Annotated in this window: 109 protein-coding genes (2 of these 109 cut by a window edge); 39 read left to right on the top strand and 70 right to left on the bottom strand. The window is 67.0% G+C overall.

What is annotated here, in order from left to right; translation table 11 throughout:
• The 7 genes from ACSQ9I_RS29085 to ltnD form a co-directional block, all read right to left on the bottom strand.
• Positions 1-80: the beginning of a hypothetical protein gene (locus tag ACSQ9I_RS29085; protein WP_436315456.1), read on the bottom strand. The gene continues 121 nt to the left of window position 1, outside the view; the window shows 80 of its 201 coding nt (coding positions 1-80); the start codon lies at positions 78-80; its stop codon lies off the left edge, out of view.
• 224 nt (positions 81-304) lie between these two features.
• A complete protein-coding gene (locus ACSQ9I_RS29090) occupies positions 305-763 on the bottom strand; it encodes a RidA family protein (RefSeq protein ID WP_093108628.1) in 459 nt (152 codons plus the stop codon).
• On the bottom strand, positions 760-1,950 hold the full coding sequence (locus tag ACSQ9I_RS29095; protein ID WP_436315457.1) for an amidohydrolase family protein: 1,191 nt from the start codon (positions 1,948-1,950) through the stop codon (positions 760-762). The genes ACSQ9I_RS29090 and ACSQ9I_RS29095 overlap by 4 nt, the downstream gene beginning before the upstream one ends.
• Entirely contained in the window at positions 1,947-2,771 is an 825-nt protein-coding gene (gene otnI, locus ACSQ9I_RS29100; RefSeq protein WP_436315458.1) for a 2-oxo-tetronate isomerase, read from the bottom strand. Before otnI ends, ACSQ9I_RS29095 begins: the two co-directional genes overlap by 4 nt.
• Before the next feature lie 12 nt (positions 2,772-2,783).
• Positions 2,784-3,461 (bottom strand): class II aldolase/adducin family protein, encoded by a 678-nt coding sequence (locus ACSQ9I_RS29105; protein ID WP_436315459.1) that lies wholly within the window; start codon positions 3,459-3,461, stop codon positions 2,784-2,786.
• Complete coding sequence (gene otnK / locus ACSQ9I_RS29110) at positions 3,458-4,726, bottom strand: 3-oxo-tetronate kinase (RefSeq protein ID WP_436315460.1); 1,269 nt, start codon at positions 4,724-4,726, stop codon at positions 3,458-3,460. Before otnK ends, ACSQ9I_RS29105 begins: the two co-directional genes overlap by 4 nt.
• On the bottom strand, positions 4,723-5,679 hold the full coding sequence (gene ltnD, locus ACSQ9I_RS29115; RefSeq protein ID WP_093108623.1) for an L-threonate dehydrogenase: 957 nt from the start codon (positions 5,677-5,679) through the stop codon (positions 4,723-4,725). Before ltnD ends, otnK begins: the two co-directional genes overlap by 4 nt.
• A 55-nt stretch (positions 5,680-5,734) precedes the next feature.
• Between ltnD and ACSQ9I_RS29120 the strand changes: the two genes are divergently transcribed.
• Positions 5,735-6,061, top strand: a complete 327-nt coding sequence (locus tag ACSQ9I_RS29120) for a hypothetical protein (RefSeq protein ID WP_436315461.1) — start codon at positions 5,735-5,737, stop codon at positions 6,059-6,061.
• On the opposite strand, the gene ACSQ9I_RS29125 is transcribed toward ACSQ9I_RS29120, so the two are convergent.
• The 5 genes from ACSQ9I_RS29125 to ACSQ9I_RS29145 are packed head-to-tail and all read right to left on the bottom strand — an operon-like array spanning position 6,058 to position 12,134.
• A complete protein-coding gene (locus ACSQ9I_RS29125; protein ID WP_093108621.1) occupies positions 6,058-6,309 on the bottom strand; it encodes a formate dehydrogenase subunit delta in 252 nt (83 codons plus the stop codon). The two genes, ACSQ9I_RS29120 and ACSQ9I_RS29125, sit on opposite strands and share 4 nt — an antisense overlap.
• 20 nt (positions 6,310-6,329) lie before the next feature.
• Positions 6,330-7,184 carry a formate dehydrogenase accessory sulfurtransferase FdhD gene (fdhD, locus tag ACSQ9I_RS29130; RefSeq protein WP_436315463.1) on the bottom strand — a complete coding sequence of 285 codons (855 nt, stop codon included), beginning with the start codon at positions 7,182-7,184 and terminating at the stop codon, positions 6,330-6,332.
• Positions 7,181-10,045 carry a formate dehydrogenase subunit alpha gene (gene fdhF, locus ACSQ9I_RS29135; RefSeq protein WP_436315464.1) on the bottom strand — a complete coding sequence of 955 codons (2,865 nt, stop codon included), beginning with the start codon at positions 10,043-10,045 and terminating at the stop codon, positions 7,181-7,183. The genes fdhD and fdhF overlap by 4 nt, the downstream gene beginning before the upstream one ends.
• Positions 10,046-10,068: 23 nt before the next feature.
• Positions 10,069-11,625, bottom strand: a complete 1,557-nt coding sequence (locus ACSQ9I_RS29140) for a formate dehydrogenase beta subunit (RefSeq protein WP_436315465.1) — start codon at positions 11,623-11,625, stop codon at positions 10,069-10,071.
• Positions 11,622-12,134, bottom strand: coding sequence for a formate dehydrogenase subunit gamma (locus ACSQ9I_RS29145; protein ID WP_436315466.1), 513 nt, complete (start codon positions 12,132-12,134; stop codon positions 11,622-11,624). The genes ACSQ9I_RS29140 and ACSQ9I_RS29145 overlap by 4 nt, the downstream gene beginning before the upstream one ends.
• Positions 12,135-12,276: 142 nt before the next feature.
• Between ACSQ9I_RS29145 and ACSQ9I_RS29150 the strand changes: the two genes are divergently transcribed.
• On the top strand, positions 12,277-13,200 hold the full coding sequence (locus tag ACSQ9I_RS29150; RefSeq protein WP_436315467.1) for a LysR family transcriptional regulator: 924 nt from the start codon (positions 12,277-12,279) through the stop codon (positions 13,198-13,200).
• On the opposite strand, the gene ACSQ9I_RS29155 is transcribed toward ACSQ9I_RS29150, so the two are convergent.
• Positions 13,197-13,433 carry a hypothetical protein gene (locus tag ACSQ9I_RS29155; protein ID WP_436315468.1) on the bottom strand — a complete coding sequence of 79 codons (237 nt, stop codon included), beginning with the start codon at positions 13,431-13,433 and terminating at the stop codon, positions 13,197-13,199. The genes ACSQ9I_RS29150 and ACSQ9I_RS29155 overlap by 4 nt on opposite strands.
• A gap of 110 nt (positions 13,434-13,543) precedes the next feature.
• Between ACSQ9I_RS29155 and ACSQ9I_RS29160 the strand changes: the two genes are divergently transcribed.
• Positions 13,544-14,401 carry a LysR family transcriptional regulator gene (locus ACSQ9I_RS29160; protein WP_436315469.1) on the top strand — a complete coding sequence of 286 codons (858 nt, stop codon included), beginning with the start codon at positions 13,544-13,546 and terminating at the stop codon, positions 14,399-14,401.
• A gap of 5 nt (positions 14,402-14,406) precedes the next feature.
• Here ACSQ9I_RS29160 and pyk read toward each other — a convergent pair whose 3' ends face one another.
• The 10 genes from pyk to oxc form a co-directional block, all read right to left on the bottom strand.
• The gene (gene pyk, locus ACSQ9I_RS29165) at positions 14,407-15,825 is read right to left on the bottom strand and encodes a pyruvate kinase (protein ID WP_436315470.1); all 1,419 of its coding nucleotides are present in this window, start codon (positions 15,823-15,825) and stop codon (positions 14,407-14,409) included.
• Positions 15,826-15,835: 10 nt separating this feature from the next.
• Positions 15,836-16,846 carry a 2-dehydropantoate 2-reductase gene (locus ACSQ9I_RS29170; protein ID WP_436315471.1) on the bottom strand — a complete coding sequence of 337 codons (1,011 nt, stop codon included), beginning with the start codon at positions 16,844-16,846 and terminating at the stop codon, positions 15,836-15,838.
• Between the two features lie 39 nt (positions 16,847-16,885).
• The gene (locus ACSQ9I_RS29175) at positions 16,886-17,656 is read right to left on the bottom strand and encodes a fumarylacetoacetate hydrolase family protein (RefSeq protein WP_436315472.1); all 771 of its coding nucleotides are present in this window, start codon (positions 17,654-17,656) and stop codon (positions 16,886-16,888) included.
• 7 nt (positions 17,657-17,663) lie between these two features.
• Positions 17,664-18,563 (bottom strand): succinate--CoA ligase subunit alpha, encoded by a 900-nt coding sequence (gene sucD / locus ACSQ9I_RS29180; protein WP_436315473.1) that lies wholly within the window; start codon positions 18,561-18,563, stop codon positions 17,664-17,666.
• 7 nt (positions 18,564-18,570) lie between these two features.
• Positions 18,571-19,734, bottom strand: coding sequence for an ADP-forming succinate--CoA ligase subunit beta (gene sucC / locus ACSQ9I_RS29185; RefSeq protein ID WP_436315474.1), 1,164 nt, complete (start codon positions 19,732-19,734; stop codon positions 18,571-18,573).
• Between the two features lie 33 nt (positions 19,735-19,767).
• A complete protein-coding gene (locus tag ACSQ9I_RS29190) occupies positions 19,768-20,097 on the bottom strand; it encodes a hypothetical protein (RefSeq protein ID WP_436305989.1) in 330 nt (109 codons plus the stop codon).
• Between the two features lie 173 nt (positions 20,098-20,270).
• Positions 20,271-21,518, bottom strand: coding sequence for a formyl-CoA transferase (gene frc / locus ACSQ9I_RS29195; protein WP_093108609.1), 1,248 nt, complete (start codon positions 21,516-21,518; stop codon positions 20,271-20,273).
• Positions 21,515-21,952, bottom strand: coding sequence for a PAS domain-containing protein (locus ACSQ9I_RS29200; protein WP_436305990.1), 438 nt, complete (start codon positions 21,950-21,952; stop codon positions 21,515-21,517). Before ACSQ9I_RS29200 ends, frc (ACSQ9I_RS29195) begins: the two co-directional genes overlap by 4 nt.
• Positions 21,953-21,974: 22 nt before the next feature.
• Positions 21,975-23,237 (bottom strand): formyl-CoA transferase, encoded by a 1,263-nt coding sequence (gene frc, locus ACSQ9I_RS29205; RefSeq protein ID WP_093108607.1) that lies wholly within the window; start codon positions 23,235-23,237, stop codon positions 21,975-21,977.
• Positions 23,238-23,262: 25 nt separating this feature from the next.
• Positions 23,263-25,050, bottom strand: coding sequence for an oxalyl-CoA decarboxylase (gene oxc, locus ACSQ9I_RS29210; protein ID WP_436315476.1), 1,788 nt, complete (start codon positions 25,048-25,050; stop codon positions 23,263-23,265).
• Between the two features lie 154 nt (positions 25,051-25,204).
• On the opposite strand from oxc, the gene ACSQ9I_RS29215 reads away from it, so the two are divergent.
• On the top strand, positions 25,205-25,813 hold the full coding sequence (locus ACSQ9I_RS29215) for a Crp/Fnr family transcriptional regulator (RefSeq protein WP_436315477.1): 609 nt from the start codon (positions 25,205-25,207) through the stop codon (positions 25,811-25,813).
• 164 nt (positions 25,814-25,977) lie between these two features.
• Here ACSQ9I_RS29215 and ACSQ9I_RS29220 read toward each other — a convergent pair whose 3' ends face one another.
• The 5 genes from ACSQ9I_RS29220 to ACSQ9I_RS29240 all read right to left on the bottom strand — a co-directional run bounded on the left by ACSQ9I_RS29220 (position 25,978) and on the right by ACSQ9I_RS29240 (position 31,099).
• On the bottom strand, positions 25,978-26,955 hold the full coding sequence (locus tag ACSQ9I_RS29220) for an IS5 family transposase (protein ID WP_436315478.1): 978 nt from the start codon (positions 26,953-26,955) through the stop codon (positions 25,978-25,980).
• A gap of 77 nt (positions 26,956-27,032) precedes the next feature.
• Positions 27,033-27,869 (bottom strand): cytidylate kinase family protein, encoded by an 837-nt coding sequence (locus ACSQ9I_RS29225; RefSeq protein WP_436315479.1) that lies wholly within the window; start codon positions 27,867-27,869, stop codon positions 27,033-27,035.
• Positions 27,870-27,887: 18 nt separating this feature from the next.
• Positions 27,888-29,417 carry a tripartite tricarboxylate transporter permease gene (locus ACSQ9I_RS29230; protein ID WP_436305993.1) on the bottom strand — a complete coding sequence of 510 codons (1,530 nt, stop codon included), beginning with the start codon at positions 29,415-29,417 and terminating at the stop codon, positions 27,888-27,890.
• Between the two features lie 21 nt (positions 29,418-29,438).
• Entirely contained in the window at positions 29,439-29,963 is a 525-nt protein-coding gene (locus tag ACSQ9I_RS29235) for a tripartite tricarboxylate transporter TctB family protein (RefSeq protein WP_436305994.1), read from the bottom strand.
• Positions 29,964-30,067: 104 nt separating this feature from the next.
• Entirely contained in the window at positions 30,068-31,099 is a 1,032-nt protein-coding gene (locus ACSQ9I_RS29240; RefSeq protein ID WP_436292035.1) for a Bug family tripartite tricarboxylate transporter substrate binding protein, read from the bottom strand.
• Positions 31,100-31,341: 242 nt separating this feature from the next.
• Between ACSQ9I_RS29240 and ACSQ9I_RS29245 the strand changes: the two genes are divergently transcribed.
• A complete protein-coding gene (locus tag ACSQ9I_RS29245; RefSeq protein ID WP_436315481.1) occupies positions 31,342-31,578 on the top strand; it encodes a hypothetical protein in 237 nt (78 codons plus the stop codon).
• 32 nt (positions 31,579-31,610) lie between these two features.
• Here the strand turns inward: ACSQ9I_RS29245 and ACSQ9I_RS29250 are convergent, their stop codons facing one another.
• The 3 genes from ACSQ9I_RS29250 to mdeB are packed head-to-tail and all read right to left on the bottom strand — an operon-like array spanning position 31,611 to position 35,471.
• Complete coding sequence (locus ACSQ9I_RS29250; protein WP_436315482.1) at positions 31,611-32,315, bottom strand: nucleotidyl transferase AbiEii/AbiGii toxin family protein; 705 nt, start codon at positions 32,313-32,315, stop codon at positions 31,611-31,613.
• On the bottom strand, positions 32,308-32,793 hold the full coding sequence (locus ACSQ9I_RS29255) for a helix-turn-helix domain-containing protein (protein ID WP_436315483.1): 486 nt from the start codon (positions 32,791-32,793) through the stop codon (positions 32,308-32,310). Before ACSQ9I_RS29255 ends, ACSQ9I_RS29250 begins: the two co-directional genes overlap by 8 nt.
• A gap of 53 nt (positions 32,794-32,846) precedes the next feature.
• Entirely contained in the window at positions 32,847-35,471 is a 2,625-nt protein-coding gene (mdeB, locus tag ACSQ9I_RS29260; protein ID WP_436315484.1) for an alpha-ketoglutarate dehydrogenase, read from the bottom strand.
• A gap of 106 nt (positions 35,472-35,577) precedes the next feature.
• Here mdeB and ACSQ9I_RS29265 point away from each other — a divergent pair, with 106 nt between their 5' ends.
• Positions 35,578-36,051 carry an Lrp/AsnC family transcriptional regulator gene (locus ACSQ9I_RS29265; protein ID WP_093108597.1) on the top strand — a complete coding sequence of 158 codons (474 nt, stop codon included), beginning with the start codon at positions 35,578-35,580 and terminating at the stop codon, positions 36,049-36,051.
• A gap of 12 nt (positions 36,052-36,063) precedes the next feature.
• Here the strand turns inward: ACSQ9I_RS29265 and ACSQ9I_RS29270 are convergent, their stop codons facing one another.
• The 5 genes from ACSQ9I_RS29270 to mltA all read right to left on the bottom strand — a co-directional run bounded on the left by ACSQ9I_RS29270 (position 36,064) and on the right by mltA (position 42,686).
• Positions 36,064-38,316: a PhoX family protein gene (locus ACSQ9I_RS29270; RefSeq protein ID WP_436315485.1), complete on the bottom strand. Its 2,253-nt coding sequence runs from the start codon at positions 38,314-38,316 to the stop codon at positions 36,064-36,066.
• Positions 38,317-38,450: 134 nt separating this feature from the next.
• Entirely contained in the window at positions 38,451-39,674 is a 1,224-nt protein-coding gene (locus tag ACSQ9I_RS29275) for a hypothetical protein (RefSeq protein ID WP_436315486.1), read from the bottom strand.
• A 2-nt stretch (positions 39,675-39,676) separates the two neighbouring features.
• A complete protein-coding gene (locus tag ACSQ9I_RS29280) occupies positions 39,677-41,110 on the bottom strand; it encodes a UbiA family prenyltransferase (protein ID WP_436315487.1) in 1,434 nt (477 codons plus the stop codon).
• 7 nt (positions 41,111-41,117) lie between these two features.
• Complete coding sequence (locus ACSQ9I_RS29285; RefSeq protein ID WP_093108594.1) at positions 41,118-41,492, bottom strand: SMR family transporter; 375 nt, start codon at positions 41,490-41,492, stop codon at positions 41,118-41,120.
• A 45-nt stretch (positions 41,493-41,537) separates the two neighbouring features.
• Complete coding sequence (gene mltA / locus ACSQ9I_RS29290) at positions 41,538-42,686, bottom strand: murein transglycosylase A (protein ID WP_436315488.1); 1,149 nt, start codon at positions 42,684-42,686, stop codon at positions 41,538-41,540.
• Here mltA and ACSQ9I_RS29295 point away from each other — a divergent pair.
• Together ACSQ9I_RS29295 and ACSQ9I_RS29300 are read left to right on the top strand one after the other, a co-directional pair.
• Complete coding sequence (locus ACSQ9I_RS29295; RefSeq protein ID WP_436315489.1) at positions 42,685-42,846, top strand: hypothetical protein; 162 nt, start codon at positions 42,685-42,687, stop codon at positions 42,844-42,846. The two genes, mltA and ACSQ9I_RS29295, sit on opposite strands and share 2 nt — an antisense overlap.
• 38 nt (positions 42,847-42,884) lie before the next feature.
• Complete coding sequence (locus ACSQ9I_RS29300) at positions 42,885-43,538, top strand: OmpA family protein (protein WP_093108592.1); 654 nt, start codon at positions 42,885-42,887, stop codon at positions 43,536-43,538.
• Here the strand turns inward: ACSQ9I_RS29300 and ACSQ9I_RS29305 are convergent.
• The 4 genes from ACSQ9I_RS29305 to ACSQ9I_RS29320 are packed head-to-tail and all read right to left on the bottom strand — an operon-like array spanning position 43,535 to position 51,229.
• On the bottom strand, positions 43,535-44,158 hold the full coding sequence (locus ACSQ9I_RS29305) for a response regulator transcription factor (RefSeq protein ID WP_436292027.1): 624 nt from the start codon (positions 44,156-44,158) through the stop codon (positions 43,535-43,537). The two genes, ACSQ9I_RS29300 and ACSQ9I_RS29305, sit on opposite strands and share 4 nt — an antisense overlap.
• Before the next feature lie 22 nt (positions 44,159-44,180).
• Positions 44,181-46,232 (bottom strand): two-component system sensor histidine kinase NtrB, encoded by a 2,052-nt coding sequence (locus ACSQ9I_RS29310; protein ID WP_436315852.1) that lies wholly within the window; start codon positions 46,230-46,232, stop codon positions 44,181-44,183.
• 23 nt (positions 46,233-46,255) lie between these two features.
• Positions 46,256-47,071, bottom strand: coding sequence for a carbon-nitrogen hydrolase family protein (locus ACSQ9I_RS29315; RefSeq protein WP_436292026.1), 816 nt, complete (start codon positions 47,069-47,071; stop codon positions 46,256-46,258).
• Positions 47,072-47,098: 27 nt separating this feature from the next.
• Complete coding sequence (locus tag ACSQ9I_RS29320) at positions 47,099-51,229, bottom strand: YhdP family protein (RefSeq protein ID WP_436315490.1); 4,131 nt, start codon at positions 51,227-51,229, stop codon at positions 47,099-47,101.
• A gap of 25 nt (positions 51,230-51,254) precedes the next feature.
• Between ACSQ9I_RS29320 and glnE the strand changes: the two genes are divergently transcribed.
• Together glnE and ACSQ9I_RS29330 are read left to right on the top strand one after the other, a co-directional pair.
• Entirely contained in the window at positions 51,255-54,014 is a 2,760-nt protein-coding gene (glnE, locus tag ACSQ9I_RS29325; protein ID WP_436315491.1) for a bifunctional [glutamate--ammonia ligase]-adenylyl-L-tyrosine phosphorylase/[glutamate--ammonia-ligase] adenylyltransferase, read from the top strand.
• A complete protein-coding gene (locus tag ACSQ9I_RS29330; protein WP_436315492.1) occupies positions 54,007-55,035 on the top strand; it encodes a septal ring lytic transglycosylase RlpA family protein in 1,029 nt (342 codons plus the stop codon). Before glnE ends, ACSQ9I_RS29330 begins: the two co-directional genes overlap by 8 nt.
• A 4-nt stretch (positions 55,036-55,039) precedes the next feature.
• On the opposite strand, the gene ACSQ9I_RS29335 is transcribed toward ACSQ9I_RS29330, so the two are convergent.
• Both ACSQ9I_RS29335 and ACSQ9I_RS29340 read right to left on the bottom strand, forming a co-directional pair.
• Positions 55,040-55,966, bottom strand: coding sequence for an RNA polymerase sigma-70 factor (locus ACSQ9I_RS29335; protein WP_436315493.1), 927 nt, complete (start codon positions 55,964-55,966; stop codon positions 55,040-55,042).
• A 53-nt stretch (positions 55,967-56,019) separates the two neighbouring features.
• Positions 56,020-56,877, bottom strand: a complete 858-nt coding sequence (locus tag ACSQ9I_RS29340) for a ferritin (RefSeq protein ID WP_093108585.1) — start codon at positions 56,875-56,877, stop codon at positions 56,020-56,022.
• A 130-nt stretch (positions 56,878-57,007) separates the two neighbouring features.
• On the opposite strand from ACSQ9I_RS29340, the gene ACSQ9I_RS29345 reads away from it, so the two are divergent.
• Positions 57,008-57,595, top strand: coding sequence for a glutathione peroxidase (locus ACSQ9I_RS29345; protein ID WP_436315494.1), 588 nt, complete (start codon positions 57,008-57,010; stop codon positions 57,593-57,595).
• A gap of 281 nt (positions 57,596-57,876) precedes the next feature.
• On the opposite strand, the gene ACSQ9I_RS29350 is transcribed toward ACSQ9I_RS29345, so the two are convergent.
• On the bottom strand, positions 57,877-58,488 hold the full coding sequence (locus ACSQ9I_RS29350) for a glutathione S-transferase N-terminal domain-containing protein (RefSeq protein ID WP_436315495.1): 612 nt from the start codon (positions 58,486-58,488) through the stop codon (positions 57,877-57,879).
• Between the two features lie 106 nt (positions 58,489-58,594).
• Between ACSQ9I_RS29350 and ACSQ9I_RS29355 the strand changes: the two genes are divergently transcribed.
• From ACSQ9I_RS29355 to ACSQ9I_RS29370, 4 genes are read left to right on the top strand one after another with little or no spacing between them, the layout of a single operon-like run.
• Positions 58,595-59,749, top strand: coding sequence for a YjgN family protein (locus ACSQ9I_RS29355; protein WP_436315496.1), 1,155 nt, complete (start codon positions 58,595-58,597; stop codon positions 59,747-59,749).
• Positions 59,746-60,819, top strand: coding sequence for a M48 family metallopeptidase (locus ACSQ9I_RS29360; RefSeq protein ID WP_436315497.1), 1,074 nt, complete (start codon positions 59,746-59,748; stop codon positions 60,817-60,819). The genes ACSQ9I_RS29355 and ACSQ9I_RS29360 overlap by 4 nt, the downstream gene beginning before the upstream one ends.
• A 31-nt stretch (positions 60,820-60,850) precedes the next feature.
• Complete coding sequence (purB, locus tag ACSQ9I_RS29365; RefSeq protein WP_436315498.1) at positions 60,851-62,230, top strand: adenylosuccinate lyase; 1,380 nt, start codon at positions 60,851-60,853, stop codon at positions 62,228-62,230.
• Positions 62,230-62,790: a YaeQ family protein gene (locus ACSQ9I_RS29370; protein ID WP_436292018.1), complete on the top strand. Its 561-nt coding sequence runs from the start codon at positions 62,230-62,232 to the stop codon at positions 62,788-62,790. Before purB ends, ACSQ9I_RS29370 begins: the two co-directional genes overlap by 1 nt.
• 53 nt (positions 62,791-62,843) lie before the next feature.
• Here ACSQ9I_RS29370 and ACSQ9I_RS29375 read toward each other — a convergent pair whose 3' ends face one another.
• Together ACSQ9I_RS29375 and ACSQ9I_RS29380 are read right to left on the bottom strand one after the other, a co-directional pair.
• Positions 62,844-63,149, bottom strand: a complete 306-nt coding sequence (locus ACSQ9I_RS29375; RefSeq protein WP_436315499.1) for a DUF2007 domain-containing protein — start codon at positions 63,147-63,149, stop codon at positions 62,844-62,846.
• 10 nt (positions 63,150-63,159) lie between these two features.
• Complete coding sequence (locus ACSQ9I_RS29380; RefSeq protein ID WP_436315500.1) at positions 63,160-63,612, bottom strand: DUF3717 domain-containing protein; 453 nt, start codon at positions 63,610-63,612, stop codon at positions 63,160-63,162.
• Between the two features lie 420 nt (positions 63,613-64,032).
• Here ACSQ9I_RS29380 and ACSQ9I_RS29385 point away from each other — a divergent pair, with 420 nt between their 5' ends.
• Genes ACSQ9I_RS29385 through ACSQ9I_RS29395 form a run of 3 tightly spaced genes read left to right on the top strand, consistent with a single transcriptional unit; the run spans position 64,033 to position 65,643 of the window.
• Entirely contained in the window at positions 64,033-64,770 is a 738-nt protein-coding gene (locus tag ACSQ9I_RS29385) for a TerC family protein (protein WP_436315501.1), read from the top strand.
• A gap of 24 nt (positions 64,771-64,794) precedes the next feature.
• Positions 64,795-65,259, top strand: a complete 465-nt coding sequence (locus ACSQ9I_RS29390; protein WP_093108575.1) for a hypothetical protein — start codon at positions 64,795-64,797, stop codon at positions 65,257-65,259.
• A gap of 24 nt (positions 65,260-65,283) precedes the next feature.
• Positions 65,284-65,643: a phage holin family protein gene (locus ACSQ9I_RS29395; protein WP_093108574.1), complete on the top strand. Its 360-nt coding sequence runs from the start codon at positions 65,284-65,286 to the stop codon at positions 65,641-65,643.
• Here the strand turns inward: ACSQ9I_RS29395 and ACSQ9I_RS29400 are convergent.
• On the bottom strand, positions 65,636-67,078 hold the full coding sequence (locus ACSQ9I_RS29400; RefSeq protein WP_436315853.1) for a M48 family metalloprotease: 1,443 nt from the start codon (positions 67,076-67,078) through the stop codon (positions 65,636-65,638). The genes ACSQ9I_RS29395 and ACSQ9I_RS29400 overlap by 8 nt on opposite strands.
• 185 nt (positions 67,079-67,263) lie before the next feature.
• On the opposite strand from ACSQ9I_RS29400, the gene moaC reads away from it, so the two are divergent.
• Complete coding sequence (gene moaC / locus ACSQ9I_RS29405; protein WP_436315502.1) at positions 67,264-67,755, top strand: cyclic pyranopterin monophosphate synthase MoaC; 492 nt, start codon at positions 67,264-67,266, stop codon at positions 67,753-67,755.
• Here the strand turns inward: moaC and ACSQ9I_RS29410 are convergent.
• Genes ACSQ9I_RS29410 through ACSQ9I_RS29420 form a run of 3 tightly spaced genes read right to left on the bottom strand, consistent with a single transcriptional unit; the run spans position 67,746 to position 70,633 of the window.
• Positions 67,746-68,249 carry a glycosyltransferase gene (locus tag ACSQ9I_RS29410; RefSeq protein ID WP_436315503.1) on the bottom strand — a complete coding sequence of 168 codons (504 nt, stop codon included), beginning with the start codon at positions 68,247-68,249 and terminating at the stop codon, positions 67,746-67,748. The two genes, moaC and ACSQ9I_RS29410, sit on opposite strands and share 10 nt — an antisense overlap.
• Positions 68,201-68,839 carry a glycosyltransferase gene (locus ACSQ9I_RS29415; RefSeq protein WP_436315504.1) on the bottom strand — a complete coding sequence of 213 codons (639 nt, stop codon included), beginning with the start codon at positions 68,837-68,839 and terminating at the stop codon, positions 68,201-68,203. Before ACSQ9I_RS29415 ends, ACSQ9I_RS29410 begins: the two co-directional genes overlap by 49 nt.
• Positions 68,840-68,869: 30 nt before the next feature.
• Positions 68,870-70,633 carry a PglL family O-oligosaccharyltransferase gene (locus ACSQ9I_RS29420; RefSeq protein WP_436315505.1) on the bottom strand — a complete coding sequence of 588 codons (1,764 nt, stop codon included), beginning with the start codon at positions 70,631-70,633 and terminating at the stop codon, positions 68,870-68,872.
• 81 nt (positions 70,634-70,714) lie between these two features.
• On the opposite strand from ACSQ9I_RS29420, the gene ACSQ9I_RS29425 reads away from it, so the two are divergent.
• The 6 genes from ACSQ9I_RS29425 to ACSQ9I_RS29450 are packed head-to-tail and all read left to right on the top strand — an operon-like array spanning position 70,715 to position 78,170.
• On the top strand, positions 70,715-71,182 hold the full coding sequence (locus ACSQ9I_RS29425; protein ID WP_436315506.1) for a type IV pilin protein: 468 nt from the start codon (positions 70,715-70,717) through the stop codon (positions 71,180-71,182).
• Positions 71,140-71,796 carry a pilus assembly FimT family protein gene (locus ACSQ9I_RS29430; protein ID WP_436315507.1) on the top strand — a complete coding sequence of 219 codons (657 nt, stop codon included), beginning with the start codon at positions 71,140-71,142 and terminating at the stop codon, positions 71,794-71,796. The genes ACSQ9I_RS29425 and ACSQ9I_RS29430 overlap by 43 nt, the downstream gene beginning before the upstream one ends.
• 2 nt (positions 71,797-71,798) lie before the next feature.
• Positions 71,799-72,203, top strand: a complete 405-nt coding sequence (gene pilV / locus ACSQ9I_RS29435) for a type IV pilus modification protein PilV (protein WP_436315508.1) — start codon at positions 71,799-71,801, stop codon at positions 72,201-72,203.
• Positions 72,203-73,378, top strand: coding sequence for a PilW family protein (locus ACSQ9I_RS29440; protein ID WP_436315509.1), 1,176 nt, complete (start codon positions 72,203-72,205; stop codon positions 73,376-73,378). The genes pilV and ACSQ9I_RS29440 overlap by 1 nt, the downstream gene beginning before the upstream one ends.
• The gene (locus tag ACSQ9I_RS29445) at positions 73,375-73,977 is read left to right on the top strand and encodes a pilus assembly PilX family protein (protein ID WP_436315510.1); all 603 of its coding nucleotides are present in this window, start codon (positions 73,375-73,377) and stop codon (positions 73,975-73,977) included. The genes ACSQ9I_RS29440 and ACSQ9I_RS29445 overlap by 4 nt, the downstream gene beginning before the upstream one ends.
• 17 nt (positions 73,978-73,994) lie before the next feature.
• Positions 73,995-78,170, top strand: coding sequence for a PilC/PilY family type IV pilus protein (locus ACSQ9I_RS29450; protein ID WP_436315511.1), 4,176 nt, complete (start codon positions 73,995-73,997; stop codon positions 78,168-78,170).
• Between the two features lie 554 nt (positions 78,171-78,724).
• Here ACSQ9I_RS29450 and ACSQ9I_RS29455 read toward each other — a convergent pair.
• The 9 genes from ACSQ9I_RS29455 to sucC (ACSQ9I_RS29495) form a co-directional block, all read right to left on the bottom strand.
• The gene (locus ACSQ9I_RS29455; RefSeq protein ID WP_436315512.1) at positions 78,725-79,423 is read right to left on the bottom strand and encodes a tetratricopeptide repeat protein; all 699 of its coding nucleotides are present in this window, start codon (positions 79,421-79,423) and stop codon (positions 78,725-78,727) included.
• A gap of 678 nt (positions 79,424-80,101) precedes the next feature.
• On the bottom strand, positions 80,102-80,590 hold the full coding sequence (locus tag ACSQ9I_RS29460; RefSeq protein ID WP_436315513.1) for a pilin: 489 nt from the start codon (positions 80,588-80,590) through the stop codon (positions 80,102-80,104).
• Positions 80,591-80,926: 336 nt separating this feature from the next.
• Positions 80,927-81,490, bottom strand: coding sequence for a pilin (locus tag ACSQ9I_RS29465; protein WP_436315514.1), 564 nt, complete (start codon positions 81,488-81,490; stop codon positions 80,927-80,929).
• 129 nt (positions 81,491-81,619) lie between these two features.
• Positions 81,620-82,426 carry a 3',5'-cyclic-nucleotide phosphodiesterase gene (locus ACSQ9I_RS29470; RefSeq protein ID WP_436315515.1) on the bottom strand — a complete coding sequence of 269 codons (807 nt, stop codon included), beginning with the start codon at positions 82,424-82,426 and terminating at the stop codon, positions 81,620-81,622.
• A gap of 188 nt (positions 82,427-82,614) precedes the next feature.
• The gene (locus ACSQ9I_RS29475) at positions 82,615-83,265 is read right to left on the bottom strand and encodes an FHA domain-containing protein (protein WP_093108549.1); all 651 of its coding nucleotides are present in this window, start codon (positions 83,263-83,265) and stop codon (positions 82,615-82,617) included.
• Positions 83,266-83,294: 29 nt separating this feature from the next.
• Positions 83,295-84,104 carry a Stp1/IreP family PP2C-type Ser/Thr phosphatase gene (locus ACSQ9I_RS29480; protein ID WP_436315516.1) on the bottom strand — a complete coding sequence of 270 codons (810 nt, stop codon included), beginning with the start codon at positions 84,102-84,104 and terminating at the stop codon, positions 83,295-83,297.
• A gap of 29 nt (positions 84,105-84,133) precedes the next feature.
• Entirely contained in the window at positions 84,134-84,817 is a 684-nt protein-coding gene (locus tag ACSQ9I_RS29485) for a TerC family protein (protein WP_436315517.1), read from the bottom strand.
• A 90-nt stretch (positions 84,818-84,907) separates the two neighbouring features.
• Entirely contained in the window at positions 84,908-85,801 is an 894-nt protein-coding gene (gene sucD, locus ACSQ9I_RS29490) for a succinate--CoA ligase subunit alpha (RefSeq protein ID WP_214694940.1), read from the bottom strand.
• A 9-nt stretch (positions 85,802-85,810) separates the two neighbouring features.
• Entirely contained in the window at positions 85,811-86,977 is a 1,167-nt protein-coding gene (gene sucC, locus ACSQ9I_RS29495; RefSeq protein WP_436315519.1) for an ADP-forming succinate--CoA ligase subunit beta, read from the bottom strand.
• 191 nt (positions 86,978-87,168) lie between these two features.
• On the opposite strand from sucC (ACSQ9I_RS29495), the gene argC reads away from it, so the two are divergent.
• The gene (gene argC, locus ACSQ9I_RS29500; RefSeq protein WP_436315520.1) at positions 87,169-88,098 is read left to right on the top strand and encodes an N-acetyl-gamma-glutamyl-phosphate reductase; all 930 of its coding nucleotides are present in this window, start codon (positions 87,169-87,171) and stop codon (positions 88,096-88,098) included.
• Between the two features lie 10 nt (positions 88,099-88,108).
• Here the strand turns inward: argC and ACSQ9I_RS29505 are convergent, their stop codons facing one another.
• Genes ACSQ9I_RS29505 through recA form a run of 3 tightly spaced genes read right to left on the bottom strand, consistent with a single transcriptional unit; the run spans position 88,109 to position 90,057 of the window.
• Positions 88,109-88,546 (bottom strand): SRPBCC family protein, encoded by a 438-nt coding sequence (locus tag ACSQ9I_RS29505; RefSeq protein ID WP_436315521.1) that lies wholly within the window; start codon positions 88,544-88,546, stop codon positions 88,109-88,111.
• Complete coding sequence (recX, locus tag ACSQ9I_RS29510; RefSeq protein WP_436315522.1) at positions 88,530-88,979, bottom strand: recombination regulator RecX; 450 nt, start codon at positions 88,977-88,979, stop codon at positions 88,530-88,532. The genes ACSQ9I_RS29505 and recX overlap by 17 nt, the downstream gene beginning before the upstream one ends.
• Positions 88,980-88,989: 10 nt before the next feature.
• Positions 88,990-90,057 (bottom strand): recombinase RecA, encoded by a 1,068-nt coding sequence (gene recA / locus ACSQ9I_RS29515; RefSeq protein ID WP_436306043.1) that lies wholly within the window; start codon positions 90,055-90,057, stop codon positions 88,990-88,992.
• A gap of 147 nt (positions 90,058-90,204) precedes the next feature.
• Here recA and ACSQ9I_RS29520 point away from each other — a divergent pair, with 147 nt between their 5' ends.
• Genes ACSQ9I_RS29520 through ACSQ9I_RS29530 form a run of 3 tightly spaced genes read left to right on the top strand, consistent with a single transcriptional unit; the run spans position 90,205 to position 92,851 of the window.
• The gene (locus ACSQ9I_RS29520; RefSeq protein WP_093108696.1) at positions 90,205-90,690 is read left to right on the top strand and encodes a MarR family winged helix-turn-helix transcriptional regulator; all 486 of its coding nucleotides are present in this window, start codon (positions 90,205-90,207) and stop codon (positions 90,688-90,690) included.
• 24 nt (positions 90,691-90,714) lie between these two features.
• The gene (locus ACSQ9I_RS29525; RefSeq protein WP_086920396.1) at positions 90,715-91,386 is read left to right on the top strand and encodes a response regulator; all 672 of its coding nucleotides are present in this window, start codon (positions 90,715-90,717) and stop codon (positions 91,384-91,386) included.
• A 16-nt stretch (positions 91,387-91,402) separates the two neighbouring features.
• On the top strand, positions 91,403-92,851 hold the full coding sequence (locus ACSQ9I_RS29530) for a sensor histidine kinase N-terminal domain-containing protein (RefSeq protein ID WP_436315523.1): 1,449 nt from the start codon (positions 91,403-91,405) through the stop codon (positions 92,849-92,851).
• Here ACSQ9I_RS29530 and ACSQ9I_RS29535 read toward each other — a convergent pair.
• Genes ACSQ9I_RS29535 through ACSQ9I_RS29545 form a run of 3 tightly spaced genes read right to left on the bottom strand, consistent with a single transcriptional unit; the run spans position 92,848 to position 94,384 of the window.
• Positions 92,848-93,045, bottom strand: a complete 198-nt coding sequence (locus ACSQ9I_RS29535; RefSeq protein ID WP_093108540.1) for a sporulation protein — start codon at positions 93,043-93,045, stop codon at positions 92,848-92,850. The genes ACSQ9I_RS29530 and ACSQ9I_RS29535 overlap by 4 nt on opposite strands.
• A 2-nt stretch (positions 93,046-93,047) precedes the next feature.
• Entirely contained in the window at positions 93,048-93,836 is a 789-nt protein-coding gene (locus ACSQ9I_RS29540) for a biotin--[acetyl-CoA-carboxylase] ligase (protein WP_436315524.1), read from the bottom strand.
• A 2-nt stretch (positions 93,837-93,838) separates the two neighbouring features.
• Entirely contained in the window at positions 93,839-94,384 is a 546-nt protein-coding gene (locus ACSQ9I_RS29545) for an SET domain-containing protein (protein WP_436306047.1), read from the bottom strand.
• Positions 94,385-94,561: 177 nt separating this feature from the next.
• Between ACSQ9I_RS29545 and ACSQ9I_RS29550 the strand changes: the two genes are divergently transcribed.
• Together ACSQ9I_RS29550 and ACSQ9I_RS29555 are read left to right on the top strand one after the other, a co-directional pair.
• Positions 94,562-97,501 (top strand): DNA topoisomerase III, encoded by a 2,940-nt coding sequence (locus ACSQ9I_RS29550; protein WP_436315525.1) that lies wholly within the window; start codon positions 94,562-94,564, stop codon positions 97,499-97,501.
• 17 nt (positions 97,502-97,518) lie between these two features.
• Entirely contained in the window at positions 97,519-97,686 is a 168-nt protein-coding gene (locus ACSQ9I_RS29555) for a hypothetical protein (RefSeq protein WP_436315526.1), read from the top strand.
• Between the two features lie 7 nt (positions 97,687-97,693).
• Here ACSQ9I_RS29555 and ACSQ9I_RS29560 read toward each other — a convergent pair whose 3' ends face one another.
• On the bottom strand, positions 97,694-98,575 hold the full coding sequence (locus ACSQ9I_RS29560; RefSeq protein ID WP_436306049.1) for a gamma-glutamyl-gamma-aminobutyrate hydrolase family protein: 882 nt from the start codon (positions 98,573-98,575) through the stop codon (positions 97,694-97,696).
• Positions 98,576-98,741: 166 nt separating this feature from the next.
• Between ACSQ9I_RS29560 and ACSQ9I_RS29565 the strand changes: the two genes are divergently transcribed.
• Entirely contained in the window at positions 98,742-99,800 is a 1,059-nt protein-coding gene (locus tag ACSQ9I_RS29565; RefSeq protein ID WP_436315527.1) for a sugar phosphate isomerase/epimerase family protein, read from the top strand.
• A gap of 4 nt (positions 99,801-99,804) precedes the next feature.
• Here ACSQ9I_RS29565 and ACSQ9I_RS29570 read toward each other — a convergent pair whose 3' ends face one another.
• Together ACSQ9I_RS29570 and ACSQ9I_RS29575 are read right to left on the bottom strand one after the other, a co-directional pair.
• Complete coding sequence (locus ACSQ9I_RS29570) at positions 99,805-100,866, bottom strand: S1C family serine protease (protein ID WP_436315528.1); 1,062 nt, start codon at positions 100,864-100,866, stop codon at positions 99,805-99,807.
• A gap of 68 nt (positions 100,867-100,934) precedes the next feature.
• A complete protein-coding gene (locus ACSQ9I_RS29575; RefSeq protein WP_436315529.1) occupies positions 100,935-102,386 on the bottom strand; it encodes a PLP-dependent aminotransferase family protein in 1,452 nt (483 codons plus the stop codon).
• A gap of 82 nt (positions 102,387-102,468) precedes the next feature.
• Here ACSQ9I_RS29575 and ACSQ9I_RS29580 point away from each other — a divergent pair, with 82 nt between their 5' ends.
• The 5 genes from ACSQ9I_RS29580 to ACSQ9I_RS29600 all read left to right on the top strand — a co-directional run bounded on the left by ACSQ9I_RS29580 (position 102,469) and on the right by ACSQ9I_RS29600 (position 106,367).
• Positions 102,469-103,695, top strand: coding sequence for an MFS transporter (locus ACSQ9I_RS29580; RefSeq protein ID WP_436315530.1), 1,227 nt, complete (start codon positions 102,469-102,471; stop codon positions 103,693-103,695).
• 401 nt (positions 103,696-104,096) lie between these two features.
• Entirely contained in the window at positions 104,097-104,366 is a 270-nt protein-coding gene (infA, locus tag ACSQ9I_RS29585; protein WP_028249914.1) for a translation initiation factor IF-1, read from the top strand.
• A 10-nt stretch (positions 104,367-104,376) separates the two neighbouring features.
• The gene (gene dbpA, locus ACSQ9I_RS29590; RefSeq protein ID WP_436291978.1) at positions 104,377-105,774 is read left to right on the top strand and encodes an ATP-dependent RNA helicase DbpA; all 1,398 of its coding nucleotides are present in this window, start codon (positions 104,377-104,379) and stop codon (positions 105,772-105,774) included.
• A 34-nt stretch (positions 105,775-105,808) separates the two neighbouring features.
• Entirely contained in the window at positions 105,809-105,979 is a 171-nt protein-coding gene (locus tag ACSQ9I_RS29595) for a hypothetical protein (RefSeq protein WP_436315531.1), read from the top strand.
• A gap of 58 nt (positions 105,980-106,037) precedes the next feature.
• Entirely contained in the window at positions 106,038-106,367 is a 330-nt protein-coding gene (locus tag ACSQ9I_RS29600) for a hypothetical protein (protein WP_436306055.1), read from the top strand.
• A gap of 47 nt (positions 106,368-106,414) precedes the next feature.
• Here ACSQ9I_RS29600 and ACSQ9I_RS29605 read toward each other — a convergent pair whose 3' ends face one another.
• Positions 106,415-107,071 carry a TetR/AcrR family transcriptional regulator gene (locus ACSQ9I_RS29605; protein ID WP_436315532.1) on the bottom strand — a complete coding sequence of 219 codons (657 nt, stop codon included), beginning with the start codon at positions 107,069-107,071 and terminating at the stop codon, positions 106,415-106,417.
• Positions 107,072-107,191: 120 nt separating this feature from the next.
• On the opposite strand from ACSQ9I_RS29605, the gene ACSQ9I_RS29610 reads away from it, so the two are divergent.
• Positions 107,192-108,148 carry a VOC family protein gene (locus ACSQ9I_RS29610; protein ID WP_436315533.1) on the top strand — a complete coding sequence of 319 codons (957 nt, stop codon included), beginning with the start codon at positions 107,192-107,194 and terminating at the stop codon, positions 108,146-108,148.
• Positions 108,145-109,050 carry a c-type cytochrome gene (locus tag ACSQ9I_RS29615; RefSeq protein WP_436315534.1) on the top strand — a complete coding sequence of 302 codons (906 nt, stop codon included), beginning with the start codon at positions 108,145-108,147 and terminating at the stop codon, positions 109,048-109,050. Before ACSQ9I_RS29610 ends, ACSQ9I_RS29615 begins: the two co-directional genes overlap by 4 nt.
• Before the next feature lie 204 nt (positions 109,051-109,254).
• On the opposite strand, the gene ACSQ9I_RS29620 is transcribed toward ACSQ9I_RS29615, so the two are convergent.
• Both ACSQ9I_RS29620 and ACSQ9I_RS29625 read right to left on the bottom strand, forming a co-directional pair.
• Positions 109,255-110,592: a type II toxin-antitoxin system HipA family toxin gene (locus ACSQ9I_RS29620; RefSeq protein ID WP_436315535.1), complete on the bottom strand. Its 1,338-nt coding sequence runs from the start codon at positions 110,590-110,592 to the stop codon at positions 109,255-109,257.
• 4 nt (positions 110,593-110,596) lie between these two features.
• Positions 110,597-110,932, bottom strand: the 3' portion of a protein-coding gene (locus ACSQ9I_RS29625) for a helix-turn-helix domain-containing protein (protein ID WP_436315536.1). 12 nt of this gene lie beyond the right edge of the window; the window shows 336 of its 348 coding nt (coding positions 13-348); the start codon falls outside the window, past its right edge — the gene reads right to left on this strand; its stop codon occupies positions 110,597-110,599.

Consider the following 110,932-nt stretch of genomic DNA (forward strand, 5'->3'; position numbering starts at 1 on the left):
CGGTCGCAGGGGAAGGCCAGCGCGCGGCCTTGTTGAAACAGGGACTGGAACCGGATCTCGAACGCGGCTGCAGTCTGCATCGAAGAACTTTGCAACATGATCGTCTCCTGCAATCGGCAAGAAATGTCAAAAAAATGGCGTGAAGCCCGCTCGCCGATGGCCTTGCATCCACCGTGCCAGGCTCTCTACGTAACGACCGACGCCGCTTCTGTTGCAGGAGATACGCAGGGAAATCCGTTCCGGTTGTGCGGAAGATCACAAAAAATCTTCGAGGACCGGCGCTGCGCCGGTCAGAGGCGCGCCCTCAGTGCTGCGGCAAATACATCGTCGCTTCCACCTCGACCAGCACCTCGTCCCCCGGCAGGAAGCGCGACACCTCCACCACCGTGCTGACCGGCGGCTCGCCGGGATAGAACAGGCCGCGCACGCGGTTGTAGAAGGCGTAGTGCGGCAGCTGGCGGAAGTACTGCACCAGCTTGACCACGTCGTCCATCGTGCCGCCGTGCTCGGCCGCGATCTGGCGGATGCGCTCCAGCACGAACCAGCTCTGCGCCACGATGGCCGCCTCGAACACGTCGACCGACATCTGGCCGGTGGCGTAGCCGAGCGTGCGCAAGCCCTGGCGCGCTTCTTCGGGGATGTCGTCGTAGCCGGCCACCGCGCGGCGCGTCGACGGATCGACCGCGACCACGCCGCTCATGAAGACGAAATCACCCACGCGCTTGGCGGCCGCGTAGTTGGCCATCGGTTTGCCCATGCTCATTCGCCGTTCTCCAGGGTCCGGCCCGCGCGGATGACGGTGCGCCGCCGTCCGCGCGGGTCCAGAAGTTCGTATTCGTCGGCCGCGGCCAGCAGCACCAGGTCCGCGGGGCAGCCGGACGCGATGCGGCCGTCCCAGCCCAGGCCCAGCGCCGTCGCCGGGCTGACGGTGATCGCGTCGAGCCAGTCGGATGCCGGTGCCAGATGCGCCATCTGCACGCCGAGGCCGAAGGTTTCCAGCAGGTCGTAGCCGCCGTAGGGATAGAAGGCATCCTGCACGTTGTCGGTGGCCAGGCTCGCGCGCAGGCCCAGCGCGGCGGCTTCGCGGATGCGCGTGATGCCGCGCGGCACCGGCGTGCGGTCCCAGGCGCCCTGCAGGTAGAGGTTGGTGGTGGGCAGCGCCACGAGGTGCAGGCCGGCCTTCGCGCACAGGCCGAGCGTGTCCCTGGCGGCCGCGTCTTCCTGTACCGACAGCGAGCACGCATGGCCGCAGAGCACGCGGCCATGCAGCCCGCGCGCGATCACGAGCTGGGCGATGGTGCGCAGGCCGGTCGCCTCCGCGTCCAGCCCTTCGTCGACATGGAAATCGAGCGCGAGCTGATGGTCCTGCGCGAGGTCGAGCACGCGCCCCAGCTTGGACACGATGCCCTCGTTGCGATAGACGAAAGCGCCGAGCGTGCCGCCCGCGCGCTGCACGGCGCGGGCGATGCGCTCGCCGGCTTCGCGATCGGCGAACAGATCGAGCGGCACCAGCGCGACGAACTGCAGCTCGATGCGGCCGTGCCACTGCGAACGCAGTTCCTCGAAGACCGCGAGCGAGGCCGGCGCCTCGGCGCTGTTCCAGTCCAGGTGCGTGCGCAGGGCGCGCGTGCCGGCACGCCAGGCTTCCTGCAGCGCGCGCTCCATGCGCGCACGCAGCGCGTCAGCGGTCCAGTGCGCGCGGTGCGCGGCCATGCGCCCGATGGCCGCGAACAGGTTGCCCTCGGCCGCGCCCACCTCGCGCACGGTGTAGTTCTTGTCGATGTGCGCATGCGCATCGACCATGGCGCTGAGCAGGGTGCCGCGCGCCGGCAGTTCGCTCGCTTCGATGGTCGCAACCTGCGCGCCGGCCAGCGTGACGTCGAAGACCTCCGCATCGCGCGCCGCAAAGCCCCGCAGGCGCGGCGGGATGCGCACGGCTTCGAGCCTCATGCGGCCTGTGTGCGCGGCAGCGCCCGCAGCCAGCCGAGGCCGCCCGATGTGCCGCTCGCCACGGCGCCGCGGCGCGGCCGGTATTCGCAGCCGACCCAGCCTTGCCAGCCGCACTGGGCCGACACCTCGTCGATCACGTCGAACAGGTAGGGATGGTTCAGTTCGCCGATGTCGGGCTCGTGCCGCTCGGGCACGCCCGCAATCTGGAAATGGCCGACGCGGCCGGTCGGCAGGTACTTGCGGATCTTCATCGCCACGTCGCCCTCGACGATCTGGCAGTGGTAGAGGTCCATCTGCACCTGGAGATTGGGCGCGGCGACCATCTCGACGATCTCGTGCGCATGGTCCTGCCGGTTCAGGAAGAAGCGCGGAATGTCGCGCGTGTTGATCGGCTCGATCAAGAGATTGCGCCCGGCCTTGGCCGCCTCGGCGGCGGCCCAGCGCAGGTTCTCGATGTAGACCGGCTGCACGGCCTCGCGCTCCACGCCCTCGGGCACCAGGCCGGCCATCACGTGCACGCGCGGGCAATCGAGCGCCTCGGCATAGTCCAGTGCCTTCAGGAGGCCTTCGCGAAATTCGGCTTCGCGGCCCGGCAGGCAGGCCAGCCCGCGCTCGCCGCGGTCCCAGTCGCCGGGCGGGCCGTTGAACAGCACCTGCTGCAGGCCGTTGGCGGCGAGGCGGGCCGCGAGTTCGCGGCGCTCGTAGGGATAGGGAAAGAGGTATTCGACGGCTTCAAAGCCATCCTTGGCGGCGGCCTCGAAGCGGTCGAGGAAATCGAGCTCCGGATAGAGCATCGAGAGGTTGGCGGCGAATCGGGGCATGACAAGAAACCTCTACCAGCGAGCGCCGAAGCTGCGGCGCAGTTCATCGATCTGGGCCGGGCCCAGGGCTTGCGGTCGGCGCTCCATCGCCTGGCCGCTCCATAGCCAGAGCTTCGCGGTCTCCTCGAGTTCCTCGAGCACGGCCATGGCGGCGGCGGGCGTCTCGTGCCACACGTTCGGGCCCAGGCGTTCGAGCATCACGGCGCGGATCGGCGTGCCCTGCGCGCCGTAGCGTTCGATGGCCTGTGCCACCAGCTCGGCCGCTTCGGGCGCGCCCGGGCGCTGATACGGAATCACCGGCACATGGCCGACCTTCATCACGAAATAGGGCGTGAGGGCCGGCAGCAGTTCTTCGCCTGGCTGTTGCAGCGAGAGCGCGACGCAGTGCGTGGAATGGGTGTGGATCACGCAACGCGTGCCGGCATCGAATCGCGTGGCCGCGGCGTGGATGCGCGCATGCAGCGCGATGGTCTTGCTGGCGCGATCGCCGGCGGTCTGGTTCAGGCCGGCATCGAGGCGCGCGAGCTTCGCCGGGTCGAGAAAGCCGAGGCAGGCATCGGTGGGCGTGATCAGGAAGCCGTCGTCAGCGAGCCGCACGCTGATGTTGCCGGCGGTGGCATGCACATAGCCGCGCTCGAACAGGCTGCGGCCGATGCGGCAGATCTCTTCGCGCGATTCGCTCTCTTTCATCCGATGACTGTAAAGGCTTTCGAAAAGAAATCGTCGGAGCCGAAGTTGCCGGACTTGAGCGCGATATGCAGGCCCGCGCTGCCGGCCGCTTCGGACACCGCATAGCACCACGGGACGCCGGGGTCGATCTGCGGGCCGATCTGCATCTGAGCGACGCCCAGCGCCTGCACGCAGGCGCCGGAAGTTTCGCCGCCCGCCACCACGAGCTGGCGCACGCCTTGCGCGACCAGCCCGCGCGCGATCGCGGCGATGGTGCGCTCCACCATCGCGCCGGCTTCCTCGACGCCGAGCCGGCCCTGCACCGATTTCACGGCGCCGGACTCGGCCGTCGAATAGACCAGCACCGGGCCGGATTCGACGAGCGGTGCAGCCCAGTCCAGCGCCTCGGTCGCCACGTCGACGCCTGCCGCGATGCGCAAGGGATCGATCGCCAGCGCCGGCCGTCCCGATGCGATGAAGTGCTGCACCTGCCGGTTGGTGGCAAGCGAGCAGCTGCCCGACACCACGGCCCTGAGCCCCGAAGCCGCAGGCAGCGCGCTCGCGGCGGACGAAGGCGCGATGCCGAAGTTGCCCGGCAATCCGATCGCGACGCCCGAGCCGGCCGTGACCAGCGGCATCTGCGCCAGCGCCGGGCCGAGGCGCAGCAGGTCGTCGTTCGAGACCGCATCGACGATCGCGATGCCCACGCCCTGCGCGCGCAACTGTGCGATGCGCTCGCCGATCGCGGCCGGTCCCTGCGCCACGGCCACATGATCGATCAGCCCCACCTTGCGCCGCGTCTGCGCCTGCAACACGCGCACCAGGTTGGCATCGGTCATCGGCGTGAGCGGGTGGTTCTGCATGCCGCTCTCGTTGAGCAGCACCTCGCCCGCGAACAGATAGCCCTTGAAGACGGTGCGCTTGTTGTCGGGGAAGGCCGGCGTGGCGATGGTGAAGTCGGTGCCCAGCGCATCCATCAGCGCCTCGGTCACCGGCCCGATGTTGCCCTCGGGCGTGCTGTCGAAGGTGGAGCAGTACTTGAAATAGATCTGCTGCGCGCCCTGCGCTTGCAGCCAGCGCAGCGCGGCCAGCGATTGCACCACCGCTTCGCCCGGCGCGATGGTGCGCGACTTGAGCGCCACCACCACCGCATCGACTTCGGCGGCCAGCGGCTCTTGCGGCACGCCGATGGTCTGCACCACGCGCATGCCGGCGCGCACCAGGTTGTTGGCGAGATCGGTCGCGCCGGTGAAATCGTCGGCGATGCAGCCGAGCAGGACGGTCATGGCTTGTCTTTGTTGGGAGTGGAAGGCAACTCGATGCCCGGAAAGATCTTGATCACCGCGCTGTCGTCCTCCTTCGCGAAGCCCGCGGTGGACGCCTGCATGAACATCTGGTGCGCGGTGGACGCGAGCGGCAGCGGAAACTTGCTCGCGCGCGCGGTGTCGAGCACCAGGCCCAGGTCCTTGACGAAGATGTCGACCGCCGACAGCGGCGTGTAGTCGCCGGCCAGCACATGGGCCATGCGGTTCTCGAACATCCAGCTGTTGCCGGCGCTGTGCGTGATCACCTCGTACAGCGCCTCGGGCGCCACGCCTTCACGCAGGCCCAGCGCCATGGCCTCGGCGGCGGCGGCGATGTGCACGCCGGCCAAGAGCTGGTTGATGATCTTCACCTTGCTGCCCGCGCCGGCGCGGTCGCCCAGCCGGTAGACCTTGCCGGCCATGGCATCGAGCAGCGCATCGGCCTTGGCATAGGCCTCGGGCTTCGCCGAGCTCATCATCGTCATCTGCCCGCTCGCGGCCTTGGCCGCGCCGCCGGAGATCGGCGCGTCGATGTAGTGGATGCCGGCCGCGCCGAGGCGTTCCTCCAGCGCGATGGACCAGTTGGGATCCACCGTCGAGCACATCACGAACACGCTGCCGGGCTTCATCGCCGCGGCCGCGCCCGCTTCGCCGAACAGCACCGCCTCGGTCTGCTGCGCATTGACCACGACCGAGACGACGCGCTCGCATTCGGCCGCGACCTGCGCCGGCGTGGCCCAGGCGACGCCGCCCTGTTCGGCAAAGGCGAGCGCAGCGCCGGGGCGCGCATCGCACACATGCATCTCGTAGCCCTTGCTGCGCAAGGTGGCCGCGATGCCGGCGCCCATGGCGCCCAGGCCGACGAGTCCCGCTTTTTTCATGGAGATTCCTGAGAGTTGGGATGGTGCAGCGCGCGCACTGCGGGACTTCAGCATTGCCCCGGTCCGGCCCACATGATAAGAAGCGGTAGCGCCTCAACCAAGGAAAACCATGGATCACGATGGAGACAAGGGCGACGACAGGAGCGAAGACTCCAGCCCGCAGCGCGAAGGCTTCGACCGGCCCGGCCACTTGCGGGCTGCTTTCATGGGCCGTGCATTGAAGGCGGTGATCGCCATCATCGCCATCGGCGCGGCCGCCGCGTCGATTCCCTACTGGGGCAGCGCCGACTTTCCGGTGATGAGCCTGATCATCTACGTCGCCGGCATGGTGTTCGTCGCCATGCCGCTGTGCATGTACTACGAGTTGCTGCTCAAGGCGCACGAGGAGCGCGTGGCGGATGCCAGGCCGTTCCAGGGCGCGGGGCTTCCGTCCTAACCGGCCTCGCCGGGAAGCAGCGTCGTCCGATGGCTGCGCACTGCCGAGGCGACGATCGGCAGCAGGTCGCCGGCACCTCCTTCGTCAAGCTGGAACAGCAGCTGAGCGCGCATGCTGGGCGCCCAGAACGACTTCAGGTGCGAGGCGATCGCCTGCCTGGCCGCGACGGAGTCGGCGGGTGTCTGGGCCTGGAAGAAGGTGCCGATCTGGTTGGCCATCTTGACCAGTTGTGCGCCGGGATCGTGCATGCTGCCTCTCGAATTGGATGTCAGTGCGCGCGGCTTGCGCCGGACGCCGGGTTGGCCGAAGTACGTTCCGGCTGGCAATAGACCACCAGGTCTTCCTTGCGCGCGAAGCCGACCAGCGTGAGGCCGGCCCGCTGCGCGGTCTCGACCGCGAAAGAGGTGGGCGCGGACACCGCGGCGAGCAGCGACACGCCGGCCATGGCGGTCTTCTGCACCATCTCGAAGCTGGCGCGGCTGGTGACGGCGATGAAGCCGGCCGACGCATCGACCCCGCTGGATGCCAGCGCGCCGATCAGCTTGTCGAGGGCGTTGTGGCGCCCGACGTCCTCGCGCAAGCACATCACCTCGCCTTCCGCCGTGCACCAGGCGGCCGCATGCACGGCGCCGGTGGCCTGCTGCAGCGTCTGCAAGGCGTGGAACTGCGACATGGCCCGCGCGATCGCGCGCCGGTCCAGCCGCGCCGCATCGGCCTGAAGCATGGGCAGCCGGCGCGACACCTGGCCGAGGCTTTCGGTGCCGCACAGACCGCAACCGGTGCGCCCGGCCATCGAACGGCGCCGCTCTTTCAGGCGCGCGAACGCGGCACTGGCCACTTCCAGGTGCACGGTGATGCCGAGGGCCGAAGCTTCGGCCTCCACCGCATAGAGCTCGCGCGCATGATCCAGGATGCCCTCGCTGAGCGAGAAGCCGAGCGCGAAGTCCTCCAGGTCCGAGGGCGTGGCGAGCATCACCGCGTGCGAGATGCCGTTGAACTCGAGCGCGACGGGCACTTCCTCGGCCACCCAGTCCTGCACCGCGAAGTCCAGCCCGCCGCGCACGCCGTTGACCGGCAGCAGGCGGGCGCCTTCGAAAAGCGGGGGTGCAACAACGGCTGTCACTTTGCTGGCACCGTGTCGTTGGCCTGCGCAGCCGTCAGCAAGCCCTGCTGGACCTCGTTGAAGCGGCTGTACTCCTGCTGCCACGCGGAGGGCTGCATCACCGGCATGACCTGCACCGCGGTGACCTTGTATTCAGGGCAGTTGGTGGCCCAGTCGGAGTTGTCGGTGGTGATGACGTTGGCGCCCGACTCCGGGAAGTGGAAGGTCGTGTAGACCACGCCCGGCTGCATGCGTTCGGACACCGTGGCGCGCAGCACCGTCTCGCCCGCGCGGCTCTGGATGCCGACCCAGTCGTCGTCCTTGATGCCCCGCTCCTCGGCATCGTGCGGATGGATCTCCAGCCGGTCCTCGCTGTGCCACTGGTTGTTGTCGGTGCGCCGTGTTTGCGCGCCGACGTTGTACTGCGACAGGATCCGGCCGGTGGTGAGCAGCAGCGGGAACTTGCGCGTCACCTTCTCGTCGGTCGCCACGTACTGCGTGACGATGAAGCGGCCCTTGCCACGCACGAAGCTGTCGATGTGCATGGTCGGCGTGCCTTCGGGCGCGGCATCGTTGCAGGGCCACTGGATGCTGCCGAGCTCGTCGAGGCGCTGGTAGCTCACGCCGCGGAAGGTCGGCGTCAGCGCGGCGACCTCGGCCATGACGTCCTCCGGACTCTTGTAGTCCATCGGGTAGCCGAGCGCCTGCGCCAGCTTCACGGTGATCTCCCAGTCCGCATAGCCGGCCTTCGGCGGCATCACCTTGCGCACGCGCGAGATGCGGCGCTCGGCGTTGGTGAAGGTGCCGTCCTTCTCCAGGAAGGAGGAGCCGGGCAGGAACACGTGCGCGTACTTCGCGGTCTCGTTGAGGAACATGTCCTGCACCACCACGCACTCCATCGCCATCATCGCCGCCGCCACGTGCTGCGTGTTCGGGTCGGACTGCACGATGTCCTCACCCTCGCAGTAGAGGCCCTTGAAGGCGCCGCCGAGCGCGGCGTCGAACATGTTGGGAATCCGCAGCCCCGGCTCGGGGTTGATCGGGACGCCCCACGCCGCCTCGAAGCTCGCGCGGGTGGTGCTGTCCGAGACGTGGCGATAGCCGGGCAGCTCGTGCGGGAAGGAACCCATGTCGCAGGCGCCCTGCACGTTGTTCTGGCCGCGCAGCGGGTTGACGCCGACGCCCTCGCGCCCCACGTTGCCGGTGACCATGGCCAGGTTCGCGATGCCCATCACCGTGGTCGAGCCCTGGCTGTGCTCGGTCACGCCGAGGCCGTAGTAGATGGCGCCGTTGCCGGCCGTGGCGAACAGGCGCGCCGCGGCACGCAGCTGCGCCGCCGGCACGCCGGTCGCCTCCTCCGTGGCCTCGGGCGACTGCTCGGGGCGGGCGACGAAGGCCTTCCATTCGTTGAACGATGCGGTGTCGCAGCGCTCGGCGATGAAGTCCTCCGCCGCCAGGCCTTCGGTGACGATGACGTGCGCCAGCGCGGTCACCACCGCCACGTTGGTGCCGGGCTTGAGCTGCAGGTGGTGCGCGGCCTTCACGTGCGGTGACTTCACGATGTCGATGCGGCGCGGATCGACCACGATCAGCTTCGCGCCTTCGCGCAGCCGCTTCTTCATGCGCGAGGCGAACACCGGATGGCCGTCGGTCGGATTGGCGCCGATCACCATGATCACGTCGGCCTTCTCCACCGACTTGAAGGTCTGGGTGCCCGCGGATTCGCCCAGCGTCTGCTTGAGGCCGTAGCCGGTGGGCGAGTGGCACACGCGCGCGCAGGTGTCGACGTTGTTGTTGCCGAAGGCGGCGCGCACCAGCTTCTGCACCAGGTAGGTTTCTTCGTTCGTGCAGCGCGAGGAGGTGATGCCGCCGATCGAGTCCTTGCCGTACTTGGCCTGCAGGCGTTTGAACTCGCTCGCGGCATGGTTCAACGCGACTTCCCAGCTCACTTCCTGCCACGGGTCGCTGATCTTCGCGCGGATCATCGGCTTCAGCATGCGGTCCTGGTGCGTCGCGTAGCCCCAGGCGAAGCGGCCCTTGACGCAGGAGTGCCCTTCGTTGGCCTTGCCGTCCTTCCACGGCACCATGCGGACCACCTCGCTGCCCTTCATCTCGGCCTTGAAGGCACAGCCCACGCCGCAGTAGGCGCAGGTGGTGATGACGCTGTGTTCGGGCTGGCCGAGCCAGATCACCGACTTCTCCTGCAGCGTGGCCGTCGGGCAGGCCTCGACGCAGGCGCCGCAGCTCACGCACTCCGATTCCATGAAGGCCTGGTCCTGGCCCGGCGAGACGCGCGACTCGAAGCCGCGCCCGCTGATCGTGAGCGCGAAGGTGCCCTGCGTTTCCTCGCAGGCGCGCACGCAGCGGTTGCAGACGATGCACTTCGACGGGTCGTAGGTGAAATACGGGTTCGACTCGTCTTTGGCGCTCTTCAGGTGGTTGGCGCCGTCGAAGCCGTAGCGCACGTTGCGCAGGCCCGTGACGCCCGCCATGTCCTGCAGCTCGCAGTTGCCGTTGGCCGAACAGGTGAGGCAGTCCAGTGGATGGTCGGAGATGTAGAGCTCCATCACGCCCTTGCGCAGCTCCTGGAGCTTCGGCGTCTGCGTGCGCACCTTCATGCCGGCCTCGGCGGGCGTGGTGCAGGAGGCCGGAAAGCCCTTGCGGCCATCGATCTCGACCAGGCACAGCCGGCACGAGCCGAAGGGCTCGAGGCTGTCCGTCGCGCACAGCTTGGGCACCTGGATGCCGGCATTGACCGCCGCGCGCATCAGCGAGGTGCCCGCGGGCACGGTCACTTCGTAGCCGTCGATCTCGAGCGTCACCTCGCGCTCGGACTCGCGGCGGGGCGTGCCGTAGTCGGTTTCTTTCAGGTGGTCGAGCATGGCTTGTTCCTCTTCTTCTTGCCTCAGGCGGCTTCGCGATCGGGGACGACGAGGCCAAAGTCCTCGGGAAAGTGATTGAGTGCGGACAGCACCGGGAACGGCGTCATCCCGCCCATCGCGCACAGCGAGCCGTGGACCATGGTGTCGCACAGGTCGCGCAGCAGCATCACCTGCTGCGGCCGGTTCTGGTCGGCCCGGATTTTGTCGATGACCTCGACGCCGCGGGTCGACCCGATGCGGCAGGGCGTGCACTTGCCGCAGGACTCGATGGCGCAGAACTCCATCGCGTAGCGCGCGAGCTTCGAAAGATCGGCGGTGTCGTCATGGACCACGATGCCGCCGTGGCCGACCGTGCCGCCGACCGCGGCGTAGGCCTCGTAGTCCAGCGGCAGGTCCCATTGCGATTCCGGCAGGTAAGCGCCCAGCGGCCCGCCCACCTGCACCGCCTTGATCGGCCGGCCCGATGCGGAGCCGCCGCCGTAGTCGTAGAGCAGCTCGCGCAGCGTGACGCCGAAGGCCTTCTCGACCAGCCCGCCGTGCAAGATGTTCCCGGCCAGCTGCATCGGCAAGGTGCCGCGCGAACGCCCGACGCCGAAGTCGCGGTAGAACTCTGCCCCGCGCGCCAGGATGAGCGGCACGCTGGCCAGCGTGATCACGTTGTTGATCAGCGTGGGCTGGCCGAACAGGCCCTCGATGGCCGGCAGCGGCGGCTTGGCGCGCACGATGCCGCGCCTGCCCTCCAGGCTTTCGAGCAGCGCCGTTTCTTCGCCGCAGACGTAGGAGCCGGCGCCCTTGCGCACTTGCAGCCGGAAGCTGCGGCCCGATCGAAGGATGTCGTCGCCCAGGAAGCCCGCCGCCTCGGCGCGGCGGATGGCCTCGTTCATCGCCGCGATCGCATGCGGGTATTCGGAGCGCACGTACACGTAGCCCATGCTCGCGCCGGTCGCGATGCCTGCGATGGTCATGCCTTCGATCAGCATGAAGGGGTCGCCCTCCATCGTCATGCGGTCGGAGAAGGTGCCCGAGTCGCCTTCGTCGGCATTGCAGACGATGTACTTCTGCGCGGCCGCCGTCGCCAGCACCGTCTTCCACTTGATGCCGGCCGGGAAGGCCGCGCCGCCGCGCCCGCGCAGGCCCGAGTCCAGCACCTGCTGCACGACCTGCGCGGGCTCCAGCGCCAGCGCGTGGCGCAGGCCGGCGAAGCCTTCGTGCGCCTGGTAGTCGGTGAGCGACAGCGGATCGGTGATGCCCATGCGCGCGAAAGTGAGGCGCTCCTGCTTCTTCAGGTAGGCGATCTCCTCCGTCGGGCCGAGATGCAGCGCATGGGCTGCGCCCTCGAGGAAACCAGCATCGAACAGGCTCGCCACGTCCTCGGGCGCGACCGGCCCGTAGGCGATGCGCCCGGCCGACGTGGCCACCTCTACCAGCGGCTCGAGCCAGAACATGCCGCGCGAGCCGTTGCGCACCAGATGGATGTCCGCACCACGCGCTGCGGCCTCGCCGGCGATGCGCCGCGCCACGCGGTCGGCGCCGGCGGCCAGGGCCGCGGTGTCGCGCGGCACGTAGACGGTGATGCTCATGATTCGCTCCGGGCCTGCGCCATCAGTGCATCGAAGACCCGCGGCGTGATGCGCGCATGCGGCTCGTCGTCCAGCATCATGGCGGGCGAGGAGGCGCACAGGCCGAGGCAGTAGACCGGCTCGAGGGTGAAGGCGCCGTCCTTCGAATCGCCATGCACCGCGCAGCCCAGATGCTGCTGCGCATGCGCGAGCAAGGCCTCGGCACCCATCGCCTGGCAGGCCTCGGCGCGGCAGATCTGGACCACGTGCCGCGCGGCCGGCTCGGCGCGGAAGTGGTGGTAGTAGGTGAGGACGCCATGGACCTCGGCACGCGACAAGTTCAGCGCAGCGGCGATCTCCGGCACGGCGTCTGCGGGAACGTAGCCCAGCGCGTCCTGCACCTCGTGCAGGATCGGCAGCAGCGCGCCCGGCTCGCCGGCGCGCTCTGCCAGCACGCCGCGCACGGTCGCCAGCGCATCGGCGCTGCTGCTGCGATGCGAGATCGTTCCTTCATCCTGAAGCGCCGACATGCTGTTCTCCTTGTTTGTCGCAACACCGTGTGGGGCGCAGTGTCGACAGCGGAGAAACGGCTGTCCAATTTATCCGGCGAATGGGCCGATGCGATTACTAAATCGAAGTCCGCCGCAAGGCGCACGGTACGATGAGTTCACGATGAAGAACGCGACCCTGCGCCAGTTGAAAGTCTTCGAGGCGGTCGCTCGCCTCTTGAGTTTTTCGCGCGCGGCCGAAGAGCTTCACCTGACCCAGCCGGCCGTCTCGACGCAGGTGCGCAAGCTCGAGGAGCACGCCGGCAACGTGCTGTTCGAGCAGTTCGGCAAGAAGATCTACCTGACGCCTGCCGGCGCGGAGCTGCTGCAGATCAGCCGCGCCATCATCCAGCAGTTCGAGGCGGCCGAGAACGCGATGACGCAGTTCAAGGGCGTCTCGGGCGGCAAGCTCAACGTGGGCGTGATCAGCGCCGGCGACTACTTCTTTCCTCGCCTCCTGGTGGAGTTCGCGAGCCGCCATCGCGGCGTGACGCTGAACTTCACGGTCCACAACCGCGAGGGGCTTCTGACCCACATCGCCGAGAACCTCACCGACCTCGCGATCATGGTGCGGCCGCCGACCGACATGGACACGGTCAATCAGCCCTTCGCGCCGCATCCCTACGTGATCGTCGCGGCGCCGAGCCATCCGCTGGTCGGCGAGAGGAAGATCTCGCGGGCCCGGCTGATGCGCGAGCCCTTCGTCGTGCGCGAGAAAGGCACCGACACCTGGAACTCGATGGAGGAAGGCTTCGGCGGCGACCTGCGTGACATCAACATCGCAATGGAGATCCCGAGCACAGAGACGATCAAGCAGGCGGTGATCGCGGGCATGGGCGTGAGCTTCGTGTCGGCGCACACCATCAGCCAGGAGCTGAAGGCCGGCAGCCTCAGCGTGCTCGACGTCGAGGGTTTTCCGCTGATGCTGAACTGGTACGTCGTGCATCGGCGCACCAAGCGCCTGCCGCCGGTGGCGCAGGCCTTCAAGGACTTTCTGCTCAGCGACGGCGCGTCGCTGATTGCGCAGATCGTTCCGTTCGAATCCTAGCGAAGGCCGATGTAGGCCGCACGCCGGCGCAGCACGGCGGCACGCATCGGATCGATGGGCTCGTTGCGGTTCGCGTCGACCTGCAGGGCGTGCATCTCTTCGACTTCTTCGATGATCCTGCCCGGGCTCAGCAAGGCCTGGGCGAGCAGGCTGGCTTCATCGGCCAAGGCCTTGAACGCGCCGGCCAGGCCGCCGAAGGCGTTCGCGCGGGATGATCGGGAGAGGGTGGACATATGCAGCTCCTGGATGTGATGGCTTCATCTTCGGTTTGCCTTCGCCATAAGTAAAACGAGATTTATTGCCAGTTGAATGCAAAAATCCTGCATTCAAACGATTTGCCGCAATGGACATCAACCTGGCCCGCACCTTTCTCGAGATCGTCGAGACCCGCAGCTTCCAGCGCGCCGCCGAGCGGCTGCACGTGACGCAGACCTCGGTCAGCGCGCGCGTGCGAACGCTCGAAGAGCTGCTCGGCCGCCGGCTCTTCGTGCGCAACAAGGCCGGCGCCGCGCTCACCGCGGCCGGCGAGCGCTTCCTGCCGCATGCGACCACGCTGGTGCAGGTCTGGGCGCGCGCGCGCGATCAGGTGGCGGTGCCGACCGGTAGCCGCGAGGTGCTCGCGGCCGGCTGCGAAATCAGCCTGTGGGATCCGCTGCTGCTGCGCTGGCTGCTGTGGATGCGCGCCAGGCACCCGCAGCTCGCGCTGCGCACGGAAGTCGGCTACCCGCAGGACCTGCTCGACAAGGTGGCCGCGGGCGTGCTCGATGTCGCCATCGCCTATGCGCCGCAGCAGCGGCCCGGGCTGCGCGTGGAGCTCCTGATCGAGGAAAAGCTCGTCATGGTCACGACGGCGAAGCGTCCGCGCGTGCCGCACCCGGCGGACTATGTGTACGTCGACTGGGGGCCCGAGTTCGCGGCGCAGCACGGCCTGGCCTTTCCCGAACTGTCGAGCGCGGCAGTGATGGCCGGGCTCGGGCCGCTCGGCCGCGAGTACCTGCTGGCCGCCGGCGGCACCGGCTATTTCCGGCTCGACGTGGTGCGCGGCCACCTGGAATCCGGGCATCTGCGCCGCGTGCCCCATACGCCGGAGTTTCTCTACCCGGCCTATGCGGTCTACGCTGTGGGCGCCGATCCCGCGATCATCGAGCCCGCGCTGGCGGGCCTGCGGCAGGCCGCGGGCACGGGCGCCAGAAAGATCTGACCGGCTCAGCGCGCGATGCGCGCGACGTGCAGCAAGTTCGTCGTTCCGGACTGTCCGAAGGGCAGGCCCGCGACGACCACCACGTCGTCGCCCGGGTTCGCGAATCCCTCGTCGCGCGCGCTGCGGCAGGCGCACTCGATCATCTCGGCGACATCGTGAACGTCGTCCACCAGCACCGCATGCACGCCCCAGACCATGGCCATGCGGCGCGCGGTGGCGACGGAGGGCGTCAGGCTCAGCACGGGCACGGCGGGTCGCTCGCGCGCGGCGCGCAGGCTGGTGAAGCCCGAGGAGGTGTAGGTCACGGTGGCGGCCGGAGAGAGCAGCCCGGCCACGTTGCGCAGCGACGCGCAGACCGCGTCGGCGGTGGTCGCCTCGGCCGCGGCATGCGTGGCGTCGATGCCGCTGCGGTAGGACGGGTCCGCTTCCACGCGGGCGACGATGCGGTCCATCATCGCAACCGCTTCCAGCGGGTACTTGCCCGACGCGGATTCGGCGGACAGCATCACCGCGTCCACGCCGTCGTAGATCGCGGTCGCCACGTCGGAGACCTCGGCGCGGGTGGGCACCGGCGAGGCGATCATCGACTCGAGCATCTGCGTCGCCACCACCACCGGCTTGCCGCCCTTGCGGCAGGCGCGCACGATGAGGCGCTGCAGTTCCGGCACCTGCTCGGGCGGCAGCTCGACGCCGAGGTCGCCGCGCGCGACCATGATGCCGTCGGACAAGGCGACAATGCCGTCCAGGTGCTCGATCGCGGCCGGCTTCTCGAGCTTGGCCATGATCCAGGCGCGTGTGCCGATGAGGGCGCGCGCCTCCTCGATGTCCTCGGGCCGCTGCACGAAGGACAGCGCAACCCAGTCCACGCCCATCGCGAGCCCGAAGGCCAGGTCGTCGCGGTCCTTCGCGGTCAGCGGCGAGATCGGCAGCAGCACGCTCGGCACGTTGACGCCCTTGCGGTCCGAGATCGGTCCGCCGACAAGCACGGTGGTTTCGGCGAAATCCGCGCCGTGGCTTTCCACGCGCAGGCGCAGCTTGCCGTCGTCGAGCAGCAGCTCGGTGCCGGTCTGCAGCGCCGCGAAGATCTCCGGATGCAGCAGCGGCGCGCGGCGGGCATCGCCGGGGGTCCTGTCCATGTCGAGGCGCAGTCGCGCACCGGCTTCGAGCTGCGTCCTGCCGCCTTCGAAAGTGCCCAGGCGCAGCTTCGGCCCTTGCAGGTCGAGCAGCACGCCGATCGGCCGGCCGAACTCCTTCTCCAGCGCACGGATCGTCGCGAGCCGCCGCGCATGGTCGGACTGCGTGCCATGGCTGAAGTTGAGCCGGAACACGTCCACGCCGCGCTCGAACAGGGCGCGGATGGCCTGCTCGTCCGAAGTGGACGGGCCGAGCGTGGCGACGATCTTGGCGCTGCGGGCGCGTCTCATGGTGAGGGCCTCAAGCCATCTCGTGAAGGCGGACCCGTCCGCGCTGGTCCTCCATCGTGCGGGCCAGCAGCTTGACCAGCGAGTAGACGGTGTCGATATGCGGCGTCTGCGTGTCGGTCAGCCGGGCCAGCTCGACCACCGCGCCCACCAGCGCATCGATCTCCGGGGCACGCCCGGCCTCCACGTCCTGCAGCATCGAGGTCTTGTGCTTGCCCACCTTCTCGGCGCCGGCGATGCGCTTTTCCAGCGACACGCGAAACTCGATGCCCAGCTTGTGCGCGACGGCTTGGGCTTCCCGCATCATCGCGGCGGCGAGGTCGCGCGAGGGCGGGTACTGGCAGATGTCGACCAGCGTGGAATGCGACAGGCTGCTGATCGGATTGAAGGTCAGGTTGCCCCACAGCTTGAGCCAGATCTCGGCGCGGATGTTGTCGAGCACGGGCGCCTTGAAGCCCGCGTTGGCGAAGCAGGCCGCGACGCGATTCACGCGCTCGCTCGAGGTGCCGTCCAGCTCGCCGACGGGGAAGCGGTCGCCTTCGATGTGCTTCACCACGCCCGGCGCCACCAGCTCGGAGGCGGGATAGACCACGCAGCCGATCACGCGCTCCGCAGGAATCTTCGCGGCCACGACGCCATGCGGATCGACGCTCTTCACCGTGCTTCCTTCGAGCGGCCCGCCGTGCTTGTGGAAGTACCAGTAGGGGATGCCGTTCTGCATCGTCACCACCACGGTCGCGGGGCCGAAGAGCTTCGGCACTTCGTTCGCCACCGCTTCGACCTGGTGCGCCTTCATCGCGAGGATGACGATGTCCTGCACGCCCGCCTGGTCGTAGCGATCGGTGGCCTTTACGTTTCGCGCCACCTGCTCCTCGCCGTCGGCCGCGATCAGCTTGAAGCCGTTGGTGGCGATGGCGTCGAGGTTGGCGCCGCGCACGATGAACGTGACCTCCTCGCCGGCCAGCGCGAGCTTTGCTCCGACCAGGCCGCCGATGGCGCCTGCGCCGATGACTGCTATCTTCATGTCGATCCTTGAAGTGTTGAATCTCTTGCGCGGCAGGCCCTAGCCGAAGCGATTGCTCAGCTTGCCGATGCCGTTGATCTCGACCTCGACCAGGCTGCCGGGCTTCATCGAGCCGACGCCGACCGATGTGCCGCACAGGATCACGTCGCCCGGATGCAGCGTCATGTCCATCGAGATCAGGCTGACCAGCTGCTGCACCGAGAAGCGCATGTCGCTGATGGGGTAATGCTGGCGGGCCGCGCCGTCGAGCAGGGTGGTCACGGTGAGCGTCGCGGGATCGAGGCCGGTGGCGACCACCGGGCCCATCGGGCAGAAGGTGTCGAAGCCCTTGGCGCGCGCCCATTGCGCAAAGGAGGCGTCGCGGTTCAGGATGTCGGCCACCGTCACGTCGTTGGCGCAGGTGTAGCCGAACACATGGTCGAGCGCCGCTTCCTCGGCCACCGCCGTGCAGGTCTTGCCGATGACGATGCCGAGCTCGCCCTCGAACACCACCTTGCCCTCGCACAAGGGCTTGCGAATGGGCTCGCCGGCGGCGAGAAAGGAGTTGGGCGCCTTCAGCAGGTAAAGCGGCTCGGCCGGCACCGGCAGGTTCAGCTTCTCGCCGAGCGCATGGAAGTTGTTCCACAGCGCGATGACCTTGGTCGGCCGGGTCGGCGTCAGCAGCTTGAGCTCGTCCAGCGCGAAGACGCTGCCCGTCGCTTCGGGGCTGCCGAACATGTCGCCCTGGTGTTCGCGCACCTTGTTGCCGTCGAGCGTGCCGAAGCCCGTCTTGCCGGCGCGTTCGAAGCGAATCCACTGTTGCTCTTGCATGTCTCTCTCAATCGAAAGGGAGGTAGTCGGGAATGACCAGCGATGCCAGCAGCTTTCCCATCTCGGCCGGATTGCGCGTCACGTGGATGCCGCATTCCTGCATCACCGCGAGCTTGGCCTCTGCCGTGCCCTTGCCGCCGGAAATGATGGCGCCCGCGTGGCCCATGCGCCTGCCCGGCGGCGCGGTGGCGCCGGCGATGAAGCCGACCACGGGCTTTCGCATGTGCTCCTTGATCCAGCGCGCGCAGATCTCTTCCTCGTTGCCGCCGATCTCGCCGACCATGATCACCGCGTCGGTTTGCGGGTCGTCGTTGAACATCTTCAGCACGTCGATGTGCCTGAGCCCGCCGACCGGATCGCCGCCGATGCCGACCACCGTCGACTGCCCGATGTCGAAGCTGGCGAGCTGGTGGGCGGCTTCGTAGGTCAGCGTGCCGGAGCGCGACACCACGCCGACGCGGCCCTTCTGGTGGATGTGGCCCGGCATGATGCCGATCTTGATTTCGTCCGGGGTGATCAGGCCCGGGCAATTGGGGCCGAGCAGGATCGTCTTGCGGCCCTGCATGCGGTGGCGGGTGCGGATCATGTCGCGCACGGGGATGCCTTCGGTGATGCAGACGACGAGGTCGAGCTCGGCATCGACCGCCTCGTCGATGGCGGCGGCCGCGAAGGGCGGCGGCACATAGATCACCGAGACGGTCGCGCCGGTCTCGGCCTTGGCGTCCTTGACGCTGCCGAAGATCGGGATGCCGTCGAAGTACTTGCCTGCCTTGCTCGGGTTCACGCCGGCGACGAAGCATTTCCTGCCGTTGCCGTAGTCGCGGCACATCGCGGTGTGGAAGCTCCCGGTCTTGCCGGTGATGCCCTGCGTGATCACGCGGGTGTTCTTGTTGATGAGGATGGACATGGTGGGATCAGCCCCTCGCCGCTGCGACGACGCGCTCGGCCGCATCCGCCATGTCGTCCGCGCTGATGATGGGAAGGCCCGACTGCGCAAGGATGATCCGGCCCAGCTTTTCGTTGGTGCCCTTCATGCGCACCACCAGCGGCACCTGGAGCCGCACCTCGCGCGCGGCGGCGATCACGCCCTGGGCGATCAGGTCGCACTTCATGATGCCGCCGAAGACGTTGACCAGGATGGCCGCCAGCTTCGGATTGCGCAGCATCAGCTTGAAAGCCTCCGTCACCTTCCCGGCCGTCGCGCCGCCGCCCACGTCGAGGAAGTTGGCGGGCGATCCGCCGTACAGCTTGATCACGTCCATCGTCGCCATGGCCAGGCCCGCGCCGTTGACCAGGCAGCCGATGTTGCCGTCGAGCGGGATGTAGGAGAGGTCGAACGTCGAGGCCTCGACCTCGGCCGGGTCTTCCTCGTCGAGATCGCGCAGCGCGACGATCTCCGGATGGCGGAAGAGCGCGTTCGGGTCGAAGTCGAACTTGGCGTCGAGCGCGATCACGCGGCCGTCGCCGGTCAGGACCAGCGGATTGATCTCGGCCAGCGATGCATCGCATTCGTCGAAGGCGCGGTACAGGTTCTGCATGAAGCTGCGCGCCTCTGGAATCGACTTCGCCGGGATGCCGATCCGGCGTGCGGCGTCGTCCGCCTGGCCCACCGTCAGGCCCGCGATCGGATCGATGGCCACCTTGTGAATCTTTTCGGGCGTGCGGGCCGCCACCTCTTCGATGTCCATACCGCCTTCGCTCGAGGCCATCAGCGCGACGCGCTGGGTGTCGCGGTCCACCGCCAGCCCCAGGTAGAACTCTTTCGCGATGTCGGCGCCCTCCTCGATCAGGAGCCGCTTCACCAGGCGCCCCTCGGGCCCGGTCTGATGCGTTCTCAAGCGCATGCCGAGGATCTGCTCGGCATGCTGCCGCACTTCCGCCATGGATCTCGCCAGCTTCACGCCGCCGCCCTTGCCGCGCCCGCCGGCGTGGATCTGCGCCTTGACGACCCAGCGCGTGCCGCCGAGCCGAGTGGCCGCATCCACCGCCTCTTCAGGCGACATGCAGAGAAAGCCGCGCGGCGTAGCCACGCCGTATTTCCGCAATACCTCTTTGCCCTGGTATTCGTGGATATTCATGGCTTTGGCGGTTCTTTAGGGGACGGGCAGGGCCTAGGCGCCGAGTTCGCAACCGGGCATTTGCGCCCAGTCGAAATACCTGGCCGGCATCGCGCCGGGCGCAATGCCGCGTTGCATGTGCTCGGCCTTCTTTTGCCGGATGACTTCGACGAGGAATTCAGCCTCGTAGGACTTGAGAAGGTGCGACTGGTGGGTCTTCAGGTAATGGCCGATCCGTTCCGCCTCGTTCTGGCTTTGGCTCAGCAATTCGTAATAGGTATGACTGTCCCAATGCCACCTGAATCCCAATTCATAGAACGCCGCGTTGTAGGCGTTCCGTTCGATTTCGTCGTTCCGGTACTGGATTGGCAAATCGTTGACCATGAGCTTCTCCTTCAAATTGAATGCCGCGGTGGTGAATCGAATGCGCTCGGCATATTCAAAATGTAGAGTGGTCGATCAATAATTAATAGTGAAAGTATTTTATTGAATGTATTTGCTATGAGTTATGGGTTGAGGGCACCAGAATCCGTTGTGCGCCCTCGTCCGCGCTCAGCTCAGATTACGCGCTCTTCGCGCAGCATCGCCAGGTCGTCCGCGCTGTAGCCGAGCTGGCGCAGCACTTCCTCGGTGTGTTCGCCGAGCAGCGGCGAACGCGTCACCTCGGTGGGGCTGTCGGACATCTTGATGGGGTTGCCGACCGTCAGGTACTTGCCCCGCGTCGGGTGGTCCACCTCGACGATGGTGCCGCTCTCGCGCAGCGACTCGTCCGCGGCGATCTCCTTCATCGACAGGATCGGCCCGCAGGGAATGTCGTACTTGTTGAGGATCTCCATGGCCTCGAACTTGTCCTTGGTCATGGTCCACTGCTCGATGCGCGCGAAGATCGGCTTCAGGTGCAAGAGGCGCGCGGCCGGCGTGGCATAGGCCTCGTCGTCGATCCAGCCCTCCTCCCCGATGACCTTGCACACCGCCGGCCAGACTGCGCCCTGCGTGATGAAGTAGATGTACGCATTCGGGTCGGTCTCCCAGCCCTTGCAGCGCAGGATCGAGCCCGGCTGGCCGCCGCCGGAGGCGTTGCCGGCGCGCGGCACGGCATCGCCGAACTTGCCGTCGGGGTACTGCGGGTATTCGTGCATGGTGCCGGTGCGTTCGAGCCGCTGCTGGTCGCGCATCTTCACGCGGCACAGGTTGAGCACCGCGTCCTGCATCGGCGCCAGCACCTGCTGGCCGCGTCCGGTGCTGTTGCGCTGGTAGAGCGCGGCGACGATGCCGAGCGCCAGGTGCAGGCCGGTACCGCTGTCGCCGATCTGCGCGCCGGTCACGACCGGCGGGCCGTCGTCGAAGCCGGTCGTCGACGCGGCGCCGCCGGCGCACTGCGCGACGTTCTCGTAGACCTTGCAGTGCTCGTACTTGCCGGGCCCGAAGCCCTTGACCGAGGCCACGATCATCCGCGGGTTCAAGTCCTGGATGTGGCTCCAGGTGATGCCCATGCGGTCCAGCGCACCGGGAGCGAAGTTCTCGACCAGCACGTCACAGGTCTTGATCAGCGTGTCGAGGACCTGCTTGCCCTTGGGCTTCTTGGTGTCCAGCGTGATCGAGCGCTTGTTGTGGTTCAGCATCGTGAAGTAGAGGCTGTCCACGCCGGGAATGTCGCGCAGCTGGCCGCGCGTCGCATCGCCTTCGCCGGCGCGCTCGACCTTGATCACGTCGGCGCCGAACCAGGCCAGCAGCTGGGTGCAGGTGGGGCCCGACTGCACATGGGTGAAATCGAGAATCCGAACGCCCTCGAGTGCCTTGCTCATTGTGTCTCCTTGGATCTGGCCTCGACTTCTACCAGACGGGCGCGCAGTTTGCGCTCCTCGGCGAAGCGGGCGGTCTCGTCGCGCACGATGGCGACAATGCCCGTGACCTTCCGATCTTCGGAGAACAGCATCGATACCGTGAAGGCGATCGACAGCGTGTGCCCGTCCTTGTGCAGGGCGGGCACGCGCAGCAGGTCGGCGCCGTACTTGGTGATGCCCGTGTCCATGGTCTTTTGATAGCCGTCCCAGTGCCGGCCGCGCTGGCGTTCCGGGATGATCAGATCGAGCGACTTGCCCAGCGCCTCGGCTTCGGCGTAGCCGAAGATGCGCTCGGCTGCCTGGTTCCAGAGCGTGATCGCGCCTTGCGCATCCGCGACCATGATGGCGTCGCCGGCGCCGGCGACGAGCTGTTTCAAATCCACGTTCGATTGCAAGGCGCCGCTCCTCTTTCCAGTCTCAAACCGCTTTGGACTCGCGCAAGTTGATGATCTGTTCCTTGCTGTAGCCCAGCTCGGCCAGCACATCGTCGGTGTGCTCGCCCAAAAGCGGCGACGGCGTGATCTCGGGCTTCAGGTCGGAGAACTTGATCGGGCTGCCGACAGTGAAGTAGTTGCCGCGCTCCTTGTGGCCCTTCACTTCGACGATCGAGCCGCTCTTGCGCAGCGATTCGTCGTGCAGCAGCTCCTTCATCGTCAGCACCGGCGAGCAGGGAATGTCGAACTTGCGCAGGATGTCGACCGCCTCGAACTTGGTCTTGTCGGCCAGCCAGTCCTCAATGGTCGCGAAGATGGCGGTGATGTGCGGCTGGCGCGCCTTGGCCGTCATGTAGTCGGGGTCGGTCTTCCATTCGGGCTTGCCGATGGCGTCGCAGATCGGGGCCCAGGCGTGGCCCTGCACGGTGAAGTAGATGTACGCGTTGGGGTCAGTTTCCCAGCCCTTGCACTTGAGCACCCAGCCCGGCTGGCCGCCGCCGCCGGCATTGCCGCCGCGCGGAACCACGTCGCTGAAGGTGCCATGCGGGTACTGCGGGTACTCTTCCAGGTAGCCGAGCTTGTCCAGGCGCAGCTGGTCGCGCATCTTCACGCGGCAGAGGTTGAGCACCGCGTCCTGCATCGCGCAGGCCACGCGCTGGCCCTTGCCGGTCTGCTGGCGGCCGATGATGGCCGTCAGGATACCGATCGCCAGGTGCATGCCGGTGTTGCTGTCGCCCAGGGCGGCGGCGCTCACGGTCGGCGGGCCGTCCCAGAAGCCGGTGGTCGAGGCGGCGCCGCCGGCGCACTGCGCGACGTTCTCGTAGACCTTGAGGTCGTCGTAGTGGTGGCCGTCGCTGAAGCCCTTGACCGAAGCGACGATCATCTTGGGGTTCAACTCCTGGATGCGCTCCCAGGTGAAGCCCATGCGGTCGAGCGCGCCGGGGCCGAAGTTCTCGACCAGCACGTCGGATTCGCGGATCAGCTTCTCCAGCACCACCTTGCCCTCGGGCTGCTTGGTGTCCAGCGTCAGCGAGCGCTTGTTGCTGTTGAGCATGGTGAAGTAGAGCGCGTCGACGTCGGGGATGTCGCGCAGCTGCGTGCGCGTGACGTCGCCGGAGCCCGGGCGCTCGACCTTGATGACGTCGGCGCCGAACCAGGCCAGCATCTGCGTGCAGGCGGGACCGGCCTGGACATGGGTGAAGTCGATGATCTTGATGCCGTTGAGTGGTTTGTTGCTGCTGCTCATGGGATATCTCCTGTGTTGCCTGGGATTACTTCTTCTTCGCCGTCGCCGGGTTCAGACTGGTGATGCGGCCGCTTTCGGTGCCGGCGGTCTCGTCGATCACGGCGTTGATCAGGGTCGGCCGGCCGGAGGCGACGGCCTCGGCGAGGGCCTTTTCCAGCTCGTCGGCGGTGGTGGCGTTGACGCCGACGCCGCCGAAGGCCTCGATCAGCTTGTCGTAGCGCGCGTTCTTGACGAACACGGTCGGCGCCACGTCGGGCGTGCCGCTCACGTTCACGTCGGTGCCGCGGTAGACGCCGTTGTTGTTGAAGACGACGATGCAGATGGGCAGGTTGTAGCGGCAGATGGTCTCGACTTCCATGCCGCTGAAGCCGAAGGCGCTGTCGCCTTCGATCGCGATCACCGGCTTGCCGGTGACCACGGCCGCGGCGACCGCGAAGCCCATGCCGATGCCCATGATCCCCCAGGTGCCCACGTCGAGGCGCTTGCGCGGCTCGTACATGTCGACGATGCTGCGCGCGAAGTCCAGCGTGTTGGCGCCTTCGTTGACGACGATGGCATCGGGCCGCGCCTTCACCTGATCGCGGATCACGCTGAGCGCGCTGTGGAAGTTCATCGGTGAGGGCCGGGCAGCCAGCGTGGCGGCCATCTTCGACAGATTCTTGTCCTTGCGCTCGGCGATGGCGCCGGTCCAGTCGGCCGGCGGCTTGGCCCACTTGGCGTCGACGCCGGCCAGGAGCGCCGCCACGCAGGAGCCGATGTCGCCGATCACCGGCGCGGCGATCGCGACGTTGCTGTCGATCTCGGTCGGCGCGATGTCGATCTGGATGAACTGCTTGGCACCCTTCTCCTGGGCCCAGGTCTTGCCCTTGCCGTGCGACAGCAGCCAGTTGAGGCGCGCGCCGACCAGCATCACGACGTCGGCTTCCTGCAGCACATAGGAACGCGCGGCCGCGGCCGACTGCACATGGGTGTCGGGCAGGAGGCCCTTGGCCATCGACATCGGCAGGTAGGGGATGCCGGTCTTCTCGATCAGTGCCCGGATGTCGGCGTCGGCCTGCGCATAGGCTGCGCCCTTCCCCAGCAGGATCAGCGGTTTCTTGGCACTCTTGAGCAGGTCGAGCGCGCGCTTCACCGCGTCGGGTGCCGGAATCTGGCGCGGCGCCGGATCGACCACCTTGATCAGCGATTTCTTGCCGGCAGCCGCGTCCATGGTCTGGGCGAACAGCTTGGCCGGCAGGTCGAGGTACACGCCGCCCGGGCGGCCCGACAGGGCCGAGCGGATCGCCCGCGCGATGCCGACGCCGATGTCCTCGGCATGGAGCACGCGGAAGGCCGCCTTGCACAGCGGCTTGGCGATCGCGAGCTGGTCCATCTCCTCGTAATCGCCCTGCTGCAGGTCGACGATCTCGCGCTCGCTCGAGCCGCTGATCAGGATCATCGGGAAGCAGTTGGTGGTGGCGTTGGCCAGCGCGGTCAGGCCGTTGAGGAAGCCGGGCGCCGACACCGTCAGGCAGATGCCGGGCTTCTGCGTCAGGAAGCCGGCGGCCGCGGCCGCGTTGCCGGCGTGCTGCTCGTGACGGAACGAGATCACGCGCATGCCTTCGGCCTGCGCCATGCGCGTGAGGTCGGTGATCGGGATGCCGGGCAGGCCGAAGATGGTGTCGATGTCGTTCAGCTTCAGCGCGTCGATCACCAGGTGGAAGCCATCGGTTGTTTCGCGGGCCGGCGCGTCGTCGGTCATGTTCTTGAGGGCGCGCTGGAGCGTGTCGTCGGCCGTCAGGGCTGCCTGTTTGTCTGTGCTAACTGAAGACATGTCTCTCCTTTTGCTTTGGATGAATGGCCGGGGGCCGAGCCAAGACTATGATTCGGGCCCAGGCTTTCAGCTGTTGACCGCGGTCAACTTTCCGGAAAACGTTCGCCGTACCGATGAACCGGCGGTTGTTGCGAAATCGAGCAAGACGGGAACCATGACGTTGTTGGAAAACCACCCGGAAAAAAACATCATCCGAGCCCAGCTCCGGCAAAACATCCTTCTCAAGGACCTGAGCGAGAGCGACCGCGCCGAACTGGAAACCCATCTCGCCGTCGTGGACGGCAACAAAGGCGACTTCCTGCTGCACCAGGGCGTGCGCGAGATGGAGCAGTACTTCATCCTCGACGGCATCCTCAAGCGGGTGGTGAGCAATCCGGAGGGCAAGGAAATGATCCTGCGCTTCGCCGACGAGAACGACATGGAGACCAGCTATGCCGCGCTGCGGCTGGGCACGCCCACGCCGTACGGCATCGTGTGCGTGACCAAGGCGCGCGTGGCCAGCCTGCCGCTGAAGGAATGGATCGCGTTCCTGAACCGGCATGCGCAAGCCAAGGAGCTGTTCGAGTTCAGCGTCATGCGCGGGATGAGCGAGATCATGGCGCACACCATCACGCTGCACCTGCTGGACGCGCCCGGCCGCGTGCACCGCTTCATGCGCAAGCATCCGGAGCTGGTGGATCGCATTCCGAGCAAGGAACTGGCCTCCTATCTCAATCTCTCCGCGGAAACCCTGAGCCGCCTGAAAAAGCGCGGAAAGATCTAAGGCAAGGCTGATCAAGCCACCGTTTTTGCTGAACAGTGGTGCTGATTTGTCGGCGACGTGAATTCCCTCGATTTCACTGGGATCTGACCCGCTGTGGGGCGGATTTCTTCACAAATCAGGTTGTCCGGACCCTGACACCGGGCCATTGGCCCACTCCTGGTTCGCTATGCACGCATTTGTGCCAACAGTGGTCCCCTCGCGAGATAGATGTTGGCCATCGCCAGCGTCACAAACGCCCGGGTCGCGTTCTTGGCCAGTCCGCGATACCGAACCTTGTCGAAGCCCCACAACCGCTTGACCACCGCGAAGACATGTTCGACCCGGGCGCGAATCCTGGACTTGTTGCGGTTCTTCGCCTTCTTCACCTCATCGACTTCGCCCCCCGCCTTGCGCGTGCGCTGGTTGGTGAAGTCCAGCGCGTTCGGTGCCTTGCCTCGAATCAGGTCCTTCTGACTGGCATACGCACTGTCCCCATAGACGCGGCGTTCGTTGCCGTGCAGCAGGTCAGGCAGTGGATGCTTGTCGTGCACGTTGGCGGCGGTCACCACGGCGCTGTGCACCAGCCCGCTCTGGCTGTCCACGCCGACGTGCAGCTTCATGCCGAAATGCCATTGCCTTCCCTTGCGCGTCTGGTGCATCTCGGGGTCTCGCGCCTTGTCTGCGTTCTTGGTCGAGCTCGGTGCGCCAATCAGCGTAGCGTCGACGATGGTCCCGGTCTTTATTTGGAAGCCACTGGACTGCAGCACCTTGCCGACCTCGGCAAACAGCTTCTTGCCCAGGTCATGCTTGTCCAGCAGATGCCGAAACTTCAGCACCGTGGTCTCGTCGGGCACCCGCTCGACGCCCAGGTCGATGCCGACGAAGCGGCGCAGGGTGGCAATGTCATACAACGCCTCCTCGACCGCGTTGTCGGCCAGATTGAACCAGTGCTGCAGCAGGTGGATGCGCAGCATGCGCTCCAGTCCGATCGGAGGGCGCCCATTGCCGGCCTTGGGATAGTGCGGCTCGATCACTGCGCACAACGCAGCCCACGGAACGATGGCGTTCATCGCGTCCAGAAAGTCCTCGCGCTTGGTGCGGCGGCGAAATCGTTCGAATCCCGCACCCTGGTCCGCCGCCATCGCCAATGTCTGCTGCTTCATCTTCGGCACTCACGCTATGACTATGCCTCCAACACAGCAATCCCCGCGCCAGGGGACTTGATCAGTCTTGCCCTAACTCAGGTCTGCTTGGACGAGGCGAACAGCCGCGAGCTGGTCATCAGCCTCAGCTGGTTGTCCACGCTGTGCACGCCGGCCACCGCGGCAGCGACGCTTTCGGTCTGCTCCCGTTCCTCGTTGTCGAGCACGATCCCGCGCAGCGCGACCTGCCCTTGCCTGGCGTTGATCGTGATGTTGATGTCGCGCGTCGCCGCATGCTCTTTCAACGCAGCCCGCACGCGCGCCTCCAGCGCCATGTTGGCGAGCATGGCGCGCGATTCGGGCGTCTCGGCGAACTCCGGCCGGCTCGCCAACAGGCGAATCTGCTCCACGCAGCTCTCGACCGACACGCGGTCCGTGTTGAGCACCAGGTCGTAGAGCACCGGGTCGCCCCAGGTGACGCCGAACTGGTCGTTCATGCGCGAGGCATGCGCCTGGTCGCTGCGGCGCAGCTCGGCTTCCGCGAATTCGACATCGTCGGTGCCCAGATGGCCCATCAGCCACTCGACCCTCTTCTTGAACGAGCGCGTGATGCGCACGCACACCACGTGCGGCACGGGGCGCAGCAGGCAGGTGGCGCCCCAGCCGCGCAGCACGACATTGCCGCGGTCGGCCAGCGCGAACAGTTCTTCCGCGGTGTAGAGGGCGACGCTGCGCCGGTCGGTGGTGAGCCGCTCCACCAGCCCCGCCTTGCCGTCGCGCAGGCGGCCGATCAGGCTGGTGGACACCTGCGCCCGGTCGGCCACGCGCTCGATGGCCTCGTGGCGCATGACGGCCAGGCCGAGCGACTCGGCGAGCCGCAGCGACACATCCTTGGCGAGGGAACCCATTTCCTGGGTCATTGCGATGACGGGCATGTGGCCTCCTCTGCGCTTTCAGTCCACCGGCCGCTCGACGGCGAACTCGTCAGACTTTTTTGGCTTGATCAACGCCATCACTTTCGAGATGAGCGGCCAGAACAGCATGGTCAGCGCCAGCGTGGTGATGCCACCGACCAGCGGGTTCGACCACATGATCATGACGTCGCCCTGCGAGACCAGCATGGCCTGGCGGAACGAGTCTTCGGCCTTGTCGCCGAGCACCAGCGCGAGCACCAGCGGCGCCAGCGGGAAGTCGAGCTTCTTGAAGATGTAGCCCACCACGCCGAAGCCGAGCATGAACCAGATGTCGAGCATCGCGTTGTGCACGGTGTAGGCGCCGATCGCGCAGATCACGATGATCACCGGCGCGATGATCGAGAACGGAATGCGCAGGATCGAGGCGAACAGCGGCACCGTGCTCAGCACCACGATGAGGCCGACGATGTTGCCGAGGTACATGCTGGCGATCAGGCCCCAGACGAAGTCCTTCTGTTCGACGAACAAGAGCGGACCCGGCTGCAGGCCCCAGATCAGCAGGCCGCCCAACAGCACCGCAGCGGTCGGCGAGCCAGGAATGCCCAGCGCCAGCATCGGCAGCAGCGCACTGGTGCCGGCGGCGTGCGCGGCGGTCTCGGGCGCCACGACGCCTTCCATTTCGCCGGTGCCGAACTTGGTGCCGTTCTTCGACATCTTCTTGGCCAGGCCATAGCTCATGAACGAGGCCGGCGTGGCGCCGCCAGGCGTGATGCCCATCCAGATGCCGATCAGCGAGCTGCGCAGCGAGGTCACCCAGTACTGCGGCAGTTGCTTCCAGGTCTGCAACACCACCTTGGGATCGATCTTCGCGCTCTTGCCGGAGAACTTGAGGCCTTCCTCCATCGACAGCAGGATCTCGCCGATGCCGAACAGGCCGATGACCGCGATCAGGAAGTCGAAGCCGCGCATCAGCTCGGGCTGCCCGAAGGTGAGGCGCAGCTGGCCGGTCACGGTGTCCATGCCGACGCTGGCCAGCGCGAAGCCGAGCGCCATCGACGCCAGGATCTTGAAGGGTGAGCCCTTGCCCATGCCGACGAAGCTGCAGAAGGTCAACAGGTACACCGCAAAGAATTCGGGCGAGCCGAACTTGAGCGCGAACTTGGCCACCAGCGGCGCCAGGAAGGTGATCATCACCACCGCCAGGAAGGCACCCACGAAGGACGAGGTGAAGGCGGTGGTCAGCGCCGCACCGGCCTTGCCCTGCTGGGCCATCGGATAGCCGTCGAAGGTGGTGGCCACCGACCACGGCTCGCCCGGGATATTGAACAGCACGGAGGTGATGGCGCCGCCGAACAAGGCACCCCAGTAGATGCACGACAGCATGATGATGGCCGAGGTCGGCGACATCGTGAAGGTGAGGGGCAGCAGGATGGCCACCCCGTTCGCCCCGCCCAGCCCCGGCAGCACGCCGATCAGCACGCCGAGGATGATGCCGACGAACATCAGGCCGATGTTCATCGGCGTCAGGATCACTGCAAAGCCCTGCATCAGGGCACTGATTTCTTCCATTTCGCGTTCGCTCCCAGAGATTCAGTAGCCGAGAAAGCGAAGAGGATCCAGCGCGCCTTTGAAAAGGGGCACCTTGAACCACACTTCGAACATGAAGAAGAAGAGCGTGTTGACGGCCAGCGCGATGAGGACGCTCTTGACCCACGAGTACTTGCCCAGAACGATCATGAACAGCGCGATGTAGAGCGCCGATGCGATGTACAGCCCCAGGAAGGAAACGGCCAGCACATACACCGTCGCTGGAACCAGCACCGACATCACGCGCTTCAGCTGCTCCGAATCGACGAAGACCTCGGTCTTCCTGTTCTTGCCGAGCAGGGCTTGATACAGGATGCCGGCGCCCGAGATGGTGATGATCAGGCCGATGTAGAAGGGAAAGTAGCCCGCCCCGGGCCCGTCGGTGGTCCAGCCGGCGCCCAGCCTGCGGCTTTCGAAGATCACGCCCAGGCCGATGATCAACAGGACCGCCGCAACCACCGCTTCGACCAGGTTGGTGGCAACGCCCGTGCGCGCCGCGGCGTCGCCGGATTTCTCGTCGTGCTCCATGGAGCCCCCATCGTGTGTGTGTGTGTGTGATGAAAACCAATGCGGCGCCCTCGCCATCCCCCGCGCGGGGGTGATGGCTGTCGCGTTCGCCGCTCGGCGCGCTGTTACTTGCTGCTGGCGGCCAGGAAGCCGGCTTCGGTCATCAGGGTGCGGTGGGTGGCCTCTGCGCCTGCCAGCCATTTCGCGAACGCGTCGCCGGTCATGAAGGTCGGATTGAACGCACCCTTCTCCATGTACTCTTTCCACTCGGGCGTTGCGGCGACCTTGGTCAGCAGGTCCACATAGAACTTGAGCTGGTCGGGCGTCACGCCGGCGGGCATGAAGATGCCGCGCAGCATGGTGTACTTGGTCGGGACGCCGGATTCCTTGCAGGTCGGGATGTCGTTCCACGACTGCGTGTCGGTGACCTTGGCCTTGAAGGGCATGCGCTCGTCGTCGAACACGCACAGCGCGCGCAGCTTGCCGGCGCGCCACTGGGCAACCGCCTCGATCGGGTTGTTCACGGTGGAATGCACATGGCCGCCCACCAGCTGCACCGCGACCTCGCCGCCGCCCTTGAAGGGCACGTAGATGAACTTCGTGCCGGTGGCCTTCTCGAGGGCCACCGTGATGATCTGGTCTTCCTGCTTCGAGCCGGTGCCGGCCATCTTGAACTTGCTCGGGCCCGCCGCCTTCGCCGCGGCGATGTATTCGGCGGCGCTCTTGTACGGCTCCTCGGCGTTCGACCACAGCACGAACTGGTCCAGCGCCATCATGGCGACCGGGGTCATGTCCTTCCAGTTGAAGGGCACGCCGGTGGCCATCGGCGTCGTGAACAGGTTCGACAGCGAGATGATGATCTTGTGCGGATCGCCCTTGGCTTCCTTGACCGCGAGGAAGCCCTCGGCGCCGGCGCCGCCCGACTTGTTGACGACGATGAGCGGCTCCTTCATCAGCTTGTGCTTGATGATGATGCCCTGCATCAGCCGCGCCATCTGGTCGGCGCCCCCGCCGGTGCCGGCAGGGATCACGAATTCCACCGGCTTGGTGGGCTCCCATGCGGCGAAGGCAGGTGTCGTGACCGCCAGCGCCATGACGGCCGCGGTGGACAGGCTGGCTCCGCAGGCCCGGGTGCGCGAAATGAGATTCCCGATCATGTTGTCTCCTAGGTAGGCTGTGCTCTTTTGCTTGGAATCTCAGTCGAAATCCCAGTGAGGCGAATGCTGCGCGCCGTCGCCCAAAGCCGGCTTGACCATGGTCAACTTTTCGGAGATTCCGTATTCGGGTAAGCCCGCGCACTGCGCCGCCAGCCCATCGAGACAAATCTAGGGTTTACCCCCTAATCGGGTAAACCCTATAAGATGACCGGAACTCGACTTTGCAATCCAGGAGTTCCCTTATGTCCACCCTCGACCAATCGTCCCGCGCGAACGCCTTCGGCGGCCTGGCCGGCGCGTTCAAGGCCTTGGCCGATGAAGCCAGCGTGCTGGTCCATGCCTTGCTGAATCCGGGCAAGATCTTCGAAGAAGTCGAGCAGATGCGCGCCCTGCACCTGGACGCGAACAAGGTCGAAGCCAGCAACCCGGCGCGCGCTGCCGCGTTGCGCTGGCAGGCTTCGCGCGTCGGCCTGCGCTGAGCGCGCCCGGCCAAGGCCGGTGGGCATTCAGCTCAGGTGAGCACCCGCCTCAACGCTCGGATCTGTTGCCACACCTGCGCCTGCGTACCGGCCACGCCCATGACCTGCATGCACCGCTCCAGCCAGCCGGTGCGCTCGCGCATGCGTTGGATGGCGCGCTGCAGGTCGCGGCGCACGGCGGCACCGTAGGCGCCTTCGGCCTTGGCAACGGCATCGCGCAGCAGCGCCAGGCTCGGCTTCATCATCGCCAGGTCGATCAGGTCGCGGCTGAATACGCCGTCATCAGGCCAACGGTCGGAGTTGGCGAGCAACTTGCTCGCGGCCATGTCCAAGGGCGTGAGCGTTGGCACGCCGCACAGCTCGTCGGCCTTGCCGGGTACCTGCAGCGCCATGCGGGCCTCGAACACGATCTCGAACTTGATCGGTTGGTCGTCGACCTGCACGCGCGTGCGGATGCCGTACTGGTCGGCACGCAGTTCGCCGGCCTGCGTCAGCGGCACGGCATCGGCCCGTGTCACGGTCGCAAGTCCATCGATGCCGGTCATCTCCTGGCGAAGCTGACGGTACGCCGCAAGGTCCGACACGAGGAACTCGATGTCCACCGACTCGCGGTACTCGCCGAAGCGCAGCGCGATCGCGGTGCCGCCGCCGAACAGGCAGCCCCGTTCGCGCAGCCGCGGCCCATCGAGCGCCTGGAGTACCCGCGCGACGCGGCGGTGGTGCGGCCACTCAAACAACAGGGTCGCTCCCGAGTGCCAACCGCAGGGCATCGACGAGGTCCCGCTCGGCCGGAGACAGTGTCGTGGGGTCGAGGTGCCGCCAGTTGCGCTCGTAGATGCCCAAGGCTTCGCGCGGCGTGAGTTCTTGCGGGCCGTGGACCTGCCACGCCAGTTCCTTGAGGCCAGGGTAGTCGGCGATGCGGACGCGCGCGGGAAGCCAGCCTCGGCGATGCGTTTCGGCGGGCGCAGCAGCTTCCTCCTGCGGCCGGATCGCCACAGCCAGACCCAGCGCCACCAGCACCCGCAGGTACGCGGCCATGGTGACCGCAGGTTCGCCCTTTTCGATCCGGTGCAGGGTGACGCGCGAGATGCCGGCAGCTTCGGCCGCGGCCACGGCGCTGATGCCCAGGTCCTTGCGGTGCCGGCGCACCGTGGCGCCGATGGCGGCCAGGGCCTCGGCGGATTGGGGAGTGAGCTCAGGGCCTGGATCGGGCATAAGTGTTTCTCATTCTTGACAAAATAAGTGATTTGTCAAGAATGAGAAACAAATCAGCGCAGTGCGTGGCGCGCTGCGCCTACGACGCTCGCCGCATCCACCCCGAAGAACCGGCGCAGCGCCGCGCGCGTGTCGCTGCGGCCGAAGCCGTCGGTGCCCAGCGTGAGGTAGCGGCGGCCTTCGGGCAGGAATGCACGGATGCTTTCAGGCACGGCGCGCACATAGTCGGTCGCGGCAATCACAGGCCCCCTGCCGCCCGCCAGCTGCCGTGCGATGAAGGGTGTGCCCGGCGCCGCATCGCCGGCCAGCGCACGCGCCTCGCAAGCCCGGCCGTCGCGCGCGAGCTCGCTCCAGCTCGTGACGCTGAAGACCTCGGCCTCGATGCCTTCCGCGGCCAGCAGCTGCGCTGCCTTGAGGACCTCGGTCAGGATCGCGCCGGAGCCGAGCAGTGTCACTTTGGCTGACGCGCGCTCCGGACCCTCGAAGCGATAGCAGCCGCGCAGCACATCGACCTCCGCGCCTGCCGGCAGGTCGGGCTGGGCATAGTTCTCGTTCATCAGCGTGACGTAATAGAAAACGTCCTTCTGCTCGACCATCATCTCGCGGATGCCGGCATCGACGATCACCGCCATCTCGCCCGCGAACGCCGGGTCGTAGGCCTTGCAGTTCGGGACGGTGGCGGCGATCAGGTGGCTCGACCCGTCCTGGTGCTGCAGCCCCTCGCCGCCGAGCGTGGTGCGCCCCGAGGTGGCGCCGAGCAGGAAGCCGCGCGAGCGCTGGTCGGCCGCGGCCCAGATCTGGTCGCCCACGCGCTGGAAGCCGAACATAGAGTAGTAGATGTAGAAGGGCAGCATCGCCAGGCCGTGCACGCTGTAGCTGGTGGCCGCCGCGGTCCAGCTCGCGATGGCGCCGGCCTCGCTGATGCCCTCTTCGAGGATCTGGCCGTCGGTCGCCTCGCGGTACGAGAGCACCGAGCCGATGTCCTCCGGCGCGTAGCGCTGGCCCACGCTCGAATAGATGCCGACCTGCTTGAACAGGTTGGCCATGCCGAAGGTGCGCGCCTCGTCGGCCACGATGGGCACGATGCGCGGGCCCAGCGTCTGGTCCTTCATGAGGTTGCCCAGCATGCGCACGAAGGCCATGGTGGTGCTCATCTCCTTGCCGGCGGCGGCGATCGCGAACTGCGCGTAGGCCGCGATTTCCGGCTTGGCGACCGGCTCGCACGCGGTCTCGCGCTTGGGCATGCTGCCGCCGAGCGCGGCGCGCTTTTCGAGCAGGTAGCGCATCTCGGGGCTGTCCCCGGCCGGCTTGTAGAAGGCTGCCTGCGTCGCCTGTTCGTCGCTGAGCGGCAGGTCGAAGCGGTTGCGGAATTCGATCAGGTCGTGCTCGTCGAGCTTCTTCTGCGAGTGCGTGGTCATCTTGCCCTGCCCCGCGCTTCCCATGCCGTAGCCCTTCTTGGTGTGGGCCAGGATCACGGTGGGCTGGCCGCGGTGAGCCGCGGCCGCGGCATAGGCGGCATGGATCTTCACCAGGTCGTGGCCGCCGCGCTTGAGGCGATCGATCTGCTCGTCGGTCATGCCTTCCGCGAGGCGCGCGAGCTCCTCGTTCTGGCCGAAGAAGGTGTCGCGGTTGTAGCGCCCGTCCTTGGCCGCGAAGGTCTGCATCTGGCCGTCCACCGTGTTGGCGAAGGCGCGCGCCAGCGCACCACCGCTGTCGCGCGCGAACAGGCCGTCCCAGTCGCTGCCCCACACCAGCTTGATCACGTTCCAGCCGGCGCCGGCGAAGAGTTTTTCGAGCTCGTCGATGATGCGGCCGTTGCCGCGCACCGGGCCGTCGAGGCGCTGCAGGTTGCAGTTGACCACCCACACGAGGTTGTCAAGCCGCTCGCGCGCAGCGAGCGTGAGCGCGCTCATCGATTCGGGCTCGTCCATCTCGCCGTCGCCGAACACACCCCACACTTTCCGTCCCTCGCAATCGAGCAGGTTGCGGTGCGTGAGGTAGCGCATGAAGCGCGCGTGGTAGATCGAGCTGATCGGACCGATGCCCATCGAGCCGGTCGGGAACTGCCAGAAGTCCGGCATCAGGTACGGGTGCGGATAGCTGGAGAGGCCGCGTGCGCCGTGGGCGGGCGCCGTGAGTTCCTGGCGATAGTGCCGCAGATCCTCCTCGCTCAAGCGCCCTTCGAGAAAGGCACGCGCGTAGACGCCCGGCGCGCTGTGCGGCTGGAAGAACACGAGGTCGCCGCGCTGCTTCTCGTCGCGCGCATGGAAGAAATGATTGAAGCCGGTCTCGAACAAGTCGGCCGCACTCGCATAGCTCGCGATGTGGCCGCCCAGTTCGCCATAGGCCTGGTTGGCGCGCACCACCATCGCGAGCGCGTTCCATCGCATCAGCGAAGCCAGCCGCTCTTCGATCGCGAGGTCGCCCGGGAACGCGGGTTGCGCCTCGACCGCGATGGTGTTGACGTAGGGCGTCGACAGCTCGGGCTGCCAGCCGATGCGCTGCGTACGTGCGATGCGCGCGAGTTCGTCGAGCATCCAGCGCGCGCGTTCCGGCCCGTGCGCCTCGGCCAGCGAAGCGAAGGCCTCGCGCCATTCGGCGGTTTCGACCGGGTCGGGATCGTTCAAGGGCATGTCGATCAGTGCGCGCAGCTGACCGGAAGAAATCGGGGCGTTCATGAACCGCACTTTAGGCCGCCTCCGATGGAATGGGCTGCCGTTCCAGCGGATCTCTCAGGGTTATCGCGGCATAGAATGCCGCCATTCAGCCATTTCAAAGCATTTCATGCAACTTGACGCGATCGATCTGCGCATCCTCGACGAGCTGCAGCGCGACGGCGCGCTCTCGAACGTGGAGCTCGCGCGGCGCGTGCACCTGTCGCCCTCGCCCTGCCTCGCGCGCGTGAAGGCGCTCGAAACGGGCGGTGTGATCCAACGCTACGTGGCGCTGGCCAACGCGGCCGTGCTGGGGCTGGGACTCAACGTGTTCATCTCGATCAGCCTCAAGACGCAAAGCAAGAAGTCGCTGGCCGACTTCGAACAGCGCATCGCCGAGCACGACGAGGTGATGGAGTGCTACCTGATGACCGGCGACAGCGACTACCTGATCCGCGTGGCGCTGCCTGACATCGGTGCGCTCGAGAAATTCATCCTCGAGCAGCTGACGCCCATTGCGGGCATCGAGAAGATCCGCTCGAGCTTTGCGCTCAAGCAGGTGCGGTACAAGACGGCGCTGCCGTTGCCGGCAGCGCCGTCCTGAATCGTTCGGGCCTTACAAGCCGATCAATCCGCCGTCGTTCTTCGTGATCACGACCGTGGCCGAGCGCGGACGCGCATTGCCGCCTTCCGGCCAGTGGCTGCCGAAGAGCGCCGGGTTGGCGATGTTCGCTGCCGCCGTGGTCTCGCCCGGGTGCTGGATGTTGACGAACAGCGCGCGGCCGTCGCCCGATTCGGCGATGCCGGTGATCTCGCAGTCCTTCGGGCCGACGAGGAAGCGGCGCAGGCCGTCGGTGCCCGGCGCCTTGCCGACGAAGGTGGCCTGCGTGCGCGTGGTCGCGCCGTCGACGTTGGTGATGGTCTTGGCAGCGCCGTCGCCCACCTTGCCGGGCACGGCGCCCAGCAGCATGCAGTTGGTGACGTCGGTGTAGGCGCCATCGTCGGTCTCCAGCCACAACAAGCCGCTGGTCACGCTGCTGAACCACAGGCCGTCGGGGCTCGAGAAGTCGTTGTCGGCGACCAGGCCCGAGAGGTTGATGTCGGCCGAAGCCGTGGCACGCGCGCCGAACAGGTACACGTCCCACTTGAAGCTCAGGGCCGTCGGGTCGGCGCCGTCGTCCGCAAAGCGCACGATGTGGCCGTTGGGATTGCCGGTCTGCGCCGTTGCGGCCACGCCCTTGGGGTCGTTGTAGAAGCGCGGGTTGGCCGCATCGGTGGCCGTGATGGGACGCGAAGCGGCGTTGGTGTTGGTGAGGGTCACATAGACCTCGCCGGTCTTCGGATTGACGGCCGTCCACTCGGGGCGGTCCATCTTGGTGGCGCCGGCCGCATCGGCCGCGAGGCGCACGTTGATCACCACGTCGGCCGCGTCGCCGAAGGCGTAGGCGGGATTGCTCGCCGTGATGCCGTTGACGCCGAGCTTGAGCTCCAGCCACACGCCCGTGCCGTCGGCATTGAACTTGGCGACGTAGAGCTTGCCGTCGTCCATGTACTTGTCGCCGGCCGCCAAGCCGCCGTTGATGTCGGCCGCATCCCAGGCCTTGGTCGACACGAACTTGTAGATGTACTCGTTGCGCGAATCGTCTCCCATGTACCAGACCAGGGGCTTGCCGGCCACCACCGGGCCGAGGCAGGCGCCTTCGTGGCCCATGCGGCCGAGCGCGGTGCGCTTCTTCGGCGTGCTGCCGGGCGTGAAGGGATCGATCTCGACCACCCAGCCGTAGGTGTTGGCGCCGTTGCGGTAGTCGTCCGTGGCGGTGGCGCCGGTGACCTGGGCATTCCAGCGGCCGTAGATGTTGTCGGCCGTGTCGGGCGTGACGGTGGACCAGAGTTCGCGACCGGTGCCGGCAACGCCGTAGCGCGTGAAGGCGGCGAGCTCCTTGGCGCTGCGGCTGGGGTTGTCGGTCGCGGTGATGCGGCGGAAGTAGCCGGCCCAGTTCTCCTCGCAGGTCAGGTAGGTGCCCCAGGGCGTGGTGCCGTTGGCGCAGTTGTTGAGCGTGCCGCGGGTCTTGCTGCCGTCGGTGCTGAACTTGGTCTTCAGGTAGTCGGTGTTCGCAGCCGGGCCCGAGAAAGTCATCTCGGTCAGCGTGTGGACGCGGCGGTTGAAGCTCGAGTCCTGCTTGTAGCTCCAGCTGCTCGCGCCCTTGTTGACCTCGATCACGCTCACGCCGTGCAGGAAGAACTCGCGCTGCACTTCGTCGGCGACGCTGCGGACGGCGGCGTTGCCGGTGCCGACGATGGTCTGGCCGGTGGGATGCAGGAACAGCGGCGTGATGGCTTCGTGGTTCATCGCCAGCAGGCCGCGCGAGGCATTGGCCGGGTCCCACTTGTTCGAAGCATTGATGCCGAAGAAGGTCATGCCGTCATGGTGGTCGCCGGCGCGCTTGTCATAGGTGGCCGGCGCATCGGTGCCGTCGTTCGCATAGGCAGGCACGCCGGCCGCGATCGGATCGCCGAGGCGGTACAGCACGCTGGCGGTATAGCCGGGCGGCACGCTGACGACGTCGTCCAGGCTCTTGGCGACGGCCGTGAAACCGAGCTTGGGTGCGGCCGGCGCCGGTGCGGGCGCAGGGGCCGGAGCGGGTGCCGGCGCAGCCGGCAGCACCGGGAAACCGCCGCCGCTGCCGCTGCCGCCACCGCCGCAGGCTTGCAACAGCGCGGCGCCGGCGGTGCCGACGCCCAGGCCGAACAGGTGGCGACGGCTCAGGCGCGACGCGATCAGGTCGTTGAAGGAGGGGTTGGGGCTTGAGTTGTGGCCGATGTCGTCGGGGTCGATCGCAGCGATTTCGTTATGGGTCTTGGCGGTCATTCGCAGAACTTTCAGTGGGGACTGGTTGTAGAAAAACTCAGCCCGGTACGCTAAAAGTTCAATGTGACGCCCGGAAGTCAGTCATGGGTCAGAACCGCGACGCGCGGCCTCCTGCGCCGCCGGCGGTCGTTCTCTCAGCGCGCGTGCTGCAGCAGGCGCGCCGCCGTCTCGTACATCGCGGCGTTGTTGAAGGCCGCGAGCCCGGCCGTCAGCAGCGCGATGTACGCGGCGACAGGGCCCGGCAGCGAACGCGCGGCAAACACCGCGAGCGCCATCAAGAGCGGCAGGAAGTGCGCGGCGTAGAGAAAGGTCTCCTCGCCGTAGATCAGATGCAGCGCAACCTGCGCCGCCAGCGTGAGCCCGAGGACCTTGCCGAAGGCATGCCACTGCGGCGAACGCACGAGCCCGTGCACGCCGGCCGCCAGCAGCAGGGTCCACAGGCCGAGCGCGAGCATGCCGGCCCAGCTGCCCGAACCGGGCGCGCTCAGCTGCACCGTGAGCCAGTTCAGCTTGGGCGCTTCGGAGGCCTTGGCCAGCAGCACTTCGGGCACGCTGATTGGATGCCAGAACATGCCGGCGAGCTTGTGCAGCACGGTGCCCGACTGCTCCAGGTTCACGTAGTCCACCTCTTCCCGGCTGCCGAGAAAGAAGAACTTGGCGAAGCGGTAGAGGAAGCGCTGCGCCACCGAGACGAAGGCGACGACCACGAAAGCGATCGCGCTGATGGCGAACGCACGCCGCCAGGGCCGCTGGACCACGGCCAGCGCCAGCCCCGCGACCCAGTTGGTGACCGTGATGCTGAGGCTCGCGATGCTGGCGGCGACCAGCAGGCGGTCGCTCACCGGCCGATGCACCGCAAGCGCCGCGACCAGCAGCACCCACAGCAGGGTCAGCGATCCGATGCCGAAGGTCTCCGGCACCGAGAACCAGAACTGGAAGCCGGCGCTTGCGATGGCCAGCAGGGAAAAGCCGAGCGCAACGAAGCGGCCGGCGCCGAGCAACCGGCACAGCGCATAGAAAGAGACCACCCACAGCGCCGCCACCAGCGCCGCGAAGCGCATCGCCACCTGCAGATCGCTGCCCGGCCACAGCACGCGCAGGCCGGCGACCAGCGGATGGATGAGGATCGAGGCGATCGGATGGACCTTGGTGCGGTAGTGGTTGCTCTGCGAATCCACCATGTTGGCCAGCGCGCGCGGCAGGTCGGCCTGGAACCAAGCGTCGAGGCCCTCGGGCTTGAAGAGCTGCGGCGGCAATTGGCGCGACAGCGCCGCCAGCAGCATCAGGGCCAGCGCCGCGAGCAAGGCGGCGAGCAGCGCATCCCAGGCGAGGCTGCGTGTCGTCGTGGATGGGGTCACATTCAGCCTGCCATCCATAGCGCGACGGCGCCGATCGCCACGGCCAGCCGGCTGACCCAATCGCGCGCGGCGAAGACCACCGGGTCGTCGTGCAGCACGCCGCGGATCGCCTTGAGCCAGATGCGCATGGTCCAGAACAGGAAGACCGGGATCAGCACCCAAAGATATTGGGGGTTCTCGTAGCGCGCCACCATCTGCTGGTCGTGCAGGTAGAGGCCCAGCAGCAGGGCCGCCATCTGCCCGGCTGCGACGCCGGTGCACAGCACGAAAGGCGCATCGGTGGCCACGTAGCCGCGATTGCGCTTCATCTGGCGCACCTCGGCGGGCGGGCCGGTCAGCTCGACATAGCGCTTGGCCAGCGCCAGGCTCAGGAAGATGAAAAGCGAGAACGAGAGAATCCAGAAGGACAGCGGCTGCCCGGTGGCCGCCGTGCCGGCCGCCACCCGGATCGTGTAGAGGGCGGCCAGCGAGAACACGTCGACCACCGCACGGCGCTTGAGATGCAGCGAGTAGGCGGTGGTCAGCGCCATGTAGAGCAGCAGCACGCCCACGAAGGCATCCGGCAGCAGCGCGAGCGACAGCGCCAGCGAACTCGCACACAGAAGGCCTGTCATGACCAGGCCCGCCGGCACCGAGATCTCCCCGGCGGCGAAGGGCCGCGTACGCTTGCGGTGATGCCGCCGGTCCGTTTCGAGGTCGAGCAGATCGTTGAGCACGTAGATGCCCGAGGCCATGAGACCGAAGGCCAGGAAGGCGAGCACAGCGTTGACGACCAGCGACTGCGTGAGATCGTGCAGCGCCGGCATCAGCGGCAGGAAGATCAGCAGGTTCTTGAGCCACTGATGCAAACGGGCGCCGTACAGATAGCGCTTGAAGGAGGTGCGCGGCGGCACGATCCGTGCCTCGAGCGTGGTCGCGCCGGCCGCGCGCCGGGCCAGCGATTCGGAGCGGCTGACCACCACCGCGGCCTCGGCGCCGCGCCAGACCGCGAGGTCCACGCTGCGATCGCCTGCATAACTGAAGGCGCGGCCGCCGGCGTCGGCCTCGATCGCCGCCAGCTTGCCCGCGCCGCGCAGGTTGCGCTCGCCGTCGGAGGCGAGCACCGCATCGAAAAGGTCCAGGTGCCGCGCCACCGCGTGCGCGAGCTTGGCGTCGCTTGCCGTGGCCAGCACCGTGCGGCGGCCGGCGGCGCGCGCGCTGCGCACCAACGCGATCACCTCGGGCCGGTAGGGCAGGGTCGTGACATCGACGGTGGCGCGCTGCGCCACCTCGTCCTTGAACGCCGCCTTGCCGCGCAGCAGCCACAGCGGCAGGGAGAGCAGCGAGAGCGGCGAAGCGCGCACCAGCTGCAGCAGGGATTCGTGCAGCAGGTCGGTGGCGATCAGCGTGCCATCGAGATCGACGTAGAGCGGGCGCATGGTATTGAGGCCTGTCATCAGGACCCTAGCTCCGGCCGAGCACCACGACGCCCGCCATGATGATGGCGATGCCCAACACCCGGCCGGCGGTCAGCGGCTCGCCGAACAGCTGCCACGCGAGCAGGGCCGCGATCACGTAGCCCATCGACAGCATGGGATAGGCGACGGTCACGTCCACGCGCGTCAGTGCGAGGATCCACAGCCCTGCGCTGAGGAAATAGCAGACCAGCCCGAGCAGGATCCACGGCTGCGTGGCCGCGTTCCATGCGGCCGCCATCAGCGAGGCGCCGCTGCCCATGGCCACCGTGCCCAGCGTCTTGGCACCGGCCTTGAGCATCAGCTGCGCCGCCGAGTTGAGCAGCACGCCCGCGAAGATGATCGAAAAGGTCTGGAGATTCATGAAGATCCTTGCCCGTCGAAGGCAAGGATCATGCCCTGGCACCCGTTACTTCGGCCACAAGACCCACAAACGCAGAGGCTGATTCACGCGCGCGGCCAGGCGCCCCGCTTCGGCGCCGGTGCCGGCGAAGTAGTCGGCGCGCACTGCGCCGACGATCGCGCTGCCCGTGTCCTGCGCGACCACCAGCTTCGCGAGCGGCACCACCGGCCCGGGCGAGGCAAGCCAGACCGGCGTGCCGTAAGGGATGCTCTCGCGGTCGACCGCGATCGAGCGCCCGGCCGTGAGCGGCACACCCTGCGCACCGACCGGGCCGGAGGCCGCATCGGTCTCGGAAAGCGGCTCTTCGCGGAAGAACACGTAGCGCGGATTGCTCCACAGCAGTTGCGACAGGCGCTGCGGGTTCTGCGCCACCCACTGCTTGGTGTCGTCCGGCCACAGACTGACTTTCGTCGCGCCCTGGCTCACGAGCCATTGCTGAACGCTCTTGTACGGCTGCTCGTTGGTGGCCGCGAAGGCCACGCGTACGGTGCGCTGGGAGCCGTCGGCCTCGGTGATGCGCAGCCGCCCTGAGCCCTGGATGTGCAGCATCAGCACGTCGATCGGATCGGCCAGCCAGGCGATCTCGCGGCCGCGCAGCGCGGCCTGGGCCTGCGGCAGGGTGTCGATCTCCTGCCGCGTGTACCAGGGACGGCGCGCCACCAGACCGGCGGGCGCCTGGTAGAGCGGCACGGTGTGGGTGGCGGTCGGCCGCCGCGAAGCGTCGAACACCGGCTCGTAATAGCTCGTGAGCTTGCCTTCGTTCTGGCCGCCCGCGAGCGATTCGACGCGGTAGGGCTGCAGCCTCTGCTGCATCCATTCGCGCTGTTCATCAGTCTCGGCAAGCGCCAGCTGGCGCACCTCGCGGCACAGCGGCGCGAAGGCCGCGTTGGGACGCGCGCAATTCGCGATCAGCGCACCCCAGCCTTCATGCAGCGCGTCGTCGCCGAAGCCCGGCAGCTCGGACCATGACACGGGCACCCAGCGGCTCTTGGGATGCGCGAGCGATCCGGTGAGCGGTCCCAGCTCGCGCTGCGAGCTGGTGCCTGGCACGGCTGCGGGCGTTGTCGCTGCTTCGGGCTGCAAGGTGCCGACCGAACAGCCGGCGAGCGTTGCTACGATCGCGAGCCCGACCAGCCACTGGAGTCCTTTTGTCATGGGTTTGATTTTGCTTGAAGCGCTGGGCGCCGGAATCGTGCTGGTGCTGATCGTCTGGTGGACCATGTTCTCAGGGCGCAAGCGCGGCGAAATGCACGATGCGGGTGATTCTGAAAAAGAGTCTTCGTCCGACGAGCCGCCGTCGGGGGGCTCCACATAATTCCTCCTCGCTGAATCCAGCGTCTAAAAGGAATTCATATGAAAAAACTCGTACTCGCCACCACCGCAGCCGCCCTCGTGCTCTCGGGCTGCGCCGGCATGAGCGACACCCAGCGCAATACGGGCATCGGTGCCGGCATCGGCGCCCTTGGCGGCGCGGTCATCGGATCGGCAACCGGCGGCGACAGCCGCGCCATCGGCACGGGCGCTGCGGTCGGTGCGGCCGCAGGCGCGCTGGGCGGCTATCTCTGGTCGCAACGCATGGAAGCGCAGAAGCGCGAGATGCAGGCCGCCACGCAGGGCACCGGCATCGCCGTCACCCAGACCCCCAACAACGAGCTCAAGCTCGCGATCCCGAGCGACGTCTCCTTCGACACCGGCCGCTCTGCCATCAAGCCGAACTTCGCACCGATCCTCAACCAGTTCGCCAACGGCCTGCGCAACAACCCGAACGCCGAGGTGCGCATCATCGGCCACACCGACAGCACCGGCACCGATGCGATCAACAACCCGCTGTCGGTCGACCGCGCCGCCAGCACGCGCGACTACCTGATCGCGCGCGGCGTGCCGCAGCAGGCCTTCCGCATCGAAGGCCGCGGCTCGCGCGAACCGGTCGCCGACAACAACAGCGATGCCGGCCGGGCGCAGAACCGGCGCGTCGAGATCTATGTGGGCGAACGCCCGCAAGGCTAAGGGCGCAGGAGGTTGGCCAGTTCCACGGCCGACTTGACTTCCATCTTCTCGAACACGCGCGCACGGTGGACCTCCACCGTGCGCACGCTGATGGAGAGCTGCTCGGCGATCAGCTTGTTGGGCAGGCCCTCGACCACGCGCCGCATCACCTCGCGCTCGCGCTCGGTCAGTTCCTCGACACGGCGCATCAGGAGGCGCCGCGCGCGCTGCGCCTCGATGGCGCGCAACGAGGCGCCGAGCGCATGCTCGATGCGGTCGACCAGCGCGTTGTCCGAAAAAGGCTTCTCGCAGAAATCGAAGGCGCCGCGCTTCACCGCGTCCACCGCCGTGGGCACGTCGGCATGGCCGGTCAGGAAGATGACCGGCATGACTTCCAGCAAGCCGCGCTCGGCCAGCCGGTCGAACAGCACCAGCCCGCTGGTGCCGGGCATCCGCACGTCGAGCAGCAGGCAGTGCGGCTGATCGGCCAGCGGCTCCTCCATCAAACGCAATTCGAAGGCTTCGGCACTCGCGAAATGTTCGCTCACCAGCCGGCGCGAACGCAGCAGCCAGGCCAGCGCCTCGCGCACGCTGGCGTCGTCGTCGACGATGAAGATGAGGGCATCGATCAAGGGTTGCATCAGGAAAGGTCCATCGACTGATTCAGGCCGCAGGCAAAGTGAATCGGAACACCGTGCCGCGGGGCCGTTGCGGCTCGAACACCAGCGCGCCGCCGTGCTGCTCGACCACCGTGCGGCACAGGCTGAGGCCCAGGCCCATGCCGTCGGGCCGGGTGGTGAAGAAGGGCGTGAAGAGGTGCTGCGCCACCTCTTCGCTGATGCCGCAGCCGAGGTCGGCCACCGAGAATTCGATCCAGCGCCGCGTGTCGGCCTTGTCGCCGGCATCGCTGGCTTCGCCGACCGCGCGGGCGCGTGCTGCGCGCAGGCGCAGCACGCGGTCGCTGAGCTCCGGCAGGTCCATGGCCTGCATCGCGTTGCGCGCCAGGTTCAGAAGCACCTGCTCGACCAGCGTGCGATCGCACTGCACTCGCGGCAGGCGCTCCTCGAAGCTGACCTCGACGCGCACCGCGAGCTTGCGCGCCTGCAGCCGCACCAGCGGCAGCACCGCATCGAGCAAGGCCTGCGGCGCGACGGCCTCGCGCGTGCGGTCGCGCCGGCGCACGAAGTCGTGCACGCTGCGGATCACCTTGCCGGCGCGGTCGGCCTGCTCGGCGATGCGGCGCACCGCCATCGCGACTTCGCCATGGTCGCTGCCCTGCTGCGCCTGGCCCGCACCGTGCAGCAGGTTGAGCGAGCCGCTCGCATAGCTCGCGATCGCCGCCAGCGGCTGCGTGAGCTCATGGCTCAGCAGCGAGGCCATCTCACCGACGGTGGCCAGCCGCGCGCTAGCCTGCAGGCGCTCCTGGCTGGCGCGCGAGAGTTCCTCGATGCGCCGCTGCTCGCTGAGGTCGATGGAGGCGCTCATCCAGCCGGTCTGGGCGCCCTGCGCGTTGATCAGCGGCGCCTCGAAGATCAGCACCGGGAAGCGGGTGCCGTCCTTGCGCATGAAGACCGATTCGAAACCTTCGCGCGGCGGCGGCCCGCCGGTCAGCCGCGCGGCCTGGCGCCGGCGGTACTCGTGCGCCAGCTCGGTCGGCCAGTACGGCGCCTCGCCGGCATGGTTCAGCAGCTCCTCGGCGCTGAAGCCCACCATCTCGCAGAAGGCGGGGTTCACGTAGGTGATCCGCCCCTGCAGGTCACGCGCGCGCAGGCCGGTGATGACCGAGTCTTCCATCGCCTTGCGGAAGGCCAGCGCGTCGGCGAGGTCGCGCTCGGCGCGCTGCCGCCGGCGCGTGTCGCGCGCCAGCAGGACCAGCACCGACACCAGCGCGATCGAGATCGCGGTGACCAGCGCGGTCAGCAGATTGGGAAAGAGATCGGGCGCGGCACGCCAGCCGTCGACGCGCAGCATCAGGGTGGTACCGGGCAGGTCGACGAGCTGCTGCGAAGTGAACACGCGCGTGCCCAGGCGGCGCGCCGCGCCGACGGCCACCAGGCGGGTGCCGTCGGCCTCGGTGAAGGCAACCTCCTGGCCGCGCGTCAGCGTCGGCGCGACCAGTTCGACCAGCGTGTCGCGCAGCGAATAGGTGGCCACCAGGTAGCTGCCGCCCTCAACCGGCAGGCACAGCTCCATCACCTCGAGGCCGCCGCTCGGCACGAAGGGGACGTAGTGGCTCGGCGAGTAGGCCGGCGCGCCCAGCTTGCGTGCGGCGGCGCAGGCGAGCGCGACGTCGGACTGGTCCACGCTGCGGCTCGATTCCTCGAACACGCGCCGGCGGTAGGGCGTGTCGACGGCGGCCAGCGGGCGCAGCGCGGCGTCGCGCCACTCGAGCCTGAGCCACTCGCGGTGCTCGCGCAGCAGCGCCGCGGCTTCGATGGGCCAGTGCTCCCGGTCCATGCCGCTGGCCTGGGAGGCGCGCAGGCTTTGCGCGTTGCGCTGCAGGCCGCTGCGCAGGTCGGACACCGCATCGGCGGTGTCGCGATCCAGCGCGGTCTGGACCTGCTCGACTTCGTGGCGACCCGCCAGCCACACCACGGTGACCAGCAGCGCCAGCACCAGAACGGCCAGCAGCACCCAGAGGAACCAGCGCCGCCAGACGGAGCGCAGGAAGCGCAGCCACGCGAAGGCGTGGCGAAGGGTGCGGGCGGCAGGCAGCGTGGTGGAGGAGGACACCGAATTCAAAGTACGCAATGCGAGAGCGCGGGCAGCTGCGCGCGTGCGCGTTCGATCTGCTGCGCGTCGACTTCGAAGAGCACCACGCCTTCGTCGACGGCGCGCTCGGCCACCACCGTGCCCCAGGGGTCCACCACCATCGACTGGCCCCAGGTCTGGCGCCCGTTCTCGTGCGTGCCGCCCTGCGCCGGCGCGACCACCCAGGCCAGGTTCTCGATCGCGCGGGCGCGCAGCAGCACCTCCCAGTGCGCGGCGCCGGTGGTGCGCGTGAAGGCGCTGGGCACCAGCAGCAGTTCGGCGCCCTGGCGCGCGAGCGCGCGGTAGAGCTCGGGAAAGCGCAGGTCGTAGCACACGCTCATGCCGATGCGCCAGCGGTGACCGTCGCGCGAGGGCAGGTCGAAGCAGACGGGTTGCGCGCCGGGCGCGATCACGCGGCGCTCGTCGTAGCGCTCGCGGCCGTTGTCGAAGAAGAACAGGTGGATCTTGTCGTAGCGGGCCACGCGCTCGCCGTCCGGCGCGTAGGCGAGCGAGCTGTTGAACACATGGGTCTCGTCGCCGCTCTCGAGCGGCAGCGTGCCGCCGACGATCCACAGGCCGAACTCGCGCGCCGCGTCCGCCAGGAAGCCCTGCACCGTGCCGGCGCCGGCGGTCTCGCGCAGCGCCAACTTGTCGGTGTCGCGCGCGCCCATCATGCAGAAGTACTCGGGCAATACGGCGAGCTCGGCGCCGGCGGCGGCGGCTTCGCCCAGCAGCGCGTGGGCGCGCGCCAGGTTGGCTTCGCGGGCGATGGCCGACACCATCTGGATGGCTGCGACTTTCATGTGCGGATCTCCGTTGTTCTTCCTCTTTCAGCGCGGCGCGGGCGCCGCCGGCGCGCTCAAGGCTTCGGGCAGCGGCCGTCGCGGCACCTTGGTGATTTTCGGGTCGGCCCAGGTGCCGTCGATCTGGAACTCCTGCGTGGCGGCCGCGATCAACGGCCGGCTCAGCACCATCTGCGCAAGGAAAGTGCCCAGGCCGATCGCGGGGTTGATGGCGGTGGCCACCAGCGCCGCGGTGCCGGCATTGATCTCGGGCACTACCACCACGCGCAACTTCTGCGTTTCGCGCGCGATGTCGGCCGAGCCGTCCATCAGCACGGCGGCGTTGACGCCCTTCATCTGCAGATTGTTGGTGCTGGCCACGCCCTGGCTGATCTTGGCGTCGCCGCGCACGAAATCGAAAGCGAAGCCCTGGCTGAACACATCGCGGAAGTCGAGCGTAAGGCGCCGTGGCAGCGCCTGCAGGCTCATCACCCCGAGCAGCTTGGCGATGCCCGGATCGGCCTTGAGGAACTGACCCTGTTCGACATCGACCTGCAGCTGCCCGCCCAGGCTCGGGTAGTCGAGCGAGAAGGGCGAGCCGCTCCAGTGGACCTCGCCCTCGAGCCGGCCGCGGCCGCGCCGCACCACGTCTTTCATGCCGAAGCGCCCGAGCAGCTCGCCGGCGTCCGCGATCTCGAGCTTGAAGTCCATGGTGGTGCGGCGCTGCTCGCCGCGTCCGCGTGCGGCCGTGCTGCCCGGCACCGCGGCCCAGCTGCCCTGGGCCGTGAAGGTGGCTTCGGGCATGCTGAAAGCCAGCTTGTTGAGCCGCCATTCGCGGACCGCGCCGCCGCGGTTAACGGCGTCGATCTCGGCGCGGCCGAGGCGCCGGCCCAGGAGCTCGAAGTCGTCGACCACGATGTCGAGTGCCGGCAGCGTGCCGGGCTGCTCGTCGAGCAGCGACTCGACCGCGGTGGCCTCGCTGGGCGCGATCTTGAGGCGCGCGAGCCGCGCATGCAGGCGCCCGGCCTGCGCGCTGCGGTACTCCGCATAGCCGCTCAACTCGGTGGCATCGATGTTGGCGCGCCACAGCGCGCCGTCGCGCGTGCCGCCCATCACCACGTTGTGCAGTGTGCGGCCACCGACCGCGAGCTCCTTCGCGCGCACTGCGAGGATGGTGGGCAAGTAGGCGGACGCGTCGTCGGCAGCGGCGTCGCTGCCGGCCGCCTCGGCCGGCTTGCCGGTGGTTTCGCTGAAGAGTGCCTGCCAGGCCGGCACGTCGATGCGCGCGAGCTGGATGTTCGCAAGCACGCCGCGCTCCGGCGCCGCCGCGGACTCGCCCGCGGCCAGGCCGATGCCGATGCCGCCGCGCAGCACGCGCGGCTCGCTGCCGGAGATGTCGCGCACGTAGGAGGCCGATCCGACGCGGCCCAGCTCGATCGAGAGCCGGTCCTGCAGCAGCGCCGCAGCGCCGGGGCGCGCCTCGCGCAGAACGACCTTCTTCTCGATCGAAAGCGGCATCGACTCGTCGGCCGGCTTGGCCAGCGGTGCGGGCAGCTGCAGCGCGAGGCCCTGCAGGCTGCTGACGAAGGAGAACTCGGAGGCGCCCTCGCGCACCGTGAAGGAGGCCGTGTAGGGCGTGCTGCCGCTGGTGTTTTTCGCCAGGCGCGCGAGCCAGTCGACCTCGCGCGCCGCGCGCAGGCCGTCGGCGGTGGCCGTGCCCTGGGCGCGCAGGCTCAGCTCGTTGGCGGCGCCGGCATAGCGGCCGGCGCCCTCGATGCGCAGCGCCCCGCCCATCGCTCGGGCCTGCACGCCGGCCAGCGAGAAGCCGCTTTCGGTGAAGCTCAGCGTGCCGCGCGCCTGGGTGAGTGGCGGCATCTCGGGGCCGATCTGGAGCTCGTTGTCGGCCAGGGCGACGCTGGCCTGCACTTTCGCCTTGTCCATCGCGGCGAGCGGCAGTTCCAGGCGCAGGCGGTAGTCGGCGTTGCCGGTGGCGCGCGCGTGCGCCAGCGTCGGCCCGGCCTCGCCCGCGAGCGGCGATCCGGCGCGCAGCAGTTCGCCGAGCGGGCCCTTGGCCTGGGCGTCGACCTTGAGCAGCGGTGCGTGATGTGCCATGTCCGCGATCTGGGCCTCGGCCTTGGCGATCTCGATGCCGGGCGCGCCGACGACGCGCCCGCGCGCGTTGCGCACCAGCATGCCGGCGCGCTCGAAGACCAGTTCGCCCGAGAGGCCGTTGAGCGCGGGCCATACCTTCGCCTCGCCTGCCGCAGGCGGCACGTAGGCGTAAGTGACGTCGGCCACGCGCGCGGCGATGCGGAAGTCGCCGTGCCGCGGGTCGGTGAAGGGCATGTCCCACAGGTCGCCCTTGACCTTGAAATCGACCACGCTGGCGCTGCCCTTGGTGACCGCGTCGCGCACGTAGTCGCGCGTGTGCTTGGGGATGTGCAGCGGCAGGTAGCGGAACACGCGGGTGCCGTCGGCGCGGCTGAGCTTGCCCTGCAGATCGAGCACGCCCGGAAAGCGCGAGCGCCCACGCGAGACGGCCGGGTCGCTGGTGCGCCAGCTGGCCTGCGCGTCGCCCTCGGCATCGGCGTTGGCGAATTTCAGGTTGGCGAGCTGCAGTTGGGCCTTCTCGCCGTCGATCTTCCAGGTGAGCTGGGTGGACAGCTGGTCGATCGAAATCATCGGGTCCTCGAACACGCCGGGAAACTCGAGCGCGCCGTTCGCGATCGAGAACGCGGCGCTGCCGCCGGCCTGGCTGGCATCGAAATCGATGGTCGCGCCGCGCAGGCCGGGCGCGCCGACCGGCGGCAGTGGCGACGTCGGCGCGGCAGCGGCCGATGCGGCGGAACGCGGCGCCGAAGGGGCGGGCACGGCCGCCGTCGGCTTGCCGGGCTGCGAGGCGATGCCGAAGCCGCTGACCCGGCCGCGTGCCTGGTATTTGTCGGGCGCGCCGAGCAAGCCCTGCCAGTTGGCGTCGATGCGCTCGACCAGGCCGCGCGGCTCCAGGCCGCCGATGAGCTTGTGCGTCGCCTCGCCGAGCGGCAGGCGATCCGCGATCAGCGCCAGCGCCGCGAGATCGAGGCGGTCGGCACGTAAGGCGCCGCGTTCGGACGTGCGGCCCTTCGCCGGCGTGTGCTGGAACCACAGGTTGCCGCCCGGCCAGCGCATGCCATCGGCCGTATCGAACTGCAGATTCGTGGTGGAGAACTCCAGGGTCTCGTCGGTCATGCGGCCGGCCAGGCGCCCGGTGACGGCGCGCAGCACCAGCGGCTGGAGCCCCTTGCCGAGCGAGGTGTCGACGCGCATCAGCGCCAGGTCGACGGCGCCGCCGATGACCTTGCCCTCGTTGACATCGGCCCAGACGCGCAGGGCGCCGTTGCCCTCGCGGATGCGGGCGTCGAGCGCCACGTACTGGCCGAGGCGCGTGGCGTCGATGTGCGGCAGCTCGGCATAGACTTGGCCGTCCCAGCTCTGCCACTTGCCGCTGCGCACGGACAGGAGCGGCTGGCGGAACTGGCCGCGCAGCGTGAAGCGCTCGCCCCAGCCGGCCGGCGGCGTGGCGTCGAGCCGCATCGCATGGCGGCGGCTGCTGTTGCGGGCCACGAACTGCACGTCGGTCAAGAGCAGCGGCGCAGCGGCGCGGCGCTCGTCGGTCCAGCGCACCGTGCCGCCCTTGATCACGAACTCGCGCTGGGCGAAGAACCAGTCGGCGCCGCGGCCCTCGCCCGTGGTGTCGGTCGACATGTCGAGGCCGGCCACGTGCAGCTTGCCGAGCGCGTCCAGCCGCACCTCCATCTGCGGCTGCTCGATATAGAGCTGCTCGAAGCTCAGGCGCCAGAGCGAGCGCGGCGAGACGCTGGCCACCACGCGCGCGAGGCGCAGCGCCTCGCGCTGGCGCTCGTCGAGCAGCACCACGTCGCGCAGCTCGAAGCTCGGGAACAGGCTGCCGGACTGGGCGGTGATCGAACCGATGCGCACCGGCACGCCCATGGCCTTGCTGGCCTGCGCTTCGAGCGCGCCACGGTAGTCGCCGATTCGCGGCACAATCCAGACGTGTAGGACTACGACTGACAGCGCAAGCAGCAGCCATGCACCGATCAGCAAACCCAACAACCAGTGCGCCGTCACAGCGGTGATCTTGAGAAGCAGACGTGAAGGGGAAGACGTCGTGTCGTTCATTGAGGATCGCGCTGTGTCAGGAATTATGACCGCCAGCTCCCACCCGGGTTCCACCGAAGTCGAAGTCATCGCGGCACCCTCCTTGTCCGACTACTCGCGCTTCGTGCAGCGCCTGCGCCGCCGCTACGCCGCAGAACTCGCGCTGCTGCCGCCCGGCGAGCCGCTGCGCGAGCACATGGCGCAGGCCTTCCGGGCGCTGCGCGAGCGCGGCGACAACGTGGCCGATGCGCTGCGCACCGTGCGCCAGCTGGTGATGGAGCGGCTCATCACGCTGGACTGCGACCATCATGCGCCGCTGGCCGTGGTCACCACCGCCGTGACCCAGCTGGCCGAGTTCGCGCTCGATGTCGCCTGCCGCGAAGCCTGCGCCGAACTCGACGCCCAGCACGGCGCGCCCCTCGGCCCCGAGGGCCAGCGCGCCCAGCTCTGGGTGGTGGGCATGGGCAAGCTCGGCGCGCGCGAGCTCAACGTGTCGAGCGACATCGACCTGATCTATCTCTACGACCAGGACGGCGAGACCGCGGGCGATGCCGACGGGCGCTCGCGCCTCGCGAACCAGGAGTACTTCGCGCGCGCCGTGAAGCGCATCTATGCGCTGGTGGGCGACACCACCGCGCACGGCTTCGTGTTCCGCGTCGACCTGGCGCTGCGCCCCAACGGCAATTCGGGGCCCAGCGCGGTGTCGCTCGATGCGCTCGAAGAGTATTTCCAGGTGCAGGGCCGCGAGTGGGAGCGCTTCGCCTGGCTCAAGAGCCGCGTGGTGGCGCCGCAGTCTGTGGTCGACGACTGCTCGGCCCGGGCGCTGCGCGGCGTGGTGCTGCCCTTCGTGTTCCGGCGCTATCTGGACTACAACGTGTTCGACTCGCTGCGCACGCTGCACCGGCAGATCCGCGAGCAGGCCGCGCGCCGCAGCGCCGGACGGCCCGAGCGCGCCAACGACGTCAAGCTCTCGCGCGGCGGCATCCGCGAGATCGAGTTCACGGTGCAGCTGCTGCAGGTGGTGCGCGGCGGCAAGTTCCCCGAGCTGCGCACCCGGCCCACGCTCGATGCGCTGCAGCGCCTGGCGCGCGCCAACCTGATGCCGCAGGAAACGGCCGATGCGCTGGCCGCGGCCTACGAATTCCTGCGCCGGGTGGAGCATCGCATCCAGTACCTGGACGACCAGCAGACCCACGTGCTGCCGGTCCACGACGAAGACCTGCGCTGGATCGCGCACACGCTCGGCTATGCCGACTGCTGCCTCTTCCTGTCGCAGCTCGATGCGCACCGCGAATTCGTTGCCCAGGAATTCGACAAGCTGCTGGGCGGCAAGAAGCCTTGCTCGCGCTGCAACGGCGGCAGCGCCAACCCTGCACCGGTCGACCTGAGCGAGCTGATCGACGAGCTGCCGCCGGCCTTTGCCGAACGCATCCGGGACTGGTGCGAAACCCCGCGGGTGACCGCCTTGCGCGACGAAACCCGCGCGCGCCTGCGCCAGCTCGTGCAGCGCACCGGCCAGTGGCTGCGCGAACCCGACAGCGAAGCCCCGGGGCAGATCGGCCACCATGTCGAGGCCGCGCTGCGCTGGGCCGACTGGATCGAACCCTTGCTCCGGCGCGACAACTACATCGCGTTGCTGGTCGAGCGGCCGGCGGTGCAGGAGCGCCTGCTGCGCCTGCTGGGCTCGGCCAAGTGGCCGGCACGCTACCTGATGCAGCATCCCGGGGTGATCGACGAACTGGCCAGCAACGAGATGCTGGCCGGGCGCTTCTCGGCCACCGAGTTCGAGCGCGAGCTGGAAGCCCGCCATCTCTCGCTGCGCCAGACCGGCGAGGCCGACGAGGAGCGCCTCTTGAACCTGCTGCGCCATGCGCACCACGCTGAGGTGTTCCGCACGCTGGCGCGCGACGTCGACGGCCGCATCACGGTCGAGCAGGTGGCCGACGATCTCAGCGCCCTGGCCGATGCGGTACTGCGTGTGACGGCACGCTGGTGCTGGCCCCATGTGCGCAACCCGCACCGCGAGGCGCCGCAGTTCGCGATCATCGGCTACGGAAAACTCGGCGGCAAGGAGCTCGGCTACGGCAGCGACCTGGACATCGTGTTCGTCTACGACGACGACGACGAGCGCGCCAGCGAGGTCTATGCGTCCTTTGTGCGCAAGCTGATCAACTGGCTCACGGTCAAGACGCGCGAGGGCGACCTGTTCGAGATCGACACCGCGCTGCGTCCCAACGGCAACTCGGGCCTGCTCACGACCAGCTTCGAGGCCTACGAGAAGTACCAGCTCGGCCGCGGCAGCAACACCGCCTGGACCTGGGAGCACCAGGCCATGACGCGCGCGCGATTCGTGCTGGGGGATCCATCGCTGGGCAAACGCTTCGACCGCATCCGCGAGGCGGTGATCACCGCGCCGCGCGACCGCGACGCGCTCAAGGCGCAGATCGTCGCGATGCGCGACAAGGTGCGCGCCGCGCGTCCCGTCAAGGCCGACCGTTTCGACGTCAAGCACAGCGCGGGCGGCATGGTCGATGCCGAGTTCACGGTGCAGTTCCTCGTGCTGTCGGAAGCGAAGGCGCATCCCGAGCTGATTCCCAACGTGGGCAACATCGCGCTGCTGCTGCGCGCCGAGAAAGCCGGCCTGCTGCCCGAAGGGATCGGTGCGAACGCGGCCGCCGCCTATCGCGAGCTGCGGCGCGTGCAGCACCGGGCGCGGCTCAACGAAGAGCCGACGCAGGTGCCGATGAGTTCGCTGGTGGCCGAGCGCGAGGCCATGCTGGCCTTGTGGAAGGTGGTGTTTGGCTAGGCCGGCCAGTGCACGCAGCCTCGCGCTGGTCGCCGGCGCGGTGCTGCTGCTGTTGGCCGGTTGCGCCAGTGGGCCGCGTGGCGGCCCCGGCATCGGACGCGACGGTCCCGATGCCAATCCGCCCGCGGGCCTCGGCCAGGTGCCCGACGCCGAACCGCGCGTCGAGTCAATCCGCAGCAGCGGGGGCACCAGCAAGCCCTATGTGGTGCTGGGCCGGTCCTATGTGCCGATCACCGACGACCGGCCGTGGCGCGAAACCGGCCTCGCCTCCTGGTACGGCCGCAAATTCCACAATCAGTCCACCGCCAGCGGCGAGCCCTACGACATGTACGCGATGACGGCGGCGCACAAGACGCTGCCGCTGCCGAGCTACGTGCGCGTGCGCAACCCGGCCAACGGACGCGAAGCCGTCGTGCGGGTGAACGACCGTGGCCCTTTCCACGACGACCGGATCATCGACCTGAGCTACACCGCGGCCCTCAAGCTCGACCTGCTGCGCGGCGTGGCGCCGGTGGAGATCGAGCGCATCACGAACGAGGACATCCGCGCGGGTACATGGCGGCGTGGCGACACGGGCACTTCAGCGCTGGCGTCGGCCGCGCCCGTGGCGCCACGCCCGCTTGCGCCCGACAGCGTGGCCGTGCCTGCGGCCCTCACCAGCCCCGTGCTCGCCACGCCGCGCGCGGAGGTGCGTGAGCTCGCCGCGCTGCCGCCGCTCACGGCCGAAGCCGCGCCGTTGCCGGCAGCAGCGCCCGAGGCCGCGCTTGCATCGGCCTCATCGCCGAGCTCGGGCTTCTGGGTGCAACTGGGCGCCTTCAGCCAGCGCGACGGCGTCGATCGCTTCCAGCAGCAGGTGGCACGCAGCCTGCCAACGCTCGCGCCGGCGCTCAACGTGTTCGCGGAGCGCGGCACCTACCGGCTGCAGCTCGGGCCCTACGCTTCGCGCGAGCTGGCGCGCGACACGGCCGAGCAGGTGCGCAACGGGCTGCAGCTCGCGCCGATGATCGTCGAGCGCCGCTGACCTTTCAGGGCGCGGGCGTCCTCAGCGCCATCAGTTCCTCGCGCGTGATGGCCCGCGACGAGAACTGCGCGGCAATGCGTTGCAGCTTCTCGGGATTGCGCTGCGTGCGGATGCGCAGGATGCGCTCGCCGTCGGTCTCGATGGTCTGCACCGACTCCAGCGCGCCGTTAAAGAAGCGCAGCAGGCCCGGTTCGCCATTGACTTCCACCACCTGCACGCGCAGGCCGATGCCGAGCAGCCGCACGACCGCGTAGTAGTACTGCGCAATGCGCTGGGCGCCGCGCAGCATCTGGCGAAAGGCGGGCACCTTGCCGCCGCTGTCTCCGATCAGCTCGACGTCTTCGGCCAGAAGCACCTTCAGCCGCCCCATGTCGCCGCTGGCCGCCGCCTCCGCAAACCCCTCCAGCAGGCGCTGGTGGGCCTCGCGCTCCACCGCGAAGCGCGGGCGCTGGTCCTGGATCTGGGTCTTGGCGCGATGCACCAGCTGGCGGCAGGCCGCCTCGCTCTTGCCGAGGGTGCGGGCCACGTCCTCGTAGTCGGCATCGAACACCTCGCGCAGCAGGTAGGCGGCGCGCGCCTCGGGCGCCAGCCGCTCGAGCACGGCCAGGAAAGCCATCGACACGTCGTCGGCGCGCTCCAGCATCTGCTCGGGCGAGGCCGGCGTATCGGTCAGGAGCGGCTCGGGCAGCCAGGTGCCGACGTAATGGTCGCGCTGCTGCTTGGCGGCGCGCAGCCGGTCGATCGACAGGCGCGTGACCACCGTGACCAGCCAGGCCTCGGGGTTGTTCAGCGCATCGACGGTGGCATCGTTCCAGCGCAGCCAGGCGTCCTGCACCACGTCTTCGGCATCGGCGGAAGAACCGAGCATGCGGTAGGCGATGCCCAGCAGGCGCCGGCGATGGCGGTCGAAAGTTTGGGTGGAAGCGTCCATATGCAAGCAAGACGGACGAACTGCCCGTCTTGTGACGGGCTCTGCACAAACGCTCAGGCGCCTTGGTACGCGGGCTGTGGCCCCAGCGAGGCCGCCAGTTCCTTGCGGTAGCGGTTCAACTCCTGCACGGTCTTGAAGCTGCGGTTCATCAAGAGGCTCAGGTTGTGCAGGATGCGCTCGCCGACCTTGTTCTCCCAGACGGCGTCGAACTTGATCTGCTTGTCCAGCCAGTGCTCGAGCCAGTCCGGATCGGGCACGCGGCTCTGGATGGTGTCGCGCGGGAACAGCGCCTTGTTGACGTGCAGGTTGGTCGGATGCAGCGCCTGGGCGGTGCGCCTGGCGCTGGCCATCAGCACGCCGACCTTGGTGAAGGCCGCGCGCGCCTCGTCGCCGAACTTTTCCATCGCGCGCTTCATGTAGCGCAGGTAGGCGCCGCCATGGCGGGCCTCGTCCTGGCTCAGCGTGGTGTAGATGTGCTTGATGACCGGCTCGGTGTGCCACTCGGCCGCGCGGCGGTACCAGTGGTTCAGGCGGATCTCGCCGCAGAAGTGCAGCATCAGCGTTTCGAGCGGCGGCGCGGGGTCGAAGTCGAAGCGCACGTCGTGCAGCTCCTGCTCGGTGGGCGCATGCTGGGGGCTGAAGCGCTTCAGGTACTCCATCAGCACCAGCGAGTGCTTCTGTTCCTCGAAGAACCAGATCGACATGAAAGCCGAGAAGTCGCTGTCATGCCGGTTGTCGCGCAGGAACATCTCGGTGGCCGGCAGCGCCGCCCATTCCGTGATCGCGTTCATCTTGATGGTCTGGGCCTGTTCTTCGGACAGGCGGCTTGCATCGAAAGACTGCCACGGAATATCCTTGTCCATGTCCCAGCGGACGGATTCGAGCTGTCTGAAGAGTTCCGGATAAAGCATCAATGTCTTTCTTAAGCCGGCGGATTTTAGTCGGCTGCTTTGGCGCGCTCGTGACAAGCGCGCGATGATGGCGGCTGCGTACCCCCGCCGCGACGCGGATGCCCCCTTTTTTTCACACCAGAAACCCGCCATGCGAATCTCGATCCGACGGCCAGCGCTCTTTCTTTCGGCGCTCGCGGCTGCTGCCTTTCTTCTGCCGGCCAGCGCCAGCGCCCAGGCCACGAGCGCCCCGGCCAGCTGCCCACCCATCCTGCAGCACACCTTCCCGCGGCTGCAAGACGAAAAACCCCAGGCGCTGTGCCAGTATGCGGGCAAGGTGGTGCTGGTGGTCAATACGGCGAGCTTTTGCGGCTTCACCCCGCAGTACAAGGGCCTGGAGGCGCTGGACAGCAAGTACCGCTCGCGCGGACTGGTGGTGCTGGGCTTCCCCTCCAACGATTTCTCGCAGGAGTCGGGCACGAACAAGGAGATTGCCGAGTTCTGCGAAAGCACTTTCGGCGTGAAATTTCCGATGTTCGCCAAGTCCTCGGTCCGCGGCGCGGATGCCAATCCGCTGTTCAAGGAGCTGGCGCAAGTCTCGGGCACCACGCCGAAATGGAACTTCTACAAGTACCTGATCGGTCGCGACGGCAAGGTGGTCGAGTCCTATTCGAGCATGACCTCGCCGGACGATCGCGGCTTCGTGCGCGACCTGGAAAAGCAGCTCGGGCCCAACTGACGCGCCGCCTGCGGCATTCGTCACAAATGCTTACCACTGCCCCGGGAACCGGCTCCCGCGGGCTGGGCTCATACCGGTCTCGGGCACGGAAAGCCCGACCATTTTCATGTTGCGAGGTCTTCTGGGCGCTTGCCGTTCGGTCGAAATCCCGAGGCGATTCTTCTCCTCCTCCCTCCCTCCCTCCTTCGTTTCGGGGCGCCTCGCAGCATTTTTATATTCCACCTCCGGGTCGAAGAAAAAAGGCGCCTTGCGGCGCCTTTTCTTTTGTCAGGGCTGGAGAGTCAAGGCTGGGTGTCGGCGAAGCTGGGCCGAAGCATCAGCTTGTCGTACAAGCGGGCCAGATTGGCGTGCTCGCCGCGCCAGTCGATCTCGGGGAAGCGATAGCCGACCCAGCCGAGCGCGCAGCCGACCGCGATGTCCGACAGGCTCAGGTGGATGCCGCTGCAAAAGGGCTTGTCGGACAGGCCCTTGGCCATCGCGCGGATGCCGCCCTCGACCTTGGCGCGCTGGCGCTCGATCCAGGCCTGGCTGCGCTCACCGTCGGCCCGGTGCGCCCAGGTCGCCTCGAGGCGCCAGAGGATGCCGGCGTCCATCACGCCGTCGGCCAGCGCTTCCCAGGTCTTCACCTCGGCGCGCTCGCGGCTTTGCTGCGGAATCAGCTTGCCGACCGGCGAGAGGGTGTCGAGGTACTCGACGATCACGCGCGAGTCGAACATGGCCTCGCTGGCGTCCATGATCAGGCAGGGAACCTTGCCCAGCGGGTTGGAACTGGCGATGGTCGTATCGTCAGACCAGACGTCTTCGATCACGAACTGGTAGTCGAGCCGCTTTTCGGCCATGACCACGCGCACCTTGCGCACATAGGGACTGGCAGCGGATCCGATCAGTTTCATGCAGGCTCTCTCCCTTCCGGGGTCGTCGTTGTAGCGATTTGATTCTAGGTGAACGCGCGCAGTGCAGAATCCGGCTACATACCAACGAGGGAGAAGGTAGGAAAGCATGGACATCGAAGCGCCTGTCGACGCCACCCCGCAACGCCATCCGATCGAGTTCACGGCCAGCGGCAGCGAGTACTTCCGCATCTGGATCGTGAACCTGCTGCTGATCATCGTCACTCTCGGCATCTACCTGCCCTGGGCCAAGGTCCGCAAGCTCAAGTACTTCTACAGCAACACCTGGGTCGGCGGCGACGCGCTGGACTTCCACGGCGAGCCGGTCAAGATGCTGCGCGGCACGCTGATCGCCGCCGGCTTCCTGATCGCCTATTCGGTGGGCAGCAACTTCTCCGGCTGGGCCGCGCTGGTGGCCGCCCTGGCCTTCGTCGTGCTGTGGCCGGCCCTCTTCCGTGCCGCGATGCGCTTCCGGCTCGCCAACACCAGCTGGCGCGGCCTGCGCTTCCACTTCGCCGGCGACACGGCCGGCGCCTATGCCTGCATGCTGCCGCCGCTCGCGCTGGCGCTGCTGCCGGTGGCGCTCGCAGGCGCGATGGCCGGCACCGGCGGCGAGGCGCCCCAGGCGCTGCCGGCGGTCGCGGCCGGCGTGATCGGCATCGGCATGACGGCCTTCATGGTGGGCCTGCCCTACTTCCTCTGGCGCGTGAAGCGCTACCAGCACGGCAACTACGCCATCGGCGGACTGCAGACGCGGCTCAAGGCCGACGTGGGCGTGCTCTACGGCATCTTCATCAAGCTGATCGGGCTGAGCTTCGCGGCCTTCGTGATCGCCATCGTCGTGTTCGGCGGCCTCACCTTCGCCGGCCGCAAGAGCGGCATGGGCGCGGCCTTCGTGGTGCTGGCCGTGGTGCTGGGCTTCGGCGGCATCCTGCTGTTCAACATCCTGCCCAAGTCCTATCTGCAGGTGCGGCTGCAGAACCTGCTGTGGTCGACCACCGGCAACGAGCTGATGCGTTTCGACAGTCGCCTGCTGCTCAAGCGCTACCTGGGTCTGCAGTGCAAGAACTACCTGCTGATCTTCCTGACCCTCGGCCTCTACTGGCCTTTCGCCGTGGTGAACACGCGGCGCGCGCAGATCGAGGCGGTCGAGCTGCAGACCCGCATCGGGCTGGACCAGATCAGCCAGGTGGCCGGGCGCGAAGACCCGGGCGCGACGGGCGACATGGCGGCCGATCTGTTCGGTTTGGACATCGGGATGTGAGCTCAGCCCTGGACGCGCGCTTCTTCGACGGCCGCAGCAGCCGGCCATACGCGGCGCGCCTGAACGTCCAGGGCGACCTGCTGACGATCGCGCCGGCGCCGGGCGAAACCTTCGCGCCGGTCACCGTGCCGCTGGCCCAGGTGCGCTGGCCCGAGCGCACGCGGCACGGCGGGCGCATCGCGCAATTGCCGCAGGGCGCCAGCGTGCAGGCGCTCGACGTCGCAGCCTGGGACGAATGGGCCGCCCAGCAGGGCCGCGCCGAAAGCTGGGTGGTGCGCGCCCAGCAGAACTGGCGCGGCGTGGCGATCGCCTTCGTGCTGTTGCTGGCCGCCACCGCGACCATGTACCAGTGGGGCCTGCCCTGGGTGGCGCGCGGCGTCACCGCGGCGGTGCCGCTGAGTGTCGACACCCTGATCGGCGCCGAGGTGCTGGCCTCGGTCGACGAGTCGCTGCTGCAGCCCAGCGCCCTGCCGCCCGCCGACCAGGAACGCATCCGCCGCGCCTTCGCGCGGATGGTGCAGACGGCCCACCCGGAGGACGTGGAGGGCGCCCCGGCCTGGAAACTCGAGTTCCGGCGCGGCCGCGACAAGAAGCTGGGCCCCAATGCGCTGGCGCTGCCGGGCGGCACCATCATCCTCACCGACGAGCTGGTGCAGCTGATGCCCGGCAACGACGAGGCCGTGCTCGGCGTGCTGGGCCACGAGTTCGGCCATGTGCGCCTGCGCCATGCGATGCGGCAGCTGGTGCAGGTCTCGGCGGTCGGCTTCGCGGTGTCGGTCGCCTTCGGCGACTACGGCACGCTGATCGGCAGCGCGCCGGTGCTCCTGGCCGCGCTGGGCTACTCGCGCGATGCCGAACGCGAAGCCGACGCGGAATCGGTGCGCCTGATGCGCGCCGTGGGCATTTCGCCGCGCACGATGGTCGGCTTCTTCGAGGCCGTCGAGCGCTGGCGCGGCGAGCAGAAGCGCGCCGGCCTCGACGACGACACCATCGGCCTGGCCTTCTCCTCGCATCCGGCCACGGCCGAGCGGATCGCCTTTTTCAAGGAGGCGGCGGAGAACTCAAATTGATTGCGGCGGGGCGCAACCTAAAATTGACCCCATGAGTTTCTCCACCGTCTCCGCCCTTTCCCCCCTCGATGGCCGCTACGCGGCCAAGCTCTCGGCGCTGCGCCCGCTGATGAGCGAACAGGGTTATATGCACCGGCGGGTGCAGGTCGAGGTGGCGTGGTTCATCGCGCTATCGGACTGCGGCTTCCCCGAATTCAAGCCGCTCACGGGCGGCGCACGCAAGTACCTGCTGGGCCTGGTCACCAATTTCTCCGAGGCCGACGCGGTCGCGATCAAGCAGATCGAGAAGACCACCAACCACGATGTGAAAGCGGTCGAGTACTGGATCAAGTCGAAGTTCGAGGCGCGGCCCGAGCTGCTCGCGGCCTCCGAGTTCGTGCATTTCGCCTGCACCAGCGAAGACATCAACAACACCAGCCACGCGCTGCAGATCCAGGCGGCCCGCGAGAAGGTGGTGCTGCCGGCGATCGACGGCCTGATCGCGACCCTGCGCGAGATGGCGACCAAGTTCGCCGCCGTGCCCATGCTCTCGCGCACGCACGGGCAGACGGCCAGCCCGACCACCGTCGGCAAGGAGTTCGCGAACGTCGCGGTGCGCCTGGCCAAGGCGCGCGAACGGATCGCCGGAGTGCAGCTGCTGGCCAAGATGAACGGCGCCGTCGGCAACTACAACGCGCACATGGCGGCCTGGCCCGAGTTCGACTGGGAAGCCTTCAGCCGCAAGGTGGTCGAGACGCCGGCACCGCTTGGCCTGGGGCTCAGCTTCCAGCCCTACAGCATCCAGATCGAGCCGCACGACTACATGGCCGAGCTCTTCGATGCGGTAGCGCGCACCAACACCATCCTGGTCGACCTGTCGCGCGACATCTGGGGCTACGTGAGCCTGGGCTACTTCAAGCAGCGCCTCAAGCCGGGCGAGATCGGTTCCTCGACCATGCCGCACAAGGTCAACCCGATCGACTTCGAGAATGCCGAGGGCAACCTCGGCCTCGCGAACGCGCTGTTGCGCCACCTGAGCGAGAAGCTGCCGATCAGCCGCTGGCAGCGCGACCTCACCGACAGCACCGTGCTGCGCAACATCGGCGTGGCCTTCGGCTACGCCGTGCTGGCCTATGCGAGCCTCGCGACCGGCCTGGGCAAGCTCGAACTCAACGAGGAAGCGTTGGCCGAGGACCTCGACGCCTCTTGGGAAGTGCTGGCCGAACCGATCCAGACCGTGATGCGGCGCTTCGGCGTCCAGGGCGCCTACGAGCAGCTGAAAGAAGTCACCCGCGGCAAGACGGTGACGGCCGAGGCGCTGCACGGCCTGATCCGCTCGCTGGAGATTCCGGAAGCCGAGAAAGAACGCTTGCTGGCGATGACGCCGGGCAGCTACATCGGCAAAGCCGCAGAACTCGCGCGGCGGATCTGATGGCGCTCAAATCGACGATCTTCAAAGCGAACCTTGCCGTCGCAGATATCGACCACGGCTACTACGCCGACCACGCACTGACGCTCGCGCGCCATCCCAGCGAGACCGACGAGCGGATGATGATCCGGCTGGTGGCGCTGGCGCTCAACGCCCACAAGCTGCAGGACGTGTGCAACGGCGACGGCACGCTGGCCTTCGGCGCCGGGCTGTCGAACCCCGACGAGCCCGACGTCTGGCTGCGCGATTTCACCGGCGAGGTGAAGCTCTGGATCGAGGTCGGGCAGCCCGAGGACAAGCCGATCATCAAGGCCTGCGGCAAGGCCGACGAAGTCATCGTCTACTGCTTCAATCACGCGGCCGAGATCTGGTGGCGCGGCATCGAGAACAAGCTCACGCGGCCGCAGAACCTCAGCGTGTTCCGCGTGCCGACGGCCGCCTCGCAGTCGCTCGCCGCGCTCGCGCAGCGCTCCATGCAGCTGCAGGCCACGATCCAGGAAGGCGCGCTGATGCTGGGCGACGGCACGCACAACATCGACATCGAACCCGTGCGGCTGAAGTAGGCGGGTCTCGATTCATACGTATTTGCGTTCGATCAAACGAAAGCAATCCGGTATCAAGCGGCCGGCATCATGGCGCCACAGTGCCAGCATTGCTCGAACCCGCCTTCGATGAGTTCGCCGCAACTGCATTGCCAGCGCCGCTGCGGCCGGTGCTGCAGCTCGTGGAGCAGGCGTTCGGCCAGCGCGAACTGGGTTTCGTCCTCGATCCAGATCTCGGGCAGGCACTGATCGGGCGGCAACTGCCCGGCCGCGGCGCCGAGGTATTCGCGCTGCACCGAGGCCGCGACCCCGTCTTCGCGCAGCGCATGCACCCACAGCGTGGCGATTGCCAGGTTGGGGGCTTGCACGAGGCGGCGCATGGATCCTCTTTCAGCTCGGCGCGTCCGCCGGAACCGGGTCCTCGGGCCAGACATGCTCGGCCTCGCGCGCCCGCTCGGCGTATTTGTTGAAGCGCCAGGCGCTGTCCTGCATCGTGATGCGGCGCCAGGTCGAGCGTTTCTCGCCCGGGGTCATGGCGGGCCAGTGCTGCACCTCGTCGAAGCTGCGCCCGCAGCCCTTGCATTCGTCGTCGCCCTGGCTGGTGGAGCAGATGGCGATGCAAGGCGTGTCGGGCGTGCTGAGGTACCACGCCAGCCAGGCATCCCAGGCTTCTGCGGGGAAGCCGACCTCGTCGACCTCGTCTTCGTGGTGAAACACCATTAGCGCATAGACCTCGGCCAGCGCGCGCAACTCGGGCGCGAGGGTGATGCCATCGGGCGAGGGCTTCTGCTCGCGCCAGAAGTTGATGGCGGCCTCGATGTCGGTGATGTGGATGGCGGCCATGAGGTCGGAAAAAAAGCGAGCGGGCATCATAGTCCCGCAAAGTCCCGAGGCGATCGAAGGTTATGCGGCGCTACAAAATCTATAGCATCGGATGGCCGAACAACGGCGCATGCAGACGTTTTTTCTTTGAAGCCCGGGGAAATTCCGGTTGCCACGCCGGGGGTCTCGATGCTTTAATCCGGGCCACGAAGGGGAGTAGCTCCCGTCCGCTTTTCCGAAGGCGGATATCGCCAGGTCGTCAATACGAAGCGCACAACACTTCCGGCCTGACGGGCAGCCATACGCGCTGCCGAGCAAGACCTTCGATTTGAACCCGTGCAGGTTTGATCGAAGCGATTGCAAGTTCCCGGGGCCACCCGGTCCTCATTCAGTCGCTTCATCCGAGCTGCTCGGGATAGAGCAAAACGAACAGAGGACTTTATGGAACAGTTACTGGCCCCCGAATTCTGGGTCGCCGTCGGTCAAATCATCATGATCGACATCCTGCTCGGCGGCGACAACGCCGTCGTGATCGCGCTGGCTTGCCGCAAGCTGCCGCCGGCGCTGCGCACCAAGGGCATTCTCTGGGGCACGGCCGGCGCCATCGTGCTGCGCGTGATCCTGATCTTCTTCGCGCTCACGCTGCTCGCGATCCCCTTCCTGAAGGTGGTCGGCGCCCTACTGCTGGTGTGGATCGGCGTCAAGCTGCTCGCGCCCGACCATGACGATGCGCACGGCAACATCGCCGCCAGCGACAAGCTGTGGGCCGCCGTCAAGACCGTGATCGTGGCCGACCTGGTGATGAGCGTGGACAACGTGATCGCGATCGCCGGCGCCGCTCAGGGTGCGGGCCAGGGCCACCAGATGCCGCTCGTGATCTTCGGTCTGCTGGTCAGCATCCCGATCATCGTGTGGGGCAGCCAGCTGGTCATCAAGTTGATGGACCGCTTCCCGATCATCATCACGCTGGGCGGCATGCTGCTGGGCTGGATCGCCGGCACGATGGCCGTGACCGACCCGGCCGTCAGCAATCCTGCCGCCTGGACCTGGGTGCCGAAGCTCCCGCAGACCGACACGGTGCGCTACATTGCCGGTATCGGTGGCGCGCTGCTGGTGCTGGCCATCGGCAAGTGGGTTGCCATGCGCAAGCCGAAGCCCGAAAGCACCGCCACGGCCTGATCTCGCAAGAAAGAAGGAGCACCCATGGAAAAGATCATTCTGTATGTCGACGATGCGGCCTATGCGCGCGAGTTTCTCGCCAAGCTGTCGCCGGAAGCGGTCGGCACGGGTGCCCGGCATTGGGTGCTGGTGGCTTGCGCCCCGCGCATGACGCACCGCATCAGCAAGTGGGTGAGCCACAGCGCGCGCGAGAACTGGCGCAGCAAATGGTTCGCCAAGGTGCAGGAGCAGCTGCTGCCGGCATTGCGGCTCGAAGGCGGCGAGGTCACCCCGGTGCTGGCCAAGGGGCCGCTGGCCGAGCTGACCCAGCGGCTGAAGCTGGAGCACGGCGCGGCCCAGGTCGTCGATGCGCGGCGGCCGAAGATCGGCGTCGACCTCGAGCCCGTGGCGCCGGACGTGCCCTCGCCCGGCCAGTCGGGCTGGGCCCTGCCCGGCGCGGTGCTGGGCATGGGCGCGCTGCTGGTGCTGGCCAACGAGCTGTCGGAATAGGGCTCGTCGTCCCGCGTCCGGCGCATGCGACTTCTCCTCAAATGGCTGCTGAGCGCGCTCGCGCTCCTCGCAGTCACCTACGTCTACAGCGGCGTGCAGGTGCCGAACTTCACCTCGGCGCTGATCGCCGCGGCGGTGATCGGCCTGCTCAACATGTTCGTGCGACCGGTGCTGGTGGTGCTCACGCTGCCGGTCACCATCGTGACGCTGGGGCTTTTTCTGTTCGTGATCAACGCGCTCCTGTTCTGGGCCGCCTCGGGGCTGCTCGGGGGCTTCCATGTCAACGGCTTCGTGGCGGCGCTGATCGGCTCCCTGATCTACTCGCTGCTCGGTATCGTCATCGAGGCGGCATTGGGCGGCCTGTTCTCCAAGCGAATCATTTGAGCGGCGGTTCGGCCGCCTGCTCCTTAACCAGCGCCTCGACCGCCCGCGCGCGCGTGTCGATGATCGACGCCTCGTAGTGATCGATGGGCGCGCCGCCCTGCCCCTCTGCGCTCTTTCGCATCAGTTCCTGCGCGGCCTTGAGCCGGTCGCGCGCGCCCGCATAGTCGAGCACGGCGACATTGGCCTCGGCATCGGCGCGCACCGCGCGCAGCGTGTCGTTCTGCGCCCCGTAGAGATTGGCCAGCGTGCGCCAGGCGGTCGCATCGCGCGGATGCTGGGCCACCCAGTCGCGCAGCGGCGCGACCATCGGCGCCGGATTGCGGGTGGCGACGGCCGCTTGCGCGGCGAGCAGCATCTCCGGCCGGTCCTTGGCCTTGGTGTCCAGCAGCGCGGCCGCTTTGGAGGCATCGTTCACGGCGAGCTCGACCTCGGCCGACAGCAGGCGCGCCAGGCGCGAAGCCGCCGCATCCTCCGACGTTCGCGCGACCAGACGCTGCGCCAGCGCGCGTGCGGCCTTGAAATCGCGCAGCTCGTTGGCCGACAGCGCCGCCGCGTAGAGCGTACCGGCCTGCTGGGCTGGCAAGCTGCGCGCGAATTCGCCGGCCCCGGCGGCGTTGACCCACAGCCGCAGCACGTCGACGCCGGGGCGCGAGAGCACGCGAGCGCGGGCGGCGATCATCGCGTGGTCCATGACCAGGGGCATCGTGTGCTCCGCGCCCGGCTTGAACTGGAAGCGCCCCTGCATGTCCGAGATCCGCTCGCTGTTGAGCGGATGGCTGCGCAGGTAGGGATAGGAGCCGTTGTCGTTGAGGCGCGAGGCGTATTGCAGCTTTTCGAACATCGCGGCCGCGCCCTGCGGCGCGAAGCCGGCCTGCGTCATCACGCCGAAGCCGACGCGGTCGGCCTCGCGCTCCATGTCGCGCGAGAAACCGAGCTGGCTCTGCACGAAGGCGGCCTGGCTGCCCATCATCACCGCCTGCCCGGCATCCGGATTGCGGCTCTTGCCGGCCGCAATCATGCCAAGGATCATGCCGGCGAGCAGCAGCGGCATCTGCCGGCTCTGCTTGGCCATGATGCGCGAGATGTGGCGCTGCGTGACGTGCGAGAGTTCGTGCCCGAGCACGGTGGCGAGCTCGTCGCGGCTGCCGGTGGCCGAGATCAGCCCCAGGTGCAGCCCGAGATAGCCGCCCGGCAGCGCAAAAGCGTTGATGCTGCGGTCGCGTCCCAGCAACACCGTCCAGGCGAAGCGCTCGTCGAGCTCGGGTGTGAGATCGCCGCGGGTACGCGCCGCCGCCAGCAGGCGCTGCCAGATGTCCTGCACGTACTCGACCAGCACCGGGTCGTCGATGTAGTCGGGGTCGCGGTACAGCTCGCGCGCGATCTGGTCGCCGAGCCGGCGCTCGGCGCTGGCGGTCATCTCGCCGCCGTCGCCCATCCCCGGCAGCAGCTGGGCCTGCGCCAGGGACGGCAGGGCGAGCTGGGACGCTATCAAAAGCGTAGCGCACAGGGTTCGCAGCCGAGGCTTCGGCGGTCGAATCGGGTGGAGAAAAAGAGTCAACGCGGCATTCCTCGTCAATGGCTCGGCCTCGTATGATGCGTCACTCTACGGAACGTTCATCCATGAGTCCACTCACCCATTTCGACGCCCAAGGCCAGGCCCACATGGTCGACGTGGCAGCCAAGCCGGCTACCCACCGCGTGGCCGTGGCGACCGGCCGCATCGAGATGCAAGCCTCGACCTTGGCGCTGATCGAATCGGGCACCGCGAAGAAGGGCGACGTGCTCGGCATCGCGCGCATCGCGGGCATCCAGGCCGCCAAGAAGACCAGCGACTTGATTCCCTTGTGCCATCCGCTGGCGCTGACCCGCGTGGCGGTGGCTTTCGCCATTGCCGAGGGCGGGGTGCCGCAGGTGGCGTGCACGGCCACGGTCGAGACTGTCGGGCCTACCGGGGTCGAGATGGAGGCGTTGACGGCGGTGCAGGTGGCGCTGCTCACGATTTATGACATGTGCAAGGCGGTGGATCGAGGGATGACGATCAACGGCGTGCATCTCCTGGAGAAGCATGGGGGGAAGTCGGGGAGCTATGTGGCGGGCAAGGATCAGGCGTAGCGGCGCCGTCCAAAACGTTCGATCGTGGCTTCAATCGCCCGTCGGATTCTGCCAAAAACCATGTTGCTGCTGAACATCCTGACCGACGCGCGGACCGCGTGGGCCGGAGGGAGCAGCGTACGGTCGCGGACCAGATTCTGAATCCGACCGGCCAGCGCGCCGCCGTCCCCGACAGGATAGAGCCATCCGTTCTGCCCGTGCAGGATGATGTCCGAGGGACCCGAGGAACAATCGCTGCTGAGACAAGGGACTCCGCGCGCCATGGCTTCGATCAGGATCATCGGGAAGCCCTCGAAAGCGGAACAAAGGACAAGCAGGTCCGCCGTCGCGACCGCGCGCCATGGATCGGACTGCCAACCCAGCCAGTTCAGGCGATCGGCAATGCCAAGCTGCCCGGCCAAGGCGTGAAGCCCGATGAGGTCGTCTTCGCCCTCTCCGGTTCCGATCAGGTCCAGCCGCCAATCGCCTTCGACTTCCGCGAGTGCGCGCAACAAATCGTCGGTGCGCTTCTGCCTTCCGACCATGAGACGGCCGACATGCAACAGCCGCAGCGGCCCGCCGGTCGAGCGAGCCATAGCGATGCCTTCTCGATGCGCGCACCGTTGTAGACAAGGTGCACGCTGTCCGCAGCAATGCCGACGATCTTCTTGGTCGCCGCGGCGATCTGCGAACTGATGCAGATGTGGCCATGGGCATAGCGAAGGAAATCTGTTCTCTGTTTGTGCGCCGTGGAGAAATGCAGCCATGCCATGACCGGACGCTTGAGCCTCGCCAGGAACAGGCCCAGTCTCACCAGAAGAATGCTGGAGCCGTAGATCACGATCACGACGTCGGGTAAATGGGTTTTGCAAGCACGAACGACCGCGGGCAAGCCGCCAAGCATCTGCCATTTGAGTGACCTCGATCCGTTGGCTAATTCGGTGTAGTCCAGCCCCTGATGCCACCGCGCATCCAGCACGCTCGGGCAGAGCGCAAGGACGCGCACGCGGTCGCCGCCGGCCTCGGCCTCCTCCGCAAGTGTCCGCACGCAGGTCTCGATTCCCCCGATGCCAGACAGGGTGCCAACCACGACAAGGATCTCCATGTTGCTCTCAGTGATGTTGTTCTTGATTTGCTATTCCGACGGGTCGTCCACCGGTTCGTTGTCGAGCCAGCGTGCGTACTCGCGCGGGAACGCTTTCTTGAAGCGCACCGCCTGCGCCAGCGCTTCGTCGTCCAGACTGAGCAGCATCGCGCTGTCGATCAGCTTGGTGATGACGCGCGGTTCGGGCGAGAAGTGAAGAAGGTGCTGCGCCAGCGCGTGCACCTCAGCCGCATTGGCTGCGCTGACCGGCGTGAGCGTGAGTTCAGCGAACTTCACCTGGTTGGCGAACAGCCAGGAGTCCTGAAGCTTGGCCAAGGTTTTGTCGCGCCATGCCGGCAGGCGATCGTCGCGCGCGAGATAGATCTGGCTGACGCGGGTGTAGTCCCAGGCGGCGTAGCCGACGATCGCCATCAGGACCGCCGCAGCAGCCAGCGAAGGTGCTGAGGTCCGCTTCACCCGTGCTCTCTGTGATCCAGGCCACAGAAACCCGAGGCAAAGCCCGAAGACGAGCTGGAAGGGCCCGTACCAGAGCGGGTACTCGAGCAGGCTGTGCAGCACGATCGCGGCGAGCAGACCCCACACCATGATCCGTGCCGGATCGGTCTCGCGCCAAGGCCGGGCGGCCAGTACCAGCCAGCCGAATCCGGCGCAAATCAGCAGCGCTGCCGGAATGCCGAGCTCGACGGCGAGATGGAGCGGCAGATTGTGGGCGTTGTCGAGGATCTCGACGAAGCGCGGGCCGCTGTAGACCGTGCTGTAGTGCGCAAAGCTCAGTTCGCCCCAGCCCCAGCCTGTCCAAGGGTGCTGGCTGACCAGGTCCAGGACGTTGCGCCAGAGCACCAGTCGACTGTGCGCATCGGGGGCGCCTTCGCGCAGGCGGCGCATCATGGTGTCGACCCCGGAGTCGGCGAGCAGGGGCAGCAGCCAGGCGGCGGCGAAGTAGGCGGGGACCAGAGCCAGCAGGAGCAAGGGGTGCGGCAGCTTGTAGTCCGCGGTTCCCCCATTCGCGCGATGCCGTTCGCGCCAGGCAAGAAGAGCGGCGGTGCCGCTGATCAGCAGAAGCTGAAGCAGTCCAGTGCGCGAGGTGGAGGCGGCCGCGGCGAGGGTCAGCAAAACCCCGGCCGGCATCAGCGCGGCGCGTACGCGGTGGCCGCTTACCGTATGCAGCCAAAGCGCCGCGATCGACGCCATGCTGATCAAGGTCGCGAACTGGTTGCGCTGGCGCAGGTTGCCGTAGGCCTGGCCGAGATCGGGTGAGGTCGTCCACGGAGCGAGCGGCTCGGCGAGGCCGTAATACTGGAGCAGGCCAAAGATGGCGTTGATAAGGCCGGCGACTAGGAGACCCCAGGCCAGCGCCGACCGCCGTGAGCCTGATGCGCGCGCCAACCCGGCACCGGCGCTGGCCGCCAGGCCGACGATCGCCACGGCGATGACCGCGGAGAGATCGAGCGTCGGGTTGCCCGATCGCCCGAGCAGGATCGACACGCCGGCCACCGTCAACCAGATCACGACGCCGCGCGCCGGTAGCGCGACGGGTCCCGCCAGCAGCAGCAGCGCCGCACAGCTCCACGCGGCCAGTTGCTGCCAGACGTTGGCCGAGGGGCCGGCGGCGAAAGGGAAGAGAAAGGGCAGCGCGATCAGCGTGCCAAGAGTGACGATCAAGGCGAAACGAGGAGCGGGCGCATCCGCACGAGCAACGTCAGGCGTCATCCGCGCGATTGTGCTGTAGGGGAAAGTGCACAGACTTCCCCCATGGTTCTCGACGAAAGGAAAGGATTCGCTGACAAACGGCAATTCAAAAACAAGTGGATTGGTGACAATTTGTGACCATCGTAAAACATGCGATCAGAGGTCACCACAGTGCAAAACGCTTTCTTGTCCCGTAGCCGCCAGGCGGGCTTCACGCTCATCGAGATCATGATCACGGTGGTCATCATCGCGATCCTGGCTGCGTTCGCCATTCCCAGCTACCAGGACTATGTGCGGCGCGGCTACGTCGTCGACGGAACGAACGGTCTAGCGACCATTCGGGCGGACATGGAGCGCTACTTCCAGGACAACCGCACCTATGCCGCGGCCGGAACCTTCGTCCCGCCCTGCGCGGCTACTGTGGCCGTTGCGCGCCGTACGTTCGGGAATTTCGTCGTGACCTGCACCGGCGCCGGTGCTCCCAGCGGGACGGGATTCACCCTCACTGCGACAGGCGCAGGCCCGGCCAACGGCGTGGTCTACACGGTCACCGAGCAGAACATACGCGCCACCACGGGCATGCCCCTCGCATGGTCTGGCTGGACCAGTCCTTGCACGACCTCGTGGATCGTAAAAAAGGGGCAAGCGTGCTGACGTCCAAGAGCCTGCCGAAGCGCATCGCGGGCTTCACGCTTATCGAGATGATCGTGACGATCGCGATCTTGGGTCTCCTGACAGCGCTCGCGATGCCCTCCATTCTGGGCTGGGTCCGCACCAACAAGATCCGCACCGTCAGCGACTCCTTGCAAAACGGCCTGCGGCTGGCGCAGTCCGAGGCGACAAGGCGCAGCCGACAGGTCGTTTTCTCTCTGACCAACGCCAAGCCCACGAGTGCCACTTTCACCGCCGCCGCCGACGGGAACAACTGGGCAATCACAACCGTCGCTGCGATGACGGGTGAGGCCCGCGCCTTCATCGAGGGCGGCGTACTCACCGATGTGGGCTCCGATGTGCAGATCTCCGGCCCGTCGGCCATCTGCTTCAGCGCGATTGGCCGGCTCGTTGCCAACAGCGCGCCAGGCCCCACCAGTGCCGATTGCACGCTTCCGACGACAACTCCTCCGGTGCATGTCTACAACATCACCATCAGCAATGCCGTCAGCGGCGTTGACCGCCGGCTGCGCGTCACAGTCGCGCTCGGCGGACAGGTCCGGCTGTGCGACCCGGACAAGACCCTTTCGGACACCCAGCCCGACGGATGCCCCTGATCATGAGACGCACCCCTCTCCCTCCCCGTGGCCAGCAGCAAGCTGGCGTAGCCCTACTCGAAGTGCTGGTAGCCGTGCTGCTCTTTTCCTTGGGCATCCTCGGCTTGATCGGCCTCCAGGCACGCGCCATCAGCTTCTCGGCAGATGCCGAAGACCGCAATCGCGCCGCGCTGCTCGCGAATGAAGTTGCGACTCTGATGTGGATCAGAAAATCGGTGACCGTCCCGGCTGCGGACCTGACTGCCTGGCAGGCGCGCGTCGCCGACCCGCTGGCAGGCGGCTTGCCAAACGGCGAGGGCGAAGTCGAGGTGGATGGCACCGCGGCGAACGTGACGATCACCTGGAGACCCCCATCGCGTGAAACCACCGAAGGCAGCACGCTCACAACCCGCGTGGTGCTGCCGTGATGAAGTACTCACCTCTCTCCGCGATCGCGCGCCAGCGCGGCCTGACCCTAATCGAACTGCTGGTGGCGATGACCATCGGCCTCGTCGTCACCTTGGCGGTTACCAGCGCCGTGACCTTCGGCGAAGCGACGAAGCGCTCGACCACCTCCGTCAACGACATGAGCCAGTCGGGTTCCTATGCAGCCTATCTCATCGATCGTGCAGTGCGCAGCGCCGGCTCGGGTTTCGCCCAGTCGTGGGATCTCGGTGTCTTCGGATGCAAGCTCAATGCGAAGCGCGGAACGCCGGTCATCCTGCCTCGTACGACAGCCTTTCCTGCGCCGTTTGCGAACTTGCTTGGCGGGGCGACTGGCAGTGCCAACCTCCGTGTCGCGCCCTTGCTGATCGACAAGGATCGCTCCGAGAGCGGATCGGACGTCCTGATCGTGATGGGCGGGAACGCTGCAGCCGGCGACGTGCCGCGACCGATCATCTCCAGCGGCGCCAGTGCCGACATCCTGCGCCTGGACAACACGGTCCAGTTGAAGGCCAACGACATCGGGCTGGTCAGCCAGAGCGGAAGCGACGATTGCCTGATCGAACAGGTTGCCTCGACCTTCGTCGACAGTGCAAGCAACGAGATGCTGCCGCTGGGCGGCAACTACTACATGCCGGGCACCGCACCGACCCTCTCCTCGCTTGCCGCCAGCGGCTCGGCGTACTTCACAGTGCTTGGAAATTCCGGTGCCAACAACGTCCAGTTCCAGCTCATCGGCGTGGGTGCGAATCGCACGCTCTCCAGCTATGACCTGCTCCAAAGCGACGGATCCGATACCTCGAAGGCTCTTGCCGACGGCGTAATGGAAATGCATGCCCTCTATGGTCTTGATACAACCAACGACGGGATCTTCGACAGCTGGGTCGCACCGGACGCGACTGGCTATGACATCTCAAGCATGCTGGCATCGCGCGACAAGATGCGGCAGGTGATCGCAGTGCGCGTAGGACTGGTGTTGCGCAGCGCGCTGCTCGAAAAAGAGATCGTATCCACGCAGATCCCGGAAATGTTCACCGGCGCCGGCACCGGCAACGTCCGGCCGGCGGTCGCACTGACCGGCGACGCCCGGCGCTACCGCTACCGAGTCGTCGAATTCACCGTTCCGCTGCGCAACGTGCTGTTGCTGCCCGCATCATGAAGACCTCCCTCACCTCCTCCATGCGATCGCGAGAGCGCGGCGTCGTGCTGCTCTTCTGCCTGATCATCCTCGTCGTGCTGCTGGCCGGCGGCGTCGCAGTCGTGCGCTCGATGAACACATCGCTGTTCAGCGCCGGCAACCTGGCGTTCAAACGCGACCTGGTCAACCAGGGCGAACAAGCGGCCGCCGACGCACTGACACTGTTCAGGACCGGGACGCTGGCGGCATCGGGCGCCGACAACGCGAGCGCGCCGGCCTCCAACTACAGCGCTGTGCAGTTGGCCACGAACGATCGTGGCATTCCAACAGTGCTTTTGAGCGACACCGCCTACACGCCGGTTGCCGCGATCACCATCACGCGCGCTGCGGACAAGGTCACGGTGCGCTACATCATCGAGCGGCTTTGCAACGCCATCGGCGCCGCAAGCAAGACCAATTGCATCTACGCGCCGGCCATCACCGACGTCCGAGGCGGAGACATCAGCGGCGCAGAGCGCCCGCCACCGCCCAACGCATTGGTCTATCGCCTGACCGTACGAGTGGACGGACCGCGCGACACGCAGGTTTTCCTGCAGTCTTCCTTCACCAAGCCCGAATAACAACCAGCAGGCATTCCATGAATACGCCTTCCTATCTTGCCGCGCGCTTTGCCCGCGCCGCAGCGCTCGCTGCTCTTTTCGGCTTGCAGGGATGGGCCAGCGCGGCCAGCCTGGCCGATCAGCCCGTGTTTGCCACGTCCAATGTGCCGGGCAACCTTGCGCTGACCCTCTCGGTTGAGTGGCCCACGGCCTCCAGAACGGCGCACACGGCGAACTACACGAGCAACAGCACCTACCTGGGCTACTTCGATCCCAATAAGTGCTACACCTATGTATCGAATACAGCGGTGAACCCGGCAATCCCCGTCACCAACCCTGTCACAGTGGGCAAGGGCGACCTAAGTTATTTCAACCCAACCGGCGTTGCGGTCGGCCGCAAATGCACAGGCAGCGCTGCTCTGAACGCCATGTGGAGCGGCAACTTCCTCAACTGGGCTGCTACCGCAACCATCGACCCTTTCCGATGGGCCATGACCGGTGGCCGGCGCGTTGTCGACACCGCGACCGAAACGATTCTTGAGAAAGGCTGGCACTCGGGCCAGGGACTGTTCAACGATCGCAATCTCACCGCCAGCGAGATCGCCGACGCCACGCCTTTCGATTCGGCCACCAGTCTGCTGGTGTCCATCAACGGGCGTGGATTCGCCATGCAGACGACCACCAGCGGCGCAGCGCTCAAGGGCGAATACTTCAACGACATGACGGCGACGGGCACGCCGGTGTTGACGGTGAACAATGATTCGGCGGACCACAACTGGGGCAATGCCAGTCCCGGCACCGGCGTCAACGCCGACCGCTTTTCCGCACGCTACACCGGCAGCTTCGTCGCACCCGCAACAGGAACCTATACCTTCCGTGTGACGGCCGATGATGGTGTGCGCTTGTCGGTCAACGGCACCATGCTGATCAATCAGTGGAGAGATCAAGGCCCGACGGATTACACGGCCAACGTCAACCTGACCGCAGGGCAGGCCTTCGACCTGCAGGTCGACTACTACGAAAACGCCGGCGGAGCGACTCTGCAGTTGGCATGGCAGAAGCCGGGTGGCAGTTTCGAAGCCTTCACCAACAGCATCGGCGCTGCGACCTCGAATGTCTACACCATGCGCAACAAGGTCTGCGACCCGAATGCGCCCGGCGGCGTGGAAAGCAATTGCAAACAGTACGGATCGAACTGGAAGCCAGAAGGCCTGATCCAGCAGTATTCGCACCGCATGCGCTTCAGCGCATTCGGTTACCTGAATGAATCCGGCAATGGCCGCGACGGCGGTGTGCTCCGCGCGCGCCAGAAGTTCGTAGGCCCGACACAACCGGTGCCTGGCCTTCCCGATGTCACCAACAGCGAGGGGGAATGGAGCGCGACTGACGGCACATTCATCCGCAATCCGAATGCTGCAGACGCAACAGCCAGCTCCGGCAGCGGCGTGACGATCAGCGACAGCGGGGTGATCAACTACCTCAACAAATTCGGCCAGTTGCTTCCCGGCAACTACAAGGGCAACGACCCCGTGGGCGAGCTGTACTACGCGGCGCTGCGCTATTACCGCAACCTCGGCAACGTACCCGAATGGAGCAACCTGACGACAACCGATGCCGCACGGGCGACGCAACTCGACGGTTTTCCTGTGATCACCAACTGGACGGATCCGATTCAGTACTCGTGCCAGCGCAACTTCATCCTTGGCATTGGCGACATCTACACCCACGGTGACAAGAATGTGCCCGGCAACACCAATACCGCCAACGAGCCGACCCTGCCGACCCTGGTCGCCAATGACACGACCGTCAATGCCGTGACCGCCACCAACAAGGTCGGGCAACTGCAAGGCATGGGCGACGATCTGGGTACGCGCACCAATGTCTCGAACAACTGCTGCAGCAACAACTCGGCGCGCATGGCGGGTCTGGCGTACGACGCGAATACGAAGGACATCCGGCCCGACGTGGCAACGTCGCCCAATACCATTGGAAAGCAGACCGTGCAGACCTACTGGGTGGACGTGCTCGAGCGAGCATTCCAAGTCAACAACCAGTTCTATCTGGCTTCCAAGTACGGTGGTCTCAAACTGCCGACCAACATCCAGGACACTTTCGATCCCTACACCTTTACCGGCCCCATCCCCACAAGCTGGTGGTCAACCAACGGTGAAACGCTCACCGAAGGCAGCACCACGCAGGAGCGGCCTGACAACTACTTCACTGCCGGCCGACCCGACACCATGGTCGACGGCTTGACCAAGGCTTTTGCCAGCATCGCCAACGCCATCAAGTCGTTCACAACCTCCTTTTCGCTTTCGACCGCGCAGGTGTCGTCGAGCGGCGCGGCCTCGTATGCCTCGCAATACGACTCCAACGGATGGACCGGCGTGCTGACCGCCAGCCGGCTGACTTTCGTGAGCGGTATACCGACCTTGACCGAAGTCTGGAGCAGCGCGACCACGCTCGCAGCGCAACTGGCGAGCGGGGGCTGGGACAGCAACCGCCGGGTCGTCACCTGGAACGGCACCACCGGCGTTCCGTTTCGCAGCGGCAGCCTGACCACCGACCAGCTCACGGCCCTCGATACGCCGTGGGCCACCGGCAACGACAGCGTTAACTACCTCAACTACTTGCGCGGCGACCGCACCAACGAACGGACCTCCACCGATGAAACCAAGCCCTATCGCCTGCGGCCGGCGCTGCTCGGTGATATCGCCAACGCGAAGGTCACCCCGGTCGGACCGCCTTCGGCGCGCCTCTCGAACACGGTCAACCCCGGCTACGCGACTTTCAAAACAACGTACGTCAATCGAAAGACAGTGGTCTACGTGGGCGCCAACGACGGCATGCTGCACGCCTTTGATGGTGCTTTGAGCGGAACCGGGGCCGGCAACGAGCTATTCGCCTATGTGCCCAGCCCTCTGTTCTCCGGACCCAGCAGCCCGGCGACGCCAACGCTCAACGGATTGGGCCAACTGGGCAATCCGAACTACGAGCACCGCTATTACGTGGATGCAACCCCCAAGGCGTTTGACTTGGACTTCAACACCGCGGGCGGAGTCTTCACCACCACGGCCTCAGGCGGTTCGGATTGGAAGTCTCTTCTCGTCGGCGGGCTCGGCAAGGGAGGCAAGAGCTTCTACGCGATTGACATCACCGATCCTTCGACCATGACGACCGAAGACCTGGTCAAGGCCAAGATCAAGTGGGAGTTCAGCAACGCCACCACCGGCGTGAGCGGCACCCTGGGCTTCAGCTACGGAGCACCGCTCGTCCTCAAGACTAAGAAGTACGGCTGGGTCGTGGTGTTCAGCTCCGGCTACAACAACAGCGACGGCAACGGCTATATCTATTTCGTCAATCCGCGCGACGGCAGCTTGCTCGAAAAGGTGCAGACCGGCAACGCCTCGGCCGGCCTCACGCAGATGACCGCCTACATCAGCGACTACACCGACGGCACGGCCGACGCCATCTATGCGGGAGATCTCAACGGCCAGCTCTGGCGCTTCGATGTGACCGCCGCACGCGGCAGCACCGCGCCGTACCCTGCCCCTTTGAAGCTGGCGACCCTGGCCGATGCGAACGGCAATGCGCAGCCCATTACGACCGCTCCCCTGGTCGAAGTCGATCCGAAGACCAAAAAGCGCTATGTGATGCTTGGAACCGGACAGCTGCTCGACACGGTCGACATCAACTCCTCGGCCGCGCAGACCTTCTACGCGATCATCGACGGCACGTCCGCCCTCTTCGGCAGTGGCGGGACCTACCCGCTGACACGGTCGAACCTCGAAGGACTCAGCGACGCCGAACTGACGGGTCAAACCGCCATCAACTTCGGAACCGCGCAGGGCTGGTTTATCGAACTCGGCTCGACATCGAACATCGGATGGCGCTCGATCACGAGCGCGACATCCTTCAATGGCGTCGTTGCCTTCGCAACGCTATTGACCACGGGCAATGCCTGCAGCCCGTCGGGCCAAAGCCGCGTCTACGCCGTCAACTTCGGCACGGGCGTGACGGCTCTGGTACCAGGGGATACGCCCTATGCCGGCTACACGCATGCGATCACCGATCTCAAGTTCATCAGCGACAACGGAACAGTCCGTCTCGTTGCCGGTGACGTGGAGGGCAAGCAGCACGTGCCGCCGGTCAATCTGGGCGGCGGGAGCTCGCTGCGGTTGCTCAACTGGCGGGAAATACCGGCGGTGGACTGAAGCGATCTGATTCTCAAAAATCATCATTTGCCAATCATGCGTTCGATGCGCACGCGCGGCCCTCTTCCGATTCGTGCGCATCGGGCTGATGATTGCTAATGACATCAGGCGCAGCATCATTGGCGAAAACTCGATGCGTCACGGCCGACGATTCGCTGGTGACGAGCTTGTCATGGGAGCTTGGCCGGATTCCGTGACGAGCCGCGCCCCGGTCCAGCGTGCAGGCGGCGCTTGATGCCTCTGAGATCGCTAAGGTATGCGTCACATCGCGTGCTGCTTCGGAAGAATGGATCGCTGCATGCACAAAGGTGATAAACGGGCGCGGATTGCCTTTTGCTCCCGGGCGAGCGCTCTCGTCTGATAGTCCACCGAACGGCCAGGTTCTAAGCGGATAGCCTCGCCGTAGTTGGCCTGCGACTGCTTCGCTGCCGTCCGGCAGAGAGCGATGAAGAAACGCAAATCAAGGAAGTTCGAGAACTTGTACTTTGAAAATCAACGCAAGTTGGCTTCCTCGATGCGGAACAAGTTCTCGCGTGAAGCGCGCATGGACCGCGCTATTTTGGTTGCGCCGGCCTAAGCTTCGGATCAGGCGTATAGGCCGCGGCCAAGTCCGCCGGCGCCCGCTCGCTGTTGCCTTTGCGGCGCCACACTTCGGCGCGGCCCACGTACGCCCCGGCGTAGATCGGGCGCAGGCGAATCACTTCGTCGTAGTCGGCAAGCGCCTTATCCAGATCGCCCTTCTTCTCCCACGCATTCGCCCGCCCGCCTAAGGCGGCGGCAAAATCCGGCACCTGCCGCAGCGCGAGATCGAAATCGACGATCGCGCGGTCGTATTTGCCGATCCGGTTCCATTCGTTCCCTCGGTTCATCAATGCCATCGGAAACCCCGGCCAGATCCTGATGGCTGCGTCGAAGTCGGCCATCGCCTTGGCCGCGTCCTGCCGCTCCAGCCAAACGGTGCCGCGGTTGTTGAAGGCCTGATGATTCTTCGGGTTGATCCGGATCGCCTCATCGTTGTCGGCGATGGCGCGCTCGTAGTCACCCCGGTCCGCCCAGATGATTGCCCGAGTCTGGTAGGCGTCCGACCTCGGCGGCCCGAGCCGGATGGCTTCGTTGATGTCCGAAAAGGCTTTGCTGTCGTCGCCCAGCTTGTTCCAGGTTGCGCCGCGATTGCTGAAGAACGCGGCATTCTTTGGATCGAGACCAATGGCCTTGTCGAACTCCGCCAGGGCCTTGCGCGGCTCGCCGACCATGTTCCACAGAGCGCCGCGGTTGTTGTAGCGAAGGGATACTTCGGGTCGATGCGGAGCGACTCGTTGTACTCGGACATCGCTGTCTGAAGATCCCCGCCGTTGCGATAGGCGTTGCCACGTATCGCATGGATGCGCGCACGCGTGCGCACGGTGAGGCTCTGCTCTTTCAGGGAATCAGTGCAAATTGCGATCTGGTCGACGGAGCCCTCGGCCTCATCGCAGCGCTTGTAGGCCAGATCGCCCGCGCTCTGCCAAGGCGGCTGCCGGAATCGTGAAAGCCAGAGTGAAGAGAGCCAGTGCGCGCATCGATTGCCTGTTGCCGAAGTGATGACGCAGGGCATTGTTGCACGGGATTTGCAACAACATGTAGCGGAGACTGGCGGCCGAGGTGAGGTCAGAGCAGCTTCAGCCCGCATGACTGCGCTTCTCTTCGGCGTTGTACTTTGAAAATCACTGCCGGTGCGCGCATAAGACTGCGAGAACACGCCCGGCTACGGCACCACCGCGATCCTCACCTGTGCCTCGCTCGCGACTATTCAGGAGTATCGCGTCTGCCAAGATCGTCACGAGCGCCTTATGCGGGCCGTTGAGCCCCTCGCGGAGCTAGGAAGTTTCGATTGGCCCTCGACTGCCCAAATGAAAAAGCCGCCCGAAGGCGGCTTCATAGGCCTGCAAGAATTATTGGCAGCCGCGCGGACGGTACTTGGCAGGCACGGTGGTCGTGCATCCCCACGAACCTGCCGCGGTGCGCGTCCAGGTCAGCGTGTCGGTGCCGGCCGTCTTGAGATCTGCAGCCGCGCCATTGCCGAACGTGGCAATGATCGTGGTCGTCGAGGTCATCGGATTGAGCACTTGCGGCACACCGGTGTTTGCCGGAATGGCGGCGCCTTGGGTTGCGCCAGTCAAGATGGTCGAACCCGAGGCTTGGGGGTCGCATTCACCAGCGGCCAAGCCAACGGCAGTCTTTCCATCCAAAATGCACGCCTCAACTGCGGTCTTGATGGCGCCAGCTTCGCCCATTGCACGCGACACTTGCGACTTGGCGATGTAGGTTTGATATTGCGGCAGCGCGATTGCGGCCAAGATGCCGATGATCGCTACAACGATCATCAACTCGATAAGGGTGAAACCCTTTTGCACGTTGCGTGCGATGGAACGACGGTTCATTCATAACTCCTGGTTGATTTAGCAAGCCGGGATTCGCCCGGGCTGCTATCTCTCTGCAGCATGCGTGCCAACCGCAATTTACCCATAGCTCATCTGAAACCGTGAAATAGTTGCAGATCTACCCCTGACGCCTGACACATGTTGGCAAGGTCAGCCGCGCCAAATTGTCCAATTGTGACAAAAGGTGTCACGCGCGCGTTCGCATCTCGCCAGCTTGCTTGTCGCGATTCTTTCGGCCGGGCCATTGCTAAGCGCAACAGGCCGCTGAGTTCACTACAGCCTTCAACTGCCCAAATGAAAAAGCCGCCCGAAGGCGGCTTCATAGGCCTGCAAAAATTATTGGCAGCCGGCCGGACGGTACTTGATAGCCACGGTGGTCGTGCATCCCCACGAACCTGCCGCGGTGCGCGTCCAGGTCAGCGTGTCGGTGCCGGCCGTCTTGAGATCTGCAGCCGCGCCATTGCCGAACGTGGCAATGATCGTGGTCGTCGAGGTCATCGGATTGAGCACTTGCGGCACACCGGTGTTTGCCGGAATGGCGGCGCCTTGGGTTGCGCCAGTCAAGATGGTCGAACCCGAGGCTTGGGGGTCGCATTCACCAGCGGCCAAGCCAACGGCAGTCTTTCCATCCAAAATGCACGCCTCAACTGCGGTCTTGATGGCGCCAGCTTCGCCCATTGCACGCGACACTTGCGACTTGGCGATGTAGGTTTGATATTGCGGCAGCGCGATTGCGGCCAAGATGCCGATGATCGCTACAACGATCATCAACTCGATAAGGGTGAAACCCTTTTGCACGTTGCGTGCGATGGAACGACGGTTCATTTCAAGAAACTCCAGTTGGTTGAAGGGCCCGAGGAAGGCCCCCGGTGCGTTCAACCTCCGCAGCATCTGTGCCATCCCGGCTGCTCGCCTCTGAAGCAAACCTTGGTGTGCATTTGTTCACGCTGGAGTTACAATAGGTGACACAACCTGTTGCATATGCCACACGCGGGATGACAAATTTTGTCAGTCAGCCACCCACAGTGGTCAGACCTGCAGGACCCCCGCCGCCTCCAGCCACCGAATGTCCCACCCCTTCGTGCCCTGCATCTGCGAGCCAGCGGCCAGCAAGTCGATCTGGCTCATGATCTCTTCGGTCTCGGCCGGCTTGGTGTGGGTGATGTAGATCGGGTAGTTCTTGCCGGGCGCGATATGCGCCAGTTCGTCGGCCAAAGTGCCAGGCGACAAATGCAAGCTGCGCTGCGCCAACGCTTGCTCTCGATTGCTGAACGCCGTCTCGATCACCAGCATTCCCACATCAAGCTGGTTCACCCGCTGCCAGAAGGCCGGATTGCGTTCCGTGTCCCCGCTGAAAACCCAGTTGGCGCCGCCCTTCGCGCAACGCACCGCATAGCCACAGGCCGGCACGGTATGCACGGCCGGCAACACCTCGATGTTCTTGAGCGCCCGGGTTCCCAGCTCGAGCTCCTGCCCGACCACGATGTCATGAAAGCTCACAAACGGCGCCTCGCGACTGGGGATGCTCGCGAAATCGGGCCAGATGACGTTGTTGAACACATGGGCGCGCAGCGCCTCGATGGTGGCCCGCAGGGCATGCACGCGCAGCGCCTTGCTGCGGCGGCTGGCCACGGCGTCGATCATCAGGGGCAGCGCGGCGATGTGGTCGAGGTGCGAATGGGTGAGCACCACATCGTCGATGGCGGCCATTTCGTCCAGGCTCAGGTCGCCGACGCCGGTGCCGGCGTCGACCAGCAGGTCGCTGTCGACCAGGAATGACGTCGTGCGGCAGTCCTTGGCGATGGCGCCCGAGCAACCCAACACGCGCACCTGCATATGCGAGGCCTTTTGTTTTCTATTTGGTTTCGAACCGGGTTGCACCATCCCAGTTCTGGTCTTTGGGCTGCAACGCCATTGAGGCTAAACGCTGCGCGTACAGCTGGTAAAGGAATTTTTTGGCATCTACAGCCGGCAGTGGGGTCAAGCCTCTGGCCCGTACCAAAGCCTCGGCGCGTCAGCGGCGCTCAGCCGGCGACGAACTGCATCCGCGTGCCGCCGAGTTCGAGCACGTCGCCGTCCTGCAGGGCGACGGCCTCGTTGCCGAGCGGTTCGCCGTTGAGCTCGGTGCCGCCGTCGATGGGTGCCACAACGTAGCCGTGCAGACGCCGCGTGACGGCGGCGACGGCCACGCCGGGTTTGCCGATCGTGGTGACGACCTTCTGCAGGGAGAGTTCGCGCCCGGCGCCGCTGCCCGACAGAACGCGCATGACGGCCACGCCGGTGCCGCCGCCGAAGGGCTGGTGCACCGTGGGTGCGGAACTGAGGGGAATCGGGCCTGATGGTGCTGGCGCGATGTGCGGCGCGGGCCCGGCCCCTTCGGAGGCGCCGCTGGCCACCAGGTAGCGGATCTTGTACTTGCCGACCTCGACAACGTCGTTGTGCTCGAGCGCCTGCTTCTTGACGGCACGCCCGTTGATGTAGGTGCCGTTGGTGCTGTTGAGATCTTCCAGGTAGACGTCGCCGCCGATCATGTGCAGCACGGCGTGTTCACCGCTGATCGCCAGATTGTCGATCACGATGTCGTTGTACGGCCGCCGTCCCAGCGTGGTGCGGTCCTTGGCGAGCGTCACCTCCTTGATGACGACACCGTCGATCGAAACGATCATTTTCGGCATGGCCGACTCCTGGATCTCATTTTTTTGGGCTATCCGGATGCCTCGAGCGCTTCACCTGAGCCTGCCCGGGCGAGGACGACCGAAATGTTGTCCCTGCCCCCATTGTCATTCGCAGTTGAAACCAAAAGTGTTGCTTTCTCCGAAAGACCGATATCTTGTAACAAAAGCGTGAAAAGCTGCGCGTCGGGGACCATCTCGCTCAGCCCGTCCGAACATAGCAGGAAAAGGTCCCCGGGTTTCACGTTGTGCTCGTGCATTTCGAGTTCGACATGGCGTTCGATGCCGAGCGCCCGCGTCACCAGGTTGCGGTGCGGCGACAGGATGGCCTGCTCGGGCGTGATCGCGCCGGCGTCGAGCTGCTCCTGCAGCAGCGAATGGTCGCGCGTGAGCTGTTCGAGCTTTTCGTTGCGCAGCCGGTAGCAGCGGGAGTCGCCGATGTGGCCGACGATCGCACGCTTGGACCCGAAGGCGGCCAGCACGAGCGTGGTGCCCATGCCCTGCAGCTGCATGTTCGCGACGCCGGCTTCGAGGATGGCCGCGTTGGCCTCGTCGGTACCGGCCTGCAGCGCGCGGCGCACGGCCCGCGGGTTGGCGGTCGGCCCGGCGTGGGCCAGCCAGCGGCCGAAACTGGCTTGCAGCAAGGCGATGGCCATGCCGCTGGCGACCTCGCCGCCGTTGTAGCCGCCCATGCCGTCGGCCAAAAGGACCAGGCCCAGCGAGGCGTCGAAGGCGATCGTGTCTTCGTTGTTGGCGCGCACCCGGCCAGGGTCGGTGAGCGCGGCGAAGTCCCAGGTCAGCGAGCCGGTGTCAGGAGAAGCGGATACGCCCAGGTTCGCCATGAATCAGTTTGGTTGAGGGGGCCGCTCGCTCAGTGCGCGGCGGCGGCCGCGCGCCTTTGCTGCCAGCGGCCGACAGCGACGACGAAGAATGCGCCGGCCGCGGCGCCTGCATAGTGCAGCCAGGGGTTGGCCGCCAGGGCGCCACGCAAGGCGACGTCGCTCACGATGGTCTCGCCGCCGACCCAGCCGATCAGCGCGGCGCCCAGCATGATGATGATCGGGAAACGTTCCATGAGCTTGATCATGAGGGTACTGCCGAAAATCACCAACGGGATGCTGATGGCCAGGCCCAGGATCAGCAGCACCATGCTGCCCTGCGCCGCAGCGGCGACCGCGATCACGTTGTCCAGGCTCATGACCAGGTCGGCCAGCAGGATGGTTCGCACCGCGGCGAGCATGCTGCCGTACTCCTTTTCCTCGCCGTTGTCGTCTTCCTCATCGCCGAGCAGCTGCACGCCGATCCACAGCAGCAGCGCGCCGCCGAGGATCTGCAGGTAGGGCAGCGCCAGCAGCTTGGCAGCGACCACGGTGAGCGCGATGCGCAGCACCACGGCCGCGCCCGAGCCGAACAGCACGGCTCTCTGCTGCTGATGCGGCGGCAGCGAACGGGCGGCCATCGCGATCACCACCGCGTTGTCCCCCGAAAGAATGATGTTGATCCAGACAATCTTGACGAGCCCGATCCAGAAGTCGGCAGTTTGCAAATAATCCATGTCCCATATCCACTGTTATGTATTGAAAAAGCGCCCGCAACGTGAATTGCGAGCGCTTTTGTTCTTGTGTGGTCGAGGAACGCGGAAGTTTTAGAGCAGCGCCTTGAGGCGCTTGGCCAGCTCCGAGAAGTTTCGTGTAACCGTGAAACCGCACTCTTCCATGATGGCGAGCTTGGCATCCGCCGTGTCGGCGCCGCCTGAAATCAAGGCGCCCGCGTGGCCCATGCGCTTGCCCGGAGGGGCGGTCACGCCGGCGATGAAGCCGACGATCGGCTTCTTCATGTGGTCCTTGCACCAGCGCGCGGCGTCGGCTTCGTCGGGGCCGCCGATCTCGCCGATCATGATGACGGCGTCGGTGTCGGGGTCGTCGTTGAAGGCCTTCATCACGTCGATGTGCTTCAGGCCGTTGATCGGATCGCCGCCGATGCCCACGGCGCTCGACTGGCCGAGACCGATCTCGGTGAGCTGTGCCACGGCTTCATAGGTCAGCGTGCCGGAGCGGCTGACCACGCCGATGCGGCCCTTCTTGTGGATGTGGCCGGGCATGATGCCGATCTTGATCTCGTCGGGCGTGATCAGGCCGGGGCAGTTCGGGCCCAGCAGCAGGGTCTCTTTGCCGCCCGCGGCGACCTTGGCCTTCATCTTGTTGCGCACTTCGAGCATGTCGCGCACCGGGATGCCTTCGGTGATGCAGATCGCCATGTCCAGATCGGCCTCGACGGCTTCCCAGATCGCGGCGGCAGCGCCGGCCGGCGGCACGTAGATCACCGACACGGTGGCGCCGGTTTGCGTCGCGGCTTCTTTCACCGAGCCGAAGATCGGGATGTTGAAGATCGACTCGCCGGCCTTCTTCGGGTTCACGCCGGCCACGAAGCAGTTCTTGCCGTTCGCGTATTCCTGGCACTTCTCGGTGTGGAACTGACCGGTCTTGCCGGTGATGCCCTGGGTGATGACTTTGGTGTCTTTGTTGATGTAGATCGACATGACGTTTCCTTAGGCTTTCTTCACTGCTGCCACGACCTTCTGGGCCGCTTCCGCCATGGTGTCTGCGCTGATGATGGGCAGGCCCGATCCGGCCAGCAGCTTCTTGCCTTCGACCTCGTTGGTGCCCTTCATGCGCACCACCAGCGGCACCTGCAGGTTCACAGCCTTGCAGGCCGCGATCACGCCGGTGGCGATGGTGTCGCACTTCATGATGCCGCCGAAGATGTTGACCAGGATGGCCTCGACATTCTTGTTCTTCAGCATGATCTTGAAGGCTTCGGTCACCTTCTCGGGGGTGGCGCCGCCGCCCACGTCGAGGAAGTTGGCCGGCTCGCCGCCGAACAGCTTGATGGTGTCCATGGTGGCCATGGCCAGGCCGGCGCCGTTCACCAGGCAGCCGATGTTGCCGTCCAGCGAGATGTAGGCGAGGTCGAACTTCGAGGCTTCGACTTCGGCCGCGTCTTCTTCGTCGAGGTCGCGCAGGGCCACGATATCGGGGTGGCGGAACAGCGCGTTGCTGTCGAAGTTGAACTTGGCGTCCAGGGCAATGATGTTGCCCTTGCTGTCACGGTTGAGCGGATTGATCTCGACCAGCGAGGCATCCGTCTCCATGTAGCAGGTGTAGAGCTTCTTGAAGATGTCCACGGCTTGCGCGGTGGAATCGGCCGGGATGCCGATGCCGTCGGCGATCTGCTTGGCCTGCGCGTCGGTCAGTCCGTCCTTGGGGTCGGCGAAGACGGTGATGATCTTTTCGGGCGACGAATGCGCGACTTCCTCGATGTCCATGCCGCCTTCGCTGGAAGCGATGAAGGCCACCTTCTGCGTCGCGCGGTCGGTGACGGCCGAGACGTAGTATTCCTTCTGGATGTCAGCGCCGTCCTCGATGTAGAGGCGGCGAACCTTCTGGCCTTCGGGGCCGGTCTGGTGGGTCTTGAGCTGCATGCCGAGGATGTCGCCGGCGAGCTTCTTGACGTCGTCGATGCTCTTGGCGACCTTCACGCCGCCGCCCTTGCCGCGGCCGCCCGCGTGGATCTGGGCCTTGACCACCCACACGGGGCCGCCGAGTTTCTGGGCGGCTTCCACCGCCTCCTGCACCGTGTATGCCGGAATGCCTCGCGGCACAGGCACGCCGAACTTGGCAAGAATTTCCTTGCCTTGGTACTCGTGAATCTTCATGAGGGTGTCTCTCGGAACGAGGTTGAGAACGGGAGAATTTGGCTGTTGTCCGCGGGCCACGGCGATTGGGGAATCGGGCGGCGGACAGCAGGCGACTGTATCATGGTGCGCCGCACCAACGGCCCGCCGTGGCTGCGGCCAATACGTAATTTCTTCTTACGCGACTTCCCAGGTAATCCGAGGCTTCCACCATGCCCAAGGTCTTCATCGACGGCGAAGCCGGCACCACCGGCCTCCAGATTCGCGAGCGGCTCCAGCAGATGCCGCAGATCGAACTCGTGAGCATCGCGCCGGAGCTGCGAAAGGACGTGGCCGCCAAGCGCGAGCTGATGGCCGGCGTCGACCTGGTGGTGCTCTGCCTGCACGACGATGCCGCGCGCGAGTCGGTGGCGCTCATCGACCAGCTCGAAGGCCAGGGCCGCCGCCCCAAGATCATCGACGCCTCGACCGCGCACCGCACCGCCGCAGGCTGGGTGTTCGGCTTCCCCGAACTGGTGGCCGGCCAGAAGGAGGCCGTGGCCAAGGCCGAGCGCGTGGCCAACCCCGGCTGCTACGCGACCGGCGCGATCGCGATCGTCCGCCCGCTGGTCGATGCCGGCCTGCTGCCGGCCGACCATGCGATCGCCCTGCCCTCCGTCAGCGGCTACTCGGGCGGCGGCCGCACCATGATCGAGGCCTACGAGGGCGGAAAGGCACCGCTGTTCGAGACCTACGCGCTGGGCCTCAAGCACAAGCACATCCCCGAGATCATGAAGTACACCGGCCTCACGCGCCGGCCGGTGTTCATCCCCTCGGTCGGCAATTTCAAGCAGGGCATGCTGGTGCAGCTGCCGCTGCACCTGGACGAGCTGCCCGGCCGGCCCAAGGCGGGCGACCTGCAGGAGGCGCTGGCCGCGCACTACGCGAAGAGCAATACGCCCGAAAAGTTCGTGAAGGTGCTGCCGCCCACCGAGGACGGCAAGATCGACGCCCTCGCGCTCAACGACACCAACGAGCTCGAGATCCGCGTGTTCCCGAACGAGGACCACCGCCATGCCGTCGTCATCGCGCGGCTGGACAACCTGGGCAAGGGCGCCAGCGGCGCCGCGGTGCAGAACCTCAAATTGATGCTCGGGCTCTGAGCCGCGCGGCTCAGGCCTGCTCGAGCAGCTGCTTCAAGGCCTGCAGGTCGCGCGCGATCCAGGCCGCATCGCGTTCGTAGGCCTGGTCGTCCATACCCGGCAGGCGGAGCAGCGTGAACTGCAGTTCGCAACGGCCGGGGCTCACCTCGATCACGCGGAACGGCACGTAGACCTCGGGGGCGCCTTCGGGGGCGCCCTCCGGCAACACCCAGTGATCCATCACGCCGAGTTCATTGGCCGGCGCAAAACGCAGGCGCGCACGGCCCGACGAGGTCTGAGCGACCCAGTGCCCGCCCTCGCGGCTGACCGCGCCGTCGGCCAGGCCGCTGGCCCATTCGGGCAGGCGCACCGGGTCGGCCGCCACTGCATAGGCGCGGCGCCAGTCGCAGGCCACCTGCCGCGTGATCACGCGCGACAGGGGCGACTTGTTTTCATTCATCGGGGTCATGTCGGAGCACCTTGGCGACGACGGCACTGGCAAATCCGCGCGCCAGCAAAAAGCGCGTCTGCTTCGCGCGCTCCGCCGCGTCATGCGGCAGCGTGCCGAAGCGCTGCCGCCACACTTCGAGCGCACGGTCGAACTCGCTGCCCGAGAGGCTTGCGAGCGCTTCGGCCACCGCTTCGGGCGCAACGCCCTTGTGCAGCAGCTCCTGGCGCACGCGCGCGGCGCCGTGCCGGGCCGCGCGCTGGTGCAGCACCGACTGCACCACCCTCGCCTCGCTGATGAAGTCTTTGGCGGCCAGCTCGTCGAGCGCACGCGCCAGCGTGCCGGGCTCTTCTTCGTACTTGGCCAGCTTGCGCTCGAGCTCGCTGCGCGAATGCTCGCGCTGGCTCAGGAGACGCAGGGCGCGGCCTTTGAGAGAAGGAGCGCTGAAAGCCATTGCACGAGGCTTACTTCTCGGCGGGCGTGACGTCTGCCGCTTCGGCCAGAAGCGGAATGCCCAGCGATTCGCGCACCTTGTTCTCGATCTCGCGCGAGAGCGCCGGGTTCTCGCGCAGGAACTCGCGCGCGTTGTCGCGGCCCTGTCCGATCTTCTCGCCGTTGTAGGCATACCAGGCGCCCGACTTGTCGACGATCTTGGCGTTCACGCCCATGTCGATGATTTCGCCCTCGCGGCTGATGCCTTCGCCGAACAGGATGTCGAACTCGGCCGTCTTGAAGGGCGGCGAAACCTTGTTCTTCACCACCTTGACCTTGGTCTCGTTGCCGATCGCCTCGTCGCCCTTCTTGATGGTGCCGATGCGGCGGATGTCCAGGCGCACCGAGGCGTAGAACTTCAGCGCATTGCCGCCGGTGGTGGTTTCGGGCGAGCCGAACATCACGCCGATCTTCATGCGGATCTGGTTGATGAAGATGACCATGCAGTTGGTCTTCTTGATGGTGGCGGTGAGCTTGCGCAGCGCCTGGCTCATCAGGCGGGCCTGCAGGCCGGGCAGCGAGTCGCCCATTTCGCCTTCGATTTCGGCCTTGGGCGTGAGCGCGGCGACCGAGTCGATCACGATCAGGTCGACCGCGCCGGAGCGCACCAGCGAATCGACGATTTCCAGCGCCTGCTCGCCGGTGTCGGGCTGGCTGATCAGCAGGTCCGACAGGTTCACGCCGAGCTTCTGCGCGTACTGCACGTCGAGCGCGTGCTCGGCATCGACGAAGGCGCAGGTGCCGGCCTGGCGCTGCATCTCGGCGATGACCTGCAGCGTGAGCGTGGTCTTGCCCGAGGATTCCGGACCGTAGATCTCGATCACGCGGCCGCGCGGCAGGCCGCCGACGCCGAGCGCGATGTCGAGGCCGAGCGAGCCGGTGGAGACCACCTGGATGTCTTCCAGCGCCTCGCCTTCGCCCAGCCGCATGATCGTGCCCTTGCCGAACTGCTTTTCGATCTGGGCCAGCGCGGCCTGGAGGGCCTTGGCCTTTTCGCTGCCTGCGACCGAGATGCTGGTGCCTTTGACGAGTGCGTCCATGTGGAAATCTCCTTGAATATCAACGGGTTGTGTTGGGCTCATCCAATCTGCTTTTAATCACAGGCTGGATGCTTGAACAGTAGTGTAGAGGTTGATGGATTCGAGTAAACCCATTTTTTGGTCAGTTTGCTTTACTATCGATCGCACTTGATAGACGCTGCATTTCCGATCGACCCCGACGCCTGGCGCCAAACCCACCTGGGCCGCCTGCTGGGCCATGCCATGCGCCGCTTCGACGAGCGCGTGCTGGCGCTGATGGCGCACGATGCCGACGTGCCGCTGGCGCTGTCGAACCTCGCGGCGCGCGCGCAGGTGAGCGCGGCGCACATCCACATCACGCGCCATCTGTCGCGCGAAGGCTCGCGCCTGACCGAACTCGCCGAGCGCGCCGGCATGACCAAGCAGGCCATGGGCACGCTGGTCGACCAGTGCGAGGCCTGGGGCCTGGTGACGCGCGGCCCCGACCCGCTCGATGCGCGCGCCCGGCGCGTGCTGTTCACCGCCGACGGCCTCGCCTGGCTGGAAGCCTTCCGCCATGCCGTGGCGCAGGCAGAAAAAGAGTTCCGCGCCAGCGTCGGCGACGAGATCGCCACCGTGGTAACCATCGGTCTCGAAGCCTATGCCGCGGCCTAGAATCCCAGCGTCTGGAGACACGCCATGCGAATACTGATTGCGGAAGACGACCAGGTGCTGGCGGATGCCCTGCTGCGCAGTCTGCGCACCTCGGGTTCGGCCGTCGACCATGTGGCGACCGGTTCGCAGGCCGATGCCGCGCTGATGACCAACAGCGAATTCGATCTGCTGATCCTCGACCTCGGCCTGCCCAACATGCACGGCCTCGAAATCTTGAAGCGGCTGCGCGCCCGCGGTTCGCAGCTGCCGGTGCTGGTGCTGACGGCGGCCGACAGCGTCGAGGAACGCGTCAAGGGCCTGGACTACGGCGCCGACGACTACATGGCCAAGCCCTTCTCGCTGCAGGAACTCGAGGCGCGCGTGCGCGCGCTCACGCGGCGCGGCATGGGCGCCACCAGCAATGCGATCAAGCACGGCCCGCTGGTCTACGACCAGGCCGGCCGCGTGGCGACCATCGACGGCAAGATGATCGAGCTCTCGGCGCGCGAACTCGGCCTGCTCGAGGTGCTGCTGCAGCGCGCCGGCCGGCTGGTGAGCAAGGACCAGCTGGTCGAGCGGCTCTGCGAGTGGGGCGAGGAAGTGAGCCTCAACGCGATCGAGGTCTACATCCATCGGCTGCGCAAGAAGATCGAGAAGGGCCCGATCCACATCGCCACCGTGCGCGGCCTCGGCTACTGCCTCGAGAAGATCCCGTGATTCCCCTGAGCCTTCGGTGAAGCTCTTCCAGCGCGCGCAGCGCTCCCTTTTCGGCGAGATCCTCGATTGGATGCTCACGCCGCTGCTGCTGCTGGTGCCGGTCAGCATCGGCGTCACGTGGCTGGTCGCGCAGGGCATCGCCAACGCGCCCTTCGACCGCGAACTGCAACACAACCTCCGCACGCTGGCCAAGCTGGTGAACCTGCAGCAGGACGCGGCGCAGTTCGTGCTGCCGCAGGCGGCGCGCGAGATCCTGCGCGGCGACGACGCCGACCGCGTGTACTACCAGGTGCTGGACGGGCATGGCGAGCTGCTGAGCGGCGAGCGTGACGTCCCTTTTCCCCATACCGACGAGCCGCCGGTGACGGGCACCGTGTACCTGCGCGACGGCGAGATGCACGGCAAGCCGGTGCGTGTGGCCTCGCTCTGGGTGGCGAGCGCCACGGCCGACGAACCCCCGGTGCTGCTGCAGATGGCCGAGACGCGCAAGAAGCAGTCGGTGCTCGCCGCCGAGATCATCAGCGGCGTGCTGCTTCCCCAGTTCGCGATCCTGCCGCTCGCGGTGCTGCTGATCTGGCTCGCGCTGGTGCGCGGCATCAAGCCGCTGTCGGTGGTGGAGGCGCGCATCCGCGAGCGCCGGCCCGGCGACCTGAGCCCGCTCGACGAATCCTCGGTGCCGCTCGAGGTGGTGCCGCTGGTGCTGTCGGTCAACGACCTGCTGAGCAAGCTCAACGATTCCATCGGCACGCAGAAGCGCTTCCTGGCCGACGCGGCGCACCAGCTCAAGACGCCGCTCGCGGGGCTGCGCATGCAGGCCGACCTGGCGCAGCGCGAGGGCGCCAATGCGAACGAGCTCAAGCAGTCGCTCAAGCAGATCGGCCGCGCGAGCATGCGCGCCACGCACACGGTGAACCAGCTGCTGTCGCTGGCGCGCGCGGAGGGCAGCGGCGCCAGCATCGCGCGCCAGCCTTGCGACCTGGCGCGCCTCGCCATCGAGGTGGTGCGCGAGGCGGTGCCGCGTGCGATCGAGAAGCGCATCGACCTGGGCTACGACGGCGCCGAGGCGGGCGCGCCGGGCGTCGTGCTCGAGGGCAACCCGACGCTGCTCAAGGAGCTGGTGCGCAACCTGGTCGACAACGCCATCAACTACACGCCCTCGGTGCCCGAGCGGCCGGGCGTGATCACGGCCCGCGTGCTGGGCGATCCCTTCGGCCGCATCATCGTGCTGCAGATCGAGGACAACGGCCCCGGCATCGCCGAGCACGAACGGGAGCTGGTGTTCGAGCCCTTCTACCGCGTGCTCGGCAACGAGGCCGACGGCTCGGGGCTGGGCCTGCCGATCGTGCGGGAGATCGCGCGGCAGCACCATGCGACGGTGCAGTTGGAAGACGCCCATCCGGGCCAGCGCCCACCGGGCACGCGCTTCAGCCTGCGCTTCGACGCCGACGGGGGCGACAACGCCTAAGGTTTCAGCGCAGCAGGCGCCTCGTCCTTGCGGATCTGCAGCAGTTGCGGCCGCAGCTGTTGCGCCAGCCGTTCGGGTTCGGTCTCGCTGAAGCGTGCCGGCGTCGTGCCGAACATGGCAAGCCCGCCGCGGGTCCACGCGAAGTAGCCCACATTGGCCACCAGCAGCAGAAGAACCAGTGCGCGCAGCAACATGCCTATTGCACCGGCCGCACGCTGACTTCGGCGCTGGTGATCGTCTTCATGCCCGAGGCCGTCTGGACCAGGAGTTCGCCGCCCCAGCCCACGCCCTCGCAGCGGCCCACGGTGCCGTCGCTGAGCAGCACCTCGCGGCCGCGCAGGATGTCGCGCGCTGCGAAGCGCTCGGCAAAGGGCACGAAGCCGCGCTCGCCGAACAGCAGCACGTCGTCCACCAGCGGCACCACGATCTCGCGCAGCAGCTCGGGCGCGGTGGCACGCGGGCGCCACTGCCGGATCCATGCCGGCGCGGTGCTGAGGCCCGCGGCCTCGCGCGGCCCGATGTTGAGGCCGATGCCGATCACCAGGTAGCGCTCGGCCGTGCCGTTCTGGGGCAGGGCGGTTTCGATCAGGATGCCGCCGAGCTTGCGGTCCTCGACCCACAGGTCGTTGGGCCACTTGAGCGCAATGCCCCCGGCCTTCGACGGGTCCAGGCTTTCCGCCACGCTGACGCCGACCGCGAGCGAAAGCCCCGACCAGTCCCTGGGCAAGAGCGGCAGGCCGAGCGAGAAGGTCAGCGAGGCGGGTTCGCCTGGCTGCTGTGCGCTCTGCCAGAGGCGCCCCATGCGGCCCCGGCCGGCGGTCTGCCGTTCGGCCACCAGCAGCACCGGCGACGAGCGGCCGTCGCGGGCGCGCCGCATCAGCTCGCTGCTGGTCGAATCGATCTCGGCAACGACCTCGACCGAAAGCCCCGGCAGCAGCGGGGCCAGGGCGGCGGCGATCTCGTCTTCGAACCAGGGGGCGGCCATGGTCAGCGCTTGTCGTCCTTGCCGTTCTTCTTGGCCTTCTTCTTGTCCTTCTTTTTCTTCTTGTCTTTTTTCTTGTCGTCGGACTTGGGCGCCAGCAGGGTCCCGCGGCAGCTTTCGGAGCCGCACCAGCAGGGGAAGTCGGCCTTGAGCTTCTTCGTGTAGGGCTCGTCGATGATCAACCCGTAGTCGTAGTTGAGCTCCTCGCCGGCCGCGATGTTGCGCAGTGCCTTGATGAAGACCCGGCCGTCGGTTTCGTCGGCCTCGCAGTTGGGCTCGCAGGAATGGTTGATCCAGCGCGCGGCATTGCCCTTCACGCCGCCGTCGATCACACGCCCGTCATCGATGTGGAAGTAGAAGGTATGGTTCGGCTGCGCCGGGTCGTGCGGATGGCGACGCAAGGCCTCCTTCCAGGTGATGAGCTCACCCTTGTATTCGATCAGCGTCTCGCCCTCCGCGAGGTCCTGCACGGCGAACACGCCGTTGCCGTGAACGCCGGAGCGCCGTGTCTGGATGCGGCGGCCGCCGGAAATAGGGGATTTGGAAGGCATCGCCGAAGTCTGTTAGTTTGAATATGTACGCATGCGCGTGCGCGTACGCACGCGAGAAGCGCCAGATTGTAGATGTGACCCCCACGCTCCCGCACTGCGTGTCGTCGCTGCCCCCCGAGGGGGCCGCAGGCCGCCTTGGGGGCGGCCCGGCGCCGGCCTGAATACGAGGAACTGTTAATGAAGACTTTGGTAATTGCAGAGAAGCCATCGGTGGCCCAGGACATCGTGCGCGCGCTCACGCCGGTGGCCGGCAAGTTCGACAAGCACGAGGAACATTTCGAGAACGAGAAGTACGTCGTCACCAGCGCCGTGGGCCACCTGGTCGAGATCCAGGCGCCGGAGGAGTTCGACGTGAAGCGCGGCAAGTGGAGCTTTGCCAACCTGCCGGTGATCCCGCCGCGCTTCGACCTGAAGCCGGTCGACAAGACCAAGACCCGCCTCAACGCGGTGGTGAAGCAGGCCAAGCGCAAGGACGTGACCCAGCTCATCAACGCCTGCGACGCCGGCCGCGAGGGCGAGTTGATCTTCCGCCTGATCGAACAGTACGCCGGCGGCAAGGCGCCGCTGGGCAAGCCGGTCAAGCGTCTGTGGCTGCAGTCGATGACGCCGCAGGCCATTCGCGACGGCTTCGAGCAGCTGCGCAACGAGCAGCAGATGCAGGGCCTGGCCGACGCGGCGCGTTCGCGCTCCGAGGCCGACTGGCTGGTCGGCATCAACGGCACGCGCGCGATGACCGCCTTCAATTCGCGCGACGGTGGTTTCTTTCTGACCACCGTCGGCCGCGTGCAGACGCCGACGCTGTCGGTGGTGGTCGAGCGCGAAGAAAAAATCCGCAAGTTCGTGAGCCGCGACTACTGGGAAGTGCACGGCAGCTTCCTTGCCGTGGCCGGCGAATACCCCGGCAAGTGGTTCGATCCGAACTGGAAGAAGCCGCCGCCCGGCCCCGACGGCGTGCCCGATCCCGAGCAACGCGCCGACCGCGTATGGAACGAGCGGGACGCCACGGCCATCGCCGAGGCCGCGCGCGGCAAGCCCGCCAGCGTCACCGAAGAGAGCAAGCCCACCACGCAGGCCTCGCCGCTCTTGTTCGACCTGACCTCGCTGCAGCGCGAGGCCAACAGCCGCTTCGGCTTCAGCGCCAAGACCACGCTCGCGCTCGCGCAAAGCCTCTACGAGCGCCACAAGGCATTGACCTATCCGCGGACCGACTCGCGCGCGCTGCCCGAGGACTACCTGCCGGTGGTCAAGCAGACCATGGGCATGCTTGCCAACAGCGGCATGAAGCATCTCGCGCCCTTTGCGAAGCAGGCGCTCGACGACAACTACGTGAAGCCCTCGAAGCGCGTCTTCGACAACGCCAAGGTCAGCGATCACTTTGCGATCATCCCGACGCTGCAGGCGCCCAGCGGCCTGTCGGACGCCGAGCAGCGGCTCTACGACTTCGTGGTGCGGCGCTTCCTCTCGGTCTTCTTCCCAAGCGCCGAGTACCAGGTGACCACGCGCATCAGCACGGTGGAGCAGGGCGGCAGGAAGTACCCGTTTCGCACCGACGGCAAGGTGCTGGTCAAGCCGGGCTGGCTCGCGATCTACGGCAAGGAAGCGCAGGACGACGAGAAGGAAGACGACAAGGACGGCAAGCGGCTGGTGCCGGTCAAGCCCGGCGAGATGGTGCGCGCCGAATCGGTGGAGACCAAGGGACTCAAGACCCGTCCGCCCGCGCGCTATTCCGAAGCCACGCTGCTCGGCGCCATGGAAGGCGCGGGCAAGACCATCGACGACGACGAGCTGCGCGAGGCGATGCAGGAAAAAGGCCTTGGCACGCCGGCCACGCGCGCCGCGATCATCGAAGGACTCTTGGCCGAGAAGTACATCCACCGCGAAGGCCGCGAACTCATCCCGACCGCCAAGGCCTTTCAGCTCATGACGCTGTTGCGCGGCCTCGGCGTGGAAGAACTCTCCAAGGCCGAGCTCACCGGCGAATGGGAACACAAGCTCGCGCAGATGGAGCACGGCAAGCTCAGCCGCGAAGCCTTCATGCGCGAGATCGCCGAGATGACGGAGCACATCGTCAAAAAGGCCAAGGAGTACGACCGCGACACCGTGCCCGGCGACTACGCGACGCTGGCGACGCCGTGCCCCAACTGCGGCGGCGTGGTGAAGGAGAACTACCGCCGCTATGCCTGCACCGGCAAATTGGGCCAGGAGCCCTGCGGCTTCTCCTTCGGCAAGTCGCCGGCCGGCCGCACCTTCGAAGTGGCCGAGGCCGAGGCGCTGCTGCGCGACAAGCACATCGGCCCGCTCGAAGGCTTTCGCTCCAAGGCCGGCTGGCCCTTCGTCTCGGAGATCGTGCTCAAGTACGACGAGGAGGCGAAGAACTGGAAGCTCGAGTTCGACTTCGGCGACGACAAGAATGCCGAGAGCGGCGAGATCATCGACTTCAGCGGCCAGCAGTCGCTGGGCCCGTGCCCGAAGTGCGGCGCACGCGTGTTCGAGAACGGCAGCAACTACGTCTGCGAGAAGTCGGTGCCGACGACCGAGCAGCCGACGCCGAGCTGCGACTTCAAGACCGGCAAGATCATCCTGCAGCAGCCGGTGGAGCGCGCCCAGGTCGAGAAGCTGCTCGCCACCGGCAAGACCGACCTGCTCGACAAGTTCGTCTCGATGCGCACGCGCCGTGCGTTCAAGGCCTTCCTCGCCTGGAACAAGGACGAAGGCAAGGTGACTTTCGAGTTCGCGCCGCGCGACAGCAAGTTCCCGCCGCGCAAGACCTTTGCCAGGGCGGCGCCCGCGGCCGCAAAAAAGGCGGCTGCCGCGAAGACGAAGACGCCCGCAGCCAAGAAGGCCGCGCCCGCGAAGAAGGCGGCCGCTCCCAAGGCGCCACGCAAGCCGGGCGCCGGCCTCAAGCCCAGCGAGGCCCTGGCCGCGGTGATCGGCGCGGAACCCGTGGCGCGCACCGAAGTCATCAAGAAGCTGTGGGACTACATCAAGGCCAACGGCCTGCAGGATGCGGCCAACAAGCGGGCCATCAACGCCGACGCCAAGCTCAAGCCGGTGTTCGGCAAGGACCAGGTGACGATGTTCGAGCTCGCGGGTATCGTGGGCAAGCACCTCGGCTGATCAAGAAGGAGATTCCTGTGAAGAAGCTCGTTTCCATGCTCCTCGTCGCGATGGCGCTCGGCACCGTCGCCGGCTGCGCATCGCGCGCCGTCGCCGACGGCGACCGCTCCGCCACCACCGGCGGCAGCGGCATCACGGTGTTCGGCACCATCGACGCGGCCGTCAGCGGAAGCCGCAACCGCTAAGCGGCAATTAGCGCATCAGCAGCGCCTGCCGCAGCAGCCGCGCCGCGCGGTTGCGAATGCGGCCCGGCGCGCTGCGCAGCGGCCCCCGGGGGCTCACCTTCGCGGTCGCGCAGGCCCAGAGAAAGTCCTGCAGGATGGCCGTGTCGTCCACGGTTTCGGTGCTGCCGTACTTGTGGAACTCCGGATGCCACTGGGTGGCGGCGATGTAGCTGCGGCCGCGGTCGACCCGGCGGCGGATGGCTTCGGGCACGTGGTCGGGGATGCTCCAAGCGTCGACCTCGAAGCCGGGCGCGATGTCTTTCACGCCCTGGTGATGGATGCTGTTGACGCGCGCCGTCTCCATGCCCGGATAGAGCTTCGACAGGCGCGAGCCCGGCGTGATGCGGATGTCGTGGAAGTGCTGGTCGTAGGCCACCGGGTCGCGATGCCGGATGCCGCTGGGATGCTGCGCTTCGATATCCTGGTAGAGCGTGCCGCCGAAGGCCACGTTGATGAGCTGCAGGCCGCGGCAGACGCCGAAGATCGGCTTGCCGACTTCCTCGAAGGCCTCGACCAGCGCAAGGTCGTAAAGGTCGCGGACGCGGTCGCCGATCCAGGCGTCCTTCAGCGGCACCTCGCCGTAGCTGCCGGGCCAGACGTCGGCGCCGCCATGCATCACCACGCCGTCGAGCCACTCCGCATAGTGCGAGAGCTTGGTGTCGCCGCGCGCCGTTTCGCCGGTCGGGCAGGGCACCATCACCACCATCGCACCGGCCGACATCAGCCAGTGCGCGATGGACTGTTCGACATACTGCAGCGTCTTGTTGGTGAACAGCGAACGCTCCGGGTCGGCGTGGGAGAAGCAGGCAGACAGGCCGATCTTGAGGCGTCCGGAAACGGTTTGTGGCATCGCAATCAAGGCTGGCGCCGCGCGGGCCGCGCCGCCCTTGGTGAACAGAAGAGTATTGTGAAACGTTCGAAAGGCCCGCGCAGACGACAGCCACCCCGCAGCTGCGTCGGACAGCGCCGCGGAGATAGGATCGCCTCTTTTCTGTTCGTGACCCCAGGAGATACCCATGAAGACCATCAAGGGCCCGGCCATCTTCCTGGCCCAATTCGCGGGTGACAGCGCACCCTTCGATTCGCTCGACGCCATTGCCGGCTGGGCGGCGAGCCTCGGCTACAAGGGGGTACAGATCCCGAGCTGGGACGCCCGCCTCTTCGATCTCAAGACGGCCGCGGAAAGCAAGACCTATTGCGACGAGGTGAAGGGCATGCTGGAGCGGCACGGTATCGAGATCACCGAGCTCTCGACCCATCTGCAGGGCCAGCTGGTGGCCGTGCATCCGGCTTACGACGCCGGCTTCGACGGCTTCGCCGCACCCGAGGTGCGCAACAACCCGGCCCGGCGCCAGCAGTGGGCGGTGGAGCAACTGCACCTGGCGGCCCGCGCCTCGGCCCATCTCGGACTCACGGCGCATGCGACTTTCTCCGGCGCGCTCGCCTGGCCCTATCTTTATTCGTGGCCGCCGCGCCCGCCGGGACTGATCGAAGAGGCCTTCGACGAACTCGCGCGGCGCTGGCTGCCGATCCTCAATGCCTTCGACGATGCCGGCGTCGACGTCTGCTACGAGATCCATCCGGGCGAGGACCTGCACGACGGCGTGAGCTACGAGATGTTCCTCGAGCGCGTGGGGCAGCACCCGCGCGCCTGCCTGCTGTACGACCCGAGCCACTTCGTGCTGCAGCAGCTCGACTACCTGGCCTACATCGACCACTACCACGAGCGCATCAAGATCTTTCACGTGAAGGATGCGGAGTTCAACCCGACCGGCAAGCAGGGCGTCTACGGCGGCTTCCAGTCATGGATCAACAGAGCAGGGCGCTTCCGCTCGCTGGGCGACGGCCAGGTCGACTTCAGGGCGATCTTCTCGAAGATGGCGGCCTCCGACTTCCCGGGCTGGGCGGTTCTCGAATGGGAGTGCTGCATCAAGCACCCCGAGGACGGCGCCCGCGAGGGTGCGAAATTCATCGCCGACCACATCACCCGCGTGGCCGACCGGGCCTTCGACGACTTCGCGGCCGGCGGCGTCGACACCGCGGCCAACAAGAGGATGCTGGGGATCGCGCCTTAGATCCCTAGATACCGGAAGGCTTGCGCAGGGTCTGCATGCGGTCGACCGCCTGGATCCGGATCTTGCGCGTCTCCGAGCCCTGCTGCACCGTGAGCACCACCTCCGCATCGGGTGCCGGCCGTTTCCAGAGCTGCTTGTAGAAGGCCTCGAGCGTGGCGACCTCGATGCCGTCGACCTCCAGCACCACGTCGCCGGGCTGAAGCCCCGCCGCCAGCGCGGGCCCCTGCCGGTCCACGCGCACGATCTGCACATGCCCGTCGCGTTCCGAGGACGACAGGCCGAGCCAGGGCCGGATGCTCGCCCGCGTGCGGCCGGTGGACTGCATCTCCGCCAGCACCGGGCGCAGCAACTCGACCGGCACGAACATGTTGCCCGGCAGCGTGCGATCGGCGCCCGCGGCTTCCAGCACGAACAGGCTGCCGATTCCGACCAGCTCGCCGTTGCGGTTAAAGAGCGGTGCGCCGCTGTGGTTGGCCACCGGCGGGCTGGTGAAGAGCGCCGATTCGATGTGGTATTCCCAATAGCCCGAGAAAGGCCGCGTCGCGATCAGGCGCGTGAAGCCCACTTCGGTGCCGCTGCTGCTGCCGGTGGCGACCAGCAGCGGCTCGCCCGGCGTCAGGCCGGCGACGCCTGCCAGCGGCACCGGCTCGACGCCGCGCAGCGGCACCAGCGGGCGCAGCAGGCCGAAGCCGGTCGCGAGGTCGTAGGCGACCTGGCGCGCAGGCAGCGTGCGATCGTCCTGCGTGATGACTTCGATGGTCTCGGCTTCCAGCAGCAGATAGCCGATGGTGAGGATCAGGCCTTCGGGCCCGATCACCACGCCGGAGCCCGATCGCCGCATCCCGAGGGTGTCGGCCGAGGTGGCGCCCTCGGTCGCGGTGATGCGCAGTGCGACGACCGCGTCGCCCGCGCGCTGGAGGGCCTGGACCTGCGGGGACACGGCTTCGGTCTGGCGCGGCGCGCCGGGGGTGGCGGCATGTGCCGCAGAGAGCATGGACAGAGCGAACAACCAGAGGGCGCTGGCGACCAACGCCCACAACCGTCGGGGCGATTCTCGAGTCTTCATGGCCGCGCTCCTTGGAACGAAGTTGAGTGTGATGGTGCGCCGCAAGCGACCAGCTCGCAAGTGGCCGACTACATCAACCCCACCAGGCGCTGGACAGCCTCCTCGATCCGCTGCGCATCGATCAACCCATAGCCGAACGCCAGCCCGTTCGTGCCCGTTCCCGCCAGCGCATAGCGCCCCAGCGAAGACAGCGCGATGCCCGCGCCGGCCGCGCGTTCCACCACCGTCTCGGCACGGCCGCGCCCGTGCAGCCAGGCCGACAGATGCAGCCCGGCCTCCGACGGAATCAGCTCGAGCCGCCCGGCTGCATGCCTGGAAAGCGCCTCCAGCAGGACGGTGCGCCGCTCGCCATAGACGCGGCGCATCTTGCGGATGTGGCGCGCCAGGTGTCCTTCGGCAATGAAGGCGGCCAACGCATCCTGGGCCAGCGCCGGGCTGTGCCAGTCGGCCAGTTCGCGCGCCTGCACCAGTGCCGCGCGCGCCCACGGCGGCGCGACCACGAAGCCCAGGCGCAGCGCCGGGAAGAGGCTTTTCGAAAAAGTGCCGACGTAGAAGACCGAGCCGGCGCAGTCGAGCGTCTGCAGCGCGTCGAGCGGGCGACCGGCAAAGCGGAACTCGCTGTCGTAGTCGTCCTCGATCACGACCGCACGACGCTCGCGCGCGAAGGCGAGCAGCTCGGCGCGGCGGCGCGGCGACATGACGGTGCCGAGCGGGAACTGGTGCGAAGGCGTCACGCAGATCACGCGCACATCCGGCGGCAGCCGGTCGACGCGCAAGCCCTCGCCGTCGAGCGGCACCGCCACCAGCCTGGCGCCCGCTGCCGTCATGGCCTGGCCCAGCGGCGGATAGAACAGCTGCTCGACCGCCACCACCGTGCGGCCCGGCACAACCAGGATGCGCGCCAGCAGGTTGAAGGCCTGCTGCGCGCCGGCGGTGACGACCACGTCGGCCGCGGTGCAGGCCACCGCCCGCGTGAAGGACACATGCCGCGCGATCGCCTCGCGCAGCGCGGGCTGGCCCTGTGAATCGGCGTAGTCGGCCGGCACGCGGGTGATCGCGCGCAGCGCGCGGTCGGAGAGGCGCCGCCAGATGTCGAAGGGAAAGGCGCCGGCCTCGGGCAGGCCGACGCGGAAGTCGTCGCGCGCCGGCGCCGAGTGCAGCACGGGCTCGCGCGCCATGCGTGGGCTGCGCAGGGGAACCAGCCGCGCATCGGGCCGCTCGGGCCGGCCGGTGCCGGCAGCCGGCGCGCGCCGCGGACGCGGCAGCGTGTCGGCCACATAGGTGCCGGCGCCCGGCCGCGCCAGCAGATAGCCCTCGCTCAGCAGCAGATCGTAGGCCGCGACCACGGTGTTGCGCGAGATGCCAAGCGTGGCCGCGAGCGCGCGCGAGGCCGGCAGGCGCAGGCCGGGCTGCAGCCGGCCGTCGAGGATGGCGGCGCGCAGCTGCCGGTGCACCGCGCGCAGCAGATCGCGCGATCCCTCGGGCGGCAAGCCGATGGCCAGTTCGAAAATTGGCTCCATGAAGTTCGTCGATTGTGGATCTTTTTTTGGTCCACTTTCAATCCTATTCTCAAGCCATCGAGAACCTCACCAGGAGTACGAGATGACCGAACTCTGCGCCACCCAGCCCCTCGCCGCACCGGCAACAACGGCCACCCATCGCCTGCCATGGAGCCTCGCCTGGCTCGCGCTCGGCGCCTTCGCGATCGGCACCGAGAGCTTCATGATCGCGGGCCTGCTGCAGTTGTTGGCCGCCGATCTGCAAGTGAGCGCGGCCCGCGCCGGCCAACTGGTGCTGCTGTTCGCGCTGAGCTATGCGATCGGCTCGCCGCTGATGGCGGCGCTGTTCGCGCGCATCGAGCGCCGCCGGCTGCTGATCGCGGGCCTGGCCGCCTTTGCGACGATCGCGCTCGCGGGCTCGCTGGCGCAGAGCTTCGCGCAGCTGGCGCTGGTGCGCGTTGCGCTCGGGCTCACGGCCGGCGTGTTCCTGCCGACCGCAAGCGCGGTCGCGGCCTCGCTGACCGCTCCGAGCCTGCGCGGCCGCGCACTGGCCGTGGTGACCGGCGGCGGCACCGTCGCCGTCGCGCTCGGCGTGCCGCTCGGCGCCTGGATCGCGGGCTGGGGCGGCTGGCGCATGGCCTATCTGCTGGTCGCCATCCTCGCGGCACTCGGCGCACTGGGCCTCGCCAACGGCCTGCCGAGGCAACTGCCGCGCGAAGCCCAAGACAATGCAGCCCGCTCGCCGGCCCTCGCCGCGGCGCGCCAGCCGGGCCTGCTGCCCGCGCTGCTGACCACGGTGCTGTGGGCCACCGGCGGCTTCAGCTTCTACACCTACATCTCGGTCTTCCTCACGCAGACGCTGGGCTTCGGCGCCGAAGGCGTGGGCGCGGTGCTTTGCGCGATCGGCGTGGCCGCGGCCGTCGGCACCGCTGCTGGCGGCTGGGCCACCGACCGCTTCGACGCCGACCGCGTCGCCCGGGCCTTCGCTCTGATGCTGGTCCTGATCCTCGGCGGCCTCTCCCTGGCGGCGCAGGCCCTGCCGCGCTCGGCCGCCGTGCCGGCGATCGTCATGCTCGCGACGCTCTGGGGTTTTGCCGGCTGGGGTTTCGGCCCGGCGCAGGCGATGCGGCTGATCCGCCTGGCACCCGCGCAGGCACCGATGACGCTCTCGCTCAATGCCTCGGCGGTCTACCTCGGCATCGCGTCCGGCTCCGCGCTCGGCGGGTTGGCGATCGATGCGATCGGCGTCGGCGCGCTCGGCTGGGTCGGGTCGGCTTGCCAGTTCGCATGCCTGATGCTGCTGATGCGCGCAGCGCGTTCCGCTCGCTGAGCTCGCTACATTTTCGATAGCACTTCACGCAGGAAGGGCGGCATCTGCCGCCCTTCGCCTCGATCCGACGGTGCATTGCCAAGCAACAGTCATACCATCTCGGTTAGAATGCGGAGTTCGTTTCGATACCCGACGAAGTATTTCGTCACTCAGCCGGCTGACCTGGAATACCAGGCCTTTCACTCTCAAGCCGGCTCACACAGTGTGTTGGTGCGCCAGACCGGGCGCCCATGATTGCCACCACTGCCTTCGTACCGTTGAAGCGAACAGCGCGCTGTCCGCTCCGGTGGGCGCCATTTCCGGCCCGGCCTGCGCCCGTTTCACTGTTTGTTCGCGCATTGCGGCGTCGCAATGCGCAGGCGCCCGATTCGAACCATCTACACACACTATTCGGAGTCCTCATGCCCAAGGAAGAACTGATCGAAATGAACGGCGCAGTCACGGAAGTGCTGCCCGATTCCCGCTACCGCGTGACCCTGGACAACGGTCACCAGCTGATCGCCTACAGCGGCGGCAAGATGCGCAAGCACCACATCCGCATCCTGGCCGGCGACAAGGTGTCGCTGGAGCTGTCGCCCTACGACCTGACCAAGGGCCGCATCACCTTCCGCCACCTGGAACGCCGCGGCCCGCCGCCGGTCAACAGCGGCAACAACTCGCAGCGCCGCTGATCCTCTTGCCGTGACGGGTCCCGCCACCGACTTCGCCGCGCTGCCGCTGACGCCGCAGACGCTCGCGAACCTGAAGCAGCTCGGCTATCTGCAGATGACGCCGATCCAGGCGGCCAGCCTGCCGCCGGCGCTGCTCGGCCGTGACCTGATCGCGCAAGCCAAGACCGGCAGCGGCAAGACCGCCGCCTTCGCGCTGGCGCTCCTGGCCAACCTCAATCCGCGCCGCTTCGCGGTGCAGGCCATGGTGCTGTGCCCGACGCGCGAGCTGGCCGACCAGGTGACGACCGAGATCCGCCGCCTGGCGCGCGCCGAAGAGAACATCAAGGTGGTCACGCTCTGCGGCGGCGTCGCATTGCGCGGGCAGCTCGCCAGCCTCGAGCATGGCGCCCACATCGTGGTCGGCACGCCGGGCCGCATCATGGATCACCTCGAGCGCGGCAGCCTCGATCTGGAAGCACTCAACACGCTGGTGCTCGACGAGGCCGACCGCATGCTCGACATGGGCTTCTTCGACGACATCGCCAAGGTCGCGCGCCTGTGCCCCAAGGAGCGCCAGACCCTGCTGTTCTCCGCCACCTACCCCGAAGGCATCGCCCAGCTCAGCGCGCAGTTCATGAAGAACCCGCAGCAGATCACGGTGCAGGTGCAGCACGAGGAAGGCAAGATCCGCCAGCGCTGGTACGAGGTGAAGGACAGCGAACGGCTGCACGCCGTGAGCCTGCTGTTGAACCACTTCCGCCCGCCGAGCACGCTGGCCTTCTGCAACACCAAGCAGCAGTGCCGCGACCTGGTGCAGGTGCTGCAGGCGCAGGGCTTCAGCGCGCTGGCCCTGTTCGGCGAACTCGAGCAGCGCGAGCGCGACCAGGTCCTGGTGCAGTTCGCCAACCGCAGCTGCTCGGTGCTGGTCGCCACCGACGTGGCCGCGCGCGGGCTCGACATCGCGCAGCTCGAAGCCGTGATCAACGTCGACGTCACGCCCGACCCCGAGATCCACATCCACCGCATCGGCCGCACCGGCCGCGGGGACGCCGAAGGCCTGGCGCTCAGCCTGGCGAGCATGGACGAGATGGGCAGCGTCGGGAAGATCGAGCAGTTGCAGAGCCGCGAATCCGAATGGCACCCTCTGGCCGGACTCGCCGCCACCCAGGCCGAACCCCTGCAGCCGGCCATGGCCACGCTGCAGATCGTCGGCGGCCGCAAGGAGAAGATCCGCGCCGGCGACGTGCTGGGCGCGCTCACCGGCGAGGCCGGCTTCACGCGCGACCAGGTCGGCAAGATCAACGTCAACGAGTTTTCCACCTATGTGGCGGTCGATCGGCGCATCGCGCGCGAGGCCGTGCACAAGCTTTCCACCGGCCGCGTCAAGGGCAAGACCGTCAAGGTACGGTTGCTCGACGATGTGGCTTAATTACGCCCTTCGACCTTTTTTATCCGAGCTTTCCATGACCAAGAAAATCCGCACCGAGGCAGACCGCATTGCCACTCCCAAGCCCGTTCCGATGCCCGGCTACGACCTGCCCAAGATGGGTGGCGGCCAGAAGGTCAGCCTCGAGCGCGGCACCGCGACGCGCAGCAAGAAGAACCCCGGCAAGCGGGCCAAGAAGGGCGGCTGAACGCGCCTCGCGCTTCATTGTCCAAGCTCCGGAATACGCGCCCTCGGGCGCGTTTTTCATGTCCGACGACTACCAGATCCACATCCCGCCTTCCTTCTTCGCGATCTACACCGACGCGAGGCAGCGCCTGCGTGAGCCGCTGGCCACCGTGCGGGCGCGCTACGAGGTGTGCGAGGACCTTGCCAACCACCTGGTGCAGCACGCGCAGCTGCTGCATCACGTCGAGGTGCCGTCGGAAGAAGAAATCCTCCTGCGCATCCATGCCGGGCTGAACTCGCCCGAGGCCGGCGTGTCCGCGGCAGAGGCTGGCTGGATCGTGCAGCGGCTGGCCGAGCTGCTCGGCTGGAACTGTCCGCCGCTCGACCATCACACCCACCGTTCGGGCTGAGCCCGTCGAAGCCTGTCCTGAGCTTGTCGAAGAACCCTTCGACAAGCTCAGGGGGAACGGTGGCGCGCAACCGGCGCCTCGCCCATGAGTGGAAAGGGCGGCAGCGGCCGGTGCGCCACTTCCTTGGCCGCGGCGTGCTCCATGCCCAGTCCGCACAGCACGCAGGTCGCGACCTCGCGGCCATGGTTCGGCGGCGCCAGCCCTAGCGCCACGCTGCGCATGGCCTGCGCGACGGTGCCGTTGATCAGGTCCATCGCCGCCGCCTCGTTGGGAACGCGAAAGGCCTTCTGCTTCACGCCCAGGCGCAGGTCGGCCAGCACATAGTCGCGGATCTCGAGCAGCAGCTCGGGCGCCGCGGCCGCCACGTCCAGCATCATCAGCGCCCACTGCGGGCTCTGCCCGGCCAGCCAGATGTAGCGCTGGTTGCCGATCGCCATGCGCTGCGCGCCCTCGGCGATCCCTTGCTGGCTGTCGGCGATGCGGCGGCACAGCGTGTCGGCCAGCAGCAGCGCGACGGCGCTCGCGACTTCCTCCTTGGTCTTGAAGTGGTTGTAGACCGTGCCGGTCGTCATGCCCGCGACTGCCGCCAGTTCCTGCATGGTGGCGCCGGCGAAGCCGCGCGCCGTGAAGACCCGGATCGCCGCCTGCACCAGCTGCACCCGCGTGCGCTCGCGCTTCGCCAGGCCCAGCTGGGGCCGCCACACACTTTCGGCCAGGGCCTCTGGCAAAAGAGGTATGGACGGGTCACCCAAATTCAGTACATCATTCATTTTTAGACACACACACCATTTTTGCCTTCACCATCCATTTATAGAGAGTTTGCCATGCCCCCCGATCTCCGCCTCGGCTATCTGGTCTTTGAAGCGCGCCGTCCCGCGCGATGGACAGCCTTCTGCGAGCACATGCTCGGGCTGTGCGCACCCGGCGCCAATGCCGACGGCAGCCTCGGCTGGCAGATCGACGAGGCCTGCCAACGGCTGATCGTCCAGGAGGGCCCGGCGGACGATCTCGCCGCGCTCGGCCTCGAATGCGCGAACGACGAGGTGCTGAACCGCCTGCTGCAGCGCCTGCGCCAGGGCGGCATCGAAGCGACCGCAGCCGACGCGGCGCTTCGCAGTGCGCGTCGCGTGCAGCGGCTTCATCGCTGCACCGACCCCTGCGGCAACGCCGTCGAGCTGTACACCGGGCTCGCGCCGGCCGCGCTGCCCTTCGCCTCGCCGGCCTTTCCCGAAGGGTTCCGCACCGGCGAGCTGGGCCTCGGCCATGCCGTGCTGGTGTCGCGCGACCTGGCGGCGATGGAAGCCTTCTATGCCGGCCTGCTGGGCTTCGGCGTGACGGAGCGGCTGGCGACGCGCGTGGGCCCGATGGACATCCGCGGCGTGTTCCTGCACTGCAACCGCAGGCACCACTCGATCGCGCTGTTCGACATGCCGCTTTCCAAGCGCATCCATCACTTCATGCTGCAGGCCGCGCGGCTCAGCGACATCGGCATCGCCTTCGAGCGGGCCCGCCGCCACAAGGTGCCGCTGTCGCTCGAGCTCGGCCAGCACCCCGATCCGGACGGCACCTTTTCCTTCTACGGCGCCACGCCCTCGGGCTTCGACTTCGAGATCGGCGCCGGCACGCAGACCATCGACCCGGCAGGCTGGGAGACACAGCACACCGATGTCACCAGCGCCTGGGGCCACAAGCCGAAGCTGCGGCTGCAGCTGAAGATGGCCGCGGGCCTGATCGCACAGAAAGTCTCCGGCGCGCCGCGCCAGGCGAAGGAGCTCGCATGACGAGCACTCAACGCTGGCTCAAGCGCGGCGTCCTGACCCTGCTGGTCCTGGTCGCCCTCGCCGCCGCCGCCCTGTTCGCCGGCGACCGGCTGGCCCGCCACAAGATGCAGCGCAAGCTCGAGGTCGCGGTGAGGGCCGTGCCCTGGCGCGAGGACGCGGCCGCCCTCGAGCGCGGCCGCTACCTCTACGCCTCGCGCGGCTGCGTCGACTGCCACGGCGCGCAGGGCAATGGCAGGATGTTCCTCGACGACGGCAAGGGCATGCGCGTCGCCGGGCCCAACATCAGCCCCGGCCCCGGCACCGTGGTCGCCGGCTACACGCCGGAAGACTGGGTGCGCGCCATCCGCCACGGCGTGGGCCCGAACGGCCGCGTGCTGATGGTGATGCCGAGCGAGGACTACAACCGCTTCACCGACGACGACCTCGCCTCCCTGGTCGGCTACATCCGCAAGATGGCGCCCGCCGCGGGCGGCGCCGCGGTGCTCGACCTGCCGCTGCCGGTGCGCGCCTTCTACGGCTTCGGGCTGATGCACGACGCCGCCTCGAAGATCGACCACGCGCTGGCGCCCGCGCAGCCCGTGGCCGATGGGGTCAACGTCGCGCACGGCGCCTACGTGGCCAACATGTGCCTGGGCTGCCATGGCGCCAAGCTCGAAGGCGGCAAGATCCCGGGCGGCCCGCCGGACTGGCCGGCCGCGGCCAAGCTCACGCCCGGCGAAGGCACGTCCATGACGCGCTATGCCGATGCCGAGGCCTTCGCACGCATGTTCAAGACCGGCCAGCGGCCCGACGGCACGGCGATCAAGGTCATGCCCTTCGGATCGCTCGGCCAGATGAACGACACGGACGTGCGCGCCCTCTTCCTCTACCTGAAGAGCCTGCCGCCCAGTTCGCAGGGCTAATGCGGTGGCGAAGTTCGAGCGCGAACTTGTGGAATCGGCCCTGGCGCAGCACGACTACAGCTGGGCCGCGGCAGCACGCGCGCCCGGCGTGGATCGCGGCAATCTCGTCCGTCTCGCGAAGCGCCTCGGATTGCCGACGGACAGGCGCGCGCTGGCCAGGAGGGGCGGGCAGGGCGCCGCGCAGCCTGCGGGTCACTGGAGTTCCTAGCGAGTGCGCCCTCCGCTTGGTCCAGCACCTTCGTCGTGGCCCTTCGAGTCGTCAGAATCAGCGACGCTATGCGGCGCCCTCCGCAGTGCCTCCTTCAGCGTCGGTGGAAAGCAACTCGCGAGCTTCTCCATTGCCTTCTCGTCCAGGCCGCTCTGATCGAAACACTTGCGCCAGTTTTGCTGTACCGTACTCTGAATGTGGTCGTAAATCTCGGCGGCCGAGTTCGGCGTCAGCCCGAAGGGCTCGACGTTGCTCAGGATGTTGTCGCGCGTGGCTTCGGCAGTCTCTCCAACAATCATCGCCTGGACTCGGCGACGTGTCGTCGGTACACGCGGAACCATGTCGTACGCGCTCGATAAGCGGTAGCCCTCCGCGAGGTCGTCTCCGACAAAGCCGTGGTTGCGCTCGTGATCGTCGACGTTGGACACAAGGCAATTGAAGACCATACGGCGGAACAGCTCCGGCTTGTCGGTACCAGGCTTCGTGCTCCATCGGATCATGTCGCGAGCAACGTTCGCGTAACTTCCAGAGAACGAGTGTTCGTTTACCGTCGACGAATACAGCACAGTGCGCGCGCTCACGAACGCATCCCGGCCCCAGGTGGTCACGCCGTCCTTCTTCGCAATCGCGGTGCGGTCGAACCGCCTCACCAAGAGAATGTCGTGACCGTCCACCGTCACGACCTCGGAATGCACTGTATCGATGCCGCAGAGCTTTGCGAGTTCGTGAGTGGCATGCTCCAGACGCGCAACGGGAACTTCAGGATCGTCGACACGTGATGGGAACTTTGCGATCCACTGGTATTTGTCGTCTGCAATCGTCAACTTCGGGCGGGCTCCGCCCATCGCCGTGTTCGGACGCACCCAATTTTCCAGGGCCGGCTCTTGCTTCAGTCCCTTCTCAATGCCCGCGAGCACCCCGACTGCCGATGGCAATACGTCGCGACTTGGCAGGGTTCGCTGAAGCGGCGGCCTGTCACTCGACTCGCTGAAGCCAAGATTGCCAACGCGGTCATCCTGTGAACGCAGGAGGTAGCCGACCGGCGAATCGGGCTTGCCGTACAAGAGGTCAATCACGCCGCGCCCCCAACTGTCGGGCGATGCGTCCACGAACACGCCGAAGAAGCCGAGCTGAGCGGTTGTCGAGTACTCCCTGGGGCTCAGCGGAAGCGTGATTGGATCGATCGCCCGCTTGTGTTCAAGCGCCAGGTACGACCGTGCATAGACGAACTTCCCGACCATGCCAGCCGCGGTCCTCTCGTTGGTGAACCGCCCGCAGACCGTGGGCTCGGTGTCGCCGGGCAAGTAGACCCAGACAAAGGCCTGATTGGTCAACGCCCTAGAAGTCATTGTCGGCCTTCGTTTGGACGCGCACGCGCTTTGTGGCGGCCGACAGCTCGAGCGCCAGCCCATCACGATCGAGGCCAGGATCGGCGATCAGGCCCAACTCCTGGTCAAGTCCCATCGCCCATAGAGCCCTGACGTAAGCGCCGATGCCCGTTGTTAGCTCGCCGCGTTCAATCGCCTCGACGGTGGATCTCGACACACCCGCGCGCTGCGCCAAGTCTTCCCTTCGCAACTTGCGGCGAGTTCTAGCAGCTCGGATCCGCTGCCCAAGCCGGGAGACGTGATCCGCAACGGCGCCAGGGGTGGTTGCAGTGGCCGTAGTGCGTGC

The organism is Variovorax sp. LjRoot84, assembly GCF_964254305.1.
Classification (GTDB): Bacteria; Pseudomonadota; Gammaproteobacteria; order Burkholderiales; family Burkholderiaceae_C; genus Variovorax.

Coding starts and splice junctions, on each gene's coding strand:
- ACSQ9I_RS29090 (WP_093108628.1), bottom strand. CDS start 763: ATGAGCATGGGCAAACCGATGGCCAACTACGCGGCCGCCAAGCGCGTG.
- ACSQ9I_RS29095 (WP_436315457.1), bottom strand. CDS start 1,950: ATGAGGCTCGAAGCCGTGCGCATCCCGCCGCGCCTGCGGGGCTTTGCG.
- otnI (WP_436315458.1), bottom strand. CDS start 2,771: ATGCCCCGATTCGCCGCCAACCTCTCGATGCTCTATCCGGAGCTCGAT.
- ACSQ9I_RS29105 (WP_436315459.1), bottom strand. CDS start 3,461: ATGAAAGAGAGCGAATCGCGCGAAGAGATCTGCCGCATCGGCCGCAGC.
- otnK (WP_436315460.1), bottom strand. CDS start 4,726: ATGACCGTCCTGCTCGGCTGCATCGCCGACGATTTCACCGGCGCGACC.
- ltnD (WP_093108623.1), bottom strand. CDS start 5,679: ATGCTGAAGTCCCGCAGTGCGCGCGCTGCACCATCCCAACTCTCAGGA.
- ACSQ9I_RS29120 (WP_436315461.1), top strand. CDS start 5,735: ATGGATCACGATGGAGACAAGGGCGACGACAGGAGCGAAGACTCCAGC.
- ACSQ9I_RS29125 (WP_093108621.1), bottom strand. CDS start 6,309: ATGCACGATCCCGGCGCACAACTGGTCAAGATGGCCAACCAGATCGGC.
- fdhF (WP_436315464.1), bottom strand. CDS start 10,045: ATGCTCGACCACCTGAAAGAAACCGACTACGGCACGCCCCGCCGCGAG.
- ACSQ9I_RS29140 (WP_436315465.1), bottom strand. CDS start 11,625: ATGAGCATCACCGTCTACGTGCCGCGCGACACCGCGGCCCTGGCCGCC.
- ACSQ9I_RS29145 (WP_436315466.1), bottom strand. CDS start 12,134: ATGTCGGCGCTTCAGGATGAAGGAACGATCTCGCATCGCAGCAGCAGC.
- ACSQ9I_RS29150 (WP_436315467.1), top strand. CDS start 12,277: ATGAAGAACGCGACCCTGCGCCAGTTGAAAGTCTTCGAGGCGGTCGCT.
- ACSQ9I_RS29155 (WP_436315468.1), bottom strand. CDS start 13,433: ATGTCCACCCTCTCCCGATCATCCCGCGCGAACGCCTTCGGCGGCCTG.
- ACSQ9I_RS29160 (WP_436315469.1), top strand. CDS start 13,544: ATGGACATCAACCTGGCCCGCACCTTTCTCGAGATCGTCGAGACCCGC.
- pyk (WP_436315470.1), bottom strand. CDS start 15,825: ATGAGACGCGCCCGCAGCGCCAAGATCGTCGCCACGCTCGGCCCGTCC.
- ACSQ9I_RS29170 (WP_436315471.1), bottom strand. CDS start 16,846: ATGAAGATAGCAGTCATCGGCGCAGGCGCCATCGGCGGCCTGGTCGGA.
- ACSQ9I_RS29175 (WP_436315472.1), bottom strand. CDS start 17,656: ATGCAAGAGCAACAGTGGATTCGCTTCGAACGCGCCGGCAAGACGGGC.
- sucD (WP_436315473.1), bottom strand. CDS start 18,563: ATGTCCATCCTCATCAACAAGAACACCCGCGTGATCACGCAGGGCATC.
- sucC (WP_436315474.1), bottom strand. CDS start 19,734: ATGAATATCCACGAATACCAGGGCAAAGAGGTATTGCGGAAATACGGC.
- ACSQ9I_RS29190 (WP_436305989.1), bottom strand. CDS start 20,097: ATGGTCAACGATTTGCCAATCCAGTACCGGAACGACGAAATCGAACGG.
- frc (WP_093108609.1), bottom strand. CDS start 21,518: ATGAGCAAGGCACTCGAGGGCGTTCGGATTCTCGATTTCACCCATGTG.
- frc (WP_093108607.1), bottom strand. CDS start 23,237: ATGAGCAGCAGCAACAAACCACTCAACGGCATCAAGATCATCGACTTC.
- oxc (WP_436315476.1), bottom strand. CDS start 25,050: ATGTCTTCAGTTAGCACAGACAAACAGGCAGCCCTGACGGCCGACGAC.
- ACSQ9I_RS29215 (WP_436315477.1), top strand. CDS start 25,205: ATGACGTTGTTGGAAAACCACCCGGAAAAAAACATCATCCGAGCCCAG.
- ACSQ9I_RS29220 (WP_436315478.1), bottom strand. CDS start 26,955: ATGAAGCAGCAGACATTGGCGATGGCGGCGGACCAGGGTGCGGGATTC.
- ACSQ9I_RS29225 (WP_436315479.1), bottom strand. CDS start 27,869: ATGCCCGTCATCGCAATGACCCAGGAAATGGGTTCCCTCGCCAAGGAT.
- ACSQ9I_RS29230 (WP_436305993.1), bottom strand. CDS start 29,417: ATGGAAGAAATCAGTGCCCTGATGCAGGGCTTTGCAGTGATCCTGACG.
- ACSQ9I_RS29235 (WP_436305994.1), bottom strand. CDS start 29,963: ATGGAGCACGACGAGAAATCCGGCGACGCCGCGGCGCGCACGGGCGTT.
- ACSQ9I_RS29240 (WP_436292035.1), bottom strand. CDS start 31,099: ATGATCGGGAATCTCATTTCGCGCACCCGGGCCTGCGGAGCCAGCCTG.
- ACSQ9I_RS29245 (WP_436315481.1), top strand. CDS start 31,342: ATGTCCACCCTCGACCAATCGTCCCGCGCGAACGCCTTCGGCGGCCTG.
- ACSQ9I_RS29255 (WP_436315483.1), bottom strand. CDS start 32,793: ATGCCCGATCCAGGCCCTGAGCTCACTCCCCAATCCGCCGAGGCCCTG.
- mdeB (WP_436315484.1), bottom strand. CDS start 35,471: ATGAACGCCCCGATTTCTTCCGGTCAGCTGCGCGCACTGATCGACATG.
- ACSQ9I_RS29265 (WP_093108597.1), top strand. CDS start 35,578: ATGCAACTTGACGCGATCGATCTGCGCATCCTCGACGAGCTGCAGCGC.
- ACSQ9I_RS29270 (WP_436315485.1), bottom strand. CDS start 38,316: ATGACCGCCAAGACCCATAACGAAATCGCTGCGATCGACCCCGACGAC.
- ACSQ9I_RS29280 (WP_436315487.1), bottom strand. CDS start 41,110: ATGACAGGCCTCAATACCATGCGCCCGCTCTACGTCGATCTCGATGGC.
- ACSQ9I_RS29285 (WP_093108594.1), bottom strand. CDS start 41,492: ATGAATCTCCAGACCTTTTCGATCATCTTCGCGGGCGTGCTGCTCAAC.
- ACSQ9I_RS29295 (WP_436315489.1), top strand. CDS start 42,685: ATGGGTTTGATTTTGCTTGAAGCGCTGGGCGCCGGAATCGTGCTGGTG.
- mltA (WP_436315488.1), bottom strand. CDS start 42,686: ATGACAAAAGGACTCCAGTGGCTGGTCGGGCTCGCGATCGTAGCAACG.
- ACSQ9I_RS29300 (WP_093108592.1), top strand. CDS start 42,885: ATGAAAAAACTCGTACTCGCCACCACCGCAGCCGCCCTCGTGCTCTCG.
- ACSQ9I_RS29305 (WP_436292027.1), bottom strand. CDS start 44,158: ATGCAACCCTTGATCGATGCCCTCATCTTCATCGTCGACGACGACGCC.
- ACSQ9I_RS29315 (WP_436292026.1), bottom strand. CDS start 47,071: ATGAAAGTCGCAGCCATCCAGATGGTGTCGGCCATCGCCCGCGAAGCC.
- ACSQ9I_RS29320 (WP_436315490.1), bottom strand. CDS start 51,229: ATGAACGACACGACGTCTTCCCCTTCACGTCTGCTTCTCAAGATCACC.
- glnE (WP_436315491.1), top strand. CDS start 51,255: ATGACCGCCAGCTCCCACCCGGGTTCCACCGAAGTCGAAGTCATCGCG.
- ACSQ9I_RS29335 (WP_436315493.1), bottom strand. CDS start 55,966: ATGGACGCTTCCACCCAAACTTTCGACCGCCATCGCCGGCGCCTGCTG.
- ACSQ9I_RS29340 (WP_093108585.1), bottom strand. CDS start 56,877: ATGCTTTATCCGGAACTCTTCAGACAGCTCGAATCCGTCCGCTGGGAC.
- ACSQ9I_RS29345 (WP_436315494.1), top strand. CDS start 57,008: ATGCGAATCTCGATCCGACGGCCAGCGCTCTTTCTTTCGGCGCTCGCG.
- ACSQ9I_RS29350 (WP_436315495.1), bottom strand. CDS start 58,488: ATGAAACTGATCGGATCCGCTGCCAGTCCCTATGTGCGCAAGGTGCGC.
- ACSQ9I_RS29355 (WP_436315496.1), top strand. CDS start 58,595: ATGGACATCGAAGCGCCTGTCGACGCCACCCCGCAACGCCATCCGATC.
- purB (WP_436315498.1), top strand. CDS start 60,851: ATGAGTTTCTCCACCGTCTCCGCCCTTTCCCCCCTCGATGGCCGCTAC.
- ACSQ9I_RS29370 (WP_436292018.1), top strand. CDS start 62,230: ATGGCGCTCAAATCGACGATCTTCAAAGCGAACCTTGCCGTCGCAGAT.
- ACSQ9I_RS29375 (WP_436315499.1), bottom strand. CDS start 63,149: ATGCGCCGCCTCGTGCAAGCCCCCAACCTGGCAATCGCCACGCTGTGG.
- ACSQ9I_RS29380 (WP_436315500.1), bottom strand. CDS start 63,612: ATGGCCGCCATCCACATCACCGACATCGAGGCCGCCATCAACTTCTGG.
- ACSQ9I_RS29385 (WP_436315501.1), top strand. CDS start 64,033: ATGGAACAGTTACTGGCCCCCGAATTCTGGGTCGCCGTCGGTCAAATC.
- ACSQ9I_RS29390 (WP_093108575.1), top strand. CDS start 64,795: ATGGAAAAGATCATTCTGTATGTCGACGATGCGGCCTATGCGCGCGAG.
- ACSQ9I_RS29395 (WP_093108574.1), top strand. CDS start 65,284: ATGCGACTTCTCCTCAAATGGCTGCTGAGCGCGCTCGCGCTCCTCGCA.
- ACSQ9I_RS29400 (WP_436315853.1), bottom strand. CDS start 67,078: ATGGGCGACGGCGGCGAGATGACCGCCAGCGCCGAGCGCCGGCTCGGC.
- moaC (WP_436315502.1), top strand. CDS start 67,264: ATGAGTCCACTCACCCATTTCGACGCCCAAGGCCAGGCCCACATGGTC.
- ACSQ9I_RS29415 (WP_436315504.1), bottom strand. CDS start 68,839: ATGGAGATCCTTGTCGTGGTTGGCACCCTGTCTGGCATCGGGGGAATC.
- pilV (WP_436315508.1), top strand. CDS start 71,799: ATGAGACGCACCCCTCTCCCTCCCCGTGGCCAGCAGCAAGCTGGCGTA.
- ACSQ9I_RS29440 (WP_436315509.1), top strand. CDS start 72,203: ATGAAGTACTCACCTCTCTCCGCGATCGCGCGCCAGCGCGGCCTGACC.
- ACSQ9I_RS29445 (WP_436315510.1), top strand. CDS start 73,375: ATGAAGACCTCCCTCACCTCCTCCATGCGATCGCGAGAGCGCGGCGTC.
- ACSQ9I_RS29450 (WP_436315511.1), top strand. CDS start 73,995: ATGAATACGCCTTCCTATCTTGCCGCGCGCTTTGCCCGCGCCGCAGCG.
- ACSQ9I_RS29455 (WP_436315512.1), bottom strand. CDS start 79,423: ATGGTCGGCGAGCCGCGCAAGGCCCTGGCGGAGTTCGACAAGGCCATT.
- ACSQ9I_RS29460 (WP_436315513.1), bottom strand. CDS start 80,590: ATGAACCGTCGTTCCATCGCACGCAACGTGCAAAAGGGTTTCACCCTT.
- ACSQ9I_RS29465 (WP_436315514.1), bottom strand. CDS start 81,490: ATGGCACAGATGCTGCGGAGGTTGAACGCACCGGGGGCCTTCCTCGGG.
- ACSQ9I_RS29470 (WP_436315515.1), bottom strand. CDS start 82,426: ATGCAGGTGCGCGTGTTGGGTTGCTCGGGCGCCATCGCCAAGGACTGC.
- ACSQ9I_RS29475 (WP_093108549.1), bottom strand. CDS start 83,265: ATGCCGAAAATGATCGTTTCGATCGACGGTGTCGTCATCAAGGAGGTG.
- ACSQ9I_RS29480 (WP_436315516.1), bottom strand. CDS start 84,104: ATGGCGAACCTGGGCGTATCCGCTTCTCCTGACACCGGCTCGCTGACC.
- ACSQ9I_RS29485 (WP_436315517.1), bottom strand. CDS start 84,817: ATGGATTATTTGCAAACTGCCGACTTCTGGATCGGGCTCGTCAAGATT.
- sucD (WP_214694940.1), bottom strand. CDS start 85,801: ATGTCGATCTACATCAACAAAGACACCAAAGTCATCACCCAGGGCATC.
- sucC (WP_436315519.1), bottom strand. CDS start 86,977: ATGAAGATTCACGAGTACCAAGGCAAGGAAATTCTTGCCAAGTTCGGC.
- argC (WP_436315520.1), top strand. CDS start 87,169: ATGCCCAAGGTCTTCATCGACGGCGAAGCCGGCACCACCGGCCTCCAG.
- ACSQ9I_RS29505 (WP_436315521.1), bottom strand. CDS start 88,546: ATGACCCCGATGAATGAAAACAAGTCGCCCCTGTCGCGCGTGATCACG.
- recX (WP_436315522.1), bottom strand. CDS start 88,979: ATGGCTTTCAGCGCTCCTTCTCTCAAAGGCCGCGCCCTGCGTCTCCTG.
- recA (WP_436306043.1), bottom strand. CDS start 90,057: ATGGACGCACTCGTCAAAGGCACCAGCATCTCGGTCGCAGGCAGCGAA.
- ACSQ9I_RS29525 (WP_086920396.1), top strand. CDS start 90,715: ATGCGAATACTGATTGCGGAAGACGACCAGGTGCTGGCGGATGCCCTG.
- ACSQ9I_RS29535 (WP_093108540.1), bottom strand. CDS start 93,045: ATGTTGCTGCGCGCACTGGTTCTTCTGCTGCTGGTGGCCAATGTGGGC.
- ACSQ9I_RS29540 (WP_436315524.1), bottom strand. CDS start 93,836: ATGGCCGCCCCCTGGTTCGAAGACGAGATCGCCGCCGCCCTGGCCCCG.
- ACSQ9I_RS29545 (WP_436306047.1), bottom strand. CDS start 94,384: ATGCCTTCCAAATCCCCTATTTCCGGCGGCCGCCGCATCCAGACACGG.
- ACSQ9I_RS29550 (WP_436315525.1), top strand. CDS start 94,562: ATGAAGACTTTGGTAATTGCAGAGAAGCCATCGGTGGCCCAGGACATC.
- ACSQ9I_RS29560 (WP_436306049.1), bottom strand. CDS start 98,575: ATGCCACAAACCGTTTCCGGACGCCTCAAGATCGGCCTGTCTGCCTGC.
- ACSQ9I_RS29565 (WP_436315527.1), top strand. CDS start 98,742: ATGAAGACCATCAAGGGCCCGGCCATCTTCCTGGCCCAATTCGCGGGT.
- ACSQ9I_RS29570 (WP_436315528.1), bottom strand. CDS start 100,866: ATGAAGACTCGAGAATCGCCCCGACGGTTGTGGGCGTTGGTCGCCAGC.
- ACSQ9I_RS29575 (WP_436315529.1), bottom strand. CDS start 102,386: ATGGAGCCAATTTTCGAACTGGCCATCGGCTTGCCGCCCGAGGGATCG.
- ACSQ9I_RS29580 (WP_436315530.1), top strand. CDS start 102,469: ATGACCGAACTCTGCGCCACCCAGCCCCTCGCCGCACCGGCAACAACG.
- infA (WP_028249914.1), top strand. CDS start 104,097: ATGCCCAAGGAAGAACTGATCGAAATGAACGGCGCAGTCACGGAAGTG.
- ACSQ9I_RS29595 (WP_436315531.1), top strand. CDS start 105,809: ATGACCAAGAAAATCCGCACCGAGGCAGACCGCATTGCCACTCCCAAG.
- ACSQ9I_RS29600 (WP_436306055.1), top strand. CDS start 106,038: ATGTCCGACGACTACCAGATCCACATCCCGCCTTCCTTCTTCGCGATC.
- ACSQ9I_RS29610 (WP_436315533.1), top strand. CDS start 107,192: ATGCCCCCCGATCTCCGCCTCGGCTATCTGGTCTTTGAAGCGCGCCGT.
- ACSQ9I_RS29615 (WP_436315534.1), top strand. CDS start 108,145: ATGACGAGCACTCAACGCTGGCTCAAGCGCGGCGTCCTGACCCTGCTG.